This window comes from Syntrophaceae bacterium, assembly GCA_013177795.1.
Classification (GTDB): Bacteria; Desulfobacterota; Syntrophia; order Syntrophales; family UBA2192; genus UBA2192.
The window spans coordinates 226,369-341,231 of the sequence record JABLXY010000003.1 but is presented as its reverse complement, the minus strand read 5'-3'; the positions used below and the strand labels follow the sequence as shown (position 1 = coordinate 341,231).

Below are 114,863 nucleotides of genomic sequence, written 5' to 3'. Positions count from 1 at the left end.
CTTTGAGGGGTTCGAGAGCTGGGTGGACGGTGGCTACAAGGCGCTCACCGCAGAGGCAGGCGCCGCGCCCGAGTTCTGCTCCTGGCGCTTCTGGTCAAAGGGCGCCGGCAGGGATGCCCTCGTCTGCGGCGTCATCCGCGAAAGCAGCGACGGCGTGGGCCGGCCCTACCCCTTCTTCCTCATCGGCACGGGGCCGCTGCGGGACTGGGAGGAGCACTGGGACCTCCTTCCCTTCGCCTGCGAGAACACCTGGTGCCAGCTCGAGTACCTGGCCACGCACCGTTTCGATGACGTGGCGAAACTCGAGGCGGAGCTCGCCGGCGTCCGGCCGCCGTCCGGCGCGTGGCAGGAGCACGCGGAGCGGCGCAAGAGCCTCAACGAGATCGGCTCGCCCCTGGACCCCTATGCCTCCTTCCTGGATCTCAGGCAGCTCGGCCGCAAGGCCGCCGCGCTGGCGGGCCGGGCCGAGATGTTCGTGAGCCTCGACCGCGGGGCTTACGTCGACAGGATCCTGCAGGTGAGCCTCTGGCACCACCTCTTCCGGGAGGCCCTCAAGCAGGCCCCCAGCACCCTCTTCATGGGCGGCACGCTGGAGAAGGCCTGCCTGGCCGCCTTCAAGCGGTCGCTCGCGCCCCCCGACTTCGTGCAGCTCTGGTCCGTCTCGTCGGCGGGCCTCTGGAACAACACGATCGGGCCCGAGCACTCCATGGACCTCTCGTCGCTGGGCAAGGCGCCCGTGTCGGCCGAGAGGCCCTGCGGCTCCGATGTCCGGTACGACCCCGCCTTCGAGGAGCTGCAGGCCGAGGTGGACAAGCTCTCGTCGCCGAGCGCCTCGGGCAGCGTCAACTGGGAGAAGGTCGTCCGCTTCGCCTCGGACATCCTGGCCCACAAGTCCAAGGACCTCGTCGTTGCGGGGTACCTCGCCGTGGGCTTGGTCTACACCCGGCAGCACGAGGGCCTTGCCATCGGCGTGAAGCTGTTGACGGACCTCGTGGGGAAGTACTGGGAGGAGCTCTACCCGCCGAGGGAACGGATGCGCGGCAGGCTGCGCGCCATGGAGTGGTGGGCGGAAAAGACGGAGGCCGCCGTTCGTCAGCTGCCGCAGACGCCCGTCCCCGCGGCCCTGGCGGCGAAGCTGGCCGAGCACACGGGGCGGCTCGAGCAGTTCATGCGCCGGCATCTCGACGGGCCGCCCTCCCTTGCGGCGATCCGCGAGTGGCTCTGCACGCTCTGCCCGCAGGAGGAGAAAGCGGAGCCCGAGACCCCGCAGGCCCGGGCTGCCCCGCAGCCGGCCGAGCCCGTACCCGCCGCCGGTCCCGTGCCGGACGCGGCGCCCTCGCCGGCGGCGGCGGAACCCGGAATCCGGTCGCCCCAGGGCGCGCAGCGGGAACTCGAGAGCCACCTGCAGCGGCTGCGCGAGATCGCCGGCCGGCTCTGGCAGCAGGACCCGGCCAACCCGCTCGTCTACCGGCTCAACCGCAAGAGCCTCTGGCTTTCCGTGGAGAGCCTGCCGCCCGCCGCGGGCGGGCGGACGCGGATCCCGGCGCCGACGGGCGAGGTCGCCCGGATGCTCTTCGACCTGCGCAACACGGGCAACGCCGAGGCCCTGCTGAAGGCCGCCGAGGGGCGTCTGCCCCAGTTCATCTTCTGGCTCGACCTCAACCGGCTGGTTGCCGAGGCCCTGGCCCGCCTCGGCAACCGGCACCTGAAGGCGCACGGGGTCGTCTGCCAGGAAACGGCGTTTCTGCTTTACCGCCTTCCCGGCCTGGAAAATCTGTCCTTCGCCGACGGCACGCCCTTCGCCAACCCGGAGACCCGCAACTGGCTCAAGGGCATCGCCCTCCATGCCCGGCCCGCCGGGGAGGCAAGGACCGACGCCCCGCCCGGCGCCGTCCCGGGCGAGGACCGGATCGCCGGCGAGGTCGCCGAGGCCGAGGCCCTCGTCGGCCAGGGCCTCCTCCTGGAGGCCCTGGAGACGCTGCAGCGCAACCTGAAACAGGCATCGTCCGGCCGCGACCGGATCCTCTGGCGGCTGGCCGTCTCGCGGATGCTCATCGAGGCCAGGCAGGGCAAGCTCGCCCTGCCACATCTGGAGCAGATCCTGCGCGACATCGACACGTACCGCCTGGAGGAGTACGAGCCCTCCCTGACGCTTCGGGGGCTGAAACTGGTCCTCTCGGGCCTGGAGTCGCAGCCGGAGGCCTCGTTCAAGACGAAAACGGCCGATGTCCTGTACCGCATCGCCCGGCTGGACATGGCCGAGGCGTTGCGCCTGGGGAAATACGGATAACAAGGAAAATGCAATAACACCGAGGAGGAGACCATGGCCAAGGACCCGACCGTCGCGCCGAAGGAAAGAGTCAACATCGTCTACCGCCCCGCCGCGGGCGATGCAAAGGAGGAGGTGGAGCTGCCCCTGAAGATGCTCGTCATGGGCGACTTCACCGGCCGCACCGACGACCGCCCCCTGGAGCGGCGGGAGCCCATCACCATCGACAAGGACAACTTCAACGAGGTGCTGAAGGCCCAGGGGATCACCCTGAACTTCAGCGTGCCCAACCGGCTCTCGGGCAATGCCGACGAGACCATGCACCTGAGCCTCAGGATCGAGTCCATGAAGGATTTCGGCCCCGAGGCGATCGTGGAGCAGGTCCCGGAGCTCAAGCGCCTGCTCGAGCTGCGCGAGGCCCTGCGGGCGCTGAAGGGCCCCCTGTCGAACGTCCCGGAATTCCGCAGGAAGATCCAGGAGCTGCTCAAGGACGAAAACGCCAGCGCAAAGCTTCTCGCCGAGATCGGCATCGAAGAGTAGGGAGGGATAGCGATGAGTACAGCACAAGACCTGAAGAAAACGGCCGCCGCCGGGACCGCGCCGGGGACCTCGCTGCTGGAGGAGATCGTGCAGGCCACGCGGCTGCAGCCTTCCGACGAGGCCTACCCGATCACCCGCAAGGGGGTGGAGGCCCTGCTGGCGCAAATGCTCACGCCGGCCCGCAGGGCGGCGAAGGTCTCCAGGGCCGTCGTGGACGACATGATCGCCGAGATCGACCGCAAGATCGGCATGCAGCTCGACGAGGTGCTCCACCACCGGGAGTTCCAGAGGCTCGAGTCGGGCTGGCGCTCCCTGAAGTTCCTCGTGGACCGCACGGACTTCCGGGAAAACATCAAGATCGAGATGCTCAACGTCTCGAAGGCCGACCTGCTGGAGGACTTCGAGGACGCCCCCGAGATTCCCAAGTCGGGGCTCTACAAGACGATCTACACGAGCGAGTACGGCCAGTTCGGCGGCCAGCCCTACGGCGTGCTCGTCGGCAACTACGAGTTCGGCCCGGGGCCGCAGGACATGAAGCTGCTGCAGTACGTGGCGGGCGTGGCCGGGATGGCGCACGCGCCGTTTCTCGCCGCCGCGAGCCCGGCCTTCTTCGGCTACAGCGACTTCGCCGCGCTGCCGAACCTCAAGGACATCCGGTCGATCCTCGAGGGGCCGCAGTACATCAAGTGGCAGTCCTTCCGCGAGACCGAGGACGCCCGCTACGTGGGCCTCACGCTGCCCCGCTTCCTGCTGCGCCTGCCCTACGACCCGGAGAACGCGCCGGTGAAGAGCTTCGCCTACCGCGAGAACGTCTCCGGCAGCCACGGGGACTACTGCTGGGGCAACACGGCCTTCGCCCTGGCGAGCCGGATCGCGGAGAGCTTCGCCCAGTACCGCTGGTGCGCCAACATCATCGGCCCCCAGGGCGGCGGCGCCGTCACCGATTTGCCGCTGCACCAGTTCGAGGCCATGGGCGCCATCCAGACGAAGATCCCCACGGAGGTGCTCATCTCGGAGCGCCGGGAGTTCGAGCTGGCCGAGGAGGGCTTCATCGCCCTGACCATGCGCAAGGGAAGCGACAACGCCGCCTTCTTCTCCGCCAACTCGGCGCAGAAGCCGAAGTACTTCGGGAGCAGCAAGGAGGGCAAGGAGGCCGAGCGCAACTACAAGCTCGGGCTGCAGCTGCCCTACATGTTCATCATCAGCCGCCTGGCGCACTACCTGAAGGTCATCCAGCGCGAGAACATCGGCACGTGGAAGGAGCGGGCCGACCTGGAGACGGAGCTCAACAACTGGATCCGGCAGTACGTGGCCGACATGGACAGCCCCATGCCCGGGGTGCGCAGCCGCAGGCCCCTGCGCCAGGCCCAGGTGAAGGTCGAGGAGGTGGAGGGCGAGCCCGGCTGGTACAGGGTGTCGCTGAAGGTGCGGCCCCACTTCAAGTACATGGGCGCCTACTTCACCCTGTCGCTCGTGGGCAAGCTGGAAAAGGAGTAGAAGCCGGGCGGCCCGTCGCCGGAGGACGATCCCGCGCCGCGCGGTGCCGCGCACGACCGCCCTGCCCTGGAAGGCTTTCGGGGCAGCCGTACCCCGGGAGTCGGGAGCATGCTGATCCATGGGGTTGCCCGGCGTGAGGCCGGGCAACCGATGCGATACAAAATCAAAGGAGGAGGGTTGTATCTATGCCGATGCCAGCACATCTGACCATGCAGGGAGAGAAACAGGGCAAAATCGACGGTTCCTGCGACATGCAGGGCCGCGAGGGGACGATCCTGGTCTACTCCATGACCCACGACGTCCACATCCCCCGCGACCCCCAGTCGGGCCTCGGGAGCGGCAAGCGAATCCACGGGCCGCTGACGATCGTCAAGGAGTACGACAAGAGCTCGCCGAAGATCTACCAGGCGCTCTGCACGGGCGAGCACCTCAAGACCGTGACCATCAAGTGGTACCGCATCAACAAGCAGGGCAGCGAGGAGCACTACTTTACGCACACCCTGGAAGATGCTATCGTCGTCTCCGTGAAGCCCAGCACGCCGCTGGTCTTCCTCGCCGAGAACGAGCCCTACCGGCACATGGAGGAGGTGTCCTTCACGTACAAGAAGATCAAGTGGACCTGGGAGCCTGACGGGATCGAGGCCGAGGACTCCTGGGCCGTGCCCCGATAATGACCGGTGCATAGACTCTCGCAGGGCCCTCCCCGACCCGGGGAGGGCACGACCTTTTCCCGTCGGTCCTCCGTGTTCGGTTCGATTGAAAAAACCGACGGCGAGGAGGATTGCTTGCAGCAGGGACTTTGCCTTTTCCGTATGGACCTGAACGGCAAAACCGGGCAAAGGCTATTTCCTGCACGCATGCACGTTGGCGGCAGCCCAGGCAACAGAAGAATCGCGACTTCACCGAGGTGGGGCTGTTGAGGATAGCATCCCCTTCACAAGGAGTGTGCCTACCGATGAAAAAGGGTGTCGCCTGTCTCATTTTATCGTTGATTGTAATGCTGCTGCACGCATCTGGAGTCGAAGCCGATCATCCTGATTACGTTTCCGTAGGGAATGTTAACCTTGGCACTGCACTGGGAACAACGAACGAGTGGTCCGCCACTGCCTACCAGGTCAGGGAGACGGATACCGTCTCTCTGGAGATGACAGAAAAGCCCGCCAGATTGTGTTTCAATCCGCTGAATGATTCCGGTACGAGGCAGTGTTTTTATGCAAAGGACGGGAGCGAGGCATTCCCGATTTTTGTGGAATTGAAACTTGTCGCGATTCGTGAATCCCGCTCACCGAAATCGGGAGTATTGTTTGTCGCGGAGGCAGGGGGTAAGGTCGAGCCGACACGCCTCATTACGATATGGACGTATCATTCGCGCAGCGGCACGTTCCATAATCTCTTGCCGACGACACGAATCAATCTCCAGGGGGAATACGTCATTATCCCAAATTTGCATGGCATCGAGGGGGTTTTTGTCACCGCGAACAGGATTTGGAATGCGGAAAGGGAGACTCTGTATGGAAACCATAATTACACCATAAGAATATATACCCTTCAAAATGCGGAAAGTTACGGCTTGAAGAGACAGTATGTGACCCGGAAAAAGTACCCCGGATTGGACGATGCAGAAAAAATTGACGTGATTTCCAGCGAGATGAAAACCATAAAGAAGCTTATTGGAAGCAAGCCATAAAGGCACGTCATATGCCTACTGTGTCAGCGAAAAAAGGCCCCGGCAAGTCGATTATGTATACTGATCAAAACGGCAGACAAACCATCAGGAAGAACGGATCCCCCGCCTGGCGAAATAACAACCCGGGCAACATCATCAAAGGCAGTTGGGCAACAAGGCATGGGGCAATAGGGGATGACGGGAAATTTGCCATTTTCCCGGACGTAGAAACGGGCAGAAAGGCGAAAAGAGAACTGATCAGGGGAAAGTACGGAGATTCTGAATCGATCAGGAAGATGATAAGGGTTTACGCGCCCAAATCCGACAATAACGACCCTGAAACGTACGCTGATCATATTAAGAAATGGACCGGTCTGGACGTAGACAACACAAATATAAAGGATCTCAAGCCCGAGGAGATGGAAAAACTTCTCGATGCCATGCAGAGACAAGAGGGCTTTCAGGAAGGCACGATTGAGGTCATCGAGCCTTCCAATCAAAAAGCTTCACCACCGCAAGGGGTCGTCCCGCCGCAGCCTGTCCCGGGCCGTATCCGGGACCGGTGGTGGATAACGGATGGAAATCTGAATGACGGCGGTCTCACTGACCGCTGGAAGAAAATGATGCCGTAGTGCTTCGAAGGAAGTGATCATGGGAGGGGATGATCATGGCCGTGATGGAGACGATTGCCGATGCGCTGAAGGCGAGCAAGATCAAGTTCAGCGTATCGGGCGCAGACTACCGGATCGCCGTCGAGAGCTTCAACGCCGATGAGAAGATCTCCGCGCCTTTCGATGTCAGCCTCTCTCTGATCAGCGAGGACCAAATCAAGGCCGCGGATGTGATCGAGAAGCAAGGGCTGCTGACGGTAGTGGGGCAAACCGGGGATCGCTATTTCCACGGCGTTATCAGCCAGTTCATGCTGTCCGGGAAAAACGGGCGGTTTTATCTGTATCAGGCAAAAATGGTGCCCTCCATCTGGTTCTCGATGCTCAACCAGGACTGCCGCATCTTCCAGGAGAAATCCGTCATCGAGATCGTCAAGGAGATCCTCAAGGACAACAACATCCCCACGGATCGATACGAATTCAGGCTCACGGAGAGCTACGAACCGCGCAGGCATTGCGTTCAATACCGCGAGACCGACCTCATCTTCATCTCCCGTCTCCTCGAGGAGGAAGGGCTCTTCTACTTCTTCGAGCACTACCGGGACAAGCATGTGCTGGTCTTTGCCGACAGCACCATCGCCTACAAGCCGATCGAGGGCAATCCAAGGGTGACATGCAACGCCGGCGGGGGTCTCGTCGCGCAGGAAGAGTCCGTCAGCGAGTTTGCCCTCACGCGCAGTGTCCGCCCCGGCAAGATCGTGCAGACGGCCTACAACTTCAAGAAACCCTCGCTCGACCTCACCGTCCAGCGCCAGGGCAAGACCCACGACAAGTACGAGATCTACGACTACCCGTGCAACTACGGCCACACGGAGCGCGGCCGGCGGCTGGCAAGGATACGGCTCGAGGAGCAAAAGACCTTCGAAGAGATGGCCGAGGGCAGCAGCAACAGCCCGAGGCTCATACCGGGCTTCACGTTCGAGCTCGACGGCCACGATTTCTCGGAGTTGGACCGGAAATACGTCTGCGTCATGGTCAGACACAACGGCTCGCAGTTTCATGTGCTCGGCGAGAAATCGGGTATCGGGGGCGATTTCAGCTATCAGAACCATCTCACAGCGATTCCCGCGACGGTTCCCCTGCGCCCGGGAAGGGCCATCGACAAGCCGGTCATCCAGGGTCTCCAGACCGCCACGGTCGTGGGCCCGGAGGGCGAGGAGATCTACACCGACGACTGGGGCCGCGTGAAGGTGCAGTTCCACTGGGACCGCCTGGGGAAGAGAGACGAGAAGAGCTCCTGCTGGCTGCGCACGGCGCAGGCCTGGGGGGGCGGGGGCTGGGGTGCCCAGTTCATCCCCCGCGTGGGCGACGAGGTGCTGGTGGCCTTCATGGAGGGAGACCCGGACTGGCCCATCATCGTGGGCTGCCTCTACAACCAGGACAACCAGCCGCTCTACGACCTTAGGCACCACAAGACGCAGAGCGGCATCCGGACCCGCAGCTACCCCAAGGGCGAGGGCTTCAACGAACTGCGCTTCGAGGACAAGCTGGGCGAGGAGCACATCTACCTGCAGGGCGAGCGCGACTGGAACATCCTGATCAAGAACGACAAGGGCCAGAGCGTGGGCCATGACGAGACGCTCGCGGTGGGCAACAACCGCATCAAGACCGTGGGGGCCAGCCAGAGCGAGACGATCGGGGTCAACAAGGAGATCCGGGTCGGGGCCAACCACAGCGAGACGATCGGGCAGAACATGAGCCTGAACGTGGGCTCGAACCAGAGCGTGACGGTGGGGGGCGCGAAGACGGAGACCGTGACGCTGGCCTCGGCGGAGACCGTGGGCGGGGCCAAGGCGCTGACCGTGGGCGGGGCGCTGGCCGTCACGGTGGCGGGGGCCATGAACACGGCCGTGGGTCTCGGGCAGGCCGAGGAGGTGGGGCTCATCAAGAAGACGATGGTGGGCAAGAGCTACGACATCGCGGCCGGGGACAGCATCAGGATCACCTGCGGCAAATCCTCGATCCGGCTCGACAAGGACGGCACCATCGAGATCAGCGGCACCGGGGTGTCGGTCAACGGCTCGAGCCGGGTGGCCGTCGCGGGGCAAGACGTGGAGATTGCCGCGTCGCACCATGTCCAGATCAGCGGAGACACGGACATCAACTAGCAGCCCTTCCCCGTTTCCCGCTCCCGCCTGCCGGGCGCCCGATCCGCACGTGCAGCCGTTTCACGCGGTCGCCCCGCGCACGACGTCCACGATTCATGCCCGACGGAACGCTCCGGTTCCCCCGCGAACAGGCGCCCCTGGCCCTCACCGATGCGTATCGCGGCGAGCCCAACGGGAGCAGCGTCCGGCAGGAAGGCGACCTTGCGCCCCATGAGCCCCTATGCGACGTGATCGACTCGGCACGGCTCACGCCCCGCCGGCCGGGTCGGGACGCGCTGATAACTCTACATCCCCGCCGGGTTCGAAAAGCGGATGCGGAAAGCCCCGTCCTGCATTTCCAGGCGGACCTCGGAGGGCATGGCCGCATCGCCCATGCGGGCGAGAATCTCCCGCGAGAGCTGCGGGAGAATCGTCGCGCGCAGGATGTGTTCGATGTTGCGGGCGCCCGTCTCCACCTCGGTGCACCGCGCCGCGATCTGCCCGACCACCTCGGGCGACCAGGTCAGCTTCATGTTGCTGTTTCCCGCCATGCGCGCGGCCAGCCTGTCGAGCTTCAGGGAGACGATCTCCTGCATGCAGGCAGGGTCGAGGGTGTAGAAGGGCACGATCGTCATGCGGGCCAGCAGCGCCGGCTTGAAGTGCTTCGACAGGATCGGCCGGATCGCCCCGACGAGCGCCCCGGCCGGTGGGCGCCCGTTTGCGGCGCAGAGCCGGGCAATCACGTCGGAGGCCAGGTTGCTCGTCAGAAAGAGGACCGTGTTGCTGAAGTCGATGATGCGGCCCTCGCCGTCGGCGAGCGTCCCCTTGTCGAAGACCTGGTAGAAGAGGTTGACCACGTCGAGGTGGGCCTTCTCGACCTCGTCGACGAGGATGACCGAGTAGGGCCTCTGGCGCACCGCCTCGGTCAGCACGCCGCCTTCGCCGAAGCCCACGTAGCCCGGGGGCGACCCGATGAGGCGGCTCACTGTGTGCGCCTCCTGGAACTCGCTCATGTTGATCATCGTCAGGAAGCGCTCCCCGCCGAAGAGCAGGTCCGCCACGGCCAGCCCCGTCTCCGTCTTCCCCGTGCCGCTGGGGCCGACGAGGAGAAACACCCCCATCGGCTGGCGGGGGTCCGCAAGCCCCGCCTTCGACGCCCGGATGATCTCGGCGATGGAGGCCATCGCCTCGTCCTGCCCCCTGATCCGCCGGCGCAGGTCCTCCTCGAGGCTGACCACGTTGCGGACCTGGTCGCGCAGCACCCGGCCAAGGGGGATCCCCGTCCAGTCGGAGACGACCCTGGCGACGACATCCGGGTCGACCTCGACGCGCACGAGCGGCGAGCCTGCCTGGATGGCCTCGAGTTCCCGCGTCGCGCCGTCGAGCTCGTTCTTGAGTTCCTTTCGCCTCTCCTCCTCCCGGCCCTCGCCCGCAAGCATGCAGAGCTCCCGGCGCAGCGAAACCATCCGCTGCGCGATTGCATGTTCCCTTCCCCAGCGCTCCCGGAGCCGATCCGTCTCCCCGCGGAGCCGCGCGAGCTCTTCCTCGATTGCGAGGGGCCGCGCTTCGTCGATGGCGATGCCGTGCAGGCGGTCGCGCTCGAGGGCCTTCTTCTCGCGCTCCAGGGCGCGCATGGACCGCTCGCGGTCCTCGAGGGCGTCGGGCTTGGCCGTGAGCAGAATCTTCACCCTCGCCGCACTCGTGTCGAGCAGATCCACGGCCTTGTCGGGCAGCTGCCGGCCCGAGATGTAGCGGCCGGAGAGCTCGGCGGCGGCCACGATCGCGTCGTCGCGGACGACGACGCCGTGCGCCGCCTCGTAGCGGTCCTTCAGGCCCCGCAGGATGAGAACGGCCGTCTCCACGTCGGGCTCGTCGAGCTGGACGGGCTGGAAGCGCCGGGCCAGCGCGGCGTCCTTCTCGAAGTACTTCTTGTACTCGGACCAGGTCGTCGCGGCGATGGTGCGCAGCTCGCCCCGGGCAAGCGCCGGCTTGAGCAGGTTGGCCGCGTCGCTCCCCCCTGCCTGCCCGCCCGCCCCGATCAGGGTGTGGGCCTCGTCGATGAACAGGATGATCGGCGCGGGCGAGGCCTTGATCTCGCTGATGACGGACTTGAGGCGGTTCTCGAACTCCCCCTTGACCCCGGCCCCGGCCTGCAGCAGGCCCATGTCGAGCCCCAGGATGGAGACCCCTCTCAGGAGTTCCGGGACGTCGTCCTCGACGATGCGCAGTGCGAGCCCCTCCACGACAGCCGTCTTCCCCACGCCCGCCTCGCCCACGATGATGGGGTTGTTCTTGCGCCTGCGGGCCAGGATGTCGATCATCCGGGCGATTTCCCGGTCGCGGCCGAAGACGGGGTCGATTTCCCCTGCCCGCGCCTTGCCGGTGAAGTCCGTGCAGTAGCGCCGGACGGCGGCGGCACCCGACGGGTCGGGCGGCGCGCCGCGTTGCGGGGCGTCCCCGCGCGAGGCGCTCTCGACGGAGGCGCCGGCAACGGCGGCAAGCGCAGCGTAAAGCGCATCGCGCGTGACGGGCTTGAGGAGGTCGATGCAGCGCCCTTCGGCAAGCCGGTAGAGCCGGCCCACCAGCGCGCCCAGCAGGGCGGCCGAACGGATGCGCTGCTCCTGGAAATCGATGGAGGAGACGAGCCACGCCTCCTCGAGCCACTCGATGAGCAGGGGGGAGAAAACGGGCCTGCCGGTATTCCCGGTGCGCAGGGCCTCGAGGCACTCCTCGACGGCCTGCTTCAACCGGCCCGCATCCACGCCGAGTTGGCGCAGCAGCAGCGGGATGTCCGACCGGGGCTCCTCGAGAAGGCTGCCCAGGCAGTGCTCGACGGTCACCTCGTAGTGCGTGCGGGCGACACAGGCGCCCGCCGCCCCCTCGAGGGCGGAGGTGCAGAAGTCGTTGAGGCGGCCCAGCAGGGCCTTGAGGTCGACGGTGATCATCCGGCCGACCCCTGTTGCAGCGGGAAGACAGCGCTCGTCTCCCCGATGCGCTCGCCGGAAAACACCCAGGTGTCGAGCCCCAGCCTCGACATCGCCGCACCGCCCAGGCGCGTCGTCCGGGCCTCCCCCTGCGCCAGCACGAGTTCCACATCCCGCTCGAGGGGGTCCTGCAGGTACAGGCGCGTCAGCAGGGCGATCCGTTCGTGGTCCCGGCTGCCAGGCAGGAGGCGCTGGAATGCGCCGAGGTCCACCGGGCCGACACGGAGGCGGATCTTGCCCGTGCGGTCCTCGATTTCCCCGCCGAGGACGCTGTCGATGCCGAGTCGGCACCCCGACCGGCCGAGGTGCAGCCGCTGTTCGGCCGGGATGCGCACGCGGCGCCGGCAGCACGGGAGGACCCGCACCGGCACCCCCGGGAAGGCATCGCGCAGCATGGTCTCCAGCCCCAGGGCGCTGCGGGGGTGCTGGGTGAAAATGCCGATGTAGCGCAGCAGGGACTGCGCGTCGGCGAGCCCCTGCCGCAGTCCGGGCTCGCCCAGGCCCAGGAGGCAAAAGAGCCTCTCCAGGTCCTCCGCGCTTCGCTCCTCGCAGACCCGGAAGAACAGGCGGTATTTCAGTGCGCACCGGAAGAAGAGGGCAAAGAGCCGGTGATTGAAGATGTCCAGGAAGTCCCGCGTCACCGACTCGTCGGAGGTTTCATCCTGCAGGAGGTCCTCCGTGTAGAACGCGGGGAGCGGCGAGGCGGGCCCGTAGAGCCCCAGGAAGGTCGCGGTGACCCGGAAACCGGCTTCATCGCCTCCCGTCCTTTCGACGGCGGCGATGTCGGCCGCGGGGAAACCCAGCGAATTGGCCGGGCGGATCCTCAGGTGCCGCCGTCCCGGAGCAGGGCCTGCCGCATCCCCGGGGGTCTCCGCGTCGTGGCCGAGCAGCCGCATGAGGCGCAGGACCTGGACGAATGCGTACTCGTGCCCCCTGCCCAGCAGGTCCGCCGTCAGATCAGCGGGTGATTGCCCAGCCTGGCCGGCCATCGGTAGGTCTCTCCTTTCATCGTTTCCCGGATGCCGAGGCTCGTGAACGAGTTGACGGAGGCGTAGCCCCCCAGGAAGACGTCCAGGACGGAGCCGAAGAGGAACAGATCGCCCGTCGAGACGTAGTGATCGCGGCGCAGCCTGAACGTCACCTCGCGTCCCCTCACCGGCAGCCCGCCGACGAGGCGGTCCGACGGCCTGTCCTCGACCTGCTCGATGCCCGCGATGCGCTTGCGGTTGGCCAGGACGGCCGACCGGTCGCGGCACTCCGGAAAGACGTACAGGTCCAGCAGGGCCCGCAGCCGGTCCGGGTGGGCGAGCGAAAGGTAGTTGAGCGACAGGTGCGAGACGAGCCGCCACAGGAAGTTCGTGGAAAGCGGCGGAAACACCGCCGGCGTGAGGGGCTTGATGTTCCGGAAGGTCGCAAACTCCGGCGAGGCCCCCGTGGCGACGCAGATGTCCCCGACGCGCAGGCTTTCGGGCAGCGTGCCGTTGGTGCACGTCAATTCGACGGAAAGGGTCTCGGGCCGCGGCACACCCGCCTCGGGCGGGTAGGCCACGGAGAGAAACACGTCGGCCCCGGGCCCGACGGGGGAGCGCCTGCAGGTCGTGTGATAGACGGGTGTCGAGCGGACGTCGGGGTTGAAATGCTCGAAGGGCAGGTAGCGCCTCTCCGCGGCGCTCCCCTGGATGAACCCCGTCACGGCGTCGACGGCATAGACCTGGCCGCTGCCCGCGTGGTAACCGGCCGGGCGCACGGGGTACCAAGGGCGGCGGTGATCCAGCGCGATGGGGTCCGCCTCGTGCGCGAAGAGGTTGACGACGGGGGTGGCATGGAGGGCGACGTCGTCCCGGCCCAGCCGTGCCGGGCGCACGGGAAGGGCGTCGAACTCGAAGCGGACCTCGAATTTCGACCCGCCCCCCCTGTCCCGCCAACGGTCCCAGCCGGAGAGCCCGACGTAGAGAAACTTTTCCGGCGAGACGAAATACTCCTGCAGGACACGGTAACCCGGGAAGGCGTGAGACGGGTAGGGAACGAGGGCCGCCTGTTCGGAAAAGCCTGCGTCCCGCAGGCACTCCGGGGGCAGTGCGGCCGCATCGCCGCCCTCGAGCGGCTCGAGGACGACCCGCTTCAGGTGCCGCATCAGCAGGAAGTACAGGTCCGATGCCTCGGCGTAGTCACCGGCCAGGAAAAAGCGGAGCGACTCCGGGCGCCAGTCGGAGAGCCGGAGCCCGACGAGTTCCATCAGCAGCCGCACCTGCGGGGGCCGGCCCGGGGGCTGCTCGAAGGCGGCCTCCAGGAGCGTCAGGGGATGGATCTCCACGTCGCTGCAGGTCCGGAACAGGCACGGCGTCCCATCGACAGGGAGCGAGGCCAGAGGGGTGCCCGCCGGGATTGTCGCGGGCTGCCTGAGCGTGGCCTTCGGCGTGAAGACGACCGTCGACGTGGACGGAATCGGCCGCAGGTAGTGCGGCCAGATGATCCGGACCAAGTCCTGGATGATCTCGGGGAAGTCGTCGTCGAGCTTCTGGCGCAGCAGGGCCGTCTGGAAGGAGACGCCTTCCAGCAGTCGCTCCACGTCGGGATCCGCCGCCGGCCCGCTCAGCATGGGGGCCAGGGCCGGGTAGGCCTTTGCGAAGGAGGCGCCGAGCTCCCTGAGCTGGTTCATTTCCTGTTGAAAATACCGGTTGATCATGTCGGCCCCTACCCCTCCACGGTGTTTCCGGTCAGCCCTTCAGGCTGACCTTCCCGTCCGAATCCACGATCGTCTCGATCAGGACATTCCTGCCCGACTCGCCCCGGAGCTGCGCCACGACCTGAAACCGCAGGCACAGGACGTCCTCCTCCTGGTGCATGAAACGCACCCGGACGGAGGTGAGCCGCGGCTCGTACTCCTCGATGGCCTGCCGGATGCTCCTCTCGATCTCGGTGACCGATTCGGGATAGGACAGCATGAAATCCGTCAGGTCCGGCACCCCGTATGCCCCGGAGATGGGCACGTTGCCCTGCCGGGTGTTGAGGATCCGCTGCAGGTGGGCCACGATGGAATCGATCTGCCGGCGCAGCTCTCCCCGGCCCCGCCTTCTCGGCTCGTTTTTCCAGGTTCGGATGCGCTCCAGAAGCCTCTCTTCAGCCATGCGGCCTGCACCGGAAATCCGCCACGGCCCCGGTCACCTTAGGCCGCCGTAGAAAAAGGGCTGCCCTGTTTCCGGACCGGCCGCACCTGGGTCCCCCGCCCCGCGGATCTCATGTAATATTTTGAGATAATTGAATATTTTAACCGGAAGCTTATTCCAACGCAGGGGGAAGTCAAGTACCAAAGATGTATGATTTTGCCTACGACGTAAGTATTAGCCAGCGGTGCGTGGCACGAAGGATGCAAACATTCCGGGAAAACGTGTCCGTTTCTTGATTGCAAGGACGGCAACCTGTAAACACGAACCGATCCAGCCACAACCGCAACAGGTTGCACCATGCCCCAGATCCTCGTCAAGCTGGCTGATTTCACCGCGAGCAACAATCCGCAGGACCAACTCGTCGTCTACGGGCTGGGATCCACGGCGGCCGTCATGCTCTACGACCGCGAGACAGCGACCGGCGGCATCGCCCACTTCATGCTGCCCGATTCGGCGTCGGACCCCCAGCGGGCCCGGGAGTACCCGGCCATGTTCGCCGACGTGGCGATCCCGCTGCTGATCGAAACCTGCACGCAAAAGGGTGCGCGCCGGGAGTCGCTCACGGCCCGCCTGGCCGGGGGGGCGATCCTGATGGGCCAGGGGATCTCCCGCAGCATCAGCGAGGGCAATATCGCGGCGGCCCGGCAGATCCTCGGGAAGTTTGCCATCCCGCTGACGGCGGAGGACACCGGGGGCAACCACAACCGGGCCGTGCGGATGGACATCTCGACGGGGAAAACACTCGTGAAGCGGCCTGACGGCGGCTGGGAGGAGATGGCATGAATCTCGACAGCGCAATCCGGAATTCCATGACCCGGCTTCCGGCCTTTCCCGCCACGATCCACAAGGTGACCGGGCTCATCAACAACCCCGATTCCTCGCTGACGGAACTCGTGGAGGTGATCCGTCTGGACCAGTCGATCACGGCCAACATCCTGCGGATGTGCAACTCGGCCTACTTCGGGCTGCGGCACAAGGTGGACAACGTGCACGACGCCATCATGTACCTCGGCAGGCAGAACGTCGTGCGGGCCGTCATGGCCGCCGGCATGTCGCGCTTCTTCAAGAGCACGCCGGGCTACGAGACCGAGGCGAGGGAGCTCTGGGAGCATGCCGTGGGGACCGCCCTGCTGGCGCAGATCCTGGCGGAAAGGGTCTCCCGGCATGCGGACGCAAGCCTCTTCACCGCGGCGCTCCTGCACGACATCGGGAAGATCGTCCTCGGCGAGTTCGTGAAGGACAAGTACGCCGAGATCAAGAAGATCGTCGCGGAGCAGTCCCGCCCGTTCCTCGAGGCTGAGGAGAAGGTGCTCGGCATGAACCACGCCACGCTGGGAGGCATGATCGCCGCGCAGTGGAAATTCCCGGAGGACATCCGTGTCGCGATCGCCTACCACCACCGGCCGGACCGCCTGCAGGGCAAGGCGGACCGTATGTCCTGGGTCATACATCTTGCCGACCAGGGCTGCCTCATGCTGGGCATCGGCCGGGGCGCCGACGGGCTGGCCTACGACGGGGTGGACGGGGCCCTGGGCCGCCTGGGGCTCACGCAGCAGGACTACGAGGAGTCCCTCGCCCGGCTGGTGAAGGAAATGGACAACGCGCGGGAGATGGTCGGGATCGTGCAGGCCGCGCCGAATTGAGAATCCCGTGTTGCGCCCCGATCGCAAGGGGCCGGCCGGATTTCGGCCGGCCCTTTTTTCGTCTGCCCAGACAGTTGCCACGTTTGGCTTGCAGTGGGCGTCGCGGCCGGGGTATAGGATGCGGGCGGGAATTTTCCCGGGCGGGCCCTTGACCGATGGCCGTGGCAAAGCTTCTCACTTCCTTTACCGTCATTCTCGCGGGGCTTCTGCTGGGCTATGCGATCCAGGTGCTCGCGGCCCGCGGGGTCATCCGTCTGCCCCTCCCCATCGACTCGCTTCGCAAGGGGCTCCAGCGGGCGGCGCTGCTGTTCGTCAACCCCGTGGCCATCGTGGGCGCCACCTGGATCGTCAGCATCCGGGATGCGGCCCTCGCGGCACTTCCCTTCGTGGGACTCTTCGCCATCGTCACGGGCGGCGTGCTGGCCCTGGGTGCGGCGAGGATTCTTCACCTCCCGCCGAAGAAGACGGGGGCCCTCTTCTGCTGCGGCTCCTTCACCAACATCGGCTCGATCGGCGCCCTCGTCTGCTATGTCTACCTGGGCGAGCCGGGCTTCGCGCTCGTGCCCATCTACAAGATCTTCGAGGAGCTTTCCTACTACTCCATCGGCTTCCCCATCGCGAAGCACTACAGCGGCTACGCCGTGGTTGAAGGCCGCTGGGACCGCGTGAGGGGCCTCCTGCGCGACCCCCTGATCCTCGTCTCGGTTTCAGCCCTTGTTGCGGGCGGCGCACTCAACGCGAGCGGCCTCGACAGGCCCGCGGTCTACGGTCCCGTCAACGCCGTCTTGATCCCGCTCCAGGCCTTCATGCTCCTCGTCTCCGTGGGCCTCGCCCTGCGGTTCCGCCGGGTGGGGGACTACCTGCGGGAGTCGGCCGCCGTGGCCGCCATCAAGTTCGCCGCCGTGCCCGCCCTGACCTGCGCGCTGGCCGTGGGCCTGGGATTCGGCAGGATCGACGGCGGGCTGCCGCTCAAGGTCGTGCTGATCCTCTCGTCGATGCCCGTGGCCTTCAACGCCCTGATCCCGCCCTCGATCTACGATCTGAACCTCGACCTGGCCAACTCCTGCTGGTTCGTCACGACGGCCATGCTCGCCCTCGTGCTGCCGGTGCTGCTCTTCGCGATTCAGGCATTCTAGCGCCCGGCATCCCGGCCCGCGTGCCTCTTTGCAAAATGGCCCGGGACTTGCAACCGCACAATAAATAACGGGAATCGTGTCGCTCGGGGCTCGGAACCCGGCGACTGCCGCCGCAAATCCAAATCAGACGCGAAAGACCACAGGCCATGAATCACTCCGTGATCGTGATCGACGACGAGCAGGATTTCCTGGACAGCATGAAACGGTGCCTGCAGATGGCGGGCATCACGGACGTCCGGCTCGACCCGGATCCCCTGAACGCGGTCGAGGCCCTGGAGGCGGGGCAGGTCTTCGACCTCGCGCTCATCGACGTCAACATGCCCGGGATGAACGGAAAGGATCTCCTGAAGAAGATCCGGGAGACGGCACCGCACACGGTGTGCCTCATGGTCACGGGCATGGCCGACGTGAAACTCGCCGTCGAGTGCATGAAAATGGGCGCCGCGGATTACATCCAGAAGCCCTTCACGCCGGAGGAATTCCTGGCCATTCTCAACCCGATCCTGGCAGGCGCAAAGCCGCGGGTCCCGGAGAAGCTGAAGATCCTGGTCGTCGAGGACAACAAGGTCGAGAGGAAGCTTTACGAAAACCGGCTCTCGGACCGGGTTTTCGACAAGGTCTTCGCGGAGGACGGGGAGATCGCCTCCCAGAAATACCGGGAGTTCAAGCCGGACATCGTCATCACGGATCTCATGCTGCCCTTCAAGAGCGGCTACAACCTGATCAGGGAAATCCGCAAGGAGGACTCGACGACGGCCCTGATCGTCGTCAGCAGCCTCGATTCGAAGGAGGATGTCCTGGCCTGCGCGAAATTCGGCATCGAGGGGTACCTCGTGAAGCCCGTGAATTTCGCAGAGCTGAACCTGAGGATCCTCGACTATTACGGAAGGAAAAGCGGCGAGAGAAAGGAGATCGCCGACGTCTTCCGCCGGCGCCTGCAGGATTGACCTGTCGCTGTTGTCCCTCGCGGCGCGCGCTGTTTTTCACCGTTCGGCCGTAATGACCGCCGGGCGGTGACTGTCTCTTGCCGTCCATCCCGCATCGCCGTTCCCCACGTCGGATCGAACATCAACGACGCCATCTCCTCCATCAAGGTGGGGGACAACCTCCGGTGCGAGTTCTACGAGCATGCCGAATGGAAGGGCAGGATGCTCGGGCCCCTTTGCCCGGGCGACTACCCGGACCTCTCGCAGGCCGGGCGGAACGACCGGATCAGCTCCCTGCGATGCTGGACGGAGACCGAGGCGCCGGGCGGGGACTGGGTTGTGGGCGTCGGCACCCAGAAGCCGGCAGGGGGATTCCCGTCTGCCGCTGGTTGTTCCCGGCCTTTTTCGCCGCCGCTTTCCGTCATCCACTTCTCGAGGGACCCCGGGTCATGGCCGAGTGCTCAATTCACCGTGAAGTCCAGCGCCCTCGCCCCGTGATACGCAGAGGCGCTCCCGTACGTCATGCCGACCAGATGGTTCCCGACCCAGCCGGCACTGGCCCACGTCATCGGCGAGATGTTCAATGTGGCGGTGGGGCCGGAAAAGGTGACGGTCGAGGAGGTCTCCACCACGGGAGCCACGGGGTTTGCCAGCGAATAGACTCGAACGGTCGGCGTGCTCCACTCGAACAGGAACAGCTTTCCGTTTCTCGCCCGGAGGTCCGTCCCGTTGTTCACGACCGCGCTTCCGGCGGTGGTCGGGGCCGCAGGGTTGGATACGTCGATGATCCGCATCGACGTGCCGGCAATGACATACACGTAGGACCCGATCTTGACCGCGTTGCCGTAGGTCTCGTTCGCGGTCGAGACGGAGCCGAGCTCGCTCACGGCAGTCAGGTTCGCCAGATTGTAAATCCTCAACGTGCCGTTTTCTCCGCAGGTGAGGTACAGCAGGTTCCCGTCGACCATCATCCGGCCCGGGCCGCCGTTGACCATGTTGGGGACCGCCCACTGGCTGTAGACGGACGGCGCGTCCGGGTTGCTGATGTTAATGACGTAGATCAGGTTGCGGCTGTAGTCGTGCACGAGCCAGTACCCCTCGTAGATCAGCGAAGATGTGGAGAGCAGCGAAGTCGCCGCCTGCAGGGTCAGAGAACCCCGAACGGAGGGGTTCGCCGGGTTGCTGACATCGACGCCGAATACGTACGTGGCCGCTCCAGATCCGCCGGACGATGACCGCACGCACCAGACGATGTTGTCGTGGATGGCCTGGGCTTCGACGCGCAGGTCGGTGAACCCATGGGCGACGGTCCCGAGGACGGAGGGGTTGAGCGGATCGCTGACATCGACCACCTTGAAGTCCGTCCCCGCGATGAGGTAGGCCCTGCTGCCGTCGACCAGCACGCTGCCCGCCGGCAGGCTCACGTCGGTGGCCGTTGTGGGAAGCACGTAGGCGGCAGCACACTGGACGGAGGCGGTTACATCCGTGCCGGCGACCGTGCCGGTGCCTCCGGTGACCGTGCAGGTCTGCATGGGGCCCGTCGGCTGCGTCTTCACGGTGACGGCGTAGGCGGCCCCGCTGGCCACCGGGATCGTGAAGACATGGATTCCGTCGGCCGTGATGCTCAGGTCGTCCCCCGCGTTGTTCTGCAGCACGAGCCCGCTGCCCGTCAGGCCGCTGACCGCGGCGCGGACCGCGTAGGTGTTGGTCGAACAGACAACGGCCACGTTGGTCACATCGGACCCGGAGACGGTCCCGCTGCCGTTTGTGACCGTGCAGGTCTGCGAGGGGCCGGACGGCTGTGTGTTCACAGTCACGGCGTACGTACCGCCGCTGGCCACCCGGGCGGCAAAGGTGAACGTGCCGTCGGCCGCAACACTCAAATCGCCCGTCCCGTTGTTCTGCAGCACCAGTCCGCTCCCGGCCAGACCGCTGACTGTTCCTCCCACCAGGAAACTGGGCACCGGATCGCTTCCGCCGCCGCAGGATGCCAGCAGGACCGGCAGGATCACGGCCCATAGCCTCTTTGCCAATTTCCCCGACAGAAACCCCCGTTCGCGTTCTTTGCCTGTTGCCATCCTTTTTCTCCTTATAGAGCGGTCGTTGCCCGGTTACCTATTGCATATTTGATACCGAGTGGGGCTCTCTGGAGAAACAATTCGGACGATCCTATCCGGGCCAGAAGAACGGAGACAAAAAGGGGAATGCTCTGCTTGATCTTGACTGATTTGAGGAATCGGAACGGGTCTCTTCCAGAGGCGTCGAGCCGTTTTTCACCGCATTCGCAGGACCGCCCGCCGAAGGACCCGTGCAGTCGGTCAGCTGCCGTTCTTCATCATCCCCTTCTCCCTCAGCGCCTCGGCGATGATCTTCGCGACCGCGGCGTTTCCCCGCGGCGTGAAGTGGCCGATGGTGCCGTCGGGGCGGTGGACGTAGAAATCCCTGTAGATCGAGGCCGTCTTGTGCCTCGCCGGGAGGGCCTCGAGCAGGTCGACGAAGGGGATGTTCAGCTTGGCGTACAGGGCCCGGAGGCGCACCGTCTGGGGCTCGCCCTTCGCCCTCGATAGGGCCTCCGCATTTTCGAAGGCGTTCCCGCGGGGGATGTGGACGATGAGCAGCCGGGTGCCCGTCTTGTCCAACTCACCCTTCAGGCGCGCGAGGAGGTATTCCACGAGCCGGTCCGTCTCCTCGTAATAGCCGCTGCCCCCCGGCAGGGTCGACAGGAGCTTGCGCACGCGGTTCTTCACGAAAACCCAGGCATAGCTGCCGGGGCTGTCGAGGGATTTCCTCAGCGAGGCATAGACCTCCTGCGGCGGCGGCACCGGGACGTTCTCGAGCACATAGAGCCCCGTCTTCGCGTCGGGGCGGAAAACGGGCTTCGCATAGGAGTAGAAGGAAAGCCGCGTCCGGTCGTAGTCGTGGGGGAAGATCCCCAGGACAACCACGTCGGGCCGCAGCGGTCGCCCGTGCCGCTCGTACTTCAGCACCATCTGGTCGATCCCGTAGCTGCCCACGCCCATGTTGAAGACCTCCGCCGGCCGCCGGGCCCGGAGGATCGTCTCCAGGTAGTGCGGGAAGTGCTCCTCCTCGCCCGCCTCGATGCCCCAGGTGAAGCTGTCGCCCAGGGTGATGACCCGGAACGTGCCGGCCGCCTTGGGGCCCGTCTTGCGCGGCCCCCGGATGCGCGAGGCCGCAATCTGGTAGTCCCAGCCCAGGTGCGGGTCGTAGTTGGCGTTGTTCCAGGCGTCCCTCGTGGCGTGCTTCTCCAGGAAGACGTGCTTGAAGTAGGTGTCGGCGATGTCCGGGACGGTCTCGATCCCCTCGTAGAGCTTCGACGTCGGGGAGGCCGTCACCCGCAGGTAGCCCTCGAGCCCCGCGGCGACAAGGCCGATGGCGATGATCATGACAATGAACTCGGTAACGATGGACGGCGGGCGGCGGGTCATGGGGAAACCTCGGTTGGATTCGTTGGGTTCATCGTTTCCAGGCGTCGCAAACCATGGATCGGCAGAGCTTGTATGGCAACCCTCTGCTCCGGGCTTTCGGGCGCGCAAGACCCCGCTCGCGGCGGGGCTTCCGCTTCGGCCGGCCGTGCGAGGCGGACCTTTACTCCTTCGCGGTGATTCGGTACAAGGGGCCGTCGACGCGGATCTCCATGCGGCGGGCCTTTCGGATCTCCCCCATGGCTGTGCTGTCCGTCCCGAGCAGCCCCGCTATCTCCACGTCGCTGCTGATCCGGACCTGGCCCCCGCGCCTCTCCCCGCGCCGCAGGAACCAGAGGTAGTTGTAGTAGGTCCAGCCCGAGACGATCAGGAAGATGACGAACACCGTGATGCCGCCGTTCTGCAGCAGCCGGGCAAGCTCCTCGTACCCCTTCTCCCCGATGATCTGGTCGTAGATCGTCTGGATGCCGAAGACCCACAGCACCAGGGTGAACAGCGGCAGCAGCAGGTACAGATAGATCCCCCAGCAGAGGACGGTGATGAAGTCCTCGACGAATCGGCGCAGCGGGGATCTCACTTCGTCCTTGACGAAGACTTCAGGGTGTGGAGGCCCCTGTCCGGGCTTTTCCATCTGACCGTAACCTCCTTGCTTCGGAAGGTGAAGTTGTAGACGCCCTTGATGGCCGCCAGCGACGCCAGGATCCAGTACCCCACGGGGTACCAGATGACGAAGAAGTAGTACCTGACGAAGGCCCGGTTCTCGTAGCGCAGGTCGATGAAGAAGCTCGTCAGGAACGTCATCAGGCACGCCAGCCCCAGGATGGCCCCGTACCAGCGCGGGTACAGGGGGTTCCAGCCGAGGAAGAACTTCTGGTAGACCTGCATGACCGGCTCGCAGAGGGGCACCTGGGCGTAGCGGCACACGCCGTCCATGACGACGAAAAAGAGCCAGAGGAACACCATGGCCATGAAGGTGTGCGCCCACAGGATGCCGAGGACGTACTCGATGTAGACCGGGACGAGGCGGCGGTGCCGGCGGTCCTTCCAGATGTCGAGATGCTTGCGCAGCACCTCGACCCCGCCCTGCGCCCAGCGCACCCGCTGCCGCCAGAGGCCCTTGAGGGTCTCGGGGACGAGGATCCAGCACAGGGCCCGGGGCTCGTAGCGGATGTCCCAGAACTTGCGCTGCAGCTTCCAGGTGATGTCGATGTCCTCGGTGACGGTGTCGCTGTCGAAGAGGCCGCACTCGATGACGGCGCTCTTGCGGTAGGCCGCGATCACGCCGGAGACGGTGAGGACCTTCCCGAGGATGCGCTGGGTGCGTTTGATGAGCCCGATGATGTTGGAGTACTCGCCGACCTGGATCTTCGCCAGCAGCGAGGTGCGGTTGCGCACCCGCGGGTTGCCCGTCACGGCCCCCACGCGGGGGAAGTTCGCCAGGTGATGGGCCATCCACTTGAGCACGTCCTTGTCGACGAGGCAGTCCGCGTCGATCGTGAGGATGAACTCGCCTCGGCTCACGAGGATGCCCGCGTTGAGGGCCTTGGACTTGCCGCTGTTGGGCTCCAGGTGGATGATCCGCAGCCACCCCGGGTGTTCCGCCACGAGACGGTCGAGGATCTGCCGCGTGCCGTCGGTGCTGCCGTCGTTGACGACGATGACCTCGTAGTTGGGGTAGTTGAGGTCCCTGAGGTTCAGGACCGTCTCCTCGATGACCTGCTCCTCGTTGTGGCCGGGGACGATGACGGTGAAATAGGGCCAGACCTCCAGCCGAGGCTCCGCCCTGCCCTCGCGGCGGAGGCTGAAGAGGATGCCCCCGATCATCCACACGATGCTCATGTAGAGCGGGTAGAGGAAGACGAAGAGCCCGATGATCTCGTATATGGTCATGTCCCGTGTCGGCGGGGCAGGGTGTGCTGCCGGGTCCCTCCCCGCTGGCGCTGCTGTGGATACCGGTTATGGATTCGGGCTGAACAGCTTCCTGAACAGCCTCTCGAGGGCCCCCTCCGGCGCAATGGCCGGCGGAGACTCCTTCCGCTTCACCTCGTCCCGGGCCGAGAGGATCGAGGCGATCGTGTCGGCATCGGGCCTGTTGAGGTACACGTTGTCGGGGTAGTACGCCACGTGCCGCACGCCCAGGGCGAGCAGGAACGTCAGGTCGTCCTTGAGCGCCGCGTCGCCCAGCCAGGTCCCCCTCTTCCAGTCGTAGGCCTGCAGCTTGAAGACCAGCCGGTCGGCGGCATTGATGCCCCCGGCGGCCCGGAAGAGCTCGCGGTACCAGGCGCGCCTGTCCGTTTGGCCCTCCATGGCGGCGTAGGCCATGATGACCGTGTAGTCGTATCTCTCGAGGTAACGCCGCAGGTCCTGGGCGAACCACCGCGTCGCTTCGGGGTTCGTGACCACGGAGCTATAGAGGTTGCGGCCGACGGCAGCGCCCGGGCGGTAGGCCCGGACGGTCCTGACGAGTTCGTCGACGTGGAGGTCGAGGGCCTCCGTCTTGAAGGCGACCCACTTCGCTCCGAGCTCCCTGTCCGCCTTCAGGGCCTGCGGGTCGGGGGATACGCCGTAGCGCCTGCGGAAGGCCTCGATTGCAGCGGGGTGGAAGTCCTCCGTCTCGGCCAGGTAGGCATCGTCCTGGATCAGGATCCCGTCGAACTGCACGCGGGCCGCCAGGTCGGAGAAGATTTTCTTCGCCGCCTCCAGGCTCCGGGGGTCGAAGGGCGAGAGCCTGCGGTACCACGACGAGGTCACCCCGGGCCTGTCGCCCTTCCATTCCCGGACCTTGAGTTCCTCGTTGAGCGCCGTCTCGGGCAGCTCGTAGGCCAGCGCCGGCATCCACACGAAGACCTTCATCTCCCGCGAGCGGATGCGGTTCACGGCGTGGCTCAGGAAATCCAGGTCGACGGGCAGCACCGAGTTGGCAAAGTAGAGGGACTTCACGTTGCCCGTGGCGCCCACGTCACAGAAACCCTGGAGGAACACGGTGTTGACGCCCATCCGGACGAGCCGGTCGAGCAACAGCCCGAGGTTGCGGTTGCTCTCCTCCATGGAGTTCTTGCTGACGATGAGGTCGAGGTCGACCTGGACGCCCCGGATGCGGAAGTCCTCCCGCAGGCCGCGCTTCAGCGCATCCTTGAATGCCGCAAGCCAGTCGAGGTGCGTCTCGAGGTAGTAGCGGTTGACCCGGTCGAGGCGGCGGATGCTGGAATAGCCGTCGTCGAGCGTGAGGATCATCTCGAAGCCGAGCTTCTTCGCCTCCTCGACGCCGATCTCGTTGTAGCTGCCATAGGGCCAGGTGAGGATGGTGGGCCTGCGTCCCAGCTTCGCCGTCAGCGTGTCGATGCTCGCGGCCAGGTCCTCGCGGATGCGGGCGCGAAACTCGGCCTCCGTCTCGTAGCGCCCCTTTTCGGGGAAATACAGGAACGCCGCCGGCGCGGGCTCGATGTTGCCCACGGGGTTGACCTGCAGCAATCGATGCAGGCGGCTGCTGTGGGAGGCCACCGTCACGAGGCCCGAGTCCGCCACCTCGCGGATCTGCGGCCAGCTCATGAACCGCTTCGACTTGTAGGCCGAGGTCTCGGGGTTATCGATCCACGAGGTGACGACGGAAAGCACCGCAGGGATGTTGTAGAGGCGCAGGACCGGGAAGACGAACCGGTAGAAGCTCTCGTAGGCGTCGTCGAACGTGATGAGGACGGCTTTTTCGGGCAGCGGCCTCTCGCCCCGCGAGGCCGCAAGGATGTCCGCCGGGCTCACGAAGGCAAACCCGTGGCTTCTCAGGTATTCGATCTGGTTGATGAAGTCCTTCTGCGAGATGTCGTCTTTCTCGACGGGCGTCTCGGGGATGTCGTGGTAGGTCAGCGTGATGAACTGCTCCGCCGCCTGCACGGGCGAAACAAACAGCAGCAGAGCCGCCAGGACGGCCAGGATGATCCGGTCTTTGCCTTTTGCCTTGCGCCCTGTGCCCCTTGCCATTCTAAAAGTACCAGTTAAGCGTGACATAGGCCCCGACAACATGCGTGTAATCCCCATCGTAAACCCTGAGATCATAGGAAACGTTGCCCGTGACGTTGAAAGTCTTCGAGTGGACGTAGACCTGCTCGAAGGTGATGCCCGCCACGGGGTAGGTGCTGTAATTCTTCTCGCCGCTCACGCCCGCGCGCAGGTGGACGGCGGAGGTCCACTTCTTCTCGTAGCGGATGTGGTTGACCCACTGGATGGCCGAGGTCAGCAGGGCGCTCCACTCGTACTCCGGGCTGTAGTAGTCCACGTCCTGCCTGGAGTAGGTGCCGAACCCCAAAGCAAAGCCCGCACGGACCTTCAGGTCGGGGCTAAGATAGACGTTCTGGTCGTAGCGCGCCCTCCCCGAGACGTAGACGTTGTCGTCGGAGAACCACTGGGCGCCCACGGCGGCGCCGTACTCGCGCAGGTCGCTCTCGAGCCACAGCACGTCGACAGAGGCGCTGTCGGCCGTGATCCCCCGGGCCCTGGCCCGGATGGGCACGCTCAGGCTGAAGCTGTTGAATGCCGCCGTGATGCGCAGCGGGTCCGTGGGCCACCAGAAGAGGCGCGTGTCGAGGCCGAAGTCGTCGCCCCGGGTGTAATCGAAGCTCACCGACTGCCACCAGATCAGCTGCGGCAGGACGATCCACCGGAACCCGAGGCCGAAGCGGTCCCAGTCCTGGCGGTTGGTCGTCCCGTCGCTCTCGTCCGCCCATACCTCCTCCCGCAGGATCTGGGCGTAGAGGCTGAAGAGCGGCGTGACCGGCTTCTCGAGCAGCAGGGATGCCCAGTACTCCGTGGCGCCCTCGAACTCCCTGACGAAGCGGAACTCGGGCTGCAGGCGCCACATGTCCTCGACCTTCAGCGTTTCCCAAAGATCGCGGACCGTGAGGCTCGTCGGGTATTTCCGGTGCAGCTCGTCGGCCAGCGCCCGCGCCTCGACCTTGTAGTTCAGGGTGTTGAGCGTCCAGCCCAGGCCCGTGAGGCTGCGGTAGTCCTGCGGGTCGAGGTAGCGGTTGATCTCGAACTGCTCCAGGGCCCGCCGGGGCTGGTTGCGCCACAGGTAGGCGTGGGCGAGGCCCGACCGCAGGCCCGTCTCCGAGGCGGCCTCGGCCAGGTAGTGATCGAAGTAGGCCTGGCCCTCGCGAAGCTTGTCCTGGTAGAGCAGGAACCAGCCGCGCGTCGTGATCAGGCTGTTGGAATCGGCAAGGTATCGCTGTTTGGCCAAGACGGACTCGTCCCAGGCCAGGGCTTTCTTCTGCTTCTCGACGATCGCCTGGAGCCGATCGAGGGTCTGCGAGGCGCGCTGCCACTGACGCAAATCGGAGTACACGTAGAAGAGCCCCTTCGTCGCCTCGAACTGGTCGGGATCGGCCTCGAGGACCTTCCTGTAATGGATCTCCGCGTCCTCGGGTCTGCGCAGATAGAGGTACGCGTCGGCCGCGGCCTGGTTGACCCACCAGGGGACCGGCTTGCCGGAGGCGCGGTAGAGGTCGAACTGCCGCAGGGCGTCGTGCATCCGGTCCTTCTGGCGTAGGGCCACGATGTAGTCGCCCCGGGCCCGGAGATTGCCGGGGTCTTTCTCCAGGACCGTCTCGATCTCGGCAATCGCCTCGTCGACGAGCCCCCACCGGAGCTTCATCACGGCCCGGTCGAGCTCGAGGGACTGGAGCTGATCCGGCCGGCCCGCGCGGCCTTCCCTGGCAACCGCGAGGGCCTCGAGGCTCGCCCCGTACTGTTCCAGGAGCATCAGCTTGACGGCATCGAGAGCGGCTGCCGAAACCCGGCCCGCCTTCTTCGCCTCCATCCACGCGGCGTAAGCCCCGGCGCCGTCACCCATGCGCATGTGCGTGAAGACGACCCCCTTGAAGGCCTCCTCATCCCCGGGGTCGTAAGACAGGCCGAGCCGGTAGAGCTCAAGCGCCTTCGGGTATTCCCTCAGCTCGTAGTAGGCCCTAGCCACGTGACGGGGAAGGTAGCGGATCTGCCGGAGTTCCGTCTCGCGGGGGGCAAAAAACTCGACGGCCTTCTGATATGCCCCCGTCCAGACCAGGCACAGGGCATAATCGGCCTGGAGGTGACGGTCGTCAGGCAGGACCTTCAGGGCCCTCTCCAGGAGGGGGAGCGCCTCGTCATTCCGGCTGGCCTGGATCTTCCGCAGGGCTTCCCGGTAGTCCTCCCTCGCCTGGACCGTGGGGTCCTGTGGGGCGGGCGTTTCCGGGGGAGCGGCAAAGACGGCAAACGGCAGGATGGCAAGAGCGAGGGTTACGGCAAGGGCTGCTAGGACAGCTCTTTTCGGCATGGAATACCTGATTGCAAAGGCTCTGTGATTCGGTTTACGGCTCCGTGTCTCACGTGAAAACCCGGCTCGATCCCGAGCATTGATGTTTCATCGTGATTCTTTGCAAGCACAATGCCATTTTGGCACACAAACAGAAAAAAGATGCCTGTAAGGCAAAGAAACTCACTGCCTCGCAAAAAGCTCGTCAAATGATCTTTCATGAGGCGAGAGACGGAAGGAGGCGGCAGCCCTGCACCCTCCCGGCGATCACACCGTCGGGCCCCCTCCTCCGGTGATGGGGTTCAAGCTGCGGGCGTCAAAATAGCAGAAAAGGGAACCCGCATGCAACGAATAATAAACGGTTAGGCTGCATCGTGCATTGCATCCAACTTCCGCCTGTCCGCCCGCGGCGAATTGTGGTAGAAAGAAGTCCAACCTCCCAGGCCCGGTCAACCCGGCCGGGTCTCCGCACCGAATTTAACGCAGGAAAGGAGTTTCAGCGATGCAGGCTTTGTTCACGCTCACACCGGCGGAATCCAAGCGCCTCATCGGCAAGGGCATTGCGGCCCTCCCCGAGGTGCAGAACGCGAAGAAGAACGGCTATCTCCTCGTGAGCCGCGGCTCCACGACGGCCTACTGCCTCGAGGAGATTCTCGGTCAGAAAATCGAGAAGGAACGCTACCTCGCCGGCCAGACCATCCGGGGCGTGATGTGCGTGCTCGACGCCGGGGAGCGTGCCAAGCCCGTCACTCTCCACAAGGGGGAAATCCTGCCCGTCGAGCCGACCACCGTGGCGGACAAACTGGGCCCCGGCGACATCGTCATCAAGGGCGGCAACGCGCTCGACGCCTTCGGCAACGTGGGCGTCATCATGGTCAACCCGGCCGGCGGCACGATGGGGTCGTTCTACATGGGCATGAAGGCCCGCGGCCTGGAGATCATCTACGCGGTGGGCCTCGAGAAGCTCGTCCCCTCCGTGGAGGAGGCGGCGCGATACGGCGGCACGATGGTAATCGGCAGATCGATCGGCTGCAAGGCCGGCCTGGCTTGCGTTGCCGACGGGCGGCCCTTCACGGAGATCGACGCTCTGGAGGCGCTCTTCGACGTCGCGGCCGTCCACTTCGCCTCCGGCGGCTGGGGCGGCGCCGAGGGCTGCGTCACGCTCATCGTCGAGGGCCCCGACGACGAGGTGAACAAGTGCATGGACTTCATCGAGTCGACGATCAAGGGCGAGCCCGCCCTGCCCGGCGTGAAGGGCCCTTGCAAGACCTGCCCGATCGGCGCCTGCAGCTTCAAGGGCAAGGACGACAAGGACCTGCCCGGCTACCTGAAGTAACCGGCTGGCGGGGGCCGGCTCCCGCAGCCGGCCCCGCCGTTTTCCGCGGCACATTCCGATCTCGAACGGGGTGATCCCTGACCGGAGTCCATCGCGCCATGCCCGACTACACGGAGAAACCGAAGAACTGGAGAGAGCTCCCGCCCGGGGAGCTCGCCGCCTTCATGAACCGCAAGGCGGAGGGGTACCTGCCGGCCCTGCTGGGCTTCACGCTCACCTCGGTGACGAAAGATCGCGTCACGGCCCGCATGGAAATCAGGAAGCACCACCTCGCGCCCAACGAGTACCTGCACGCGGCCTCCGTCGTCGCGCTGGCCGACACGGTCTGCGGCATGGCAACCATCGTCAATCTGCCCGAAGGTTCGGGGGGATTCACCACGATCGAGCTCAAGACCAACTTCCTCGGCACCACGCGCGACGGCGCCATCCTGTGCGAGGGCAGGCCCGCCCACATCGGCCGGCGCACGATGGTCTGGGACGCCCGGGTGTGGGACGAGACAACCGGCCGGGACATTGCGCTATTCCGCTGCACCCAGATGATCCTGCCCAAAAAGGGGTAAGCCATGGCCGCATTGAAGCTCGCGGAGGCGACGATTGCCGACGTCCACAGGACCTTCCGATCCGGCGGGCTGACGGCGCAGGGACTCGTCGGGATGTATCTCGAGCGCATCGAGGCCTACGACCGCAAGGGGCCCCGGCTCAACGCCCTCATCACGGTCAACCCGAATGCCCTGAAGGAGGCCGCCGCGCTGGACAGGAAGTTCCGGAGGTCCGGCCCCGCGGGCCCGCTCCACGGCATCCCCGTCCTGCTCAAGGACAACGTGAACACGAAGGACATGCCCACGACGGGCGGCTCCAAGAGCCTCGAGGGCTACATCCCCCCGGCGGATGCCTTCATCGCGAAGAGGCTGCGCGACGCGGGAGCCATCCTTCTCGCCAAGGCGAACCTGCACGAGTTTGCCGTGTGGGGCGAGACGGTGAGCTCCATCCTGGGGCAGACCCTCAACCCCTACGACCTCACCCGCACCCCCGGCGGCTCGAGCGGCGGCACGGGTGCGGGCCTCGCGGCCGATTTCGGCATCCTCGGGATCGGCACAGACACGGTGAACTCCATCCGCTCCCCCGCATCGGCCTGCAGCGTCGTGGGTATCCGCCCCACGGTCGGGCTCGTGAGCCGTGCCGGGATCATCCCCTACTCCCTCACGCAGGACGCCGCGGGCCCCATGGCGCGGACCGTCGCGGACGCCGTGAGGATGCTCAACGTCATCGCCGGCTATGACCCCGGCGACCCGGCGACCGCCTGGGGCATCGGCCGCACCGAAAGGGATTACACGAGGCACCTCAAGAGGGACGGCCTCAGGGGCAGGCGCATCGGCGTCCTCCGGAGCTTCTTCGGCTCCCAGCCGATCCACGGGGAAGTCAACGCCTTGGCCGAGAAGGCCGTCAGGGACTGCAGGAAGATGGGCGCTGCGATAGTCGAACTCGACACGCCGGACCTGGACTCGGGCCGGATCGTTTCCGACATCAGCGTCCACCTCCACGACCTCAGGCCCGACCTGGATGCCTACCTCGGCGACCCGAAGGCGGGCACCCCCGTTCATTCGCTCGGCGAGATCATCGCCTCGGGCAAGTACCACCCCGGCATCGAGCAGAACATCAAGGAGGCCATGGCCCTGAAACGGGATGCCGGCTACTTTGAGCGGCTCGCGAAGCGGGCGAAGCTGCAGGACCGCGTCATGGCGCTCATGGCCGAGCACACGCTCGACGCGCTCATCTTTCCGCACCAGAAGCGCCCCGTCGTCCCCGTGGGCGAGAGCCAGGTCGAGCGCAACGGGAGCCTCGGCTCCGTGACGGGCTTCCCGTCCATCGTCGTGCCGGGCGGGTTCACAAGGCCCACCGAAACGGCCGCGATCGGCGTGCCCGTGGGGATCGAGTTCCTCGGACGGCCCTGGACGGAGGGGCGGCTCATCGAGATCGCCTACGCCTACGAACAGGGCACGAAGAACCGGCGCCCGCCCCCGACGACGCCCGCCCTTGCCTGCGGGGCGTGATTTCCGGAAATGCAGGAGGACAGACGAATGGATCGAAACGGCTACACCCTTCTGCCCAACCGCGAAGACCACCACTGCTTCGGCTGCGGCCCCGCGAACCCCCAGGGCCTGCGGATGCAGTTCTACACCAACGGCAAGACGGTGGCCTCCTGGATCACCGTGCCGCCGCACCTGTGCGGCTGGAGCAACCTCGTGCACGGCGGCATCCTCTTCACGGCGCTCGACGAGATCATGGGACGCGCGATGATCTACCTCCTGCGGCGCTTCATCCTCACCAAGTCGATGACCATCGAGTATCGCAAGCCCGTGCCGATCGGCCGTGAGTTCAAGGTGGAGGGCAGGGTCGTGGAGGTCCTGAGCGAGCGGGAGGCAACGGCAGAGGGTGTCATCACGAATGCCGATGGCGAGATCTGCACCCGCGCCACGGGGCTCTGGGCCACCTTCACCCCCGACGTGGCCCGCAAGCTGGGCATCGCCGACGAGGAGACCTTCCGCTGGTTCGAGCAGGTGATCGCGACGGGTCGTTGAGAGAATGCCCCGTGGGGATCCTCATTCAGGACCCCTCGGCCCGGTGAGGCTTTCCCGGGTCGAGGCGTAGAGGAGGGCGGATGCGCCCATGCAGGCGGCGCAGGCCAGGAGGGCGTCGCGGAAGCCCTCGATGCCCAGCGCGGACCGGGGGTGCAGGGTCTCGATGAGCAGGCCCAGGCCCTGCATGAAAACGCCGGCCCCGAGAATGGCTGAAAAGTTGAGCACGGTCAGGGCGGTCGCCGAGCGCTCCGGCGGCGTGAGTTCCTTCAGGTGTGCATAGGGGAGGCTCCCGGTGCCGGCGAAAAGGCCGAAGAGCGAAAAGAGACCGGCCAGGACCCAGGGCGGCGCGCCGACGGGGACGAAGGCCATGGCGGCAAGCGTAAGCGAGAACCCCGCCAGGGCGCTCACCACGATCCCTTTTCTCCTCTTGAGGATTCGATCCGACAGGAACCCGCTTGCGGGATTGCCGATGATGACCCCCAGCGTGAGAAGAAAGAGCAGATTGCCCGCCGTCACGGGGGAGCATCCCATCGCGTCCATCAGGTAGGGCCCCGCCCAGAGGCCCTGGAAGGCCGCTAAGATCCCGTAACGGATGAAGGCGGATGCGGAAATGAGCCGGACCTGGCGGTCCCGAAGGGCCAGCAGAAGCCCCCGCATCATCCCCTCCGGGATCGCGTCGCCGCCTTGCATCGCCCGATGGCCTTTTCCCTGCCCGTCACGCCAGGAGAAGAAAAACGCCAGGACCAGCACCAGGTGGAAGAGTCCCACGAGCACGAAGGTCGTTCGCCACCCCAGCCCCTGGGACCACAAGACAAGCGGCGTCGTGGCAAAGACGATGCCCACGTTGCCCACGGAGACGATGACACCGGAGAGGGTGGCAAACCGGTCGGGCTGGAACTGAAGAGAGATGATTTTCAGGGCGCCGATGAACCCGCAGGCCATGCCGGCCCCTGTCAGCAGCCGGCCCAGGACCATGACACCCGGCGAGTCGGCAATCGAAAAGAGGATCACCCCGGCCAGGGCGGCGCCGTAGAACGCCGTCATAACCCTCGCCGGGTCGAACCGGTCGAGCAGCAGCCCCCCGGGGATCTGGAACAGGCCGTAGGCATAGAAGAAGGCCGCCGACACGAGCCCCAGAGTGCCGACGTCCATGGGAACGTCGCGCAGGAGGTCCGGCGCCAGGACGGCGATCACGGACCGGTAGAACATGGAGAGCCCGAAGAGGACCGCGAGCGCCCCGAAAAGAATCCAGCGGCGGCGGCTTGAAAAGGGCCTGGGCTGTGCGGCATCGTGATGCATGGGGTCCTGCCCTTGATGACGCCCCGCGGCGCTCTGTCTGCTCCGGGAGACCTGCCATCATAAAACGATTCCCGCACGGTCTCAACTGCAAATCATGGCCCACGCGAAGGCCCTTCAAAGCGGCAGAAGGGCCGCCCCGGAAGATGCGGCCCTCCGCCCTGCTCCTGCACCGGAGCGAACGCTACTTGAAGAATTGGATGTCCTCTTCCAGGGGCACTTGAAACGACTCGGGGTACTGGTAAATCTTGTACTCCGTCGTCCTTCCCTGGAGCAGGTCGATCTTGTCCTGAAGCTCCTTTCGCCTTGGGTCGGCATAAAAGGTGTTCCAGGCCCCCAGGGTCTGCCAGGTACTGATGACCAGGATGTCCGTCGGGTCCTCGACATTCTGGAGCGTTTCGCCGGAAATATATCCGGGGTAGCGGGAAGCAAGTATGCGCAGGCTCGTGATGATGGCGATGGCCTCCTTCTCTTTTCCTTTCGGGATGACTCGTTTGATCATCGCTCTGACTGCCATGTGTGACCTCCTTCTGCTCTTTCTTGAGCGGTGTACCGCATCGAGCGGATGGTTTCCAGGTTGGTCGCCGCCTCTTCATGAGGATCAAGTCGAGCAGGAGCAACTGAGGCGTAAAGGAGCCGCCCTGACCGCCCTCGGGCGGTCAGGGGCTGCATCCCGTTATCCGAGCACCATGAGGACCTGGCTGGTGTTGACCTTGTCCCCTTCCTTGACCTTGATCTCCTGCACCGTGCCGTTGCCGGGGGCCACGATGGGGTTCTCCATCTTCATGGCCTCGAGGATGATCAGCTCCTCGTCCTCCTTCACCGCATCGCCCGCCTTCACGATGATCTCCTTGATCGTGCCGGGCATCGGGGCTACAACGTCGATTGCCATTGGGGTCTCGCCTCCTTTCCTTGTTTAAATTGCAGCCTGTATTGCATAAAGCCCTTGAATCGGTTCCTCTTTCCGCCCGCACCCCGACCCTCTCCCGTCACGGCAGAGGGGAAAAGGGTGCGGGGACTGATTTACCGGATCACGCCCATGCCGGCCAGCACGGAGAGCATGACGGCCGCGGCGATCACCGAGCCGATCTGCCCGCCGGCGTTGGCCCCCATGGCGTGCATCAACAGGTAACTCTTTTTATTATACTGCGAACCCACCTTCTGCACCACCCGGGCCGCCATCGGGAAGGCCGAGATCCCCGCCGCGCCGATCAGCGGGTTGATCTTGCCGCCCGTCACCACGTAGAGCAGCTTGCCGAACAGCACCCCGCAGACCGTGTCCAGGCAGATCGCCATGAAGCCCAGCGCCAAAATGATCAGCGTCTCGGCCCGGATGAAGGCCGGGCCCGCCATCGTCGCCCCGATCGAGAGACCCAGGAAGAGCGTCACCACGTTGGCGATCTCGTTCTCCGCCGCCCCCGTGAGCCGCGCCACCACCCCGGACTCCCTCATGAGGTTGCCCAGCATGATCGTCGCCAGCAGCGGCAGGCCCTTGGGCGCAATGCAGCCCCCCACCACCGTGATCACGATCGGGAAGAGCAGCTTCGTGGTCTTCGAAACCGGCTTGGCGGTGTACTTCATCACCGTCTTCTTCTCCTTCTCCGTGGTCAGCAGGCGCATGATCGGCGGCTGGATCACCGGCACCAGCGACATGTACGAGTAGGCCGCCACCGCCACCGCCCCCAGCAGGTGCGGGGCGTACTTCGAGGTCACGTAGATCGCCGTCGGACCGTCGCAGGCCCCGATGATCCCGATCGAGACCGCGTCGAGCTTCGGAAAGCCCAGCCACAGCGCCACCAGCAGCGTCAGGAAGATCCCGAACTGCCCCGCCGCCCCCAAGAGAAACGTGTAGGGCTGCGCCAGCACCGGACCAAAGTCCGTCATCGCCCCGATGCCGATGAAGATCAGCAGCGGAAAGAGCTCCGTGTCCACCCCCGCGTCGTAGATCGTCCGGATGAAGCCGTCCTTCAACATGACGTCCGACATCGGGATGTTGACCAAAATGCAGCCGAACCCGATCGGCACCAGCAACAGCGGCTCGCAGTCCTTCTTGATCCCCAGCCACAGCAGCACCCCGCCCACGCCCAGCATGATCAGGTTCTGCCAGTTGACAAACAAAAACTTGAAGCCGATAACCAGCCCCCCCAGTCCCGCAATGATCGCTTCCAGCATGGTCTCAGCCCTCCTTCCCGTCCTCTTCCCTGTGAGGGAAGAGCTTGCCCAGGCCGGCCATCATCAGGCTCAACAGCCCCAGGGTCACCAGCGTGCCCCCCATCCCGGCCACCAGCATCGTGATGCCGAATGTGAAATTGTCCATCTCCATAATGATCTCGACTCCTTCGTGTGATGACGCGAACAGATGAGTTAGAAAACAATCCCCCGCTGCGACGCCGAGGGCGGCGGCCGCCCATCCCGATGGTCAGGAACGGGCGGGGCCGTTCCCGACCGGGAACGGCCCCCAGGGAGGGATCAGTGGTATCGGCTGAACATCCTATCGAATTGCCCTTCCGTTTTTTCCCGCCTATCTCCAGAAAATAAAGCTGATGACGGCCGCGAAGACAGACATCGCCATACCCCAGATCAGGAGCTTGCGGAACAGTTTGTTCTTGTCTTCCCACTCGGGGGCCGCAGCGATGCAGAGGGCGCCCAGCAGGGAGAGGGGGCTCGCATCGACCAGATGTGCCGAAACGCAGCTCGTGTAGACGAGGTTCCGGGCCATGTCGATCGCGTCGGCACCGACGACCCCCAGCTTGGCCACGAGGCCGGGGATGAGCGGGATGAAGGTCGGCATGACGACGGCCGACGATCCGCTGTAGATGGACACGAAGCCGTTGATGAAGCCGAAGACGGTGGAGATCGTCATCGGGCTCGAGACGGCGGCGATGGCGGAAATCGCGTAGTCCAGGCCGCCGGTGGAGCCGGCCACTTCGACGAGGACCATGACGCCCACGAGCATGAACATGGTGAACCAGGGCTGCTTCTTCATGGCCTCCTGCTCGTCGGCGCAGTTGAGCATGGAGAGGGCGACCGCGAGCGTGAGGGCCGTGTATCCCACATCCCATTTGAAGAAGAGGACGAGGACGATCCAGATCGCGATGGCCGCCGAAGTGATGATCTGCTTGCGGTTCCAGGGCTCGATGGGCGCATCGACGATGTTCTTCACCCGGAGTTGGAGGTCGGGGTCGACCTTTTTGCCCCAAAGCTTCAGGCCGCCGAAGGCAAAGAAGGCAAACAGGGCGGCCACCCCGTTGCCCAGCAGCGAGTTCCAGAAGATCTGCCCGCCGATGTACTCGAGCTGGATTTTCTCAACAAGACCGTTGGCGATGATGCCCGTGGGGGCCAGGGGCGAAAGGGCGCCGGCGTTGGCGCCGTTGACGATCATGAGGGTCATCAGGAAGGGGCTGATGCGCGTCTCGGCGCAGAGCGCCATCCCGATGGGAGCCAGGACGACGGTGGTGGCGATGTTGCCGGGGCCGATGGCCGCGAGCACCACGGACAGGACGAAGAAGATGACGGGCAGCATGCCCACAATGCCGCGGGAGCCCTTCACGGCCCACTTGGCGAGTTTTTCCACGGTGCCGTTGATGGTGGCCATGCTGAAGAGCAGCGTGGCACCCACGAGGATCATGAACAGCCGCAGGGGAAAGAACTTGTTGAGGTCCGACACCTTCATCACGCCGCCCGTGGACATGGCGATGAGGAACCCGAAGGCGATGCACATGATTCCGACGTTACGTTCCGAAATGCAGCTGATGACGACGGCGATGAGCAGCGCCACCAGGGAGAGGATGCCCAGAAGTTCCTTCTTGGACGCCCCGCCCCCGAGCACGCTGCTCAGGGTGTCGCAGCCGACGATGAGGCCGGCGGCAACGAACAGAAGTCCGAACAACAGATTCCTTTGAAGATTCATGAAGACTCCCTCCGGCTTTTGGTAGGATGAAAACGTCCCCCGCCCGGTAACCCGGCCGGGGGACGATGCACATCATTTCGACGCAGCTTTCCTCTCCTGCTCCACCGGCGGACGCTCGAGGCCCGTGACGATCTGGGATTGGATCATCCGGGGCAGGATCATGTGGTGCTGCGGGCAGATGGACTTCGGGTTCTGCCAGACGCAGTTGGCGAAGGCCACGAGGTACTTGCGCATGTCCTCGAAGCGCACGACCTCGTCGACGAAGCCCTTCTTCGCGCAGAAGTAGGGCCGCGAGGACTCCTCGTAGTGCTTCACCATCTCGTTCATCTTCCGGATGGTGCCGTCGAGCGGCTTGCCGGAGTCTTTGTCCTTCACGAGCCGGCGGGCATAGCTGGCCGCCGCCGCCGTCTCCCCGTGCATGACGTTGATTTCCGTGGCGGGGGTGCCCAGCGTGAAGGCGTTGTTGTTGTTGGCCGTTGGGCCGCCCATGACGTAGTGGGCAGCGGCCGTTCCCTTGCGCAGCACGATGAGCATCATGGGGATGTCCGTCTGCTCGATGGAGTAGATCAGCGACTGCCCGAGTCCCAGCAGCTCCGCTTTCTCCGCGATGTCGCCCACGTCGATGCCCGAGGTGTCCTGGATCCAGATGATGGGCAGCCGGTCGCGCCCGCAGAGGGTCACGAACTCGTTCATCTTGATGAGGCCCTGCCGGTAGAGCTTGCCGCCCACGGCGTGGTACTCGTTGGTGTACTCGGGGTAGTTGGGGATGAGGCCTTGGCGGTTGCCGATGACGGCCATGGGGTAGCCGTCGATCTTCACGATGCCGCAGTAGATCTCTGGTCCGTACTTGGGCCGGAACTCCATGTGCTCCGAGTTGTCCGTGAGCCGCGCGAGCACCTCCTCGAAGGAGTAGACACGCTTGGTGTTGATCGGAACGAGGCTCGGCAGCTCCGCGGGCGAGAACTTCGGCTCGGCCGGCTCGGCCACGCGGAAGAATTTCGGGTTGTAGGCCGGCAGGTACGTCATCCACTCCCGGATGGCATCGAGGACCTCGGTTTCCTTTTCGTAGACGGCCTTGAAGAAGCCCGTCTCGTTGTAGTGGATCCGGACGCTCCCCGGGGGAACGGCCTTGAAGTGGCGTGTGGCCTCGATGAGGGCCTCGGCCCCTTCCTCGTCGAAGTAGCCCTTGGGGCTCATGCCGCTGACGATGCCGCCGCCGCCCACGGCGATGTTGGCGTTCTTGTGGGCAAGCAGGATGGTGGGGCTGATGCCCTGGTAGCCGCCGCCGGCGGGGTTGGTGCCGTAGATGCCGGCGATGATGGGCACGCCCTCTTTTTCAAGCTCGGCGTGGCGGAAGAAGCAGGTGCCCTGGCCCCGGCGGTTGGCGTAGACCTTCTCCTGCTCGGGGAGCTTCACGCCGGAGCAGTTCACGAGCCAGACGAGCGGCACGTGGAGCCGCTTGGCGAGGTCGGTGACCCGCAGGTTGTTGTCGGCCTGCCCGGCGATCCAGGCGCCGGCGATCCACTTGTTGTTGAAGCCGATCAGCACGCACCACTTGCCGTTGATCCGCGCGAGGCCGTCGACCACGTTGGTCTGGCCGCTCTCCTCGCCATCGGGGTCGTAGATGGAGTGCAGGGGGAAGAACATGCCGGGGTCGACGACGTAGTCGATCCGCTCCCAGACTGTCATCTCGCCGCGCTTGTGGATCTCCTCGGTGGAGACACCCACGTTGTTCTTGATCCGGTCGATCTCCGCGTCGATCTCCTTCATGATCGCCGCGGCCCGCTCGACGTTTTCCTTCATGCCGTCTATCTGCGACTGCCGGAGCGCCTTGCCCAGCTCTTTCATTTGTTGAAAATACTGTCTCATCGTTGATGCCTCCTCACTGCGTGATGGGAGGATGCCGCCGGCGGCGGGGGGTCCGCCGGCGGCTCCCTATGGGGACCGCGTCAGCGGTTTGCTTTCCGGATGCCCAGCTGGTCCTGGGCCATGATGAACTTGCAGATGTTGGTCGAGCCCTCGACCATCGCGTAGGTCGGGGCGTCGCGGAAGATCCGCGCCACGGGGTACTCCGGCGAGTAGCCGTAGGCCCCCAGGATCTTCATCGCGTACTGCGAGCACTTGTAGCAGAGCTCCCCGGCCAGGTACTTCGCCATGGCCACCTCGACGTTGTTGTTGAGCTGCCCCTGGTCCTTCTGCCAGGCCGCCTTGTAGACGATGAGCCGCGTCGCCTCGATGTCGGCCATCATCTGCGCGATCATGTCCTGGTTCATCTGGAAGGTGCCGATCGGCTTGCCGAACTGCTCCCGCTCCATCGCGTACTTGGTCACGATGTCCAGGCAGGCCTGCGCCACCCCCACGCCGCCCGCCGCGGCCGAGAGCCGCGTCTGGCAGAGCGACCCGAAGACGATCTTCACGCCGTCGCCGGGCTTGCCGAGGATGTTCTCCTTGGGCACCTTCGTGTTCTCCAGCACGATCTCGCCCGTCGGCGAGCAGTGCGAGCCCATCTTCTCCAGGTCCGTCACCGTGATGCCGTTGAAGTTCTTGGGCTCCACGATGAAGGCCGAGAGCTGCCGCTTGCCGCCCTCGTTGGTGTAGGCGTAGAAGATGTTCACGTCGGCCACGTTGGCGTTGGAGATCCAGGTCTTCGTGCCGTTGAGGAGCCAGTGGTCGCCCTTGTCCTCGGCCGTGGACTTGATCGCCATGATGTCCGACCCGGCCTGGGGCTCCGTGATGCCGAAGGAGCCCAGGTAGTCGGCGTTGACCAGCTTCTCGATGTACTTCTTCTTCGCGGCCTCCGTGCCGTAGCGCAGAATCGTGAAGGCGCAGCCCAGCTCGTTCATGTTCACCTGCACGCGCAGGGCGCTCGAGGCCCGGGCGATCTCCTCGCTGATGATCATCGCCGCGAGCCACCCCATTTCGTTGCCGCCGTACTGCTCGGGGATCACGGTGCCGAAGAACCCCAGCTCGCCCATGGGCTTTACCGCCTCCTTGTAGGGGAAGTAGGACTTGCGGTCCCACTCCTCGGCAAAGGGCGCAATCTTCTCGGCGGCAAAGGAGCGCACCGTCTCCTGCAGCATCTTCAACTCTTCGGTCAGTTCAAAGTTCATGTCGTTTCTCCTCGCAAATGGTTATCGTTTCGACTTGACGTCGGTGTTTCCGTCACGCCGACCCTGCCGGCGGCGCCCCGACGGCCGGGCGGCGATCGTCATCACAGGATGATCCGCTGGGGGTCGACGACCTCCCGCAGGATCTTCAGCTCGCTCGCCGTGGGCGGTGCGGCCTCCTGCGCCTTCGAGACGTCGACGGAAAACTCCATGTTGTCCAGGATCTTCTGCGGCGTGATCCCGGGGTAGTAGTAGGCCAGGTACATCTCCTTGGTCTTTTCGTCGAAGCGCATCATGGCCAGGTTGGTCACGACGGCGCTGGGCCCGCCCGTCATGAGGCCCGCCCGCTCGCGGCCGCCGTTGCCGTCGAGGTAGCCGGGGCTCGTGAGATAGTCGACCTTCACGGGGAATTTCCTCTTTTCGTGCTGCATGAAGATGATGTAGCGGGGCACGAAGGAGGCCACGTCGCAGGCCCCGCCGCTCCCGGAGAAGCGTGTCTTGGGCCGGAAGTAGTCGCCGATGCTCGTGGAGTTCATGTTGCCGTACTTGTCGATCTGGGCGGCGCCCAGGATCCCGATGACCCGGTCGCCGGTGATCCGGTTCTGCATCGTCGCGAAGGCGTCGAGCAGCCCTCCGTTGGAGGCCGCAGCGTACATGACGCGGGGGTCCGCCACGGCCATGGGGATCTCCTCGAGGGCCGAGTCGATGGCGCCCGTCTCGAAGAAGATGATGCTCTCGGGGGCGTTCATGTGCTTGGCCGCCATGGCCGCCACCATGGAAATGCCCGTTCCGCAGAAGACGATGTCGCCGTTCCGGATCTCACGGGCGGCGATGATCGCCATGAGTTCCCTGAGTGTGTAGTCCATCGCGCTTGCCCTCCTTACTTTCTGTCCAGACCGGTGGCATACCCGGTCCGGGGGTCGGCCTTGATCTTCGCGAGCCGCTCCGCACCGACGAGCTCGAGCAGCCCCTGGTGGTCCTTGACCCCATAGACGAACTTGTCGAGGTAGGCCTTGAACGTCCCGTCGTCTTTCGCGGCCTTCGCGAAATCGGCAAGCTGCGTGGGGTCGTAGTCGTAGTATCGATGGCAGGCAGAGGGGTACGCCCCGTAGGGGACGTGCACGACGGCTGTGACGTGGATGAAGGGGATCTGGTTGTACTCGGGGTCCTTCCTCAGCTCGGCCGCATCGACGAGTTCCTCGCAGGTGACGATGACGTTTCGCGCCGCCTTGGCCTGGTCCACGTCACAGAACTGCAGGCCATGGATGCGGCATGTCCCCTGCCGGTCGGCCTTCTGGACGTGGAGGATCGTCACGTCGGGGTTGATGGCCGGCACGAGCACGACCTTTTGGCAATTGGCCCAGCCGCCGAAGGGGTTGTCCATGACGATGAGCTTGTCGTCGGGCAGCCTGGGGTCCTTTGCCCGCATCTCCTTGGAGAAGCCCCACTTGTTGACGATGTCCGTCCCGAGCGACGACCGCGTCGGCAGGAAGGGAACGCCCATGGCCCCGGCGTGGAACCGCAGGCTCATCTGGTAGTTGGAGTAATCCTCGTGAACCACCGTCCCTTTCTGGATCGCCTGCTTGAACCGGATGCAGGTGGGGGCCGCCCTCCCGTTTCCGCCGTAGGCGATCTCGATTTTGCCCACGCAGCCCCCGCCGACGAGCTCGTCGACGCCGGTGCCGTTGGAGTGGGCATAGACGTGGAGGTTCCTGATCCCCTGGCGGATGATCTCGTAAACCGCCGCCATGGGGTTGCGGTTGACGGTGAACCCGCCGATGGAGATGTGCGAGCCGTCCTTCACATAGGTCCTGACGGCCTCGGACAGGGACATGACTTTATCCGCTCTTACATCCATGGTGTCTCCCCCGAAAAACGGATTTCCATCTCTGCCTGACCTGTCAGCGCCCTTTCATGCCCGGCGGGCTCCTCTTGCCCGATCCGCCGAAGCATCGCGCGCCATTCCCGACTTCTTCCCGGATGGTCTCCCTCTAGGAGGACAGGTTTGTAACGCGATCGACCTATCGCAAGAGACGGACCAGTCCCGTGAGATCATACATATCGCTATGTATTCATTAGATTTTTTCAAATTTTGAGGCGGAGTTAACCAGGAGGGGTAAAGGGAGAAATGTAGAGTAGAAACTACACAATTATATTCTGCACGGTGGAACTTGCTTCAAAACCTGCGACAGGAATGGTTTTCAGGCATGTGTTCTTGAATATGTACATGTAGTGATTACGCGACAGATCTCCGGATTCCAAGATGATGTTTTAACGGGTCGGTAAAATATTTATTTGACGCATCGAACCGAGGGCCCGTCAGAGACTGAAATCGACCTCCCCCTCGGCATCCATCCCGTGCATCTTCATTTTCTGATAGAGCGAGGTCCGGTGGATGCCCAGCATTTTTGCGGCCTTCGCCTTGTTCCCCCCTGCCTTTCGAAGCGTCTCGAGGATGACCTGCCTCTCCGTCTCGGCGAGGATGAGGCGCAGGTTCCCCGCGCGGGGGGATCCCGATTGGTCCCGTGGGGTCCGCACGGCGCCTGCCGCCCCGCCGCGGATCCTGTCGGGGAGATCCTCGGGGCGGATGACGCGCTCCTTGGCGATGATCATGGCCCTCTCGATGACGTTGCGCAGCTCCCGCACGTTGCCCGGCCAGTCATAGTTCTTGAGTTCTTCCATGGCCTCGGGCGAGATCGCGGAGGCCCCCCAGCCCATTTCCTCGTTGAGCAGCCCGATGAGGTGGGCGGCAAGCAGGGGGATGTCCCCCCGGATATCCCTGAGGCTCGGTGCGTGTATGCTGAGGATGTTGATGCGGTAGAAGAGGTCCATCCGGAAATCCCCCTTTCGCACCATCTCCTGCAGGTCCCGGTTCGTGGCGGCGATGAGGCGGAAATCGGCCGGGATCGGCCTGGTCCCCCCCAGCCGGTCGACGGTGCGCTCCTGGAGCACCCTCAGGAGCTTCGCCTGCATAGGCCGGGGCATCTCGCCGATTTCGTCGAGCAGGATCGTGCCCCCGTTGGCAAGCTCGAACTTGCCCGGCTTTCCCTGGGAGCGGGCCCCGGTGAAGGCGCCGCCCTCGTAGCCGAACAGCTCGCTTTCGAAGAGCTCGCGCGGAATCGAGGCGCAGTTGACCCGGATGAAGGGGCCGGCGCACCGGGAGCTGTTCTGGTGGATGTAGTGGGCCACCACTTCCTTGCCCGTGCCGGATTCGCCCGTGATGAGGACCGATGCGTTGCTCTTGGCGGCCAGCAGGGCACTCTCCTTCATGCGCAGGATCGCCTCCGTGCCGCCGACGATTGTCGAGCCGCCCCGCATGTCGGTGACCCGCTGCTTGTAGTACTTGACCTGGTCGTTGAGGTGCTCGATCCGCTGCGACAGCTCGGCCACCTTGGAGACCTTGCTGAAGACCCCCTTGCCGACGGCCCCGAGGATCCTGCCCTGGAGATCCTTGAGGGGGATCCGCGAGATGACCTGCTGCTTGCCGGCGATGTAGAGCAGATCGGCTATCCGGGCCTTGCCGTGCTGGAGGATCTCGTGGAGATGCGTTTCCTTGATGACATCCTTGATGTGCCGGCCCACGGCCTCGTCGGGGTCGATGCCGATGAGGCGCTTGCTGAAGCGGCTCATGAAGCGGATGATCCCGTTGTTATCGATGACGATGGGGCACTCATAGGGATTATCGATCAGGGCGTAGATGAACTCGTCGCCCAGCGACTTCAGTTTCTCGATCTGCTTCTCTTTGGTCATGCTGCCTGCTGGAAAAAAAACGGGGCCATGTCGCATAGTGGAACGATGTCCCATCATTGACAGACCCGATGGCATTGTATACAAATCACGGGAAAAAACAACCGTTATTTTTGCACTTGGCACAAGCTCCGGGCACTTTCGGTGGGCTGTTCGTACCCGGTCGCCTGCCCTTCAATCAATGCCCGTCCCGCGGAACAGCGACATGTCGGCACGGGGCCGACAGACCCCGGTGATGGAAATCGATCCGGAAGGGCTCCGGCCTCTTCCGGAAGCTGTCTTCTTCCCACAGGGGATCGTGGGTGAATCGGTCATTGCCCGCCCGGGTCGTGAGGAACCAAATCGAGGAGGCACGGGGCGTTGTATCCCGACCGTTGCATCGACGTGAACGGCGCACGCACGCGCTTCCTGCACGCCGGCGAAGCCGGACCGCCGGTCGTGCTCATCCACGGCCTGGGCGCCTCGGCGGAGATCTGGTCGGCCAACATCGGTGCCCTGGCCGAAAGGCACCGGGTCTTCGTCCCCGACCTCCCCGGGTTCGGCCGGACGGCGATGCCCCCGGGGATGGGCTTCAGTCCTGCGGCGTATTCCCGTTTCATCCGGGATTTCATGACGGCCCTGGGAATCGGGCAGGCCGCGCTCGTCGGCCATTCCCTCGGCGGCGGCGTGGCGCTGCGCGTCATCCTCGATGAGCCGGGCCGAGTGGACCGGCTCGTCCTTGCAAGCAGCGCCGGCCTCGGGCAGGACATCAGCCTGCCGCTCCGCATCGCTTCGCTCCCGCTCGTCGACCGCCTGTTCGTCAAGCCGCCCCTGCCCGTCTTCACCCGCTTTCTGCACCGCCTGGTTCATGACCCCTCGGTGATCACACCCGGCTTTGCGCGGATGTGCTACGAGATGTTCTTCCGGCCGGGCGCGGTCCGGGCCTTCACGGGGATCCTGCGCGCCGTCGCCACGATCCGGGGTGCACGGCCCGGCATCCTGGAACCCATCCGCGAGGGTCTCGGCACGATCGCCGTGCCCACGCTCATTCTCTGGGGCCGCCAGGACCGGATCCTGCCCGTGGGCCAGGCCCTCGATGCGGCGGGCCGAATCCCCGGGGCGCGCCTGCACATCTTCGAGCGCTGCGGCCACATGCCGAACGTCGAGTACCCGGAGGCGTTCAACCGGCTGGTTCTGGATTTTCTCAACGGTGGGCGGGGCTGACGGTCGCGGCTCGAGGATAGAAAAGGACCGGGAACATGCATCCCCGGTCCTTTTCTCCGCCTTATCCTTCTTATGCCTTGCGCCGGATGCCCTATGCCTGTCTTGTTGCCATCCACGCCTCGAGCATCTTGAGATGCTTCTGGTTCTTCACGTCGAGGGCGCCCTGCGCGGCGAGGTTCGCAAGCTCGCCGTGGCGGCCGTTGTGTCCCGTGCAGCCTTCCAGGAGCTCCGATTCGAGATTCCCCGCATCGAGGCAGACCCCCGCCGCGAAGGACACCGAGGCCAGCCGGCCGAGGGAGCGGATGATCATGTCCCTGAGGACCTCGTTGCCGAACCCTCCCTCTCGCACGGCGATCCCCATCGCCTTCTCCACGAGATCCACCGTGTCCGCCATGGCGTCGTCGAGGGCGGTGAAGCTGGTCTTGACGTGCCGGAGCCAGACATGGAAGAGGTAGAACACGGCGTCGGGCTCGCTGTCGAAGCACAGCCATCCGCCCGCCGACTGCCGGTTCTCATCCGTCCCCGCCGCCGCTTCGATCCGCATGACGAAGCTGTCTCTCCGGAGACCCGCCTTTTCCACGCCGAAGCGCTTCAGCGAGGCCCGGACCACTTCGAGCACATGGTAGTCGGCGTTCCCCTTGAGCTTCTGGATGACCTCCAGCTCCATCTCGTCGGCGTGTTTCTTCCACTCCCGGTCTAGCCTGTTTTTCGTCTGCGCATCCATTGTGTCTGTCTCGCGTTTGGATTCGGATCCCCCGGTCCCCGCCCGGATCGGTGTCCCGACAAGAAGACCTTCCTGCAGAGGGTGAATGAGCATGATTCATGCCAACAAACAGCGGCTTGGCCGCAGGCTTCCGGCCGCCGGCTTCAGGCTTCAGGAATGGAGTGGCTTCCGAACTCTCAGGGGCCGTGGAGGAATGGCAGCGCGGAGGAAACGACAACCGGATCATTATAAGGAAGGGATTGCCGGAACGGGCCATTCGTGCCGTTTTGGCATCGCAGAAAATGTGACGCTGCGCCGGTTTTACGGACTGCGCCGGACACTCGCCGCGGGCTTTCCGTCAGGCCGGTCAAAATGTCCGGATGCCGGCCGCCCTCGTCCAGATGGAAGTTAGGAAGCTGTGAAGGTAAGAAGTTCGGATAAGCCGAGACCATGAAATCGGCCTCTAGCCTGTCCAAGCGTCTCAACTTCCCAATTTCTCAACTTCGAGATCTCAAAGGATGCGCTCCCGCTCACCGGCCTGATTCGGCCCAGAGCGCCTCTCTCAACCCCGAGGCCCGCTCGATGCGCCTCGACAGGGCCGCTGCGAGGGCCGCCTCGCCTGCCCAGAGATCGACGCGCTTGCGGGCCCGGGTCAGGCCCGTGTAGAGAAGCTCCCGCGTGAGCACCCGCGCATCGCCTTCGGGGAGAATGAGCAGCACGTGATCGAACTCCGAGCCCTGGCTCTTGTGCACCGTCATCGCAAAGACCGTCTCGTGCTCGGGCAGGCGGTAGGGCTCGAACTTTCGCATGGAGCCGTCGGGGGACGGGAAGAAGACGCGGATGGCCCCTCCCGCCTCGGGGTCGGCAAGCGCGATGCCGACGTCGCCGTTGAAAAGCCGCAGGCCGTAGTCGTTGCGGGTCACCATCACGGGCCGACCCTCGTACCAGGGGCGCCCCGGCCGCAGGCGCCCCGCGCGGGACAGGATCGCCGCCACGGCCCCGTTGAGTGCCTCCACGGAGAAGGGTCCCTCCCGGAGGGCACAGAGGATCCGGAACCGGTTGAACCGCTCGAAGATCTCCTCCGGCCTGCCCCCGGCGAGGTAATCCCCGTATCCGGCCAGCACCGGCCCGGCGAGGGACGCCGCGAGGTCGCGGGCCCCGGGAACAGGCCGGAAGCCCAGGTCGCCGCGGCCGCCGGCCCGCAGGATCGACAGGGCCTCGTCCCGGCGGCCCTCCCGGACAGCCCGGGAGAGCTCGCCGATCCCGCTTTCGGCCCCGAAGCGCCAGTTTCGCGTGAGCTCGACGATGCCGTCGCCGACGGGGGACCGGCCCTTGCCCCGCGGCAGCAGAGGCACCGTTTCTCCGCTCGCCTCGGCGATCCTCTCCGCGGCGGCCGCGGAATACAGCCGCCTGCGCTCCGGCCCGCAGATGTCCCCCAGGACGGCGCCGGCCTCGACCGAGGCCAGCTGGTCCCGGTCGCCCAGGAGGATCAGCCGCGCGTCGCCGGACAAAGCCGACGTCAGGGTATACAAAAGGTGCAGGGGGACCATCGATGCCTCGTCCACCACAACCGCATCGAAGGGCAGCGGCTCCTCCTCGTCCCGGCTGAACGGGGAGAGCCCGGGGCGGCGCCCGAGCAGGCGGTGCAGCGTGGAGGCATCCACGCCGGCGAGGCGCTCCCGGACGCCCGGCGCGCAGCAAAGCCTGCCGGCCGACTCGCGGATGGCCTCCTGCAGCCGGGCTGCCGCCTTGCCCGTCGGCGCGGCAAGGGCAATCCGCAGCGGCCGGTCCTTCGCCTGCTCCAGCAGCAGGGCCAGCACGGCCGCAGCGGTCGTCGTCTTTCCCGTCCCCGGGCCTCCCGTGATCACGCAGAACGGCTGCAGCACGGCCACGGCCGCCGCGACCCGCTGCCAGTCGGTCTCCCCGTCCCGGCCCGGGAAAAGCCGCAGGATGCCGTCCCGGAGCAGCCCGGCGTCGACTGCCGGGACCGGGCCCTCCGAGCGTCCCTGCAGGAAGCGGACAAGGCCCTGCTCGGCGTCCCAGTGCCGGTAAAGATACAGGCGGGTCCCGTGCAGGACGAGCGGGCGCCAGTTTCCGGGGGCGCCGACCACGGCGCTTCGGCGAAGCGCGGCAACCCACGGCTCCAGAGCGGGGCAGCGCGGCGCGCCCGGGGCATCCGCGGCCGGCCGGCCGGCGAGGCCGGCCAGATCGAGGCAGATGTTCCCCTCGGCCGAGGCGCGGCTCACGAGGGCGGCGGCAAGTTCGAGCGCCCCGTCCCGCGAGCCCGCAAGGCGCGCCATCAGCCGCGCAAAGCCCCTGTCGAGGCTGGAGATTGCGCCTTCCGCATGAAGGCTGTCGACGATCCCGGGGTTCATGATCCCCTGACCTCACGGGGCCTTGCCACGAGCCTCTCCGCGAGGGTCTCGACGAGCCGGCGTGCGGGGCGGTCCCGGAAGATGCCGCAGCCGGGGGCTCGCACGGGGTCCACGCCGCGCAGGAACACGTAGAAGGCCCCGCCGAAATGCCTGTCGTAGTCGTAATCCGGCAGACGGCCCTTCAGGTACTCGTGCAGGGCCACGGCGTAGAGGTGGTACTGGAGGACGTACAGGTCGTCCCGCATCACGGCCGCCAGGGCCTCCGCATCGTAGTCCTCGGGACGCATCCCGAGGTGGTTCGACTTCCAGTCGACGAGGTAGAACCGCCCGCCCTGTTCGAACACGAGGTCGATAAACCCCTTCATGTAACCCTCGACGGGCCGGAAGCGCAGCGAGCCGATCCGCTCCGGGATGTCGCCAGCGGCGCACCCGGCGCCGGCGAAGAGCGACCGGAGCCCCGCGGGGGTGAGCGGCCTGAGCGGAAACGTGAAGCCCAGCTCGTGCAGGCACCGGTCGCGCGCAAGGCCCGCGAGCCGGACGTCGCGGCCGGCGTCGAGGGGCGCCTCGACGACCCGGCCGACCATGTCGCACAGGGTGTCACACCATCGCGCTTCGTAGCCGTACTCGGCCAGCGAGGCCCGAACGATGCCTTCGAGGCTTTCGCGCCCGGCGTCGGCGAAGTCGAGCCGCTCAAGGATGGCGTGGAGGCATTTTCCCGCTCTCGCCCCCCGGGGAAAGGAGAAGATGTCCGCAGGGCCGGGCACCTCCGCGGCGGCCCGCGGGGCAGAACCCTCGTCGTGGTCGGGGCGCTCGGCAAGGACCTCGCCCGCCGCCGAGCCGCCCTCCGCGTCCTCGACGAGGGACGAGAAGCTGGCGATCTCGAAGGCCCGCGCCACCTCCCGGCTGCATTCGCGCGCGCCGAGGAGCCCCGCCCTGCCGGCAGCGGGCAAAATCACGGGGCCCGGCTCCTCGGGCATCCGGCTGACCTCGACGGCCCCGTCCGAGGCGGCGGCGATCGTCTCCAGCTCCCGCAGCAGGCCCTCCGCATCCATCCCGGCGATGCGGGCCGCCGTCTCGTCGACGGCGCACGAGGGGTCGCCGTCGGGCCCGTGGAGGATGTAGGCCGGCGCCGAGGTCTCCGACTTGCCCACGGGCCCCCAGACGAGATAGCAGCGGTTTCTCGCCCGCGTCAGGGAGACGTAGAGCAGCCGGACATTCTCGGCGAGCTGCTCCCGCTCGGCCGCCCGGCGCGCCTCGTTGCCCGCATCCTCCAGCGCGACGTTGAGCTGCCAGCCGTCCGCCTCGTCGTGGAAGTTGTAGACCTTCCCCACGCGGGAGGGACCCCAGTTGAAGGGACAGAAGACGACGGGGTACTCGAGCCCCTTGCTCTTGTGGATCGTGACGACCTTGACGGCGTCGGCGTCGCTTTCGAGCCGCAGCTGATGCTCCTCGAGCCTCGGCGTCTCCTCGTCCCGCTGTGTTGCCAGCCACTGGATGAGACCGCCCATGCCGGCGCGCCGCCGCATCTCCTCGCCGTGGAGCACCTCGGCCAGGTGCAGGACGTTGGTGAGGCGGCGCTCGCCGCCGGGCAGTGCAAGCAGCCGCGGTCGCACCCCCTCGGCCTGCATGAGATCGCGGAACATGCGGATGAACCCCTGGCGTTCCCAGGTATCGCGCCAGTCATGAAACCGGCGGACCCTTTCCTCCCAGGCCGCCGTGTCGGCCATGAGCCTGTCGATCGCGGCCCCGTCCAGCCCCATCAGGTCGGTGGCCAGCGCCGTGCGGACGGCCGCCTCGTCGCCGGGTTCCGCAACGGCCTGCAGCACCAGCTCCACCGCCCGGGCCTCGCCCGTGTCGAAGAGGTTGCCCGTGGTGTAGAGGACGCTGTGGACGCCGAGGCCGGTGAGGGCCTCCTGCACGAGGAGGGCCTCCTGGTTCGTGCGGACGAGAACGGCCACGTCGGCTTCCCGGAGAGGCCGATCCCCCAGGAGGGCCTCGCCGCGGCGGCCCGCCTCGATGAGCCGCGCGATCTCGGCCGCCACGGCGCGGCGGATCCGCTCCCGGGCCCGCTCGGCGGTGATCCGACCGCCTTCCCCGTCCGGGACCCAGAGCCGCAGGGGCGCCTCCTGCCGCCCGCCGACGGTCAGCGGGGACGCCTTGCGTCCCTCGGCAGCCCGGGCGGGCCCGAAGGGGACGGAGTCGTAGAGAAAGGGGTTCGCGGGCCGACCGAACAGGGTGTTGACGGCGCGGATCAGGCCCGGCTCCGAGCGCCAGTTCTCGGCCAGCGTGTAGCGCCTCTGCACGGTGGAGGCGGCGCGGATGTAGGCGAACAGGTCCGCGCCCCGGAAACTGTAGATCGCCTGCTTCGGGTCCCCGATCAGGAAGAGCACCGCGTCGCCCCGCCCAAAGACCGTCTCGAAGATGGCGAACTGCACGGGGTCCGTGTCCTGGAATTCGTCGACGAGCGCAGCCCGGTATTTCCTCCGGATCGCCCCGGCGAGGATGCCGGAGCCCTCCGCGCTGAGCGCCTCCCGCAGATCCGCGAGCAGGTCGTCGTAGGACCGGAGGTTTCGCCGCCTCTTTCGGACGGCAAGCTCCCGCCGCACGTAGCGGAACAGCTCGGCGCGCAGGAACCGGACATGCATCTCCATCTCGGCGCAGACGGCCCCCGCCAGGCTCTGGAAATCGCCGAAGCGCTCGAAGAACGGGTGGGCCGGGGCCCGGCAATTCTTCTTCACGGCCCCCGCCAGGGTCTCGGGGCTGAACTTCACCAGGTCCTCCGACAGGGGCAGGGCCGCCCAGGGGCGCGCCAGGAAGGCGTCCATGGCCTCGAGGTATCGCTTCGGCTTGCCGTACTTCGTCCGGTTCAGGGCCTCGTCCCGCAGGGCCCTCTCCACGCCGGCCCGGCTTGCCGGCCAGGAACTCCGAAGGCCGGCAAAGGCCTCCCGCAGCGCCTCGAGGCCCGCCAGGGCCGCGGGGGGAGCCTCGGGGAGGATCCGCGCATCGTGGCGGAAGGGCGCCGCGCGGAGCAGGGCGAGCAGTGACGCCGGCCCGCTGAAGCGTTCCCGGGCGTAGAGGACGAATTCGGGGGGCGCCTCGTAGAAGTGCCGCCTCCAGAAATCGCGGACGATCTCCTCCCGAAGCATGCGCTCGTCGGGCAGCAGCTCCGTGTCGAAGGGGCTGCCGCTCTCGAAGGCGTTCTCGTCGAGCATCCGGCGGCAGAAGGAGTGGATCGTGCAGATGGGGGCCTCGTCGAACCCCCGCAGCGCTTCGCGCAGCCTGCCGCGCGCATCCTCCCGGTCGGCCAGACCGTCCGTGAAATCGGCGAGGAACCGCTCCTCCGTGGCCTTCCCGGCCATCACGTCGAGGGCCTCCCGGATCATGGTCCGGATGCGGCCGCGCAGCTCCTCCGTGGCGGCCACCGTGTAGGTGACGACGAGGATGTCGGAGGGCGCCATGCGCTTCTCGACGATCAGCCGCACAAACAGGCCGGCGATGGCATAGGTCTTCCCCGTGCCGGCGCTTGCCTCGATGAGGTTCCTGCCGTCGAGCGGGCTTTTCAGCAGGTCGAAGGGGGGATCGGCGGCGGGCATCTCAGCGCACCTCCACGGCCTGTCCGAGCAGGGGCCCCAGGACCGCAACGGCAAGCTCCCGGAACTCCCCGCCCAGCGGGTCCGGCCCGTCGAAGCAAAAGGAAAAATAGGGGTCCTTCCGTTCCGCGTACCCCCGTTCCGGCGCCCACACCCGGCCGGCGGCCTTGAGCGCGTCCGCTTCGCCCTTTCCCTTCTGGAGGCGCCCGACATAGGCCCGGGCCGTCTCGGGGAAGAACGGCAGGGGCGCCGTCAGGCCCCTCCAGTAAATCTCCAGCAGCTGCAGCAGCAGGCGTTCCCCTTCCGCGACAGGCCCGAGGAGCCAGCCCGTGTCCCGGCCCATGACGACGCAGCGCCCGGGGTAACGGTCGCCCGCCCCGGCGCCGAGGGCAAGGTGCTGAATCCAGGCGCGCAGCAGGTCCTTCGCCCTGACGTCCGCATAGCGGTAGTGGACAAGGCCCGCCGGCAGGCCGAGCTGCAGCCTCCCCGTGAGCCGGAACGGCCCCATCGTCCGGTCGAGGTCGATCGCGCCCAGGGGCTCGCCCTGCAGGTGCGGCCTCAGCCGGGCCGCGAAGGCCCGGACCCCCTCGCAGAGCTCGTGGAACCAGCACTCCCCCGGCGTGCCCGGCGGGAGGGTCCCCAGCGCCCTCGCGGCGGGCAGCAGCGGCCCCGCCTCGAGTCCCGCTATGCAGCGGGCCGCGAGCCGCCCGCCCAGCTCGTAGCGCTCGAGTCCCTCGATGCTCATGGGCTCCACGTCGGCGAGCCTCGCCCCCTCTTCGTCGAGACGGAGCCCCAGCCTGCGCGTCAGCAGGTATCGGGCCGGGTTGGCAAAGAACCGGGCGAGGGCATGGACGTCGACGGTCCTCCACTCGGGGGGCGGCTCGGGCAGGGGCGAGGCAATGAAGGGCCGCTTCCGGCCCGGGCCGGCGGCGGCTGCAGCCGCCGCGGCGGCGGCGTTCTCGGCGGAGTAGCTGTAGAGCGCCCCGCCCCGGAAATATTCGGGGCTGAAGGCCTGCAGGCGGTGCCGCACGGTGATCGCGTCGCGGATGTCCGCTACGCCGGGCATCTCGAAGCCCTGCGCGATGTAGTCGAGCAGCTCGCTCACGACGACCGACGGCGGCCGTGCGCTGTTGTCCTGGATGCTCTGCCCGGTGTAGCTGATGTAGAGGGTCTCCCGGGCCGACAGGAGGGCCTCGAGGAACAGGTAGCGGTCATCGAGGCGGCGGGAACGGTCACCGGGCCTCGGGTGCTCCTTCATGAGGTCGAAGCCCGGCGCCGCGGCCTGCCGCGGGTAGGCCGCGTCGTCGAGCCCGATGAGGCAGACCACCCGGAAGGGGATGCTCCGCATGGGGAGCATGGCGCAGAACGTCACACCGCCCGTGATGAAGCCCGAGGCGAACCCGGCCTGCTGGAGCGCCTCCTCGAGGTGGGCCTTCAGGACCCCGGCGCAGAGCTTCCCGTCAAAACCGGACTGCTCCTGGCGCAGGGTCAAATCGGCCAGAGCCCGGCGCAGGGTCTGCACCTCGTCTTCCTCGCCGCCCTCGGGGAGGAAGAACCCGTCGAGGGCGGCGGCCAGGTGAGCGGCCCAACCGGAGAGGTCCCGGGGCTCGCGCAGTGACTCCGCGAAGGCGAAGAGCCGCTCCAGGTACGCCAGGAACGAGCCCAGGGTTGCCGCTTCGCCCTCGGCCACCCCCTCGTGGGGGAGGATGCCCATGAAGAGCTCGTCCTCCCTGGCCGGCAGGGCATAGCCGAGAAGCAGGCGGTCGATTCCCTGCTGCCAGGTGTTCTCCGCGAATTCGGGGAGCCCCTCCCGCCGGCGGCTCGACCCGTCGATCCCCCACCGGATGCCGGTGTCGCGGATCCACCGGTGGACGAGCGCCAGGTCGTCGGCACTCAGGGCGAAGCGCCGCCGCAGGGCGTCCGTCTCGAGGAAGGAGGCGACCTCCGTGGCGCCCATCCGGCTGCCCTCGAGATCGAGGAGCCGCAGGAAGGTGTCCGCCAGCGCGCTCCGGCTTCGGATGCCGCGGTCGGCGACGCTGAAGGGGACCCTGCGCCGGTCGTCGCGGGGCAGGGAGAAGACGGCCTCGATGAAGGGGGCGTAGGTCTCGATCTCGGGCGTCATGACGAGGATGTCGGCGGGCGTCAGCGACGGGTCGCGGTCGAGCAGCTCGAGGATCCGGTCCTGGAGGACCTCGACCTCGCGCATGGGGCTGTGGCACGAATGGACCCGGATCGAGTCGTCGCCGGGGGCGACGGGGGTCCTGTCGCCGTCCGCGCCCCGGTCGCGCAGGTTCAGGATATCGGACTGGATGCAGGCAAGCAGGCTCCCGCCGCCGGGCTCCTCCGAGACATCCGTCTCCTCGCAGCCCATGTCGTAGACCATCCGGAGGAAGTCGCGGCCCAAGGCCCCCATGGAGGCAAGCAGGCTGTTGCCCCTCTCCAGGTGGAGGGCCTCGTCGCCCGGGGCCGCCCCGAGCCGGTCGGCCAGCCTTCGCATCTCGCGGTCGGAGTAGATGAGGTACCAGTACTCCCGGCACGGGTTCATAACGAAGAGGTTGACATCGATCGTGCGGGCGACGGCCTCGAGGATGCGGAGGTGGAAGGGCGGCAGGGCCGAGATGCCGAAGACGCAGACCCGCGAGGGCAGCGCCTGCCCGGGCCCGGTCCGCTCCAGGCGGGCGAGGGCCTCCTTCCAGCGAGCCGCCCGGTGCGACCCCGGGGGGCTCCCGGCCGCAAGCAGCCGCCAGAGGGCCGCCTGCCAGTGACGATCCCGGCCTGACTCCCAGCCGATGACCATCTCGGGACGGTAGACGAGGTACTGGTCGAACAGGCGGGCGACGATGCGGCTGAGCTGATAGCGCTTGAACCCGCGGCCGTCGTCGGCGAGGTAGGCCCGCAGGGGCTCGAACCCCTCGCCGTCGAGACAGCGGGGCAGAAGGCCCATGACCCGCCAGGCCAGCACCTCCGGGTCAAACGCCGGGGATGCGGGCAGATCGGGGAGAACGCCGCGGAAGACGTCCTCGACGAAGTGGTTGGGAAACGGGAACCGGATGTTGGCGCAGATCCCGAGGCGCCGCGCCAGCTCCAGCGAGAGCCACCGCTCCATGCCGCGGCTCTGGACCAGGATGATCTCCGGGGCCATGGGCGAGGCCGGCGGAACGCGGAGGGTCTCCTCAAGCTTGCCGGCAAGGGCCTCGAGGCGGTTGCTGGTGTAGAGCTTCAGACCGGGCATGACACAGGTTTTACTCGATTCACCGCGCCAAGCTCAAACGAAAAGTGGGACGGCGTCCCGCAGGCATAAAAAAACCCCCGGTGTGGGGAGCACCGGGGGCCAGGGCAACTGTGTTTACCGGATGATGTCCTTGAGAGCCTTGCCGGCGGTGAACTTGGGTACCTTCTTCGCCTTGATCTTGATTTCCTTGCCGGTCTGGGGGTTGCGGCCGGTGCGGGCGGCGCGCTTGGAGACCGAGAAGGTGCCGAAGCCGACCAGCGTGACCTTGTCGCCCTTCTTCAGGGCATCCGAGACCGCCTTCAGGGTTGCGTTGATGGCCTTCTCCGCCGCGCTCTTGGAGCCAAGTGCCTTGGCTACCACTTCAACAAGCTGTCCCTTGTTCATGTAAAACGCTCCTCCTTAATTGTATTTAGTCAGGTTGCCTTGAATCCCTCGCGCTTTTTTCCCTTGTTCGGTGCTTTGATGACCATCCCCCTTTCGAAAGGAAATCAGCCACCGGATTCAAAATCGGCGGCAGTATAGCCCAGGAATCGCTCCTCGTCTAGCTTTTTTCGCATTTCCAGAAAAAATTTTCAGCTTGCTGGGGCAACGTTTCCGACGGCTCCGCCGAAAAATTGTACGGTCGAAGTGCAAGATACATGCCCCTTTCTGGCCCATCAAAGCCGCAAACCTGCTCCAGGAGAACTTTTCCGGCTTCTTCCCCTGGACCCGGCATCCGGTGGGCGTTTCGGCGCAAAGACTCTCGGAGTGCGGGTTTCGGGGTGTCCCATGACCGCAGACCGCGATCCGGCCGGCGGCTGACGGGCGGTGCGCGGCCGTGCGGGTTCGAGGGGCCGCCGCTGCGCCTGCGACGTTGACGCCCTTCGCCGGATTTCCGACAAGACCGCCCGCCGGCGAGCGGGGAGCTTCTCACGTCGAATCCTTTGCCATGTTGCGGGGATGGTGATAATAGACAGGCTTCAGGCAACAGGCTCCAGCAAAACGGACGGGTTCCGTTACCGATACCCCTGATGCCTCGTGCTTGATGCCCAATGCCTTTCTTGAGGAGGCCTCATGTCGATCGAGATCGTGGTCGTTTTCTTGACGGGGTTTGCGGCGGGCGGCCTGCTCCTGTGGGTCCTGACGCGGCTCGTTGCCCAGAGGGAATGCATGCGGCAGACCGACGAGATCCGGCAGAGCCTCGGCGGCCGGGTTTCCGAGATGGAGGGCCGCGCCCGCTACGCCGAGGGCCAGATGGACCAGCTGCGCCGCCAGCTCGAGACGTCGAAGAGCGAAATCGAGGGGTTGCGCAAGTCACTCGACGACGAGCGCATCCAGGCCGTGGAGGCCCAGGCGCGGCTGGACGAGGCCGCCCGCAGCATCGAGCGGCAGCGGGAGATCATCGAGCGGATGAAGACGGAGATGACCGACACCTTCCGGGCCCAGGCGTCGGCCGCCCTCGAGAGCAGCAACCGCAGCTTCCTGGAGCTGGCCGAGGAGAACCTCGGCAGGATCCTCGAGCAGACGAAGGGGAAGCTGGGCGAGCACCAGGCGGGGCTCGAGGGGACGATCCGGCCTCTCCAGGAGACGCTCAGGCGATACGAGGAGCAGCTGCGGGACCTGGAAAAGGCCCGCGCCGAGCAGTCCTGGAACCTGACCCAGCAGATCAGGGCCCTTGCCGAGATGAATGAGTCGCTGCAGCGGGAGACCTCGAGCCTCTCCACAGCGCTTCGCAAGCCGCAGGTGAGCGGCGCCTGGGGCCAGATGTCGCTGCGGCGCGCGGCGGAACTGGCCGGCATGGTGCCCTGGTGCGACTTCTATGAGCAGGTCACCGTGGACACCGAGTCGGGCAGGCTCCGGCCCGACATGATCGTCCGCCTGCCCAACGGGCGTGCGATCGTCATCGACGCCAAGGCCCCCGTGGACGCGTTTCTCACCGCCCTGCAGGCCGTCACCGAGGAGGAGCGCAAGAGGGCCTTTGCGGGGTACGTCGCCGCCGTGCGCGCCCACATGAACGCCCTGGGGTCCAAGGCCTACTGGGACCAGTTCGAGGAGTCGCCGGAGCTGGTTGTCATGTACCTGCCGGGCGAGACCTTTTTCAGCGCCGCCATCGAGAACGACCCGGGCCTCATCGAGGACGGCAGCCTCCGGAAGGTCATCCTCGCCACCCCCACGACGCTCATCGCGCTGCTGAAGGCCGTGGCCTACGGCTGGCAGCAGGAACAGGTGGCAACCGGGGCCCGGGAGATCAACCGCCTGGGCCGGGAGCTCTACGAGCGCTTCGCCGTCGTGGCGGACCACATCACGAGGGCGGGGGCAAGCCTCGCGAAGGCCGTCGAGGCCCACAACGAGGCCGTCCGCTCCATCGAGACGCGCCTCATGCCCTCCTTCCGCCGCTTCCGTGAACTGGGCGTCTCGACCAGCCGGGAACTGCCCGAGGCCATGGACGAGATCCGGGTGACGGCCCGCGAGCAGATCGCGGGAGTGGAGTCGGGCGAAAAGACCTGAAGTTAGGAAGTTATGAAGTTAAGAAGCTCGGAAAAGAGGAAACTGTGAGATTGGCTTTCAGCCTTTCCAAGCTTCACAACTTCACAACTTCTCAGCTTCCTCACTCAAGGGGATGCGCCTCCAGGCTCCCGTCCCTTAGAAGATCCGCCGCTGCAGCTTGTTCTTGTGCATCACGGTCGCGGCGATCTCCTCGATCGACATGGTGGTGATGTTGAGGTAGGGGATGTTCTTGGAGACGTAGAGGAACTCCGCCAGGGAGACCTCCTTCTGGCACTGCTCGAGCGACGAGTACCGCCCGGTCGGCCGGCGGGCGGACCGGATCTTCTGGAGCCTCTCGGGGTTGATCGTGAGGCCGTAGAGCCGGTCCCTGTAGGGCTGGAGAACGCCGGGAATCTTCCGGTACTCGATGAGCAGGTCCTCTTCGGTCAGCGGGTAGTTGGCCGCAAAAATCCCGTACTGCAGCCCCAGGTAGAGGCAGGTGGGCGTCTTGCCGGTGCGCGAGACGCCGACGAGGATCACGTCGGCCTTGTCGTAATTCTTGGTCGTGATCCCGTCATCGTTCGTCAGGGCGTAGTTGACGGCGTTGATCCGGATGTCGAGCTCGTCGCCTGCCGAGGGGTGGTGGGATCCCCCGCCGAGAGTCGGCTGGACGCGCAGCTCCTCCTCGAGGGTACCGATGAAGGCGTCGAACAGATCCACCACGGCGGCCTCGCAGGAAAGGATCAGCTTGCGGATCTGGGAGTTGACGATCGTGCTGAAGACGATGGGGCGAGAGCCCGTGTGCTCCCTCGCGTCGTTGATCTGCTCGAGGGCGTCCTGCGCCTTCCACATCGTGTCGATGAAGGGGAGCGTGACCTTCTGGAATTCGACGTCGTCGAACTGGATGAGAAGGCTGTGTCCGAAGGTTTCGGCGGTGATCGCCGTCCGGTCGGAGATGAAGAAAACGGCTCGCTTGATCGACATGGACTCAATTTCGCGGTGAGTCGGCCGTGGCGGCACGTGCCGCGCAGGCTCGACCCGCGACGGTGTCTTCATGTGTTCATTGTAAGCAAAACCCCTGTCATGTAAAGCCTTTTTTTCCGTCGTGCCCGGCGGCGGCCCGCTTGACATTTCGCGGCTTCTCCGATAAGAGCACGTCAATACCGCGCCCTTTTCGCGGACCGGAAGGCCAGCCATGAACATGAACGACGTCCTGCGCCGCTACGAGACCGACCTCAAGCAGGTGGAGGAGCACCTCGGCAGGTACCTCCACTCGGAGGTCCCCTTCATCCCCCAGGTCATCAACCACCTCATCACGAGCGGCGGCAAGCGGTTCCGCCCCCTCATGCTTTTGGCCTCGGCCGATCTGTGCGGCTACCGCGGGGAGAGGCGCTACCCCCTGTCGGCGGTCATCGAGTTCATCCACACGGCAACGCTGCTGCACGACGACGTGGTCGACGGTGCGGAGACGCGCAGGGGGAAGCCTTCGGCCAACAATGTCTGGGGCAACGCGGCGGTGGTGCTCGTGGGGGATTTCCTCTACTCGCGCTCCTTCACCCTGATGACGCGCGACGGGGACCTGGCCATCATCAAGCTCATCTCCGAGACGACGAACACCATGGCCGAGGGGGAGGTCTTCCAGCTGCTGAAGTGCGGCGACGTGGGAATCACCGAGGAGGACTACTTCACCCTCATCGAGAAGAAGACGGCGGTCCTCATCGCGGCGGCATGCGCCGTGGGGGGGCTCATGGCCGGGGCGGCCCCCGAGCGGGTCGAGGCCCTGCGGGGCTTCGGGCACGCCATGGGGCTCGCTTTCCAGCTTACCGACGACACCCTCGACTACGTGGCCGCCGAGAAGGAGTTCGGGAAGGCCATCGGCATGGACATCAGGGAAGGGAAGATCACCCTGCCGCTCATCCGGACGCTGGCACGGTGCACGGCCGCGGAAAGGGAAACCATCCGGGGGATCGTGGAGCGCAAGCAGGCGACGGAAGAGGACATCCGGACGGTCTTCGGCCTCATCGGAAAATACGACGGCATCCCTTACGCCCTGGGCCGCGCCAGGAGCATCATCGCCGAGGGCAAGGCGCGGCTTGCCCCCTTCGAGGACGGCGAGGCGAAAGCGGCGCTGATGGCCATGGCCGACTTCATCGCCGAGCGCACCCTCTGAGAAGATTGGAATATTGAAGTCATGTCGTGTTGGAATGATGGGTTTTTATCGGAAAAGAATTGAAAAATCCAATATCCCATTATTCCAACATTCCATTGCCCCCGGTCAGATGATGTAAAGCCCCTTCTTCTCCGCCAAGTCTCCCAGGTCGCCAGCCCGGACCATGGCGACGGCCCTGGGCAGACCCTCCATGATGTCGCGCGCCGTGATGCCGTCCTCCCCCTTGTCGGCCGCCGCGAGGTCTCCCGCCAGCCCGTGGACGAACACGCCGGCCCGCACCGCCTCCGGGACCGCGAGGCCCAGGCCGAACATGGCCCCGATGGCCCCCGTCAGCACGTCGCCCGAGCCCGCCGTGGCCATCCCCGAGTTGCCGCTCATGTTGATGAACACGCGGCCGTCGGGCAAGCCGATGAGCGTGTGGGCGCCCTTGAGCACGATGATCGAGTCGAGGGCGGCAGCCGTCTCCTGCAGGATCCCGACGGGGTCCTTCTCGATCGCCTCGACGCCCTTGCCGGTGATGCGGGCCATCTCGCCCGCGTGGGGCGTGAGAATGGTCTCGTAGCGGCGGCGCTTGAGAAACCGGGGGTTTTTCGCCACGGCCGTAATCCCGTCGCCATCGATGAGGATGGGCTTCTCGATCCTGGCCGCCAGCTCCCGCACGAGCTTCTGCGTCTCCTCGGCCAGCGAGAGACCCGGCCCCAGAACGACCAGGTCCACGCGTTCCGCCAGTTCGAGCAGGGCCGATTTGTTTTTCAGGGCGATGCTTCCCGACGGCGTCTCCTTTTGAGGGACGAAGACGATCTCGCCCGCCTGCGCGGCCAACCCCGGGACCACAGACGCAGGCGCCGCCAGGCGCGAGTAGCCGCCGCCCGCCTTGAGGAAGGACAGCGCCGAGAACGCCGGGGCCCCGTAGTAGCCGGAAGCCCCCGCGACGAAGAGAGCGTCGCCGAAATCGCCCTTGTGCCCCCAGGGACTGCGGGCGGGCAGCGGCAGCGGGTCGTTGACCTCCATGCGGATCTCCTCCGAGTCGTAGAGCTCGGGGGGGAAGGAGATGTGGGTCACGTAGAGCTTTCCCCCGCAGGCAAACCCGGGGTAGAGCAGGTTGCCCCGCTTCGGCAGTCCGAAGGTCACCGTGGCCGCCGCCCGGATGGCCGTCCCCATCACGGAGCCCGTGTCCCCATTGACGCCCGATGGGATGTCGAGGCTCAGGACGGGCTTGCCCAGCGCGTTGACGAGTTCGATCACCTCCCGGTGAAGGCCCTCCACGTCGCGGTCGAGCCCGGTGCCGAAGATGGCGTCGATGACGGCGTCGGCCTGCAAGATGTAGCTCCGCACGTCGCCGGCAGACTCCACGGGCCGGACATCGACGGCGAGGTTGAGGAGAATGTCGAGGTTCTTGCGCGCGGCCCCGCGGAAGCGGCTTTTGTCGGCAAGCAGGAAAACCTTGACGATGCCGCCGCCCGAGTGGATCTTCCGGGCCACGACGAAGCCGTCGCCGCCGTTGTTACCGCCGCCGCAGAGAACGGCGAAGCGCCTCCCCGCAATTTCCGTCTCGCCGGCCAGCGCGTAATAGGCGGCGCCCCCGGCATTCTCCATGAGGATCTCGTCGGGGATGCCCAGCGTCTCGATGGCATGACGGTCCATCGTCCTCATCTCTTCCGTCGTGGCAACCTTCATCTCTTACCTCGTGCCTTTAGACCTGATCTTACTTTTCCGGAGAAACTCCATCGCCGGCGTGTGCACACAGAAGGTGGGAAGGTGAGAGGTTCAGAAGGTTGGAGAAGCAGGCAGCATTCCATGGCCCCCGGCATTCCAACCTTCTTACCTTCTTACCCTCTTAGCTTCTTAACCAGTGCCGCCACCCTCTTGCCCAGCTTGCGGCCGTTTTCCGCCGCCGCCGCGTCAGGGGCCCCGAGGCAGGACACGCCGTAGTGCCCCGTGGCATCGAGGGGGTCGCCGACAACGATCATCCCGTAGATCAGAAGCGCCTGGATGATGGAGATCATCGTCGTCTCCTTGCCGCCCGACGGGTCGGCACTCGTGGCGAAGGCGGCGCCCACCTTGTTTTCCATCTTCTTCCGCACCCCCACGTACTTGTCAAGGACATCCTTGAGGGGCGCCGCCATGGAGCCGAAGTAGACGGGAGAACCCGCGATGATCCCGTCGGCGGCCACGAAATCCTCCTTCGTGACGTCCGCCGTGGATCGGAGGATGGCCTGCACACCCTCGACTTCCGAAACGCCCCTGGCGATCTCCTCGGCCAGCTTCTTCGTGTTTCCCGTCCGGGAAAAGTAAAGGATCAGTACTTTCATGTGTTTTGCCTCCTTTCCGGTTGAACCTATCAACCCTGTTTCCGCGTTGTGCCCGCCGGCGCCGTCTCGAAAACGGTTTCAGGAAGAAGGGGCAAGGCTCCGAGCAGGATTATGCCTACCGCACCTTTTTCACCGGGGTGCGGGCTCTCAGGTCGAGCAGCGCCGGCGCAATGTGCTTCCCCGCGACCTGCCGTGCCGCCACCCCTGCCGCAAACCCGGCGGCAAGGTCCATGTCGAGCCCCCGGTAGAGATGGGCCGCGAGGTAGGCGGCAAAGAATACGTCCCCTGCCCCCACGGTGCTCACGGGTCGACGAACCTCTGCGGCCGCGATGTGGCACCCCTCGCCGAAGCGCGTCCACACGCTCGCCCCGCGTGAGCCATGGGTGATCACGGCCTCGTCGACCCGGAAGCGCTGCAAAAACCCCGGCAGGCTCTCGCGGAAATGGTCGAGCATGAGGCCGAGTTCCCCCTCGTCGGCCTTGATGATGTGGGCGGCGTGCAGCGCCCCCCCGAGCCATGCCGACACACCCGGGACGATGCGGCCGTTTTCGGCCTTGCGCAGGTACCCCTGCACGTCGAGGCTCACGATTTTCCTCGATTCCCCGATCAGCGCCATGGCCCGGGGCTCGATGTCGTCGGGGTGCAGGGGACCCGCATGGACGTGGCGGACCGTTGCGAGGAGCGGCTCGATCTGGGCTGCCGATATGGGGCCTGCCGCATGCGGCATGCGCTGCTCGCGCAGGTCCCCCCGGGACTCGTTGACAAAGCGCGTGGTGCGGGGGCTCTTGCCTGCGTGGACGGCAATCCCTTCGTCGGCGAAAATGCCCAGGATGGATTTGTCCGCCGCCGCGAGGTTCGTCACGGCGGCCGTCGCGACGCCCAGCCGCTGAAAGGTCAGGCCCCCGTAGGTGACGACACCGCCCAGCCGCTCCGACGTCCTTCGTCTCTCGACGATCGTGTCAATCGTGACAGACCCGACGACGAGGACCTCGGGGCTGATTTTGGCAATGCTCTTTTTCATGCTAGAGTACCATGACTTGCGCCCGGGCTTCGAAATCGCGGAAGCTGAAAAGTTATGAAGTTGGGAAGCTTGGAGAACGAAGTGCATTCAATAGCCCATCGGACTGTCCGAGCTTCTGAACTTCTCAACTTCACAGCTTCCTGTTCTTTATCGTGCCTCCGTTCACCACCCCATCACCCCGTGAATCAGATAGCCCACCACCATGGCGACTCCCGTGATGAGGTACACCTTGATGATGGCAATGTTCGCGGGGATCATCTTGAGCCGGTCACGGTAGTTCTCCCTGAGGACCCTCACCGATCGGAGCGCCTCCGGCAGCGCGGCAAGACCCAGGAGCACGGGCGGCGGCGCCACGCCGGACAGCACCGACCCGGCCAGGGTCACGAAGGCCCCGGCAAGGCCCGCCCGGTAGAGGACGACTCCGGTCTCGCGGCCGTAGCGGGCCACGAGGTTCATCTTGCCGCTCAGGCGGTCCTCCTCGTAGTCGGGGATCTCGTTGATGACGATCATGGACCACATGAGAAACCCGGGGACGAGGGAAATGATCAGCGGCTCGGCATCGAAGGTCTGCCGCTGGACGTAGTAGGACCCCATGACGAGGACGGGACCGAAGTTGACCAGCAGCCCCAGCTCGCCGAACCCCCGGTAGGCGAACTTGACGGGGGGGACGGTATAGAAGATCGACGAAAGGATCCCGACGGCCCCGATGAGCAGAACGGGCCACCCCTTCATCGATGCCAGGGTGATCCAGATCGCGATCGTGACGCCGTAGCAGGCGGCGATGCCCCGCTTGAGGTCCTCCACGCTGAGCAGGCCCTCGGTGAGCACCCCGCTGCCCCCCGTGTAGGGGTTCTTCTCGTCCCCCCAGGCCCGGTCGACGGCGTGGAGATAGTCGAGGACGTCGTCGAGCATGTTGAGGCCGAAGTGATGCACCGTCACCCCGATGAAGACGAGCAGGAAGGCGAAGGGATCGAAAACCCCGTGCCTCGCCCAGGCGACGGCGGCGGCCAGCGTCACGGGCAGGAAGCTGGGGGGCACGAAGTGAACGCGGAAGGCCTGGATCCAGGCGGACGCCCGGCGGGTCCCCCGCGCGTTTCCGGATGTCTCGATCTTGATCCGCATCGGCCTCGATCCGGCGTGCTCGTGAGGGCTGGCGTGCGTCGGGAGGGGGAAACGGGACTGGTCATCGCCCCCGGGCCGCGGCGCCCGGGGGCGTGTTCCTACTTCAGCGAATGCTCAAAGCGCCTGTTCGCCTCGTCCCAGTTCACGATGTTCCAGAAGGACTCGACGAACTTCGCCCGGAGATTCCGGTAATCCAGATAGTAGGCGTGTTCCCAGACGTCCAGAACCAGGAGAATCCTGAGCGAGGGGTAGACGTTGACGTTGTGCTTTTCGATCTGCACGATCAGCGGCCGGTTGGTCAGAGCGCAGTAACTCAGCGCCGCCCACCCGGATCCCTCGGCGCTGACGGCCGCCTGGGTGAACTCCTTCTTGAACTGCTCGTAGCCGCCGAACTCCTTGTCGATGGCCGCGGACAGGAGCCCCACGGGCCTGTCGGCCGCCTTGCCCTTCGGGGCCAGGTTCGCCCAGAACAGGGAGTGGAGAATGTGCCCGCCCACGTGGAACGACAGCTCCTTGAGCGTCGATTTCATGTCAAGGTCGGCCTTTTCCCGGCGGGCCTTTTCGAGCCGCTCCAGCACGCCGTTGGCCCCTGCGACGTAAGCCGCGTGATGCTTCTCGTGGTGCAGCCGCAGCTGCTCCTCGGAGATGAAGGGTTCGAGGTCCTTGTACCCGAAGGACAGCTTGGGCAGAGAGTAAAGTGTGTTTCCCATGATGAGCCCTTTCCATGACAGGCACCGCGCCCGATGCGGTGTGTTCGCTTCACCGTGTTTTTTAAAGGTGATCGGGGAAAAATTGCAAGCAAAATTCTTCATTCCGCCGTCTCGGCGGAAAGCCAGGCCAGGTAGGGTTCACTGCCCGCCTCGATGGGGCAGGCGACGATCTCGGGCACCTCGTAGGGGTGGCCGGCGCGGATGGCCGCCTCGACGGCCGCGTAGTTCGCCCGCCTCGTCTTGATGAGGCAGAGCCACTCCGTGGACCTCTCCAGGGTCCCCTTCCAGCGATAGTGGCTCTCGATGGGGCCCGCAACCTGGACACAGGCCGCCAGCCTCCGCTCCACGAGGCTTCGCGCGATGCGTTCCGCCTCCTCCCTTGAGGGTGCCGTGGTCGTCACCTGGATGAAATCGCCCATGGTCGCCTCCTGAACCGGGTTCAGCGTCTCGCGGTAACGGCCCGCGACTGCAAGAGGAGATAGAGCCCGGCCCCCGCGAGGATCATGGCCAGGCAGAGGATCTGGCCGATGGTGATCAGCCCGAAATACAGGCCGATGTGCGCGTCGGGCTCCCGGACGTACTCGATGAAGAAGCGGACGGCCCCGTAGCCGGCCAGGTAGTAGGCGAGAAAGGCCCCCTCGAAGGGCCGACGGCGGCGGAGACTCCAGAGGATCGCGAAGAGGAAGAGTCCCTCGAAGAAGGCCTCGTAGAGCTGCGAAGGGTGCCGCAGCGTCCGGCTCGGGTCGAGCGGGAAGTACATGCCCCAGGCAACGTCCGTCGACCGGCCCCAGAGCTCGCCGTTGATGAAGTTGCCGATCCGCCCGAAGGTGTAGCCCAGCGGGATGCAGGGGACGAAGAGGTCCGCCAGGTCCCAGAACCGCAGCCCACGGCGGTGGCAGAACAGCAGCGCCGCGGCAACGACGCCGATGAGCCCGCCGTGATAGGACATCCCGCTGATCCCGACAAACCGGATCCCGTTGGCAAAGCTGAACGGCAGGAAGATCTCCAGGGGGTGCCGGAGGAAGTACCCCAGGTTGTAGAACAGCACGTAGCCGAGCCGTGCGCCCACGATCAACCCGAGGATCGCCCAGATCATGAGATCCTGGATCGTCTCCAGCTTGTAGGGGAACTTCTCCGTGCGCAGACGGTAGGCCACCAGCAGGTACGTCAGCGCGAAGGCCACGATGTACATCAGGCTGTACCAGCGGAACTGGAAGGACCCGATCGAGAAAATGTTCGGGTCGATCTTCGAGGGCAGGTGCTGCCAGAATGCGATGAAATTGTCCAACGTGACCTCCATTTCGCCGATGCTTCGAGTACTGCTCTTTGTCGAAACAGAGGTTGAGAGGGTGTGAAGGTAAGAAGGTTGGACAATCCGGCGCCAATCTTCCGTCTTTTCTTACCCTCTTACCTTCTCACCCTCTTACCTTCTGCCGCGGGCTACCGCCCCGCGTACCCTTCTCCCTTCAGCTCCTCGACGTAGAGCTGGGCCGAGAAGGCCGCCGTGGCCCCGTCGCCGCAGGCGGTCACGACCTGGCGCAGAAGCTTTTCGATGCAGTCGCCGCAGGCGAAGATCCCCGGCTCGGACGTCCTCATGTCCCGGTCCGCCGTGATGTACCCCTCCCGGTTGAGCGACACCACGCCCTGCAGGAACTCCGTGTTCGGGACGAGGCCGATGAAGACGAAAACGCCGGCGGCGGGGATATCCCGCAGGGCCTTCGGGTCGTTCACGTTTGCGATCCGGACGTGCGTCACCGTCTCCGTCCCCCCGATCTCCTGCACGACGGAATCCCAGGCAAAGGCGATCTTCGGGTTCGAGGCGGCCCGCTCGCGCAGGATCGGCGTGGCGCGGAGCCGGTCACGCCGGTGGACGATCGTCACCTTGCTCGCGAAGTTCGTCAGGAACAAGGCCTCCTGGACGGCCGTGTCGCCGCCGCCGATCACGACGACCTCCCGGTCGCGGTAGAAGGGACCGTCGCAGGTGGCGCAGTACGAAACGCCGCGCCCCGTGAACTCCGCCTCGCCGGGGACGCCGATCTTGCGCCAGTTGGCCCCGGTGGCCACGATGACGGCGAGGGCATCGAAATTGCCCGCGTCCGTCTTCACCCGCCAGCCCGGCATCCCGGCGATCTGCGTCTTTTCCAGCCCGGAGACGGCGGCGTAGGCCGTCACGAGCCCGAACTTCTTCGCCTGCTCCTTGAACTTCTCCACGAGCTCGTAGCCGCCGATGTCGGGGACGCCCGGGTAGTTCTCCACGAGATGCGTCACGGTGATCTGGCTCATCACCATCCCCGACTCGACCAGCAGCGTCTTGAAACTGGCCCTGGCTGCGTAGAGCCCGGCCGTGAGACCCCCGGGCCCACCGCCGATGACGAGGACGTCGTACGCGCCTTCCGGAAGCTTTTTGCCGCTCATCCTGACCCCCATTTCTAGTCCTTCAACCGTTTCTCCATGGCCTTCCGTGCCTTCTTCTCGGCCTTCTGCTGCGCCTTGAGGGCCTTCTTCCGCTCCTTGTCGCGGTCCTTCCGCCCGGCTTCCGCGGCGTCCACGGCATCCGCCGCCGCGGGAATGTCCGCGGGGGCCTCAGGGGCCGCCGCGACGGGACCGGCTGCGGGCGTTGCCGGCTCCGCCGTCTGCCGCCCCTCGCGCCTCCTGCGCTCCTGCGCCTTCCGGATCAGGTGCGTGGCGAAGGCCTTGCCGAACTGGCCGATGAAGCCGGCGGCCAGGACGACGAGGACCCACTTCAGGACGAGCCAGACGACACCGGCCTCGGTCGAGAAGAGGTTGTGGACGATATAGTCCATCATCGCCGCATGACCCTGCTCACGATGAGATCGGCCAGACCCGGGATGTCGTCGAGGCTGTAGCGCGGAGCCGTCAGCCCGCCGGGATCGTCGCCGGCCACGGCCATGAGCGCCGGGTCGTCCCGGGACATGAACTCCCTGCCCAGGGCCTGGCGCCAGACCTCGATCTTCGGGTAGGGGTTCTTCTTGAATCCTTCCGCGAGGACGACGTCGACGCCGCGGATGAAGCGTTCCCCCAGCTCTCCGGGGCCCGGGTCCCCCTCGGTGTCGGCCATGACGGCCACCTTGCCCGGCGAGGCCAGGACGGTCATGACCGCCCCCGCCCTGCGGTGGCGCCAGCTGTCCTTCCCCTCGCGGTCGATGTCGAACCCGTGGCGGTTGTGCTTGATCGTGGCCACCCGAAGGCCCCGCCGCCTGAGCTCGGGGATGAGCTTCTCGACGAGGGTCGTCTTGCCGCTTCCCGAGTAGCCCACGATGGACACGATGGGGATCTTCCTCATGGCCGCTGCACCCTGACGTTCACGAACCGCAGGTATGGCCGCATCTCCGGCGTCCCGCCGCCCCGGGCGATCACCTTCAGAACGGCCGCGCCGTCGGCAATCGCCGATCCCCCGAGGTGCGTCACGGGGGTGTCCCGGAAGATCTCCCCGCACAGGGGCGTGGAAGGCCCGATGAGGGCGACGTGGCGCGGGCGCCGCAACTCGCCGAGGATCCCCTCGAGGGTCCCGTTCAAAATCGTCGTGGCCGTGACGATGGCCACGTCGCAGGCCCCGAGCGCCTCGCGCCTCTCACTCGCCGGCGTGTCCCGCTCGATGACCGTGAGCCGCACCCCGGAGGCCTCGAGCCGCGGAACGATGGGCCGGAAGAGCCCCACCATGGCGACCCGCTCGCCGGGCCGGAGCCGCATGAGGCCGATCGTGTCTTCCCCCTCGTCCGAGGCGGGGGGGTCGATGAGAGCGTTGGCCGTGGCGAGTCCCAGCGCGCGCTCAACCGCTCCCCGGCCGGAGACCAGCATCTGCAGGAGCTCTTCCGCCGGCCTCCGCGCCCATCGGCCGCCGTCGCGCGGGGGCTCGATCTCCGTGCCGACGGCCTCCTTGAGCCGGGCGGCGAGCCCGACGCGCTCCCCGGCCAGGACCACGGCGATGTAGCTCGCCCCGATCCTGACGCCCTCGACGAAAACCCGCCGGCTCTCGTCGAGAAGACGGCGGTGCAGGCGTCCGGCGATTTCGCCTGTTGCAAGCATCGGTTCTTTCTACCCGACTTCACCCCACGGGTCAAGAACGAAGGGCGGTTGACGCCGGGGCGGCGGTTCACTACAATGGAAGCCGGCAGCCGAAATCCAGCCATCGACGAGGAGGATAGCCATGCTGAACAGAAGGACCGCCCGTGCGGCGACATGCGGAACGCTTCTGATCCTTGCCCTGTTCCCCGTGCTGCTTGTCACGCCCGCCATCGGCCAGGACGGAAAGCAGATTTACAACAACCGCTGCGCCCTGTGCCACGGGGCCGAAGGCGACGGCAAGGGCATCATCATGCAGATCGCGCCCTTCGGGCCGGACTTCTGGAAGGCCAACGACGACGCGGCCATCGCGAAGGCGATCGTCGAGGGCAAGGGCCGCATGCCCGCCATCCCGCTCTCCCCCGAGGAGACAAGGGCCGTCGTGGAGTACATGAAATCGTCGTTCAAGAAGTGAAGGGGCCGGGGGTCCGATGACGGCAACGGCGAACGCCGTCCGGACCGCCCGGGTGACCGCTGCGGCGCTGCCCGCTGTCTTTGGCGTTGCGGTCCCGACTATCGGCCGGCTGGCACGGCCGGCAAGGGAGGCGCTCTGCCGGAATCACTGCGTCGTCTGCCACGGCGAGAAGGGGGACGGGAAAGGGATTGCAGCGCCGTCCTTCGGCGGGAAAATCACCGATTTCACGAACCCCGACCACTGGAAGAAAACGGATGACCGGAAGATCGTCAACGGCATTCTCAAGGGCCAGGGCCGCATGCCGGCGCAGCCCGTCAGCCCCGAGCAGGCCCGGGCCATCGCCGAGTACATGAAATCGGAGTTCAGGGGCAGGCACTGACCGCCAGCCGCCGGGGATTCCCCGCCCCCTGAAAACCAGGTGAAGGGGAAGAAACCGGTTGACAGCACGTGGCGGCTGTGCTACGAAACTCACGCTCGTGTTACCAAGACGGGCATCGCGGGCCGCTTCGCTTCGCGGTCTTTTTCTTCCCCGGTTCGTGCCACGATTCTCACATTCATGTTACTCACTTCATGCCGAGGCCGGCGCCCGGCCCGGGGGGAAGGAGGAAAGGGAATGGTTGGAAGAGGCGCCGTGCGATGGCTGATGGCCGGCATCCTCGTGTTGCAGGCCTCGGCGCTTTTTGCCGCGGAAGAGAAGAAGACCGCCGCGCGCCTCGATGAGGTGGTCGTCGTCGCATCGCCCATCACGGAGGGCAACCAGGTCAACCGCCTGGGAAGCCAGGTCACCACCGTGTCGGAGGACCAGATCAATGCGCTCAACGCCCAGGATTTCCAGTCGGCCGTCCGGATGGTCCCCGGCGTGATCATCTCGCGCCAGAATGTCGTCGGGAGCTTCGGCGGGGGCGACGGCGGCGCCATCTACATCCGCGGCAGGGGCAGTTCCAGGCCGGGTGGCGAAATCCTGACGGCCGTCGACGGCATCCCGAAGGCCGTCGGCGTGTGGTCCCACCCCCTCATGGACATCATGAGCGTCGACCGGGCCCAGCGGATCGAGATCTACAAGGGGGCGCAGCCCGTCCTGTTCGGCAACGGCGCCTTTGGCGTGGTGAACGTGGTCTCGAAGCGGCAGGCGGAAGAGGGGTTCTACACGAACGTCCGGGCGGGTTACGGCTCCTACGCCACCTTCTCCCAAGGGGTCGAACACGGCGGCAAAGTCGGAAACACCGATTATTACCTTCTCCAGGGCTTCCGCTCGTCCAGCGGCCACCGGGATTTCTCCAGCGGCGAGTTGCAGGAGTACTTCGCCCGGGTGGGTCATCAGATCCATCCGTCCTGGACCGTGAGCCTCACGGGGAACGCGACCAACAATTTCGCCGAGGACCCGGGCCCGGAGGGAAATCCCGCTGCCCGCCAGGGCACGTACCGGTCGAACGACCAGATGACGGTGCTCACCCTGGCCCACCACTACGCTGCGGCGAAGGGGACGCTGAAGCTCTACTGGAACCGGGGCACGGGCGACTGGCAGGACCAGCGGGATCCGGCGGGTTTCTTCTATGACACCACGACGGACTGGGACAACTACGGCGCCCGGCTGCAGGAGACGATCACCCCCTGGAAGAACGGCGAGATCCTCGGCGGCGTCGACCTGGATTTCATCGGGGGCAAGGTCACCATCGACAGGGATGCCCCCCGGGCCGACAGCACATTCCCCCGGGAGACCTTCCGCATCCTTTCGCCCTACGCGGCCCTGAGCCACCTCTTCGGGGAAAAGAGCGGCTGGTACGCGATCCCCTCGGCCGGGGCCCGCTATTTCTCGCACAGCGACTTCGACGCCGAATGGGGACCCCAGGCAGGGCTCGTCGTGGGTTACGGACCGACGGAATTCCACGCCTCCTATGCAAAGGGCGTCAACTACCCCGGCGTCTATGTCACGGCGCAGTCCAGGCTCTTTTGGGGCGGCAACACGCGATGGAAGAGCCTCGACGCGGAGACGGTGGATCATGTCGAGGCGGGCCTGAGCCACACCGTCGGCCGGATGTTCCGCGCCGACCTGACCTACTTCAACGACCACGGCAAGAACCGCATGGTCCTGGTGACGTCCCCCGCCCCCCCTCGATATGAAAACATCGGCGACTTCCGGGTCGAGGGCGTCGAGGCCACGGTGAGCTGGGCCCCGATCGACACCCTGTCCCTCTTTGCCGGCGTCACGCGCATTTTCGATCGCTCGCCATCCAACCTCCCCTATTCCCCCGGGTGGGCGGCCAGCGCCGGGGTCAACTGCCGGTTCCTGCGGAACGTCAAGTTCAGCGCCGATGCTCTCTACGTGGACAACCAGTTCACGGCCAACAACCGCCAGGCCGACTGGGGGGGAACCAGCATCGCCGCCGTCAGCGCATACCTTCTCCTGAATGCGAAACTGGCCTGGGAGTTCACCAGCCGGACACTCGGTGCGAAGGGCGAGGTCTACATCGCCGGCGAGAACCTGACCAACGAGAGCTACGCCCTGAAAAAGGACTACCCCATGCCGGGAACAACTGCTATGGTCGGGCTGGATTTGAAATTCTGAGCGGACAAAGGAGAACACGACGATGCAGGCCGAGACGAAAGAGCGGGGCCCTCTGGAATCCTTCATCCTCACCCTCCCGGGGCCCGAGGTGCCCTACTTCCCGATCCTCTCGCCCCCAGGCAGCGTGACCATGCGCTCGGGACTGGTGACGCTGCAGAGCGGAGGGGATGTCGGCGAGCACAGCACGAATGACCACGAGGAGATCCTGGTCATCCTGGAAGGTGCCGGCGAGGTGGAGGCGGAAGGCTACGGCAGGCGCCCGGTGAAAGGGGGGCAGGTGGTCTTCATCCCGCCCCGGACAACCCACAACGTGTTCAACACCGACTCGGCGCCGCTGCGGTACGTTTTCATCGTCGCGCGGGCCGTCTGACCGGAGCCCCATAGAGCCGGGGCCTTGTCTCTCGGCCTGACGGGCCCCGGCCCCCTTTTATTCCCGCAGCACGAACCGGACCGGCACGTCCACCCGCATCCTCACCGGGACGCCCATGCGCCTGCCCGGCTCGAATTTCCAGTCACGGACGGCGGCGAGGGCCGAGCGGTCCAGCACGGCGTGCCCGGACGATGCCTTGAGCCGCACGTCTTCAACCGTTCCATCGGCGCCCACCTCCGCGTCCACGAGCACGAGACCCTCCCAGCCTTTCAGCCGTGCCGCCCTGGGGTAGTCCGGGCGCGGGTTGTCGCGGTATCGGGGAATGGCACCCGTGATCTGCGCGCCTGCAGCGTCCACCCCCCTGCCGGCGGCCTCCGCTGCCCCGGCGACGGCGACGCCGACGCCTGCCGTGCCGGCTTGGGCAGGGAAGACGGCCCCCGTGACGGCGAGCTCCGTCCCGGCGTCCCCCCGGGGCGGGGTCTCGCGCATCGACGCCTCGGCCGCACTCACCCGCTTCTCAGGGGCCCTCTTGTCTCTTCGATCCGCCGCGGCCCTTGCCGGCCTTGCGGTGATGCCCGCGTCCTGCCGGTCGCCCCCCGTCTGCCCGTGTGAGGCCGCATCGTCCACGAGGGATACGGCGATGACCCCGCCCCCGCCGCCCACGATCAGCCTCGGGGCGGAGTCCGCCGCCCACAGGATGACGGCAAGGACAACGGCGGCATGCAGCGCAAGCGAGGCCGCGGCGGCCGATGCGAGGGGGCTGCGGGTTTCCGGGAGACGCTCCATCGTCAATCCACCCCTGTTCCGATCGGGGCGGCGGCCTTGCCGTTCGCCCTCGGAACGACCACGGCAACCCCGTCGACCCGGGCCACCGTGACATCCAGGTTGTAGAGCGTGCGGACGTTGGCGGGGGTGATCACGTCGGGCCCGCCGAAGGCGACAACCTCACCCGCCTTGATGAGAAGGAACCGGTCCGCGAAGCGCAGGGCGTTGTTGATGTCGTGCAGGACGACGAGGGACACGATGGCGAGCTCCGCCGTCACCCGCCGGAGGATCGTCATGACGTCGATCTGGTTTTTCACGTCGAGGTGGTTGATCGGCTCGTCGAGAAGCAGGACCCTCGGCTCCTGTGCGAGGGCCCTCGCGATGAAGACCTTCTGCATCTCCCCGCCGGAGAGCTCCAGGACGTTCCTCAGGGCCTCTTTCTCCAGGTTCAGGAGGGAGAGCACCCGCAGAACCACCTCCCTGTCGCGCTGCGAAACGCTCCACTGGAGGTGCGGGGCCCTGCCCAGCAAAACGGCGTCGAAGACCGTGAACGACGCCTCGGGGGACTTCTGGGGCAGGTATCCCATGAGGCGGGCGATCTGGCGCGGGCTCATGCGGTCAACGGCGCGTCCCTCGACCAAGACGCTCCCCCCCTGCGGCACCAGGAGCCGATGGATCGCCCGCAGGAGCGTCGATTTGCCCGACCCGTTTTCACCCAAAACGGCGACGACATGCCCGGGTTCGGCCCGGAGGCTCACCTGCCTGAGCACGGGGGTCTTGCCGTAGGAAAAACGGATGTTCTCGATCTCGAGCGTCACAGCACCCTCCGTCCCTTCATCAGGAGGTAGAGCAGCAGAGGGGCCCCGGCAAAGGTCGTCACGATCCCGACGGGGACGACGACCGGCGCCAGGAGGACCCGCGACAGGATGTCGGCGGCAAGCAGAAGCGACGATCCGCACAGGGCCGAGCAGGGGAGAAGGAAGCGGTGGTCGTCGCCCACGAAGAAGCGCATGACGTGGGGCGCCACGAGGCCGACAAACCCGATGACCCCCAGGCACGCGACGGTGACGGCGGCCACGAGGGCCGATGCCACGAGGCTCGCCAGGCGGAGGGTCCCGACGGAGACGCCCAGCCCGCCGGCGGTCTCGTCTCCCCACTCCAGGGCATTGTAGCCCCAGCTGTTCCACAGGAAGTAGGCCATCCCCGGCGCGAGGGCCGCGGCCATCAGGAGGACGTCCCCCCAGCCGGCGCGCCCGAGATCGCCGAAGGTCCAGAAGACCGTCGCCGCCAGCTGCGAATCCGTCGAAAAGAACTGCAGAAACATCGTCGCCGCGCCGAACAGGGCGCTCATGGCCACCCCCGCGAGGATCAGCGACGCGGGCGTGAGGCGACGCAGCGTGGACAGCAGCAGGATGGCCGCGACGGTGGCCAAGGCGCCGGCAAAGGCCGACAGCGCCACCAGCCACGACTGCACCGTCGTGGCCAGGCCCTTTGCCGCATGGCCGCCGAGCGCCACGATCGCAAGGGCGGCGCCGAATGCCGCCCCCTGGGAGACGCCCAGCGTGAACGGGGAGGCGAGCGGGTTGCGGATCACGTTCTGCATCACGGCGCCGGCAACACCGAGCGAGGCCCCCGCGGTGACGGCCGCCGCGGCCCGGGGGAGCCGGATGCTGCTGACGACGTGGGACGTCACCCCGTCGGCCCTCCCGGCGAGAGCCGCCAGGAGATCCGCCATGGAGAGGGGATAGGACCCCACGGAGAGGCCGGCCAGTGCGAGGACAACGACGAGGGCCGCCAGCACCGCCACGACGGCGGCCTTGCGCCCCAGCAGGGCGCCATATCCCGCCAGGATGTCTGCAGCGTTACCGGACATCGATCCGCCCTCCCTCGAAGGACACCCTGCCGAAGCCGGGGTAGGCCTCTTTCATCCCGTCCAGAACGGGCCGGCCGACAAAGAAACGGACGATCTCCCCTGCTTTCCTTACGGGGTCGACGTCACGGAACCGTTCGGGATACAGGATCTTGCCGATGAAGTAGGCATCGGCGAGGGCCACCTCGATGTTCGTGCCGTAGAAGTTGTAGGGATAGAGGGTGTACACACGCCCTTTCCTCACGGCCTCCAGCGCATGGTAATACGCCGGGTTGGCGGTGTAGTCCGCCGCGACAAGATCGAGGCCGTTGACGTCGATGAAGATCACCTCGGGTCTCCAGGCCAGGAGCTGCTCCCGATCGATGAAGAGGTGCCCCCCGCGGCCCGTTTCGTCGGCCACGTTCCGTCCGCCCGCCATGGCCAGGGGCAGGAAGCCGGCCTCGGTGCTCAGGAGCCCGTGTCGTCCCTTGTGGCCGATGCCCCCCACGTAGGCGCGCGGTCTTTTCGGGCCTTCGATGCGCGCGGTCCGGCGCCCGAGGTCCGCCCGGCAGGCATCGACGAAGCGGAGAATCTCCGCGGCCCGCGCCTCGCGCCCCGTGACCCGCCCCAGAAGCGCGATGGACTGCAGGGCCTCCTCCCGGAAGACCCCGATCTCGCCGTAGTCCAGGACGAGCACCGGGACCCCCGTCTTGGCCTCGAGCCCCGAGACCTGCGCCGGGTCGAGCCCCACGCCGACAATGAGGTCCGGCCTCAGGGCGAGGATCCTCTCGGGGTCCGGGGTCCGGCCCGCCCCGCCCTCCCCGACGGAAGGCAGGGCCATGATGCGGTCCCGGACGGCCAGCCCGTAGGGTCGCGCCGCAAGGGGGAAGCGGCCCTTCTCCGCCTCCTCCACGCCGACGACCCGGTCGATCGCGCCCAGGTAGACGACGAGACGCAGGGCCCCCGGACCGAGAGCGACGATGCGGCTCGCGCCCCCGGACACCCGCACCGACCGGCCCGCCATGTCCTGGACGGTCACGTCGTGCGCGGCGCAAGCAACGGCCGGGGCGAGAAGACATGCGGCCGCAAGGGCAAGGGCCTTTCCTCTCACCGCTCGAGGGCCTCCGCCAGTTTTTCGATCTCCCCGCGGAGATCCTCGAGAGGCAGAGGTCGCGACCGGAGGTTCGACTCGGCAACGGCCCGGCTGTTCCCGAACGCCGCGACGGCGCGGAGCCCCTCGTCCTCGAGGGCCTCGCGCAGGAGCGCGCCCGTGTGGCCGTCCACCCGGTTCATGACCACGAGGCAGCGCGTGCCGTCCTCGGCTGCGAGCTTCACGATCTTGCCCGCCAGGGCCGCGGCGTCCCGGGACGGATCGACGACGGCGACGGCGGCATCCATCCCCTCCAGCAGCCCCCGGCCGATGTGCTCGATGCCGGCCTCCGTGTCGACGAGGACCCACCGGCCGTCTGCGGCGGGAAGGCTCCCGAGGACGCTGCGCGCCAGCACTCCCATGGGGCAGGCGCAGCCCTCGTGGGCGTGCTCGATCTTCCCCACGGAGACCAGGCGGATGCGGCCCCGGACGCTTTCGCAGGCCCCGGGGGGGAGCCCTGCCGGGCCGCCGGGCTGCTCGAGGAATCCCGTCTTCTCTCCCGGTGCGCCCATCCGCCTGCGGAAGGCGGACTTGCCGCCGAGGTAGTCCATGAGTGTCTGCCGCGGCGGCTGAAGGCCCATCATGCGGGCCAGCCCCGTGTTGGACTCGTCCGTATCGACGACCAGGACGTCGCGGGTCTCGCCGACGTAGAGGGCAAGCAGGGCAAGCAGGGTGCTCTTCCCGCTGCCCCCTTTGCCGCAGAAGAGGATCTTGGGCATCGTCTCTCCTGTGAACCCCTGCAGCCGTTGCGGCGCGGGAACATGCTATGTTCCCGGCAATCGTGCTACCGCCCGGCCCAAAAAAATCACTTCGTCTCTTTCCCGGTCCCCGTCATGCTCAGCGTGCCGTGCCGCACCCCCTTGAGGGCCTTCAGGGCATCGGCCAGTTCAAGGACGTCGCCGGCGTTCCCCCTGACGGCCACGATCTCCAGGCAGTTGTCGTGGTCGAGATGGATGTGCTGCGTCGAGATGATGATGTTCTGATAATCGTGCTGGAGGTCCATGATCCGGTTGAGCAGGTCGCGCTTGTGGTGATCGTAGATGAAGGTGATGGCCCCGGCCACATCCCCCCCCTCTTCCCACTCCTTCTTGACCATCTCCTGCCGGATCAGGTCCCGGATCGCCTCGGAGCGGTTCGTGTACTTCTTCTCCCGGATCAGGCGGTCGAACCGCAGAAGCAGGTTTTTCTCGAGGGACACGCCGAAACGGATGATCTCGGACATACGCACTCCCATGGCACGTTTTATCCATCCGTGCCACAGACGGCGGGGCCTGTCAAGCAGTATGTCCTCAGCAGATCCGCGGTACCAGCTCGCCCACGGGGAGGTCGACCTCGCGGGAGCCCCCGATGGCCGTGCGGAGCACGAGCCGCCCCCGGCCGCGCGCGCCCACGGAGCCGATGGCGGCGGCCTCCTTGCCGTACTCGTGGGCCCGCATCGCCGCCAGCACCTTCTCCGCGTCCTCGGGGGCGCAGAAGACGGCCACCTTCCCCTCGTTGGCGAGAAAGAGGGGATCGAACCCGAGGATCTCGCAGATCCCCCGCACCTCCTCCCGGACGGGCACGTCCTTCTCCCGCAATTCGATCAGGCAGCCCGACTGCGCGGCGATCTCGGCGAGGATCGCCCCGAGGCCCCCCCGGGTGGGATCGCGCATGCAGTGGACGTTGGGGCTCGCCTCGAGGACCGCCCTGATGAGGCCGTTGAGGGGGGCCGAGTCGGAGCGGACCTCGGAGATCACCCCCAGTTCCCTGCGGCGGCTCAGCACGGCGGCGCCATGGTCGCCGACGGTGCCGCTCACGATGACCGTGTCCCCCGGGGCGATGCTCTTCACCGAGAGGGACGCCGGGTACTCGACGAGGCCGATGCCGGAGGTGTTGATGAACAGGCCGTCGGCGGCCCCCCGGGCGACCACCTTCGTATCCCCCGTGACGACGGCGACGCCGGCCTTCCTGGCGGCTTCGGCCATGGAGAGGGTGACCCGCCGCAGGTCCTCCATCGGGAAGCCCTCCTCGAGGATGAAGCCTGCGCTCATGACGAGCGGCATCCCCCCGCAGACCGACAGGTCGTTCACGGTCCCGTGGACGGCGAGCGACCCGATATCGCCGCCGGGGAAGAATATCGGGTCGATGACATAGGAGTCCGTCGTGAAGCACAGCAGCAGGTCTCCCACGCGGACGACCGCACTGTCCTCGAGCCGCTCCAGGCAGGGGTTTCCCAGAATCGGCAGAAAGACCTCCGTGATCAGCTCGTGGCTCAACAGCCCCCCGCCCCCGTGCTCGAGAAGAATCCGGTCGTGTTTCATCCTTTTTCCCCTTCGCTGCTATCCGTGATCCTCGGTCCTCGGCCCTCGCGCCAGCCGCCGTGCACCAGCGACGACGGCCTGCCCCAGCGCGATGCAGCCGTCGTTGCTCGGCAGGAACCGGTGCCGGTAGACCCTGAAGCCGCCCTTCTCGAGGGCCTGCAGCGTCCCCTCCAGGAGCACGCGGTTCTGGAAGCAGCCGCCGCTGAGGGCGGCTGTGCCCAGCCCCGTCCGCTCGCGGACGGCCGCGGCCACGGCCGCGACGGCCTCGGCGACGGTCCGGTGGAAGGCCGCGGCGATGACAGCCGGGTCCTGTCCCCGGATCCTCTCGTCGGCAACCGCCCGGATCAGGGGCCTCACATCGAGGAGGAGCTTCCCCCCGTCCGTGGCGATCTCATAGGGGTAGCGCCTCCTTGAGCGGTCCGCCGCCATGGCCTCCAGCTCCATGGCCGCCTGCCCCTCGAAGCTCACCGCCAGCCGTGTCCCCAGGATGGCCGCAACGCCGTCGAAGACGCGTCCCAGGCTCGAGGTGAGAGGGCTGTTGAAGCCCTGGGCCATCATGTTCTCCAGGACGGCGAACTGGCCCTCTTTCTCGCGGAGCGGAAGTTTCACCGCCACTTCGCGCCATTGCCCGCCGAAGCTCTCCCTCAGGAGGCTTGCCGCCGTGCGCCAGGGCTCCCGCACCGCCCTCTCGGCCCCGGGGAGCGGGTAGGGCCGGATGTGGCCCGCCCGCCGGTAGTCGGCCTCTTCGCACACGAGGAATTCCCCGCCCCAGGCGGTCCCGTCAGGCCCGTAGCCCGTGCCGTCCATGGCCAGACCGATCGTTTCGCCCGAAAGCCCGTTTTCGGCCATGACGCTCACGATGTGGGCATGGTGGTGCTGGACCCGGGTGATCTCGGCGCGGGGGAGCTCTTCGGCCAGCCTCGTCGTCCAGTAGGCCGGGTGCAGGTCGCAGGCGATCACGTCGGGACGGCACCCGGCGATGCGTTCCATGACCCGCAGGCTCTCGCGGTGGAAGTCACGGGCCTCGGGGGTCTCGAGGTCGCCGATGTGCGGGCTCAGCCAGGCAAGGCTGCCCCTGAGGATGCAGAGCGTCGCCTTGAGGTGCGGGCCGAGGGCGAGCACGCGGGGGTAGGGGCGCTTCAGCGGGACGGGCCTCGGGGCCCAGCCGCGGGAGCGCCGCAGCAGAACCGGCGCCTTCCCCATGACGGCGGCCACCGAGTCGTCGCAGCGCACGAGGATGTCGCGGTTGTGAAAAAGGAAGAAATCGGCGATGCCCTTCAGGCGCGCGAGGGCCTCGCGGTTGGACACGCAGATGGGCTCGTCGACCTGGTTTGCGCTCGTCATGACAAGGGCCGAGAAGCCCTTCTCCATGAGCAGGTGGTGAAGCGGCGTGTAGGGCAGCATGATGCCCTGGTTGGGCACACCGGGCGCCACGGAGGGCGCAACCGTTCCGTCGCCGAGTTTCCGGCACAGCACGATGGGCCGCCGGGGGGAGAGGAGAAGCTCCCGCTCGGCCCGACCGACCCTCGCGATCCGCAGGGCCGCGCCGACGTCCCTCACCATGACGGCCAGCGGCTTCTCCTCGCGGTACTTCCGGGAGCGCAGGCGCCTCACGGCCTCCTCATTCAAGGCATCGACGGCCAGGTGAAAGCCCCCGAGCCCCTTGACGGCAAGGATCTTGCCCGCCCGGAGAAGCTCCGCGGCCCTCTCCACCGGGTCCGAAGGGGGGCCCTCGAGCGCCTGCCCCTCGCCGTCGGTGATCCAGAGCCTGGGCCCGCAGACGGGGCAGGCGTTGGGCTCGGCGTGGAAGCGGCGATCGGCGGGATCCTCGTATTCGGCCCGGCACCGGGGACACAGGGCAAAGCAGGCCATCGACGTGTTGGCCCGGTCGTAGGGGACGTCGCGGATGATCGTCAGGCGCGGGCCGCAGTGCGTGCAGTTGATGAACGGGTAGCGGTGGCGCCGGTCCGCAGGGTCCGTCAACTCGCGGAGGCAGTCGGCGCAGGTGGCGATGTCGGGGGAAATGAGGACGCGCCTCTCGCCCTCCTGCTCGCTTGCGATGATGCGGAACTCCGTCTCCCCGAGTGCGTCGACCTCGAAACGCGACATGCCTTGCACGTCGGAGGCGGGGGGGAAGCCCTTCGCGAGCTCGGCATGGAATTTCGCCAGCCGGCCCGCCGGTCCCTCCACCTCGAGGGTGACGCCCTCGGGCGTGTTGCAGACGAATCCCCCGAGCCGGTGCCTGACCGCGACGCGGTAGACATAGGGGCGGAACCCCACCCCCTGGACGACACCGGTGAAGAGGGTTCGGATGCGCCTGCGAGCCCGGCTCATCGATTCCGGAAGGCCTCGATCTGGCCGGCCAGCCAGTCCACCCAGCCCTCGAGCCCCTGGCCGGTCTTGCAGGAGACCTCGAAGATCTTGAGGTCGCGGTTCAGGGCCAGGGCGTCCCGCCGCGCCTTCTCGAGATCGAAGTCCACGTAGGGCTTGAGGTCCATCTTGTTGATGACCATGACGGCCGACTCCTGGAACATCAGGGGGTACTTGGCGGGCTTGTCCGCCCCCTCGGGCGTGCTCAGGATCATCACCTTGGCGTTCTCGCCGATCTTGAACTCGGCGGGGCAGACGAGGTTGCCCACGTTCTCCGTGATCAGCAGGTCCACCCTGTCGAGATCGAGGGCCGGCAGCGCCTCGCGGATCATGTTGCCGTCGATGTGGCAGGCGCCGCCCGTGTTGATCTGGACGGCGGGGATGCCCAGGGCCGCCACCCGGTCGGCGTCACAGGTGTCCTGGATGTCCCCCTCGATGACGGCGATGCGGTAGCGGTCCTTCAGCGCCGTGATCGTCTTCTCCACGAGAGACGTCTTGCCCGCGCCGGGAGAGCTCATGAGGTTGATGACGTAGATCCCCTTCTCGTCGAACAGCCTGCGGTTCTCCGCGGCGATCCGCTCGTTGGCGTCGAGCACGTTCTTCACAACGGTGACTTTCATCGATCACAACTCCTTCAGGCTGATGGCACATGGCGGAAGGCCAAAGGAAACGCTCTTGCCCTCTTGCCCTCTCACCTTCTTTCGTCCGTCTGTTGCCCCCGGTCACAAGCCCCGCTCGTATTTATAATAGGCGGCACACGTCCCTTCCCCCGACACCATGCAGGGCCCCAGCGGACTGGCCGGCGTGCAGGCCTCCCCGAACAGGCCGCATTGGTCGGGGGACATCACGCCCCGCAGGACGTCGCCGCAGCGGCACCCCCTGAACTCGGCGGACCGGATCTCGGGCAGCGTGAACCGCCGCAGGGCGTCGAACGCCTCGAACTCGCGCCGGATGCGAAGGCCGCTTCCGGGAATCACGCCGAGCCCTCTCCACTCGGCGTCACCCGGCTCGAAGACCTCCGCCATGACCTCCCGGGCCCGCGCATTGCCCTGCGCCTTCACGCCGCGGGCATACTGGATGGCCACCTCGAAGCGGCCGTCGGCGATCTGGCGCAGGAGCAGCAGGACCCCCTCGGCGATGTCGGCGGGCTCGAAACCGGTGATGGCGGCCGCCCGGCCCGCCTGAGGGATCATCCGGTAGGCCTCGACGCCTGTGATGACGCTCACGTGGCCGGGGCACAGAAAGCCGTCGATGTTCAGCGACCGGTCCGCGATGAGCGCCCGGATGGCCTGCGGCACCGTCTTGTGCGCCGAGAAGACGGAAAGATTCCCCACGCCCCTTTCCCGGGCGCGCAGAACGGCCGCGGCCACGGTGGGCGCCGTCGTTTCGAAGCCGATCCCCAGCAGGACGACCTGCCTCGCAGGGTTCTCCTCGGCAAAACGGACCGCGTCGGCGGGCGACGCGATGACCCGGACGTCCTTCCCCGCAGCGCGCAGCCTCGCGAGGTTCTCGCCGCCCGTCCCCGGGACGCGGAGCATGTCGCCGAAGGTCGCAAACGTCACGCCCGGCAGGCCCGCAAGGTGCAGGGCCCGGTCCACGTCCCCGATGGAGGTCACGCAAACGGGGCATCCCGGCCCCGAGACGAGACGAAGGGTCCCGGGCAGGAGCCTTCGCAACCCGTACCGCCCGACGGCGTGCGTGTGGGTGCCGCAGATCTCCATGAGGGAGACGTCGCGCCCGATGCCCGCCGCGAGGATCGCCACGGCGTCGAGCAGGCCCCGGACGAGATCGGGGCTGCGGTATTCATCAATATATTTCATTGTCGATGAGCTCTTGCAGGAAGGAGAGTTTCTCCAGGGCCGCCTCCTCGTCGATGCGCTGAATGGCGTATCCGGCGTGGCAGATGACATAGTCCCCCACGGTGACGGGCTCGTCGACGATGTCGAGGGAGACCTCGCGCCGCGTCCCGCTGATCTCGATGACGGCGAAGTTGTCCGGGTCGATGCTCAGGATCTTGCCGGGGAAAGCGATGCACATGGTCTGTTGCCTTGTTCTCCCAATCTCAGGGCGGATACCTTATCACATTTCCGGGTTTGTCAAAAATGCCCAGATGCCCCCGCAAGGCAGAGGGTAAGAGGGTGAGAAGGTTGGAAACGCGTCGAGATGGAATCCGGCTGCCGGCTTATCCAACCTTCTTACCCTCTCACCTTCTTACCTTCTATTATCGCCCGCTGCGCCTGGTCAACGTTATTACTCTACGTCTAGTTCTATGAGCTTCAGCTCCTCCGTCCCCCTCACCAGGAACACGTCAACCCCATTGCACTCGGGGCACTGGGCCTCGAAGCGGTCGACCTCGACATCCTTCGCGCAGGCCAGGCAGTGGACCGCGGCGGGCAGGACCTGGAGGTCGAGCGCCGCGCCCTCGGCGCGTGTTCCCTTCGACTGGATGTCGAAGGCGAAGCGCAGCGCCTGGGGGACGACGCAGGAGAGCCTCCCGCAGGAGAGACGCAGGGCCGTCACGCGGGAGAACCCCTCCCTGGCCGCGTATTCGTCGACGATCTGCAGGATGGACTCGACAAGCGAAAGCTCATGCATGGTTTCTCTCCGGCCGGATGCCGTGGCGGGCCAGCTCCTGCATCAGGAGCTCCTCCACGATCGGGAATTTCTCGCGCATCAGCGGCGTCATCTCCATGTCCATGTCCCGGATGTTCACCGGCACGACGCAGAGGAAGACCACCTCGGGGGCCTCGTCGAGCATCTCGGCCTTGCACAGCACGTCGAGGAACTGCACCTCGTGGGCCGAGGTGGGCGGCGGCAGCTTCGGCTCGATTTCCGCCAGGGTGAACCGGTACACCGCGCCGGGCTCGTCGTCCGTCTTGAGGACGTCGACGACGATGAGATGCTCGCAGCCGCAGACGGGGCCCAGCAGGGCGTACGCCATGACCCCGCCCTCGATGAGCTCGACCGATTCGGGGAAGGCCCAGCGGCCGCCGAGCCACCTGACGAAGTGGACGCCGAAGCCCTCGTCCTTCATGAGGATGTTGCCGAGACCCAAGATGGTGATGCGTCGCTTGTCCGCCATCCTCAACAAATCACAACCTGATCCCTTCCTGCCTTCCCAACTTCTTCCTTTCACGTGTCAGGCATGTTGCCCGACGAAAGCACGCCCGCAGTCAAGAAGGGGGGAGATCGGCTCTCCCCCCTTTGTTTGCCTGTTCTTCAGCCGAATCGCCAGCGGCGAATCAGTGATCGCCCTTCGGATACATGTAGCCGCTCACCATGGAGGAGAGGGTCCCCTCCTTCAGGACGGCGTCATACCAGAAGGCCATGTAGACGTGCACCACGATGAAGAGGACGAAGCCCCAGGTGAGCACGTGGTGGATGTAGCGCACCGCGGCCAGTCCCCCCAGGAGGCCCTCGACGGGCTTCAGGATCGCGTAGACCCAGCTCGTGAGCCCCGTGCCGTAGCCCGCCCCCATGAGGATGAGCCCCGTGACCACGATGAGGAAGACCATGCCGAAGAGGCCCAGGTAGGCCATCGACTGCATGGGGCCGTAGAGGCCCCTGTGCGGGGGGCCCTTCTTGTCGATGAGCAGGTAGAACTTGATCTGCCGGACCGTGTCGGGGATGTTCGTGAAGGCCAGCAGGTCCCTCCAATCCGCCCTGAAGGTGGAGAAGAACGCGAGGTAGACCCGCCAGACGAACAGCAGGGTCAGGAACACGCCGAAGAGGATGTGGACGAACCGAATGGTTCCGACGGAGAACTTCTGCCACGTCTCGCCGACCTGCACGGTGATGGGGTAGGCGATGAGGAACCCCGTGCCGATGAGCACGAAGATGGCCACCGCCATGGCCCAGTGGTTGATCCGGATGGCCGCGGTCCAGTGCTTCTGGGGAACGATCGCTTCCATGGCACCCTCCTTTCAGGCCACCCTGAATTTGCGGATCTCGCCGTTGGGTTTGATGATGTGGACCGCGCAGGCCATGCAGGGGTCGAAGGAGTGGATCGTCCGGAGGATCTCCAGCGGCTGATCCGCCTTCGCGAGCTTCGTCCCGATTAGGGATTCCTCGTAGGGGCCCCGCTTGCCGCTCTTGTCCCTCGGCGAGCAGTTCCACGTGGAGGGAACCACGGCCTGGTAGTTGGCGATCCTGTGGTCCTTGATCCGGATCCAGTGGCTGAGCGCGCCACGCGGCGGCTCCGTCATGCCGCGGCCCTGGCCTTCCCTGGGCACTTCGCAGGGGGTCCAGGTCCGCATGTCGCCCTTCTTGAGATTTGCGACGAGTTCATTGAACCAGCCCTCGATCTGGTCGCCGACGAGTTTCGTCTCGATGGCGCGGGCCGCCGTCCGTCCCAGCGTGGAGAAGAGCGCTGTCGCCGGAAGCCCCGTGGCTTTCAGCGTGCCTTCGACGAGCGGCTTGATCTTCTTGTCGCCCGCGGCGTAGCCGACGATCATGCGGGCAAGCGGCCCCACCTCGACAGGCTCGCCGTCATAGCGGGGCGCCTTGCACCAGCTGTATTTCTCTTCGCCCTTCAGATGGCCGTTCTTGTCCAGGCCGGTGTACTTGGGGACGGTCGTTCCTTCGAAGGGGTGCTGTGGCTTGTCGTCCTGATACCAGGCGTGCACGGATTCCTCCGTGATCTTCGACTCGTCGATCGGCAGCAGCTTCGCCAGGTTGCGGTTCTTCACGATGCCCCTGGGGAAGAGGAAGGTCGTCCCGGCATCGTCAAGAGGAAAGCCGCCGACGCACATGTAGTTCTTCACGCCGCCGCCGATCCCGGCGATGCCCTCGCCCTTGTAGTACCTGGCCGCCAGGATGACATCGGGGATGTAGGCCCGCGCGACGAAGTCGTTCACCGCCTTGACGCGGAAGAGGTAGTCTCCGAGGCGGCTCGGGTTCATCGCATCCAGGACGCAGGTCACGCCGCCCACGACCAGCGACTGCGGGTGCGGGTTCTTGCCGCCGAAGATGGCCTGTGCCTGGGCCGCCACCTTGGACACTTCCAGCGCATCGAGGTAGTGGGAGAGGATCACCAGGTTCGCCTCGGGGGGGAGCTTGTAGGAGGGGTTTCCCCAGTAGGCATTGGCGAAGGGCCCCAGGCGGCCCGACTTGACGAACCTGCCCAGCCGCTCCTGGACGGCCTTGTAGTGTGTCTGGGAACTGTTGTACGGGTTCGGAGACACGCTCATCGCGATCTCCACGGCCTTTCTCGGGTCGGCCTTCAGCGCGCTCACCACGTCGACCCAGTCCAGCCCGTGCAGGTGGTAGAAATGCATGATGTGGTCCCCGAGGTACCAGGCCCCCTGCATCAGGTTCCGGATGATCCGCGCGTTGGGCGGCGGCTTGATGCCGAAGGCGTCCTCGCAGGCCATGATGCTCGCCTCGTAGTGCACGTACGTGCAGACCCCGCAGAAGCGCTGCACGATGAGCCCCGCGTCCCGCGGGTCGCGCCCCTTGAGGATCGTCTCGATGCCCCGCCACAGCGTGATGCTGCTCCAGGCGTCCCGGATGGTGTTCTTGTCGTCCAGCTCGACCTCTATTCTGAGATGTCCCTCGATTCTCGTGATGGGATCAACGATCATTCGCTTCGCCATGGCTCACCTCCTCACTCCTTCCCTTCCTTGTGCGGGGTTTCGTCCTGCTTGTCGGATCCGCCGTGACGAAGCGCACTGAAGATGCCGTGCGCCGTGACGCCGGCCGCCGTCGCAACCGTCAGCATGATGCCGATGTCGTCGACGGTTCGCTCCCCGCCGCCGATCGTGGCCTCGTGGATCGGCTTCTCCAGGGGCGCCATGGTGTCCCAGAACCCGATCTCCGTGCAGCCGATGCAGCCGTGCCCCGCCATGATGGGCCAGGAAATGCCGTCATTGAATCGCAGGTGGGAGCAGTTGGCGAAGGCGTAGGGGCCCTTGCAGCCGACCTTGTAGAGGCACCAGCCCCGCCGTGCGCCCTCGTCGCCCCACTGCTCCACGAACTCGCCCGCGTCGTAGTGCCCACGCCGCTCGCAGAAGTCGTGGACGCGCTTGCCGTAGGCCCAGACCGGACGGCCCTGCCCGTCGAGGGGCGGCATGCCGCCGAACATGAGGAAATACAAGAGCGTCCCCGTGAAGTTGACCGTGTTGGGGGGACAGCCCGCGATGTTGACCGTGGAGACGCCCAGGGCCTTTCGCACGCCCGCCGCGTCAGTGGGGTTGGGCCGGGCCGCGGGGATGCCGCCCCAGATGGCGCAGGAGCCGACGCAGATCGTCGCCGCGGCCTTGGCGGTCACCCTCTTGCCGATCTCGAGGCCCGTCTCCGCTTTGGGGCCGAGGCGCATGTACTGGCCGTTGAGGCCCATCGGGATTGCGCCCTCGATGACGCAGACGTACTTGCCGGGGAAGTGGTGCATGGCATCCTCGAGGCACTTCTCGGCCTGGTCGCCCGCGGCGGCCATGATCGTCTCGTGGTACTCGAGTGAAATGGTCTCCAGCAGGATGTCATCGACGTTCGGGTAGGACGAGCGCAGCAGGGACTCGGTGCAGCCCGTGCACTCGGCGAAGTGGAGCCACACGACGGGCAGGCGGCTGAAGTTCTCCGCGGCCCGGGCGACCATGGGCTCGAAGACGGGGGGCAGCATGAGGGCCGCCGTCATGCAGGACGTCCACTTGAGGAAGTCCCGCCTCGTGATGCCCCGCTCCTTCAGCAGGGCCTGGAAGTCCTCCCGCGGGGCGGGGTACTCCCTGTCGAAGCGGTCCATGTGGACCTTGCACTGTTCCAACAGCCGGTTGTAATGCCGGCCTACCGTTTTGGTGTAATCGTCTTTCCCCATAGAACCCCCTTTCAAAACCGAACCGAGATCAGGAAGTTTCTCTCCCCCGGCTAGGGGAGTTGATTCCATGCAGTTCTGCAAAGGCCTCGCAACGCCTTTCGGCTCTGCCGGGTCTCCTTCAGCATTCGAATTCCAAGAACCGGGTAACGGCCAGCAGGAAAATGGGCACGCAAAAACGAGTCGGCATAATAGAATTGGCTGCCGGCCGCTAAAAAGAGAGACCAAGAATAAAGAGGTAGACCGGTTACGTCGGTACGTCATTTCCGCACAAAAGTCAAGACAATTCATTTCATTCGGGCCTTGCGGAAAAACAGCGCTGGCGCTTTCCGTCGTTTCACTCCCGGGTTGTCTGCCGTCGGACTGTCTTGTGTCACAATGGACATGGAACCGGCCCCCGCCTCCCCCCCTTTTTTTCCGCAGACTCGGCACTCCCGATGCGGTGCGGAAGGGCATCGTTTTTTGACCTTCGCACCCTTTTCTGTTATGCTTTTCTTCATGCAAGGAAACGGAGGGGTTTTCAAGAGAGCCCGGCGGATTCAAAATTCGGACGATCCATCGTGCGGAGGAACGAGATGAAGAAGACGATCCTGGTTTCCGTTCTGCTGCTGGCTTGCATGGCAGCGGCCGTCCCCGTGCTCGGAGCCGGGCAGCCCAAGCCCGGCGACAGGCTGTTCGACCTTACCCTCCCGGTTCCGAACGAGCGGGCCGACCGGGACCATCTCGGCCTCTCGGGCTGGGGCAAGACTTTCAAGATCGCCGACATCAAGGCGAACCTCGTCCTCATCGAGATCCTGAGCATGTACTGCCCCTTCTGCCAGAAGGAGGCGCCCATCGTCAACCAGCTGTTCGAGGCGATCGAAAAGGACCCCGCTGCCAGGGGGAAAATCAAGATCATCGGGATCGGCGCCGGCAATTCCGCATACGAGGTGGAGGTCTTCCGGAAGCGATACAGTGTGCCCTTCCCCATCTTCCCGGACCCCGACTATGAAATCCACAAGAAGTGCGGCGAGGTCCGCACCCCCTTCTTCATCGCCGTGAGGCTCAACCCCGACGGGACCCAGGACGTGACCTACACCAGGCTGGGCAGCTTCGGGGAGGTTCCCGAGTTCCTGGCGACACTGAAGAAATCCGCCGGGCTGTGAGGAGGCTGCCATGAAAAAGATCGCCCTGTTCGTCGCCCTGATGATGACGGCGGCCCTGGGCTCCCCCGCCTGGGCACAGACCCACTCGGAGGCCTTCAAGGACAACATCTATGTCCCCAGCGATCTCAAGCCCGTCGACAGCGTCCTGAAGGTCAAGGTCGGCGATGCGGCGCCCGACTTCACCCTGCCCTCGACGGCGGGTGAAAAGGTCTCCCTGGGCCGGTACCGGGGGAAAAAGAACGTCGTCCTCTCGTTCGTCCCCGCCGCCTGGACCCCCGTCTGCTCGGACCAGTGGCCGGGCTACAACATCGTAAAGGACATCTTCGACAAACACGACGCCGTCCTGCTGGGGATCACGGTGGACAACATCCCCACCCTTTACGCCTGGACGAACCAGATGGGCCGGCTGTGGTTCCCCGTGCTCTCGGACTTCTACCCCCACGGCAAGGCGGCCGAGACCTACGGGGTGCTCCGCACCGACGGCACGAGCGAGAGGGCCCTCTTTGTGATCGACAAGAAAGGGGTCATCCGCTACATCGACGTGCACGATATCAACAAGCGCCCGCCCCTGGAGAGCCTGGTCAAGGAACTGGAAAAGCTCAGATAAATCTTGAGGAGAATCCCGCGAGCCGCCTGCCCCGTCCGGCAGGCGGCTTTTTGAGCCCGCCGCACGGGGCGGCCCGGAAAAAAGCAGCCGGGAACCCACCCCCCCGACACCGCAGTCCAGAGGCCGATTTTTGCCGACATGGCCGAATTTATGTCATTCATGACATGGGGTGACGATTGCATCGGCCGTTGCGTTCAAAAAACCCTTGACACCGACCGGTCCGGGCGATATAGCATGCGCGGTTTTTCAGGTCTTCCGCCAGCGGCCCATCCTAATCACCACACGTTCAGGTTCGCTTTTTGTTCGGGAGTCCGAAACCGGTCTTTTTTTCCCATCCCGGCATGATGTTTCGTCATGCCCGTTTTGCCCGTCGCGGGCATGAGAGGAGAGGGGGGAGTTTTCCCGCCACAGCTTCAGAAAGGAGAGAGGGTTTTTATGGATGTCAGCAGAAGAGGTTTCCTGAAGCTCTCCGGCGCAACGCTGGCCGCCGGCGGGCTCGGCATCAGCCTGAGCCCCGCCAGGGCGCATGCCAGGGCGCTGAAGACGATCCACACGAAAGAATCCCTAACCGTCTGCCCGTACTGCTCCGTGGGATGCGGCATCATCGTGTCCGTCCGCGACGGCAAGGTGATCAACACCGAGGGCGACCCCGACAACCCCATCAACCAGGGGACGCTCTGCCCCAAGGGCGGTTCCATCTACCAGATGGCCAACAACATCAACCGCCTCGACAAGCCCCGCTACCGGGCACCCTACGCGACGGAGTGGCAGGAGGTCGAGTGGGAGTGGGCCCTCGACAAGATCGCCCGCAACATCAAGACGAGCCGGGACAAGAGCTTCAAGGCCCGCAACGCCAAGGGCGAGCTCGTGAACCGCACCGACGGCATCGCCTCCGTCGGCTCGGCCGCCATGGACAACGAGGAGTGCTGGCTCTACCAGAAGTTCCTGAGGGGGTTGGGTCTGGTGTACATCGAACACCAGGCCCGGATCTGACACAGCGCCACGGTACCGGCTCTGGCAGAGTCGTTCGGACGCGGCGCAATGACGAATCACTACATTGATTTCCAATGGAGTGATGTGATCCTCATCATGGGGTCCAACCCCGCAGCCAACCACCCCGTCTCCTTCAAGTGGATCCAGAGGGCGATGGACCGGGGAGCCAAGCTCATCTGCGTGGACCCCCGATTCACGCAATCGGCCGCCAAGTCGCACCTCTACGCCCCGATCCGCTCGGGGGCGGACATCGCCTTCCTGGGCGGCATGATCAAATACATCCTGGACAACAAGCTCTACTTCGAGGAATACGTCAAGCGGTACACCAACGCGACGTTCCTCGTGAACCCCGACTTCAAGCTGCCCGGCGACAACAAGGGCGTCTTCTCGGGGCTCGTCGGCGGCAAGTACGACAAGACCACGTGGAGTTACCAGACCGATGCGGCCGGCGTCATCAAGAAGGACCCGACGATGACGGACCCCCGGTGCGTCTTTCAACTCCTGAAGAAACACTACAGCCGCTACACCCCGGACCTCGTCGTCCGGATCACGGGCACGCCGAAGGACAAGCTCCTGGAGGTCTACAAGATGTACGCCTCCTCGACGGGCCCCGCCAAGGCGGGCAACATCCTCTACGCCATGGGCTGGACGCAGCACACCGTCGGTGTCCAGAACGTCCGGACGATGGCCATCATCCAGCTCCTGCTGGGCAACATGGGCATCCCCGGCGGCGGCGTTCAGGCCCTGCGGGGCGAATCGAACGTCCAGGGGTCCACGGACCACGGCCTGCTGTTCCACATCTGGCCGGGGTACATCGGGACCCCCCGGGGCTCGAACCCCACCCTGAAGAGCTTCATGGAGGCGAGAACTCCCCAGACCAAGGAGGCCAAGGCCCTCAACTGGCCGAAGAACACGCCGAAATACATCGCGAGCTACCTTCGCTCCATGTACGGCATGAACGCGACCCTCGAGGAGGCCTACTCGCTGCTGCCGAAGCTCGATGACGGCGTGGACTACTCGTGGCTCACCCTGTTCGACAACATGTTCAAGGGCAAGTTCACGGGCTTCTTCGCCTGGGGCATGAACCCGGCGGCCTCCGGCGCCTCGTCCAACAAGGTCCGCCAGGCCCTGGCGAAGCTCGACTGGATGGTCAACGTCAACCTCTACGACAACGAGACGGGCTCCTTCTGGCGCGGCCCGGGCATGGACCCCGCGAAGGTCAAGACGGAGGTCTTCCTGCTGCCCTGCGCCTCCTCCGTCGAGAAGGAGGGCAGCGTCACCAACAGCGGCCGCTGGATGCAGTGGCGCTACGAGGCCGTCAAGCCGGTGGGCAATGCGATACCCGACGGTGACATCATGAGCGAGCTGTACTTCAAGGTGAAGGCCCTCTACGAGAAGGAGGGCGGCCCCAACAAGGAGGCCATCACGAAGCTCACCTGGAACTACGGCAAGTTCCTGCCCAACGGCCATTATCACCTCGACGTCCACGCCGTCGCCCGGGAGATCAACGGCACCTTCCTGGCGGACAAGGTCGTCGAGAACCCCGCCACGAAGGAGAAGGTCCCCTTCAAGAAGGGACAGCAGGTGCCGAGCTTCGCCTTCCTGCAGGACGACGGTTCGACTTCCTCGGGCTGCTGGGTCTACTGCGGCTCCTACACCGACGCGGGCAACATGGCCGCGCGGCGCGGCAAGGCCGACCCCACGGGCCTCGGCCTCTACCCGCAGTGGGCCTGGGCCTGGCCGGTCAACCGCCGGATCCTCTACAACGGCGCCTCGGTGCACCCCGACACGGGAAAGCCCTGGAACCCGGAGCGGGCCGTCATCAAGTGGGACGGCACGAAGTGGGTCGGTGACGTTCCCGACGGCGTGGGCGACCCGGGAAGCGGCCGCGGGCCCTTCATCATGAAGCCCGACGGCGTGGCGAGCCTCTTCGGGCCGGGACTGGCCGACGGGCCCTTCCCCGAGCACTACGAGCCCATGGAGTGCCCGGTGGAGAAGAACCTCCTGTCGCCGCAGTACAACAACCCCGTGGCCAAGCGCTGGGAAAAGGAAGGCGTGGGCACGGGCACGGATGTCGACACGATCGCATCCTGCGACCCGCGGTTCCCCTTCATCTGCAGCACCTACCGCGTCACCGAGCACTGGCAGACGGGCCTGCAGACCCGCTGGGTTCCCTGGCTCGTGGAGATGCAGCCCGGCATGTTCGTCGAGTTGAGCGAGGAGCTGGCCAAGGAACGGGGCATCTCCAACGGCGAACTCGTCACGGTCAAGACCGCCCGGGGAGAGGTCGACGCCGTGGCCATCGTGACGCCGCGCATGAAGCCCTTCGTGATCGACGGCAACACGGTGCACATGATCGGCCTGCCGTGGCACTACGGATGGTCCACCACGGCAGAGCGCAAGTACAACGCCAACGACAAGAAGCCGGAGATCTTCACCACCGGGGATTCGGCCAACCTGCTGACCCCCTACGCGGGGGACCCCAACACCATGATCCCCGAGAGCAAGGCCTTCATGGCGAACGTCGTAAAGAAGGGGGTGAAGTAAGATGGCCGAGAAGATCAAGCTCTATGACGATTCGAAGTGCACGGGATGCCGGGGCTGCCAGCTGGCCTGCAAGCAGTGGAACGGGCTGAAGGCCGGCCAGACGAAGCAGTGGGGCTCCTACCAGAACCCCCCGACGCTGCAGCCCAACAACTACATGATCATCCACTTCCAGGACGTGAAGGACGACAAGGGCGGCGTGAAGTGGCTCTTCCGCAAGGAGGCCTGCATGCACTGCACCGACGCGGCCTGCGTCACGGTCTGCCCCTCGGGCGCCCTGCACTACAACAGGGACTTCGGGACGGTGGGCCTCAACCACGAACTCTGCATCGGCTGCAAGAACTGCGTGGCGGCCTGCCCCTTCGAGGTGCCCAAGTACGACAAGGCAACCGACAGGGTATACAAGTGCGACATGTGCGAAAGCCGCCTGGCCAACAACATGGCCCCCGCCTGCGTGAAGGCCTGCCCCACGGGCGCCCTCAGCTGGGGCGACAAGGAGGCCCAGATCAAGAAAGCCGAGGCCCGGGCGAAGGCGGTGGGCGGAACCGTGTACGGCCCCCAGTACGTCGGGGGCACGCACATGGCCTACGTGCTCTCCGAGAAGCCCGCGGTCTACGCGGGGATCCACCTCGACCCGAGCGTCCCCCTGAGCGTCACGCTGTGGAGGGGCTTCCTGAAGCCCGTCTCCCTGCTGGCGGCGGGCGGCATCCTGGTGGGCTCGTTTTTGCACTACCTGATCAAAGGGCCCAAGCTGCCCTACGACGATGCCGAGGCAGGCAAGAAGGAAGGGGGTGAATGACCATGAAACCGGGAATGATTCAAGTCACGGATGCCTTTGAGCGGATCGTCCACTGGGTGATGGCGATCTCCTGCATCATCCTGTTCATCACCGGCCTGGGGATGATGTTCAGCTCGCTGAACTTCATCGGGACGATCCTGGGCGGGATGAAGAATCTCAAGTACATCCACAACCTCACGGGCCTCGTGTTCGGCTTCTCGCTGATCTTCGCCATCTCCATGTGGTGGAAGGAGGCGGGGGTGATCGAGATGCCCGAGGACCTGGAGTGGATCAAGTGCGCCGGGGGCTACCTCTGGAAGGTGGAGCACCCGCCCGAGGTGGGCAAGTACAACCCGGGGCAGAAGATGTTCTTCATCGCCCTCGCGATCTGCGGGCCCCTGATGGTGGTGACGGGGCTCCTGATGATGTTCCAGGTGCTGCCCATGGCGATCACCCGCTGGATGTACACGCTGCACGCCCTTGGGTTCGTGACGCTGTTTGCCTTCTTCTTCGTCCACGTCTACCTGGGGACGGTCGGCAATCCGGGCTCCTTCCAGGCCATGATCACCGGCTGGGTGACCCGGGGCTGGGCCAAGAAGCAGCACCCCAAGTGGCTCCGGGAGATGGAGGAGCACGGCACCCTCGTCGTCTACGGCGAGGAGAAGAAAGGCGCCGCCGAGGGGCACCATTAAAAGAAAGAAGTTGAGAGGGTAAGAAGGTAAGAGGTTGAGAACTAAAAAGGGCCCGGTTCGAGAGAGCCGGGCCCTTTCTTTTCTCCACACCGGCAGACTCCTCCATGAATGTGTCGAGGGCCCTGCCCCGCTATTTCACGATCTTGAAAATCTCCTTGAACTTCGGGTCGTCGGCCGTGCGGACGAGCTCGAAGAGCACCATCTCCGTGCTTGCAAGACGGGCGCCCTCGTCGCGCATTTTTTCGATCCCGATCTTGCGATTCAGCGCCGTCCTCGAGGAGACCGCATCGGCGACGAGATGAACGTCGTAGCCGAACCCGAGCAGGTCGATTGCCGTCTGGTAGACGCACACGTGCGTCTCGATGCCGCTCAGGAGCACCTGCTGCCGCCCGGCGGCCTTGAGGGCCTTCATGATCTTCTCCTCGCCGCAGCAGCTGAAGTCGGATTTCGGGATTCGCGGCGCAGCGGGCAGGAGCGACGTTACGGGCCCGATCGTGGGCCCGAGCTTCTCGGGGATCTGCTCCGTGACAATGACGGGGATGCCGAAGACCTGCATCCCCCGGATGAGCTTCTGGACGTTTTCCAGCAGGAATCCCTTGTCCTGCATCGATTCGTACAGGTTGCCCTGCATGTCGATGACCATCAGGACCGTATCTTCGACGGACAGCAGCGACATCGGTTCTCCTTTCTTCCCCTGGGGACCGGGGCTGATGGCGAATGGCAGGGGATTCCCGCTTTTCGCCCATCTTTTCGATAGCCCTTGCGTTTGAACGTCAAACCCGGTAAGGGTCAGGGCTATGAACACGGTCAGCGTCAAGCGGCCGGCGGCCGATCGGCTCCGGGCCTTTCACCCCTGGGTGTACCGGACGGACATCCAGCAGGCGGAAGGCGCCCCGGGGGATCTCGTCGCCGTTCACGCCCCCGGCGGGGAGTTCCTGGGGATCGGCACCTTCAACCCGGCCAGCGAGATCAGCGTGCGCATTCTATCGTTTTCCCGGGTCGAGATCAACCGGGACTTCTTCCGGGAACGGCTCCTGGTAGCCTTCCGCAAGCGCGAGCCGCTCAGGGAAAAGACCGACGCCTGCCGTCTCGTCCATGCCGAGGCCGACGAGCTGCCGGGACTCGTTGTCGACGACTACGCCGGCCATCTCGCCGTCCAGGTCAACACCCTCGGGATGGAAAGGCTGAGGGATATTCTTCTGCACGAACTGGTGGAGTTGCGGCAACCGAAAGGGATCTTCGAGAAGTCCGACGCAACGTCGCGCAGCCGCGAGGGACTCGCAACGGAACACCGGGTTCTCCACGGCGGGATTCCGGAGAGGATCGAGATCCGGGAAAACAACGCGAGGTTTCTCGTCAATCTGCGGGAGAGCCAGAAGACCGGCTTTTATCTCGATCAGCGGCGGAACCGGCAGGTCGTCGCCTCTTACGTGGCAAAGGGCTTTGAGGTCCTCGACGTCTTTGCCAACACGGGGGCCTTCGGTATCCATGCGGCTCTACGGGGTGCCGGGCGCGTGAAACTGGTCGACGTCTCCCGCGAGGCCCTTGCACTGGCCCGGGAGAACCTGGCCGCAAACGGCGTGGCGGCGCAAACGGTAAAGGCCGATGCCTTCGATTTCCTCACGGAGGCCCCGGCTTCCGCGGACCGCTATGACCTGGTGATCCTCGACCCGCCCCCCTTCGCCAAGGCGAAGCGCAGCGCCGCCGGCGCCCTCAGGGGGACGCGGCGCCTCATCGGGCAGAGCCTGCGCATCCTGCGGCCCGGCGGGCTGCTGGCCGTCTTCTCCTGCTCCCATCACGTCTCGCAGGAGGACCTGCGGGCGGCGCTCCTCGAGGCTGCCGCGGACCGCGGGTGCCGCATCGAGATCCTGGAGCATCTCTTCCAGGACAGGGATCACCCCCAGGTCCTGAATATCCCCATGTCCCTGTATCTCAAGGGGTTTCTGGTTCGTCCCCAATAGAAAAGATTCCCTTGCGTCGGCACCGGAAAGGCGATATAGAGCACCGGGTTTGGCAAGGGCCGGGTGGAATGTTTCCCGGGACTCGGGCGGTTTCTCTTTCTCCGGACTCGAGCCGTCCCGTATCGGCTGACAACGGAGGGCCCGCGGGGAAATCGGAATTTCCCCCATGCCCTGAACCCTGAGCCTCGAGCCTGTTTTCAGGAGGTAGAGCAAGAGAATGGCCAAGGGATTACAGGAAACGCTGCAAGTCATCGAGCGCCACAAGACCACGAACCCCCAGTACAGCGAACTGCTGGACATCCTCGGGGAGATCCTCATTCTCCGCGAGGAGCACCGCAAGAGGATCACGAAGAGCATCTTTCCCATCGACGAGGGTCACATCGCGGCCAAGCTCCAGGGCGGGCTCCCCCTGGTCGATTTCTCCTCCGCAAAGCTCGACCTCCAGGAGCCGAAGAAATTCTTTCTCGCGCTGCTCGAGATCGGCAAGAGGCGCAACCCCGCCGAGACCGAACAGATCCTGAAGGATCTCAGGGATGGGACGCTCGACTACGAGGCGATGGTCTACGACTCCTTCGCCTCCGAGGGCGAGGAAACCGCGGCGGGGCAGACGGACGACGACACCATCGATCTGCTGAAGTTCTTCGTCGAGGAGAGCCTGCGCCCGTCGCTGGAATTCATCACCGACCTCTACGGCAAGAGGATCGCGCAAATCGGGTGGAACGAGGGGTACTGCCCCGTCTGCGGGAGGATGCCTAAGATCGGTCATCTCGTGGACAAGGAGGGCAAGCGGCACCTGTTCTGCAGCCAGTGCGGCTTCGAGTGGCGGTTCAGGCGCGTGAAATGCCCCTTCTGCGGAAACGAGGAGCAGCAGACGCTGTCGTATTTCACCGTCGAGGGCGACGAGCGCTACCGCGTCGACGTCTGCGACGTCTGCAAGCACTACATCAAGACCCTGGATTTCCGCAACGCGGGCGAGGAGGCCATCCTGGACGTGGAGGATGTGGCGACCTTGCACCTGGACATGCTGGCCCACGAAGAAGGCTACAATTGAGGCGGGTGAAACGGGACCATCTGCGGCGTTCGCCTCGTCCCTCGTCGCTCAACGTACGTCCCCGGTGCGCCTCGCTCCTCGGGACGTCGGCTGCCTTGCATCTGGCCCCTTGTGACCATCCTTCCGGCTTCCCCCTTGCCTCGATCTGATTCCAATCGATCGGTATTCTCTCCATGAAAGATGGAGACATTCACAAGATGATGCGGCTGCTCGAGCGGGAGCTCGAGCAATTCGGCCTGCCGCCGGTGTCGGCCTTGGCCGCGGAGGCCGTCGTCGACCCGTTCAAGATCCTCGTCTCCACGATCATCAGCGCGCGGACGAAGGACGAGGTTACGGGGCCCGCCACGGAGCGGCTCTTCGCGCTGGCCGACTCGCCGGATACAATGCAGCGCCTGCCGGAAGAAAAAATCGAGAAGGCCATCTTCCCCGCCGGCTTCTACCGCACGAAGGCGAAGGCCATCCGGAAGGCGTCAAGGGAGATCGTCGAGCGGTTCGGCTCCCGCGTGCCCGACTCGATCGAGGCGCTGCTCACGCTACCCGGGGTCGGTCGGAAGACGGCGAACCTCGTCGTGACGCTCGCCCACAGCAAGGCCGGCATCTGCGTCGACACCCACGTCCACCGGATCACGAACCGCTGGGGCTACGTCAGGACGAAAACCCCCCGCGAGACGGAGCAGGCCCTGCGGGCCAAACTGCCGAGGAGGCACTGGACCGCCATCAACACGCTCCTGGTCATGCACGGCCAGAACATCTGCAGGCCCGTGTCACCCTTCTGCAGCCGCTGCCCCGTGCGCAAGTACTGCGACCGCATCGGCGTGACGAGTAGCCGTTGAAAAGAAAGGTTCTTCTCCGAGTTAGTTGATGGAAGATAGGGGAATCGGTTGTGATTTCAAATACAATGGACATCCAGGATCTCCGGGGGTATAGGTTGATCTGCGAAGAAAAACCCTATCCGCAGGAGGCCTGTGATGTCCGAAGCCACTATAGCACCGTTCTTCCCCTTTCGTCGAATCAAAATCCAGGGCCAGACGGTGGCCCCGCAATCTGGACGCGTGCATATCCGGGTGACACCCGACAAGCGTTTTGTGCCCGTGTGCCATCACTGCGGCACGAAGGGCGCCACGGTTCACAGCTGGACGGGCCGTTCGGTCCGGGACCTGGACATGGCCGGCACCCGGGTGTGGCTCGATTGCCGCTACCGCAAACTCTACTGCGCCGGCTGCCGACGGATCGTGATCGAGGGGCTGGATCTGTTTGACCCCTATCTGCGCATCACGAGGCGGCTGGCCGCATACATCCACGCGCTGTGCCGGTGGATGACGGTCCAAGATGTCGCGGGGCCCTGGGCCTGGACTGGAAGACGGTCAAGGCCGCCGACAAGCTCTTGTTGGAGGCCCGCTACGGGCAGCCCGATTATACGGGCCTCCGCATCCTGGCGGTCGACGAGATCTCCATCCGCAAGGGCCACCGCTACCTGACCGTGGTGCTCAACTACGAAACCGGCCGCGTTCTCTACGTGGGCAAAGACCGCAGGGCCAAGACCCTGATGCGTTTCTTCAACCTGTTGAGCGCGGGGCAGCGCAAGGCCATTGAGGCCGTTGCCATGGACATGTGGGACCCCTACATCAAGGCCGTTTAAAAAAACTGCCCCAGACCCGGATCGTCTTCGATCTGTTCCATGTCGTGGCGGCCTTCAACCGCGTGATCGACAGGTGCGCAACAGCGAGCATCGCAAGGCCCAAAACGAGCACAAGGCGGTCTACAAGGGCGCCAAGTTTCTGCTCTTGAAGAACCGCCGCAACCTGCGGCGCCGAAGCCACCGGCAACAGCTCAAAGAGCTGCTGGCGCTCAACGAGGTCATCAGTACCGTGATGATCCTCAAGGAAAAACTCAAGCTCCTCTGGGGCTATCGTTCACGCACTTGGGCGGCCAAGGCGCTCGATCAGTGGTGCGCGCTGGCCCGATCCCTCAAGCAGAAGTCTCTGGGCGCTTTTGCCAACATGCTGCAGAGACACCGCGAGGGGATCCTCAACCACTGTGACTACCCCATCCATACGGGACAGCTCGAAGGGGTCAACAACAAGATCAAGGTCATCAAGCGCAAGGCCTACGGCTTCCATGACCTGCGGTACTTTACACTGAAAATCTACCAGGCGTTCGCCAACTAACTTGGAGATGATCCAAAAGAAAAAACCGGGCCCGTGCCCGGCTTTTTTCCGCGCAGAGCGCTTTGTCAACCCAGTGTCACCCCTTGGGCGCAGCCGCGGGCGCCGGAGCGGGAGCGGCCGCCGCCGGGACCTCCATGCCGAGGGCCGTCATCACCGCCGCGGCCTTCTCCTTCACGGTCTTTCCCTTGGCCAGCGCGTCGGTCAGGTTGCCGCCGGCAAAGGCCGCCTTTGCGTCTTCCCACATCTTGACCGCTTCCTCGTAGCCGCCCTTGGCCCCCTCGAGCTTCGCCTTGTCGAGATTGGCGGGCAGCTTCTTGCTCTGCGACAGGATGTCGAGCCGGCTCTTGATCGCCTCGAACATCTTGGGCAGACCGCCGCTCATCTCCTCCCAGCTCTTCGCAAGCTCCGCCTTTTTCGCCGAGGCGGCGGCCGCCAGCGCCTTCACCCTGTCGGGGATGACCTTTGCCGTCTCGAGGGCCGCGTCGAAGTTGCCCTTGTCAAAGTTCTCCTTCGCGCCCTTGATCGCATCATCGACGCCCTTGGCCTGATCGGGGATGTACTTCACCACCTCGCCCTTGACTGCATTCCACGACTCCTCGGCCGCCTTGAGCGCCGCGGTCGCCGCCTCCTTGTTGCCCGAGCCGCAGGACACCGCGAACAGCCCGAACACCACGAGCAGAATGGGAAGCCAGAATCTTTTTGCCGTCATTTCCGTTCCTCCTTTTGATCAGGGAATCCGTAATTTCTGTCCGATCTTGATCAGATCGGGGTTCTTGAGAACGTCCTTGTTCGCCTCGAAGATCTTCATGTACAAATTGGGGTCGCCATAGTACTTTTGGGCTATCTTGGACAGTGTCTCCCCCTTTGCCACGACGTGCCACTGCGTGGCATCCCACGCATCGGCGCCCTGCTTTTTCTCCTCGTCCGTCATGCCTTGCTCCCTCCTTTTTGGTTTGACGTGCCGGTTGCCGCCCCGTTCCCACACAGAGGAAATTCTAGTCGAAGCAGGCGGGCGATGCAACAGGAAAGACCCCGCCGCGGCACGCTACTTCTTCTTCCACGCTGTCCCCGTGGGCGTGTCCTTGATCTCCACGCCCATCGCGAGCAGCCGGTCACGGATCTCGTCGGCCTCTTTCCACTTCCGGTTCCGCCTGTGCTCGTTGCGCAAATCGATGAGACGCTGCGCCTCCTCGTCGAGCCGCTCCTCCTCGAAGTCCATGACGGCGAGCACCGAATCGATCGACCGGAGGGCCTCGAGGATCCGGTCTCTCTCCTTCGGGCTGAAGGCATTGCGGGCCAGCGGCGCGCTCACCCGCTTGACGAAGCCGAACAGGACGGCCAGGGCCGCGGAGATGTTCAGGTCATCGTCCATCGCCTCGGCAAACCGGTGCCGCAGGTCGTAGACGTACTGGTCCGTGTCGGGGCACCCCGCGCCGGGCGTGAAGTGAATGAGCCGCTGGACGAACTCGTTGAGCTTCTCGACGGTGTTTCTCGCCGTCTCCATCGCGCCGGGCGAGAAGTTCAACGGCTTGCGGTAGTGCGACGACAGGAGGAAGTAGCGGATCTCGCTGCCCCGGTAGCCCTGGCGGACGAGGTCCGCCACGGTGAGGATGTTGCCCAGCGAGCGCGACATCTTCTTGCCCTCGACCATCACGAGATCCGTGTTGACCCAGTAGTTCGCCGGGGGCCTGCCCGTCAGGGCCTTGCCGATGGCCAGCACGTTCTCGCAGTGCGGGAACACGATGTCGGAGCCGCTGGCGTGGATGTCGAAGGTGTCGCCGAGCATCTTCATGGACAGGGCCGCGCAGGCCAGGTGCCAGCTCGGTCGCACGTTTCCCCAGCGGGTCTTCGTGTAGATCCCCCGCTTGAGCTCCGCCAGCGTCGAGCGCTTGAGCAGCGTGAAATCGACAGGGCTGTCCTTCTCGTACTCGTCGAGATCCGAGGTCTTGCCGGTCTGAACCTTGGCGAGGTCCACGTTGGAGAGCTTGCCGTAGTCCTCGAACTTCGAGATGTCGAAATAGACGGAACGCAGCTTCTCGTAGGCGTAGCCTTTCTCCACGAGCTTCTCCGCGACGGCCAGCATGGCGTCCACGTGTTCCTGCGCGGTCGGGTAGATGACGTCGGGGCCGATCCGCAGCGTGGCGGCCTCGCGCAGGAATTCGCCGAGGGCTCTCTTCGTGAACTCGCCGTGCTCCAGGCCCGCCCGCTCCGACTCGGCGATCGTCTTGTCCGTCAGGTCGACGATGTTGGTCGTGCGCCTGACCCGGTAGCCCTTGAACCCCAGGTACCGGGCGATGAGGTCCGAGACGACGAAGCGCCGGTAGCTGCCCAGGTGGGGAACGAGGTGGATCGAGGGCCCGGAGGTGGTCATCCGGACCTCGTCGGTGCGGAGGGGCTGGAAGAACTCCTTCTGCTTCGTGCGGACGTTGTAGAGCCGCAGCGTCGACTTCTCCTTGTCGGCGAAGAGCTCCGTCGAGAGATAGCGCTCGGCGCTGTCGGGCAGGATGACGACGATGAGACCCTCGTCGAGCTCCTTCGCCTTCTCGACGGCCACGTGCATGGCCGCCCCGCAGCTCATCCCGGCGAAAATCCCCTCCTCGCGCAGCAGCCTGCGGGCCATCTCGAAGGCGTCCTCGTCGAGGATGTGCACCGTCTCATCGAGGCGGCCCCGGTCGAAGATGCCCGGGCGGTAAGACTCCTTCATGTTCTTGAGACCCTGGATCTTGTGGCCCATGTAGGGCTCGACGCCGACGATCCGGATGGCGGGGTTGTATTCCTTGAGGCGCATCGCGCAGCCCATGGCCGTGCCCGACGTGCCCAGGGTGGCCACGAGCATCGTGACCTTGCCCTCGGTCTGCTCCCAGATCTCCACGGCCGTGCCGTGGTAGTGGGCCGCGAAATTGTCGGGGTTGTTGAATTGATCGACCAGGAAGTATTTCCCGGGGTTGGCGCGCATCAGCTCGTAGGCCTCCTCGATGGCGCCGTCGGTGCCCAAAGCGGCGGGGGTGAAGCGGAGCTCCGCGCCGAGAGCCTTGAGGATCTTCTTGCGTTCCTCGCTGGCCGCCTCGGAGAGGGTGAGGCACAGCCGGTAGCCCTTGGCGGCGGCCACCAGGGCGAGCCCGATCCCCGTGTTGCCGCTCGTCGCCTCGAGGATGATCTTGTCGCGCGTGAGCTCGCCCCGCTCCTCGGCACGCTCGATCATGTACAGGGCGGGCCGGTCTTTCACGGACCCCCCGGGGTTGAAGCTCTCGAGCTTGGCGAAGATTTTGACGTTGGGGTTGGGGTTAAGCTTCCGGATCTCGACGAGAGGCGTGTTGCCGATCGTCTCGAGAATCCCTTCGAATCGTCCCTTCATGGCCTCCTCTATGAAAAAAGCGAAGGTAAGAAGTTGAGAAGGTGAGAAGATTGGAAAAACCGCCAGTGTCCTTCCGCGCCTTATCTTCTTACCTTCTTACCCTCTTACCTTCTTCCCTGCAAAGCGGCGCTAGCTGTCGAACTTGGGCACGGGTATCTTCATGAATTCCACGCCCTCCTCGCGCAGCGTCTCCTCCTCCTTGTCCGTCGTGACCCCCCGGATGTTGCGCCTCTTTTCCTCACCCCGGTGGATCTTCAGGGCCACCTCGGCAAAGCGGCTGCCCACGTCGTCGAAATTCTTCATCACAAAATCGTTGATCATCTCCAGCATCTTCATCGGGGAGACGTCGGCCAGATTCGCCTTGCGCTCCTTGAGTTCGCGGCTTCTGCCCATGACGGCGATCGAGGAGGGAAGCATGGCCACGTCCGAACTCCCGCAGATGGGACAGGTGATCAGTTTCCCCGCCTTCTGCTCCTCGAAGGCGGCCAGGTCCTTGAACCAGCCCTCGAACTTGTGTTTCTTGTCACAGGTCAGATCGTAGATGATCACGGCAACGTTCCTCTTGCGCGCCCTTCCCGGGGACCGGTGTCGGTGCCCATCCGGACGGGTTCGCCGGGGCGCGGTCCGACAGGCCTTTTCATCGGCTCCTATGAGCTTTAGTAGCAAAAAATGATGGACTTTTAAAGACAAATTATATATCGTGTCGGCGTCGGGATGTGGCCCAGCCTGGTAGGGCACTGCGTTCGGGACGCAGGAGTCGCGCGTTCGAATCGCGCCATCCCGACCATTTTTCGCCCATGCAAAAGCCCCGGCTCCTGATGGAGTCCGGGGCTTTCCTCTTGCTTACTGGATTCCTCTTCCAGGCCGGTCAGAAATGCCCGGATGCAAGGCAGCCGAGATCCCGAGGACTGAGGCGTACTTTGTCCGTACGCCGCAGGGACGAGGGATGAGGCAACGCCGCAGACGGGCGTTTATCATCCGGCCTGCCTAGCCGACGATGGAGCCGATCTGGAATATCGGCAAGTACATCGCCACGATCATCCCGCCGACGACGCCGCCGAGGAAAACCATGAGCATGGGCTCGAGCATGGACGTCATGGCGTTGACGGCCGTCTCCACCTCGTCGTCGTAGAAGTCGGCGATCTTGCTCAGCATGGAGTCGAGCGACCCCGTCGCCTCGCCGACGGCGATCATCTGCACCACCATGGGCGGGAAGACGGACGTGGCCGCCAGGGGCTCGGCGATCGTCTTTCCCTCGCTGATGTTCTTCCGGGTCTCCATGAGGGCCTTCTCGACGATCTTGTTGCCGGCCGTCCGGCTCACGATCTCGAGCCCGTCGAGGATGGGCACGCCGCTGGAGATCATGGTGGAGAGGGTGCGCGTGAACTTCGCGATGGCGACCTTCCGCATCAGGGGCCCGATCACGGGGGGCTTGAGGATCATGCGGTCGAACAGGCCGCGCCCGCGGTCGGTCTGGTAGAATTTGACGAGGGCCGCGATCGCCACAACGATCGCGCCGACGATGTAGAGGGCATTGCTCGTGATGAAGTTGCTCAGGTCGATGAGAAATTGCGTCAGGAACGGCAGCTCCCGGCCCATGCCCGAGAAGATGCCCTGGAAGACGGGCACGACCTTGACGAGCAGCAGGGTGATGACGGCGACCGAAACGAACAGGACGACGGCGGGATAGGTCATGGCGCCCTTGACCTTCCGCTTGAGCTTCATGGCCTTTTCCAGGTAGGTGGCCAGGCGGTTCAGGATCGTGTCCAGGATACCGCCGGCCTCGCCCGCGGCGATCATGTTGATGAACAGATCGTCGAAGACCTTGGGGTACTTCTTCAGGGCGTCGGTGAGGGTGGAGCCGCCCTCGATATCCTCCTTGATGTTGCGGATGATCCGGGCAAAGGCCTTGTTCTGCTCCTGGCTCGCCAGGATGTCGAGGCACTGGATGAGCGGCAGTCCCGCGCTGATCATCGTGGAGAACTGGCGCGAGAAGATGACGACATCCTTGGCCTTGACGCTCCCCCGGAACGGGATCATCTCCAGGAGGTCCTTGGGCTTCTCCTTCACTTTCGTGGGCTTGAGGCCCTGCCGCCGGAGCTGCGTGCGGACGGCCGCCTCGTTGAGGGCCTCCGTCTCGCCTTTTTTCATCTCGCCTCCCCGCCCCTGGGCTACCCAGACATAGACTGCCATGTTCCTTCTCCTCGGTTGACCTGCTTTTCCGTCAGGATATTCGTGAGATCCAGTTCCGAACCGGGTCCCGGAAACGGGACCGCCGCGCGCGTGCCCGTGCTTTTCTTATCATCGGCAACCCGCCGGATTTCTTTATCACGGCGCGCCGGTCTTCGCGCAATCGCGGGCATGTGACGGAAAGTAAAGCAAAATCGGTGCCATGGATTGGAGAGGGGCAGGCCTCATGCAGAGGGTAAGAGGGTTTGAAGGTAAGAAGGTCGGAGAATCGGAGCACAAGCGTTGGTCAAGGGCTCATCCAACGTTCTTACCCTCTCACCTTCTTCCCTTCTTTAGCGCGTCATGAATACCCGGTCAACGGGGACCGGACTGGCGGCGGATCTCGTGCAGGAGGATCCCGGCGGCGACGGAGACGTTCAGGGAATCGACCTTGCCGAAGAGAGGGATGGAAAGAAGGATGTCGCAGTGCTTGCGAACCAGCGGCCTGATGCCCCTGCCCTCGCTTCCCATCACGAGGCCGATATCTCCCTCGAAGCGCGCCGAGACGAGGTCGGTGTCCGCGGCGGCATCGGCCCCGTAGATCCAAAACCCCCTTTCCTTGAGGAATTCGATGGCCTGGGTGAGGTTGACGACCCGGGCAACCGGCAGGTGGCCGGCAGCGCCGGCCGAGGCCTTGAGGACGGCGGGGGTAATGCCGGCGGCCCGGTCCCGCGGGATCACCACGCCGTTTGCGCCGAAACAGTGGGCCGACCGGATAAGGGAGCCAAGGTTCCGGGGGTCCTCGATGCCGTCGAGCAGCAGGACAAGGCTGCCATGGAAGGCCGGGTGGCGGTTGGCGACGATGTCGTCGAGGGTCGCATAGACAAACTCCCCGCACAGGCACAGCACGCCCTGGTGGGCGTCGGTGCCTGCCTGGCGCTCGATATCGTCCCGGCGCCGGAATTCGACCGCGATCCCCCGGGCCGCGGCAAGCTCGAGGATTCTCTTCACGTCCCCGCCGCGGCGGCCCTCGGCGACGACGATCTTGCGGATGTCGCCGGCCTTGCTTTGAAGGGTCTCCAGGACGGGGTGGATGCCGTAGATGACTTGCATGGCCGAAGGATTCTCGACGATGATCCCTTGCCGCAGCGGCGTGCCGATCCGGCTTGCCGCCGGCTCCGGGCAAAGGGCTGATGGCGAATCCGGAGTGTGCGGCCCCGCAGGAGCCGCGACGAAACGGACGAGGTCGGCCCGTTTTATTTCCGATCGGCAAGCCCCAGGGCGATCTCCTCGACGATCCGGTCGGCCGCCCCGGCGGGGTCCTTGGCCAGGCGGATGGGCCGTCCCACGACGATGTAGTCGGCGCCGTTGCGGATCGCCTCGCGGGGGGTGTCGACCCGCTTTTGATCGTCCCTCTCCACCTCGTCCCCGGCCAGGCGTATCCCGGGCGTCACGATCGCGAAGTCCGGCCCGCAGGCCTCGCGGATGGAAAGGATGTCCTGGGGGGAAGCCACGACTCCCCCCATGCCGGCCCGGCAGGCCGCCGCGGCCAGGTGGGCCGCCAGCGCCTGGGTGGACTGCCGGAATCCCAGCTCGGAGAGGTCGCGGTCGTTGAGGCTGGTGAGTACCGTGACCGCCAGGACCAGCGGCATCGGGGCGCCCGTCTCCCGGGCCGCCTTCTGCGCCGCCTGGACGGTCTTCTCCATCATCTCCCTGCCGCCGAGGGCGTGGAGGTTGAACATGGCCACCCCGAGCCTGACGGCTCCCTCGGCGGCCTTGGCGACCGTGTTGGGGATGTCATGGAACTTGAGATCGAGAAAGACCCGGCCCCCGAGGCCCTGGATGCGCCGCACGATCTCGGGGCCGAAGTGCGTGAAGGCCTCCTTGCCGATCTTGTAGACCCCAACGTGGCCGCGCAGGCGCTCGACCCACTGCAGGATCTCGTCAATGCCGTCCCCCATGTCGAGGGCGAAGATCAGGCGCGATCGCGCATCGCTACTCGGAGTCATCCTCGTCCCCGATGAACCCCATGTCGTCGCCGATCTGCCGTGCCTGCTCCTCGACCTTGTCGAGCAGCTCCGGATGGGCGTATCGCACCTTGCCCGCCGCGATCTCGCGAAGCGCCGTGACCACGGGCTTGTTGTCCCGGTCTTCCACCAGGGGCTTCGCCCCCTTGAGCAGCTGGCGGGTCCGCTGGCCCGCAAGGATCACGAGGGCAAAGCGGTTTCTCGCGTTTTTCAGTGCATCCTCAACGGTTACTCTGGCCATATTCACACACCTCCGGATCGATCGAAGAACGGTTTTATCTTTTCCATCATGCGTTCGCGCCTGCACGTCGCCGCGAGGTAAACGGCCCGCAGGCGGTCGATGGCCGCATCCAGCTCATCGTTCACGATAATATAATCATACCACACGATCTCTCGAATCTCACGGATCGCGTTGTCGAACCGCCGCCGGATCGTCTCCTCGGTCTCCGAGCCCCGGGCCCTGAGGCGCCGCTCGAGCTCCTCGATCGAGGGCGGAACGATGAAGACGAAAATGCCGCCCGGCCATGCCCTCTTCAGCGCCCGGGCCCCGCGGGTGTCCACGTCCAGCAGCAGGTCGTGCCCCTTCAGGGCTTCCTCCATGGCCTTGCGCGAGGTCCCGTAGAGCTGACCGTAATTCTCGGCCCACTCGATCAGGTCGCCGCGCCGGATCCGCTCGCGGAACTCGGCCTCGGAGACGAAATGGTAATCCTCGCCGTCCACCTCCGAAGGCCGGGGCGGCCGGGTCGTCAGGGACACGGAGAAACGGAGCCGGGGGAACATCGCGAGCAGCGCCTTGCAGACGGAGGTCTTGCCCGACCCCGAGGGGCCCGTCACCGCAATGAAGATCCCTTCCGTGGGCGCCTGCTCACTCGACATTCAGGGCCTGCTCCCGCATCTTGGCCAGTTCGCTCTTGAGTTCGATGACGTCCTGCGCGATCGCGATGTCGTTGCTCTTTGAGCCCAGCGTGTTCACCTCGCGGCCCATCTCCTGGAGCAGGAAGTCAAGCTTCCGCCCGATCGCCTCACCGCTCCGGAGGAGCTTCTCCATCTGGCCGACGTGGCTCTCGAAGCGCACGATCTCCTCGGTGATGTCGCTCTTCTCCGCCAGCAGGGCCACTTCCTGGCTCAAGCGCGCGGGGTCCATCTCGAGCCCCTCCGTCAGCTCCCGGATCCTCTCCTGGAGGCGCTGCTTGTACTCCAGGACGGTCCGGGGCGCCCGGGCCTTGGCCGACTCCATGTGGCGCCGCAGGGTGCCGAGCCTCGCCAGGAAATCCTTCTGGAGGGTCTCGCCCTCCGCCCGGCGCATCCGGATGAGGGCATCGAGGGCCTCATCCAGGGTTTTCTGGAGTGTCCCCCAGGCCGCCGCCGGGTCGAAGCGCGTCTCCGAGGGCACGAAGATCTCCTTGAACCGCACCAGGGTCTTCAGCTCGATCGTGTCCTGGAGTCCCAGCTCTTCCTTGATCTTGAGGAGAAGCGAGTGGTAGTTCCGGAGCAGCGGCGCGTTCAGGCTGTACTGGACGCCGCTGTCGCCGCCGGCTTCCGCGTCGGCCTGAACGCTCACCTCGATGCGGCCCCGGAAAATCCGTTCGCCGACCCGTTTCTTGATGTCCACCTCCAGGGAGGACAGCGCGTTGGGCAGGCGGGTGATGATCTCGATGTAGCGGTGGTTGAGCGACTTGATCTCGATGATCCACTTGCGCCCTTCGATGAGCGCCTCCGCCCTGCCGTAACCGGTCATGCTGAGCATGGTTGAACTCCTGGCTGAAGGCAAAGGGCAAAGGGTTGAAGAATGAATACTCCTGTCCCCTTCGCCTTTACCCTTTAGCCTTTTGCCTCCTTTAATTGAATCACATACCTTCGACGCAGCGCGTTGAGCATCGCGATCGTCCGCTCCGCACGGTAGTCCGGGTACGTCCATTCCAGCGGCCGGAAGGTCTCCTTCCGGTACTCGAGTGTCAGGTCCGCATAGATGCCCCGGCCTATGTAGGGCCGGTGGGAGTAGCCTTTCCCGGTGGCCAGGATGAGGTGCTGCCTGGCCAGGTAACCGGGGTCGATGTTGACCCTCCGGGCCCCGCCCTCCGCAAACCTCTCCTCGAGGGCATTCGTGCAGAGCTTGACGGCGGGCAGCTCTTCGGGGCGGATCAGCCGTTCGAAGGTCACAAACCGCCGGATGAGCCCCGCGCCCATCTCCGTGGTGTAATAGTCCGTGTACTCGAAGGGAAGGACCTCGCTCACGAAGTCCGGATCCCCGGACGTCGCCGCGAGCGCCCTGACCACCTCCGCCAACCGGTCCCGGTCGGCGGCGATGACGCTGACGAACAATTTCACCGGGTCGGGCTCTCTCGGCGTGCTCATCGATCAACTCATTGGGCCGGTACGTTTCCCCTGCGCGCTGACCGGCACGAAGCATGCGGACACATTCATGGAATGATGGAACACTGGAATAGTGGGTCTAAAAAATCAAAAACCCAAGATTCCAGCATTCCACTCCTCCTGCCTTAAACAACGCGCCTCAGCTCCGCCGGCGATACCGTCGCCGTCCCGATCTTGCCCACGACGATCCCGGCCGCCTTGTTGGCCAGGTAGGCCGCCTCGCGGAACGTGGCCCCGGAGGCCAGCGAAAGGGCAAAGACCCCGATGGCCGTGTCCCCCGCGCCGGTCACGTCGAAGACCTCCCTGGCCTCGGCGGGAATATGCACATCCCTCCCTCCGCGCTCGAAGAGGTCCATCCCCGCCTCGCCGCGCGTGATGAGCACCGCCCGGAAGCCGAACCGCCTCAAGATCTCCCGCCCGATCCGGGCGATCTCGGCGCGGCGGCCCTCGTTGAGCTCGTGCGTGTTCTCCACCCCCACGGCGCGACCCGCCTCGTGATGGTTCGGCGTGATGACGTCGAAATCCCTGTACACGGAGAAATCGTTGCGCTTCGGGTCCACGCAAACAGGGATCGGGCGTCCCGCAACGGCCCGGCGGATCCCGTCCAGGAGACGATCCGTCACGATCCCCTTGTTGTAGTCGGAGATCACGATAGCCTGCAGCCCGTCGAGGGCGGACGTGACATACCGGACGATACGGTCGGCGCTCTCGGGCCGGACCCCGTACCGGCTTTCCCGGTCGTATCGGACCATCTGCTGCCCGTGGGCGACGATCCGTGTCTTGACCGTCGTGGGCCGCTCGCCTTCCTGGACGAGCCCGCCCGTGTCGACGTCCATCTGCTGCAGCCTCGCCTTGAGCCAGTCCCCCATCGCGTCGGAGCCGATGACCCCCGCGACGGCGACGCTGCCCCCCATGGCGTGGATGTTGCTCACCACGTTGCCGGAGCCTCCCATCATGAGGTTTTCCTTCGTCACCTCGACGACGGGGACCGGCGCCTCGGGCGAGATCCGGGAGACCTTGCCCCAGATGAAGTGATCCACCATGAGATCGCCGACGACGAGCACCCGCGCGGCGGGGTATTTCCCGATGATCTCCAGGGCCCGCCTGCGGCTGACGGGCCTCTTCAGGGTCTTTTCCACGTCCTTTTCGACGCTCCTTAAAAGCTTCCTCACCCGTTACAGAACAGAGGGTAAGAAGGTGAGAAAGTGAGAAGGTTGGAGAAGCAGTGCGTAGTTACCCGGCTGACGGCTTATCCAACCTTCTTACCCTCTTACCCTCTCACCTTCTCCACTTTTGTCTACGCCACCTTGCTCCGGAAGTACGGCAGCACTCGCCGGAGTCCCTCGTCCAGCGTCACCCGGGGCTCCCAGCCCAGGAGCGCCCTCGCCTTCGCGATATCGGGCTGCCTGACCTTCGGGTCGTCCTCGGGCAGCTCCCGGTGCACGATCCCGCTCTTCGACCCGGTCACCGCCAGCACCCGCCGGGCCAGCTCGAGCAGGGTGATCTCGTCCGGGTTGCCCAGGTTGACCGGGTAGGCCTCCTCGGCATACAGGAGGCGGTAAATTCCGTCGACCAGGTCGTCGACGTAGCAGAAACTGCGTGTCTGCGTGCCGTCGCCGAAGACGGTCAGATCCTCCCCCCTGAGGCTCTGGCCCATGAACGCGGGCAGCGCCCTCCCGTCGTGCAGCCGCATGCGAGGGCCGTAGGTGTTGAAGATCCTCACGATACGGACCTGGACACCGTGGTAGCGGTGGTAGGCCATCGTCATGGCCTCGGCGAACCGCTTCGCCTCGTCGTAGACGCCCCGCGGTCCCACGGGGTTGACGTTCCCCCAGTAATCCTCGCTCTGGGGGTTGACCAGAGGGTCCCCGTAGCACTCCGACGTGGATGCCAGGAGGAACCGGGCCCCCTTGGCCTTTGCCAGCCCGAGGGCCTTGTGCGTGCCCAGGGAACCCACCTTCAGGGTCTGGATGGGCATTTTCAGGTAATCGACCGGGCTTGCAGGCGAGGCAAAGTGCAGGATGTTGTGGAGCGGCCCGTCGACGTGCAGGTAATTGGTCACGTCGTAGTGGATGAAACGGAACCGCTTGTGTCCCAGAAGATGGGAGATGTTCTCCATGTCCCCGGTCAGGAGGTTGTCGATGCAGATGACCTCATGACCTTTTTCAATCAGGAAATCGCACAGGTGGCTTCCAAGAAAGCCCGCCCCGCCGGTGATCAGTGTCCGTTCCATAGGGCCGTGCAGCAACCTTCCCCCTGACGTCACGCTCAAAGGAGTGGAATGCTATTACCAGATGCCCGTTTTGTCAATGTTTTTCTGCCTTGCGCCCTCTCACGGACGGCCGTCCGCGGCACCCAGAGGGCTCACGCCGGTCTCATCGCGCCCAAATCATCCTTGACAGAGAAGCAAAAAAAATATAGTGAAATTCACTTTGTCGCTGCGTGAAGACCATAAAAACCGACTGAGGCTCGGCACTTACGGGGACGGACGATGGAAGACAGTGATCTCTTGAGGGTCAGAAGGGAGAAAATCGAGGCGCTCGCCGCCTCGGGCGTGGAAGCATACCCCAACGATGTAAAGGTGACCCACCTCTCTTCGCAGCTTCACGAGGCCTTCGGTCAGATGGACAACGAGGCGCTGGAAAAGGTCGCCGAGCGCTTTTCCGTGGCCGGGCGGATCATGGCGATCCGGAGTTTCGGCAAGGGGGCCTTCGTCGCCCTGCAAGACCGCAAGGGAAGGATCCAGGGCTTCATCCGAAAGGACAGGGTCGGGGAGGAGGCCTTCGCCCTGTTCAAGACCCTGGACGTGGGCGACATCATCCACATGACCGGCCGGGTCATCAAGACCCGCACGGGGGAGCTCACGATCGAGGCCGAGGGGCTGCGTCTTCTCACCAAGTGTCTTCGGCCCCTGCCCGAGAAGTGGCACGGTCTCACCGACGTGGAGATCCGCTACCGCCGGCGCTATCTCGACCTGATCGTCAACCCGAAGGTCAGGGAGGTCTTCGAGGCGAGAAGCCGCATCATCCGGTTCATCCGCACGTTCCTGCACGACCGGGACTTTCTCGAGGTGGAGACGCCCATGATGCAGCCCATGGCGGGGGGGGCCATGGCGAAACCCTTCAAGACTCATCACAACGCCCTGGGACAGGACCTCTACCTGCGGATCGCGCCGGAGCTGTACCTCAAGCGCCTCGTCGTGGGCGGGCTGGAGAGGGTCTTCGAGCTCAACCGGAATTTCCGCAACGAGGGGGTCTCGACCCTGCACAACCCCGAGTTCACCATGATGGAATTCTACATGGCCTACGCCACCTACGAGGACCTCATGACGCTCACCGAGGAGATGCTCACCTCGCTCGTCCGTGAACTGTTCGGGACCCTCACGATCAACTACCAGGGGACGCAATTGGACTTCACGCCCCCATGGCGCCGGGTGAGCGTCCGGGAGGCACTCGTTCAATACGCCGGCCTGGACCCCACGGCCCTGGAAGACCGGCAGGCTGCCCTCCGGGAGGCCGAAAAGCGGGGCATCCTCTTCGAGGACCGGGAACCTCTCGGGAAGATCCTCATGGGGATCTTCGACGAGGCGGTGGAGGAAAAGCTCGTCCAACCAACCTTCGTCACCCACTACCCCCTGGAGGTCTCGCCGCTATCGAGAAAGAACAGCAAGGACCCCGGGATCGTTGACCGATTCGAACTCTACATCCACGGCCGGGAGATCGCCAACGCCTTCTCCGAGCTCAACGATCCGGCGGACCAGAAGAACCGCTTCCTCATGCAGCTCCGGCAGCGCGAGGCCGGTGACGAGGAGGCCCACGGCATGGACGAGGACTACATCATGGCCCTCGAGTACGGGATGCCGCCGACGGCGGGCGAGGGGATCGGCATCGACCGCCTGGTCATGCTGCTCACCGACTCGCCGTCGATACGGGACGTGATCCTCTTCCCCCACATGCGCCGCCGGGACGCGGGGGAGCAACAGGCAGAAGGTGAGAACGTGGGAGGGTAAGACGGTCGGAAGGCCCGGTCTCGTCAAATTGGCCGGCAGACTGTCCAACCTTCTAACCTTCTTACCCTCTTACCTTCTTCTTCGAAGAAGGTCATATCCCTTGCAAGCGATATAAAGGAAGGGTTACACTCCAGCCCATTATGCCCTACGAACTGTTTGTCAGCCTCCGGTACCTCCGGGCCAAACGGAAACAGGTCTTCGTTTCCATCATCACCTTCATCTCCATGGCGGGGATCCTGCTGGGTGTGGCGGCGCTCATCATCGTGCTGGCCGTCATGAACGGCTTCGAGAAGGAGCTGCGGGACAAGATCCTGGGGATCAACGCCCACATCATCCTCATGGAGTACACGGGCCCCATGAAGGATTACGCGCGCATCCAGCGCGAGATCGCCTCCGTGCCGGGCGTGGTGGCCTCCACGCCGTTCATCTACAGCCAGGCCATGCTGAAACACGACGACAGCGTGAGCGGCATCGTGATGCGGGGCCTCTCGCCCGCGGATGCCCGCGACGTGATCAATTTGGGCCGGATGCTGGAGGGGCGCCTGGAGAACCTCTCCGCCGAGGGGCGCGAGACGATGCGGCTGCCCAAGCCCCTGGCCGACGTCCCCGGCATCGTCCTGGGCAAGGAACTGGCCCGCCACGTGGGGGCCTCCCTCTACGACGCGGTCCACGTGGTGTCGCCCCAGGGGATCGCAACCCCCCTGGGGATGGTGCCCCGGATGAAGAAATTCGTCGTCGTGGGCATCTTCGAGTCGGGTTTCTACGAGTACGACTCGACGCTCGCCTACACGTCACTGGCCGACAGCCAGGAGTTCCTCGGCCTGGGCGACCGGGTCACGGGCCTTGAAATAAAAGTCGATAACATCTATAAGGCAAGGGACATCGCCGGGGCGATCGAGGCGAAGCTGGGCTACCCCGCCTGGGCGAGGGACTGGATGAAGATGAACCGCAACCTCTTTGCGGCCCTCCGGCTCGAGAAGCGGGTCATGTTCATCATCGTGGGGCTCATCGTGCTCGTGGCGGGCTTCAATATCATCTGCACGCTCATCATGGTCGTGATGGAAAAGACCAAGGACATCGCGATCCTGAAATCCATGGGCGCCACGTCGAAGAGCATCATGAAGATCTTC

At 65.4% G+C, this 114,863-nt stretch carries 104 protein-coding genes and 1 tRNA gene (2 of these 105 only partly in view); 37 read left to right on the top strand and 68 right to left on the bottom strand.

From position 1 onward, the window contains the following. The 7 genes from tssA to tssI form a co-directional block, all read left to right on the top strand. Positions 1-2,290, top strand: partial view of a type VI secretion system protein TssA gene (tssA, locus tag HPY67_11465; protein ID NPV05339.1) — the 3' portion only. 98 nt of this gene lie to the left of the window's left edge; 2,290 of the gene's 2,388 nt are visible here — the last part of the coding sequence; its start codon lies beyond the left edge, outside the window; it ends in the stop codon at positions 2,288-2,290. 33 nt (positions 2,291-2,323) lie between these two features. Beyond that, a complete protein-coding gene (gene tssB / locus HPY67_11460; protein NPV05338.1) occupies positions 2,324-2,809 on the top strand; it encodes a type VI secretion system contractile sheath small subunit in 486 nt (161 codons plus the stop codon). A 12-nt stretch (positions 2,810-2,821) separates the two neighbouring features. Next, entirely contained in the window at positions 2,822-4,306 is a 1,485-nt protein-coding gene (tssC, locus tag HPY67_11455; protein ID NPV05337.1) for a type VI secretion system contractile sheath large subunit, read from the top strand. A 185-nt stretch (positions 4,307-4,491) separates the two neighbouring features. After that, a complete protein-coding gene (locus HPY67_11450; protein ID NPV05336.1) occupies positions 4,492-4,977 on the top strand; it encodes an Hcp family type VI secretion system effector in 486 nt (161 codons plus the stop codon). A gap of 284 nt (positions 4,978-5,261) precedes the next feature. Next, a complete protein-coding gene (locus HPY67_11445; protein NPV05335.1) occupies positions 5,262-5,993 on the top strand; it encodes a hypothetical protein in 732 nt (243 codons plus the stop codon). Positions 5,994-6,046: 53 nt separating this feature from the next. Next, positions 6,047-6,604, top strand: a complete 558-nt coding sequence (locus HPY67_11440) for a hypothetical protein (protein NPV05334.1) — start codon at positions 6,047-6,049, stop codon at positions 6,602-6,604. Between the two features lie 35 nt (positions 6,605-6,639). After that, the gene (gene tssI, locus HPY67_11435; protein ID NPV05333.1) at positions 6,640-8,748 is read left to right on the top strand and encodes a type VI secretion system tip protein VgrG; all 2,109 of its coding nucleotides are present in this window, start codon (positions 6,640-6,642) and stop codon (positions 8,746-8,748) included. 284 nt (positions 8,749-9,032) lie between these two features. Here the strand turns inward: tssI and tssH are convergent, their stop codons facing one another. From tssH to tssE, 4 genes are read right to left on the bottom strand one after another with little or no spacing between them, the layout of a single operon-like run. Then, positions 9,033-11,672: a type VI secretion system ATPase TssH gene (gene tssH / locus HPY67_11430; protein NPV05332.1), complete on the bottom strand. Its 2,640-nt coding sequence runs from the start codon at positions 11,670-11,672 to the stop codon at positions 9,033-9,035. Further along, entirely contained in the window at positions 11,669-12,700 is a 1,032-nt protein-coding gene (gene tssG, locus HPY67_11425; protein NPV05331.1) for a type VI secretion system baseplate subunit TssG, read from the bottom strand. Before tssG ends, tssH begins: the two co-directional genes overlap by 4 nt. Continuing rightward, on the bottom strand, positions 12,664-14,397 hold the full coding sequence (tssF, locus tag HPY67_11420) for a type VI secretion system baseplate subunit TssF (GenBank protein ID NPV05330.1): 1,734 nt from the start codon (positions 14,395-14,397) through the stop codon (positions 12,664-12,666). The genes tssG and tssF overlap by 37 nt, the downstream gene beginning before the upstream one ends. A 31-nt stretch (positions 14,398-14,428) precedes the next feature. Beyond that, a complete protein-coding gene (gene tssE / locus HPY67_11415) occupies positions 14,429-14,839 on the bottom strand; it encodes a type VI secretion system baseplate subunit TssE (protein NPV05329.1) in 411 nt (136 codons plus the stop codon). Between the two features lie 336 nt (positions 14,840-15,175). On the opposite strand from tssE, the gene HPY67_11410 reads away from it, so the two are divergent. From HPY67_11410 to HPY67_11390, 5 genes are all read left to right on the top strand, one after another. Continuing rightward, positions 15,176-15,661 (top strand): chemotaxis protein CheD, encoded by a 486-nt coding sequence (locus HPY67_11410; protein ID NPV05328.1) that lies wholly within the window; start codon positions 15,176-15,178, stop codon positions 15,659-15,661. Beyond that, on the top strand, positions 15,658-16,521 hold the full coding sequence (locus tag HPY67_11405; GenBank protein ID NPV05327.1) for an HDOD domain-containing protein: 864 nt from the start codon (positions 15,658-15,660) through the stop codon (positions 16,519-16,521). The genes HPY67_11410 and HPY67_11405 overlap by 4 nt, the downstream gene beginning before the upstream one ends. Positions 16,522-16,676: 155 nt before the next feature. After that, positions 16,677-17,657: a hypothetical protein gene (locus tag HPY67_11400; GenBank protein NPV05326.1), complete on the top strand. Its 981-nt coding sequence runs from the start codon at positions 16,677-16,679 to the stop codon at positions 17,655-17,657. A gap of 146 nt (positions 17,658-17,803) precedes the next feature. Further along, positions 17,804-18,604 carry a response regulator gene (locus HPY67_11395; protein NPV05325.1) on the top strand — a complete coding sequence of 267 codons (801 nt, stop codon included), beginning with the start codon at positions 17,804-17,806 and terminating at the stop codon, positions 18,602-18,604. A 66-nt stretch (positions 18,605-18,670) separates the two neighbouring features. After that, positions 18,671-19,081, top strand: coding sequence for a hypothetical protein (locus HPY67_11390; protein ID NPV05324.1), 411 nt, complete (start codon positions 18,671-18,673; stop codon positions 19,079-19,081). On the opposite strand, the gene HPY67_11385 is transcribed toward HPY67_11390, so the two are convergent. The 6 genes from HPY67_11385 to HPY67_11360 form a co-directional block, all read right to left on the bottom strand. After that, positions 19,045-20,661, bottom strand: a complete 1,617-nt coding sequence (locus HPY67_11385; GenBank protein ID NPV05323.1) for a hypothetical protein — start codon at positions 20,659-20,661, stop codon at positions 19,045-19,047. The two genes, HPY67_11390 and HPY67_11385, sit on opposite strands and share 37 nt — an antisense overlap. 240 nt (positions 20,662-20,901) lie before the next feature. Then, complete coding sequence (locus HPY67_11380; protein ID NPV05322.1) at positions 20,902-22,029, bottom strand: hypothetical protein; 1,128 nt, start codon at positions 22,027-22,029, stop codon at positions 20,902-20,904. Between the two features lie 160 nt (positions 22,030-22,189). After that, the gene (gene pgaD / locus HPY67_11375) at positions 22,190-22,657 is read right to left on the bottom strand and encodes a poly-beta-1,6-N-acetyl-D-glucosamine biosynthesis protein PgaD (protein ID NPV05321.1); all 468 of its coding nucleotides are present in this window, start codon (positions 22,655-22,657) and stop codon (positions 22,190-22,192) included. Next, a complete protein-coding gene (pgaC, locus tag HPY67_11370) occupies positions 22,600-23,916 on the bottom strand; it encodes a poly-beta-1,6 N-acetyl-D-glucosamine synthase (GenBank protein ID NPV05320.1) in 1,317 nt (438 codons plus the stop codon). Before pgaC ends, pgaD begins: the two co-directional genes overlap by 58 nt. A 66-nt stretch (positions 23,917-23,982) precedes the next feature. Further along, positions 23,983-26,001 (bottom strand): poly-beta-1,6-N-acetyl-D-glucosamine N-deacetylase PgaB, encoded by a 2,019-nt coding sequence (pgaB, locus tag HPY67_11365; GenBank protein NPV05319.1) that lies wholly within the window; start codon positions 25,999-26,001, stop codon positions 23,983-23,985. Position 26,002: 1 nt separating this feature from the next. After that, complete coding sequence (locus HPY67_11360) at positions 26,003-28,330, bottom strand: tetratricopeptide repeat protein (protein ID NPV05318.1); 2,328 nt, start codon at positions 28,328-28,330, stop codon at positions 26,003-26,005. 481 nt (positions 28,331-28,811) lie between these two features. Here HPY67_11360 and HPY67_11355 point away from each other — a divergent pair, with 481 nt between their 5' ends. From HPY67_11355 to HPY67_11340, 4 genes are all read left to right on the top strand, one after another. Next, on the top strand, positions 28,812-29,645 hold the full coding sequence (locus HPY67_11355) for a hypothetical protein (protein ID NPV05317.1): 834 nt from the start codon (positions 28,812-28,814) through the stop codon (positions 29,643-29,645). 164 nt (positions 29,646-29,809) lie between these two features. After that, positions 29,810-30,205, top strand: coding sequence for a PaaI family thioesterase (locus tag HPY67_11350; GenBank protein NPV05316.1), 396 nt, complete (start codon positions 29,810-29,812; stop codon positions 30,203-30,205). A gap of 3 nt (positions 30,206-30,208) precedes the next feature. Continuing rightward, positions 30,209-31,696 (top strand): amidase, encoded by a 1,488-nt coding sequence (locus HPY67_11345; protein ID NPV05315.1) that lies wholly within the window; start codon positions 30,209-30,211, stop codon positions 31,694-31,696. Between the two features lie 27 nt (positions 31,697-31,723). Then, the gene (locus tag HPY67_11340; GenBank protein NPV05314.1) at positions 31,724-32,224 is read left to right on the top strand and encodes a PaaI family thioesterase; all 501 of its coding nucleotides are present in this window, start codon (positions 31,724-31,726) and stop codon (positions 32,222-32,224) included. Positions 32,225-32,245: 21 nt separating this feature from the next. Here the strand turns inward: HPY67_11340 and HPY67_11335 are convergent, their stop codons facing one another. The 11 genes from HPY67_11335 to HPY67_11285 form a co-directional block, all read right to left on the bottom strand. Beyond that, complete coding sequence (locus tag HPY67_11335; protein ID NPV05313.1) at positions 32,246-33,523, bottom strand: MFS transporter; 1,278 nt, start codon at positions 33,521-33,523, stop codon at positions 32,246-32,248. Positions 33,524-33,704: 181 nt separating this feature from the next. Then, positions 33,705-34,037, bottom strand: coding sequence for an antibiotic biosynthesis monooxygenase (locus tag HPY67_11330; protein NPV05312.1), 333 nt, complete (start codon positions 34,035-34,037; stop codon positions 33,705-33,707). 159 nt (positions 34,038-34,196) lie between these two features. After that, a complete protein-coding gene (locus HPY67_11325; protein ID NPV05311.1) occupies positions 34,197-34,412 on the bottom strand; it encodes an acetyl-CoA carboxylase biotin carboxyl carrier protein subunit in 216 nt (71 codons plus the stop codon). A 131-nt stretch (positions 34,413-34,543) separates the two neighbouring features. Beyond that, a complete protein-coding gene (locus tag HPY67_11320) occupies positions 34,544-35,692 on the bottom strand; it encodes a sodium ion-translocating decarboxylase subunit beta (protein NPV05310.1) in 1,149 nt (382 codons plus the stop codon). A 4-nt stretch (positions 35,693-35,696) separates the two neighbouring features. Next, positions 35,697-35,843: a hypothetical protein gene (locus tag HPY67_11315; protein ID NPV05309.1), complete on the bottom strand. Its 147-nt coding sequence runs from the start codon at positions 35,841-35,843 to the stop codon at positions 35,697-35,699. A 198-nt stretch (positions 35,844-36,041) separates the two neighbouring features. Then, the gene (locus HPY67_11310; GenBank protein NPV05308.1) at positions 36,042-37,430 is read right to left on the bottom strand and encodes a C4-dicarboxylate ABC transporter; all 1,389 of its coding nucleotides are present in this window, start codon (positions 37,428-37,430) and stop codon (positions 36,042-36,044) included. A 72-nt stretch (positions 37,431-37,502) separates the two neighbouring features. Continuing rightward, a complete protein-coding gene (locus tag HPY67_11305; GenBank protein NPV05307.1) occupies positions 37,503-39,299 on the bottom strand; it encodes a glutaconyl-CoA decarboxylase subunit alpha in 1,797 nt (598 codons plus the stop codon). Positions 39,300-39,379: 80 nt separating this feature from the next. Next, positions 39,380-40,540, bottom strand: coding sequence for an acyl-CoA dehydrogenase (locus HPY67_11300; GenBank protein NPV05306.1), 1,161 nt, complete (start codon positions 40,538-40,540; stop codon positions 39,380-39,382). A 101-nt stretch (positions 40,541-40,641) separates the two neighbouring features. Beyond that, positions 40,642-41,403 carry a ketoacid-CoA transferase gene (locus tag HPY67_11295; GenBank protein ID NPV05305.1) on the bottom strand — a complete coding sequence of 254 codons (762 nt, stop codon included), beginning with the start codon at positions 41,401-41,403 and terminating at the stop codon, positions 40,642-40,644. Between the two features lie 14 nt (positions 41,404-41,417). Continuing rightward, a complete protein-coding gene (locus HPY67_11290) occupies positions 41,418-42,395 on the bottom strand; it encodes a CoA transferase subunit A (GenBank protein ID NPV05304.1) in 978 nt (325 codons plus the stop codon). A gap of 461 nt (positions 42,396-42,856) precedes the next feature. Continuing rightward, on the bottom strand, positions 42,857-44,287 hold the full coding sequence (locus HPY67_11285; GenBank protein ID NPV05303.1) for a sigma 54-interacting transcriptional regulator: 1,431 nt from the start codon (positions 44,285-44,287) through the stop codon (positions 42,857-42,859). Between the two features lie 357 nt (positions 44,288-44,644). On the opposite strand from HPY67_11285, the gene HPY67_11280 reads away from it, so the two are divergent. Beyond that, positions 44,645-45,487, top strand: coding sequence for an alpha/beta fold hydrolase (locus tag HPY67_11280; GenBank protein NPV05302.1), 843 nt, complete (start codon positions 44,645-44,647; stop codon positions 45,485-45,487). 91 nt (positions 45,488-45,578) lie between these two features. Here the strand turns inward: HPY67_11280 and HPY67_11275 are convergent, their stop codons facing one another. The 5 genes from HPY67_11275 to HPY67_11255 all read right to left on the bottom strand — a co-directional run bounded on the left by HPY67_11275 (position 45,579) and on the right by HPY67_11255 (position 55,771). Further along, positions 45,579-46,211, bottom strand: coding sequence for a hypothetical protein (locus HPY67_11275; GenBank protein ID NPV05301.1), 633 nt, complete (start codon positions 46,209-46,211; stop codon positions 45,579-45,581). A 509-nt stretch (positions 46,212-46,720) separates the two neighbouring features. Further along, complete coding sequence (gene recD, locus HPY67_11270; protein ID NPV05300.1) at positions 46,721-48,565, bottom strand: exodeoxyribonuclease V subunit alpha; 1,845 nt, start codon at positions 48,563-48,565, stop codon at positions 46,721-46,723. Further along, positions 48,562-52,158, bottom strand: coding sequence for an exodeoxyribonuclease V subunit beta (recB, locus tag HPY67_11265; GenBank protein ID NPV05299.1), 3,597 nt, complete (start codon positions 52,156-52,158; stop codon positions 48,562-48,564). Before recB ends, recD begins: the two co-directional genes overlap by 4 nt. A gap of 1 nt (position 52,159) precedes the next feature. Beyond that, on the bottom strand, positions 52,160-55,387 hold the full coding sequence (gene recC / locus HPY67_11260; protein ID NPV05298.1) for an exodeoxyribonuclease V subunit gamma: 3,228 nt from the start codon (positions 55,385-55,387) through the stop codon (positions 52,160-52,162). 114 nt (positions 55,388-55,501) lie between these two features. Further along, positions 55,502-55,771 carry an HU family DNA-binding protein gene (locus HPY67_11255; GenBank protein ID NPV05297.1) on the bottom strand — a complete coding sequence of 90 codons (270 nt, stop codon included), beginning with the start codon at positions 55,769-55,771 and terminating at the stop codon, positions 55,502-55,504. Between the two features lie 669 nt (positions 55,772-56,440). On the opposite strand from HPY67_11255, the gene rmuC reads away from it, so the two are divergent. Beyond that, entirely contained in the window at positions 56,441-57,874 is a 1,434-nt protein-coding gene (gene rmuC / locus HPY67_11250; protein ID NPV05296.1) for a DNA recombination protein RmuC, read from the top strand. A gap of 135 nt (positions 57,875-58,009) precedes the next feature. On the opposite strand, the gene HPY67_11245 is transcribed toward rmuC, so the two are convergent. After that, on the bottom strand, positions 58,010-58,831 hold the full coding sequence (locus HPY67_11245) for a kinase/pyrophosphorylase (protein ID NPV05295.1): 822 nt from the start codon (positions 58,829-58,831) through the stop codon (positions 58,010-58,012). A gap of 223 nt (positions 58,832-59,054) precedes the next feature. Between HPY67_11245 and HPY67_11240 the strand changes: the two genes are divergently transcribed. Continuing rightward, a complete protein-coding gene (locus HPY67_11240; GenBank protein ID NPV05294.1) occupies positions 59,055-60,023 on the top strand; it encodes a polyprenyl synthetase family protein in 969 nt (322 codons plus the stop codon). Positions 60,024-60,128: 105 nt separating this feature from the next. Here HPY67_11240 and HPY67_11235 read toward each other — a convergent pair whose 3' ends face one another. The 11 genes from HPY67_11235 to HPY67_11185 all read right to left on the bottom strand — a co-directional run bounded on the left by HPY67_11235 (position 60,129) and on the right by HPY67_11185 (position 69,235). Continuing rightward, complete coding sequence (locus tag HPY67_11235) at positions 60,129-61,700, bottom strand: NAD(P)H-hydrate dehydratase (GenBank protein NPV05293.1); 1,572 nt, start codon at positions 61,698-61,700, stop codon at positions 60,129-60,131. Positions 61,701-61,852: 152 nt separating this feature from the next. Then, positions 61,853-62,335 carry a flavodoxin family protein gene (locus HPY67_11230; protein NPV05292.1) on the bottom strand — a complete coding sequence of 161 codons (483 nt, stop codon included), beginning with the start codon at positions 62,333-62,335 and terminating at the stop codon, positions 61,853-61,855. 115 nt (positions 62,336-62,450) lie between these two features. Continuing rightward, the gene (locus HPY67_11225) at positions 62,451-63,356 is read right to left on the bottom strand and encodes a hypothetical protein (GenBank protein ID NPV05291.1); all 906 of its coding nucleotides are present in this window, start codon (positions 63,354-63,356) and stop codon (positions 62,451-62,453) included. Between the two features lie 162 nt (positions 63,357-63,518). After that, positions 63,519-64,478, bottom strand: a complete 960-nt coding sequence (locus tag HPY67_11220) for a prenyltransferase (GenBank protein NPV05290.1) — start codon at positions 64,476-64,478, stop codon at positions 63,519-63,521. Positions 64,479-64,576: 98 nt separating this feature from the next. Continuing rightward, complete coding sequence (locus HPY67_11215) at positions 64,577-65,188, bottom strand: superoxide dismutase (protein NPV05289.1); 612 nt, start codon at positions 65,186-65,188, stop codon at positions 64,577-64,579. A 98-nt stretch (positions 65,189-65,286) separates the two neighbouring features. After that, positions 65,287-65,607, bottom strand: a complete 321-nt coding sequence (locus HPY67_11210) for a divalent-cation tolerance protein CutA (protein NPV05288.1) — start codon at positions 65,605-65,607, stop codon at positions 65,287-65,289. Between the two features lie 20 nt (positions 65,608-65,627). After that, positions 65,628-66,476, bottom strand: coding sequence for a prolipoprotein diacylglyceryl transferase (locus HPY67_11205; protein ID NPV05287.1), 849 nt, complete (start codon positions 66,474-66,476; stop codon positions 65,628-65,630). Between the two features lie 152 nt (positions 66,477-66,628). Beyond that, a complete protein-coding gene (trxB, locus tag HPY67_11200; protein ID NPV05286.1) occupies positions 66,629-67,603 on the bottom strand; it encodes a thioredoxin-disulfide reductase in 975 nt (324 codons plus the stop codon). 14 nt (positions 67,604-67,617) lie between these two features. After that, positions 67,618-67,995, bottom strand: coding sequence for a hypothetical protein (locus HPY67_11195; protein NPV05285.1), 378 nt, complete (start codon positions 67,993-67,995; stop codon positions 67,618-67,620). Further along, on the bottom strand, positions 67,992-68,492 hold the full coding sequence (mobB, locus tag HPY67_11190) for a molybdopterin-guanine dinucleotide biosynthesis protein B (GenBank protein NPV05284.1): 501 nt from the start codon (positions 68,490-68,492) through the stop codon (positions 67,992-67,994). The genes HPY67_11195 and mobB overlap by 4 nt, the downstream gene beginning before the upstream one ends. Beyond that, complete coding sequence (locus tag HPY67_11185; GenBank protein NPV05283.1) at positions 68,489-69,235, bottom strand: DUF364 domain-containing protein; 747 nt, start codon at positions 69,233-69,235, stop codon at positions 68,489-68,491. The genes mobB and HPY67_11185 overlap by 4 nt, the downstream gene beginning before the upstream one ends. Before the next feature lie 121 nt (positions 69,236-69,356). On the opposite strand from HPY67_11185, the gene HPY67_11180 reads away from it, so the two are divergent. The 4 genes from HPY67_11180 to HPY67_11165 all read left to right on the top strand — a co-directional run bounded on the left by HPY67_11180 (position 69,357) and on the right by HPY67_11165 (position 72,622). Further along, positions 69,357-69,686 (top strand): cytochrome c, encoded by a 330-nt coding sequence (locus HPY67_11180; GenBank protein ID NPV05282.1) that lies wholly within the window; start codon positions 69,357-69,359, stop codon positions 69,684-69,686. Between the two features lie 16 nt (positions 69,687-69,702). Beyond that, on the top strand, positions 69,703-70,065 hold the full coding sequence (locus HPY67_11175; protein ID NPV05281.1) for a cytochrome c: 363 nt from the start codon (positions 69,703-69,705) through the stop codon (positions 70,063-70,065). 234 nt (positions 70,066-70,299) lie between these two features. Then, the gene (locus tag HPY67_11170; GenBank protein ID NPV05280.1) at positions 70,300-72,252 is read left to right on the top strand and encodes a TonB-dependent receptor plug domain-containing protein; all 1,953 of its coding nucleotides are present in this window, start codon (positions 70,300-70,302) and stop codon (positions 72,250-72,252) included. 22 nt (positions 72,253-72,274) lie between these two features. Next, complete coding sequence (locus HPY67_11165) at positions 72,275-72,622, top strand: cupin domain-containing protein (GenBank protein ID NPV05279.1); 348 nt, start codon at positions 72,275-72,277, stop codon at positions 72,620-72,622. A 57-nt stretch (positions 72,623-72,679) separates the two neighbouring features. Here HPY67_11165 and HPY67_11160 read toward each other — a convergent pair whose 3' ends face one another. The 16 genes from HPY67_11160 to HPY67_11085 all read right to left on the bottom strand — a co-directional run bounded on the left by HPY67_11160 (position 72,680) and on the right by HPY67_11085 (position 87,792). Continuing rightward, a complete protein-coding gene (locus HPY67_11160) occupies positions 72,680-73,408 on the bottom strand; it encodes an energy transducer TonB (GenBank protein NPV05278.1) in 729 nt (242 codons plus the stop codon). A gap of 2 nt (positions 73,409-73,410) precedes the next feature. Continuing rightward, the gene (locus HPY67_11155; protein ID NPV05277.1) at positions 73,411-74,205 is read right to left on the bottom strand and encodes an ABC transporter ATP-binding protein; all 795 of its coding nucleotides are present in this window, start codon (positions 74,203-74,205) and stop codon (positions 73,411-73,413) included. After that, positions 74,202-75,260 carry an iron ABC transporter permease gene (locus HPY67_11150; protein NPV05276.1) on the bottom strand — a complete coding sequence of 353 codons (1,059 nt, stop codon included), beginning with the start codon at positions 75,258-75,260 and terminating at the stop codon, positions 74,202-74,204. Before HPY67_11150 ends, HPY67_11155 begins: the two co-directional genes overlap by 4 nt. Further along, the gene (locus tag HPY67_11145; protein ID NPV05275.1) at positions 75,250-76,260 is read right to left on the bottom strand and encodes an iron ABC transporter substrate-binding protein; all 1,011 of its coding nucleotides are present in this window, start codon (positions 76,258-76,260) and stop codon (positions 75,250-75,252) included. The genes HPY67_11150 and HPY67_11145 overlap by 11 nt, the downstream gene beginning before the upstream one ends. 83 nt (positions 76,261-76,343) lie before the next feature. Next, the gene (locus HPY67_11140; protein ID NPV05274.1) at positions 76,344-77,105 is read right to left on the bottom strand and encodes a nitrogenase reductase; all 762 of its coding nucleotides are present in this window, start codon (positions 77,103-77,105) and stop codon (positions 76,344-76,346) included. 86 nt (positions 77,106-77,191) lie between these two features. Continuing rightward, complete coding sequence (nikR, locus tag HPY67_11135) at positions 77,192-77,608, bottom strand: nickel-responsive transcriptional regulator NikR (protein ID NPV05273.1); 417 nt, start codon at positions 77,606-77,608, stop codon at positions 77,192-77,194. 67 nt (positions 77,609-77,675) lie between these two features. Then, positions 77,676-78,686, bottom strand: coding sequence for a hydrogenase expression/formation protein HypE (gene hypE / locus HPY67_11130; GenBank protein ID NPV05272.1), 1,011 nt, complete (start codon positions 78,684-78,686; stop codon positions 77,676-77,678). Positions 78,687-78,704: 18 nt separating this feature from the next. Continuing rightward, a complete protein-coding gene (hypF, locus tag HPY67_11125) occupies positions 78,705-81,020 on the bottom strand; it encodes a carbamoyltransferase HypF (protein ID NPV05271.1) in 2,316 nt (771 codons plus the stop codon). Further along, positions 81,017-81,676, bottom strand: a complete 660-nt coding sequence (gene hypB, locus HPY67_11120; protein NPV05270.1) for a hydrogenase nickel incorporation protein HypB — start codon at positions 81,674-81,676, stop codon at positions 81,017-81,019. Before hypB ends, hypF begins: the two co-directional genes overlap by 4 nt. A gap of 102 nt (positions 81,677-81,778) precedes the next feature. Next, positions 81,779-82,876 (bottom strand): hydrogenase formation protein HypD, encoded by a 1,098-nt coding sequence (gene hypD, locus HPY67_11115; GenBank protein NPV05269.1) that lies wholly within the window; start codon positions 82,874-82,876, stop codon positions 81,779-81,781. Continuing rightward, a complete protein-coding gene (locus HPY67_11110; GenBank protein ID NPV05268.1) occupies positions 82,863-83,093 on the bottom strand; it encodes a HypC/HybG/HupF family hydrogenase formation chaperone in 231 nt (76 codons plus the stop codon). The genes hypD and HPY67_11110 overlap by 14 nt, the downstream gene beginning before the upstream one ends. 213 nt (positions 83,094-83,306) lie before the next feature. Next, entirely contained in the window at positions 83,307-83,651 is a 345-nt protein-coding gene (gene hypA, locus HPY67_11105) for a hydrogenase maturation nickel metallochaperone HypA (protein ID NPV05267.1), read from the bottom strand. Beyond that, the gene (locus HPY67_11100) at positions 83,644-84,138 is read right to left on the bottom strand and encodes a HyaD/HybD family hydrogenase maturation endopeptidase (protein ID NPV05266.1); all 495 of its coding nucleotides are present in this window, start codon (positions 84,136-84,138) and stop codon (positions 83,644-83,646) included. The genes hypA and HPY67_11100 overlap by 8 nt, the downstream gene beginning before the upstream one ends. 160 nt (positions 84,139-84,298) lie before the next feature. Continuing rightward, a complete protein-coding gene (cybH, locus tag HPY67_11095) occupies positions 84,299-84,967 on the bottom strand; it encodes a Ni/Fe-hydrogenase, b-type cytochrome subunit (protein ID NPV05265.1) in 669 nt (222 codons plus the stop codon). Between the two features lie 12 nt (positions 84,968-84,979). After that, on the bottom strand, positions 84,980-86,650 hold the full coding sequence (locus HPY67_11090; protein ID NPV05264.1) for a nickel-dependent hydrogenase large subunit: 1,671 nt from the start codon (positions 86,648-86,650) through the stop codon (positions 84,980-84,982). 11 nt (positions 86,651-86,661) lie between these two features. Beyond that, positions 86,662-87,792 (bottom strand): hydrogenase small subunit, encoded by a 1,131-nt coding sequence (locus HPY67_11085; protein NPV05263.1) that lies wholly within the window; start codon positions 87,790-87,792, stop codon positions 86,662-86,664. Between the two features lie 686 nt (positions 87,793-88,478). Between HPY67_11085 and HPY67_11080 the strand changes: the two genes are divergently transcribed. From HPY67_11080 to HPY67_11060, 5 genes are all read left to right on the top strand, one after another. Continuing rightward, positions 88,479-89,006, top strand: a complete 528-nt coding sequence (locus tag HPY67_11080; GenBank protein ID NPV05262.1) for a TlpA family protein disulfide reductase — start codon at positions 88,479-88,481, stop codon at positions 89,004-89,006. A gap of 10 nt (positions 89,007-89,016) precedes the next feature. After that, positions 89,017-89,613 carry a peroxiredoxin gene (locus HPY67_11075; protein ID NPV05261.1) on the top strand — a complete coding sequence of 199 codons (597 nt, stop codon included), beginning with the start codon at positions 89,017-89,019 and terminating at the stop codon, positions 89,611-89,613. 435 nt (positions 89,614-90,048) lie between these two features. Beyond that, positions 90,049-93,153, top strand: coding sequence for a formate dehydrogenase-N subunit alpha (gene fdnG / locus HPY67_11070; GenBank protein NPV05260.1), 3,105 nt, complete (start codon positions 90,049-90,051; stop codon positions 93,151-93,153). 1 nt (position 93,154) lies between these two features. Continuing rightward, entirely contained in the window at positions 93,155-93,949 is a 795-nt protein-coding gene (locus tag HPY67_11065) for a 4Fe-4S dicluster domain-containing protein (protein NPV05259.1), read from the top strand. Between the two features lie 2 nt (positions 93,950-93,951). Further along, entirely contained in the window at positions 93,952-94,620 is a 669-nt protein-coding gene (locus HPY67_11060) for a formate dehydrogenase subunit gamma (protein ID NPV05258.1), read from the top strand. Between the two features lie 130 nt (positions 94,621-94,750). Here HPY67_11060 and HPY67_11055 read toward each other — a convergent pair whose 3' ends face one another. Further along, on the bottom strand, positions 94,751-95,290 hold the full coding sequence (locus tag HPY67_11055) for a hydrolase (GenBank protein NPV05257.1): 540 nt from the start codon (positions 95,288-95,290) through the stop codon (positions 94,751-94,753). Positions 95,291-95,417: 127 nt separating this feature from the next. On the opposite strand from HPY67_11055, the gene HPY67_11050 reads away from it, so the two are divergent. The 6 genes from HPY67_11050 to HPY67_11025 all read left to right on the top strand — a co-directional run bounded on the left by HPY67_11050 (position 95,418) and on the right by HPY67_11025 (position 99,800). Next, the gene (locus tag HPY67_11050) at positions 95,418-96,581 is read left to right on the top strand and encodes a class I SAM-dependent rRNA methyltransferase (GenBank protein NPV05256.1); all 1,164 of its coding nucleotides are present in this window, start codon (positions 95,418-95,420) and stop codon (positions 96,579-96,581) included. Between the two features lie 217 nt (positions 96,582-96,798). After that, positions 96,799-97,632 (top strand): formate dehydrogenase accessory protein FdhE, encoded by an 834-nt coding sequence (locus tag HPY67_11045; GenBank protein ID NPV05255.1) that lies wholly within the window; start codon positions 96,799-96,801, stop codon positions 97,630-97,632. A gap of 173 nt (positions 97,633-97,805) precedes the next feature. After that, on the top strand, positions 97,806-98,465 hold the full coding sequence (locus HPY67_11040; GenBank protein NPV05254.1) for an endonuclease III: 660 nt from the start codon (positions 97,806-97,808) through the stop codon (positions 98,463-98,465). A 231-nt stretch (positions 98,466-98,696) separates the two neighbouring features. After that, a complete protein-coding gene (locus HPY67_11035) occupies positions 98,697-99,110 on the top strand; it encodes a transposase family protein (protein NPV05253.1) in 414 nt (137 codons plus the stop codon). After that, positions 99,020-99,271, top strand: coding sequence for a hypothetical protein (locus tag HPY67_11030; GenBank protein ID NPV05252.1), 252 nt, complete (start codon positions 99,020-99,022; stop codon positions 99,269-99,271). The genes HPY67_11035 and HPY67_11030 overlap by 91 nt, the downstream gene beginning before the upstream one ends. A gap of 73 nt (positions 99,272-99,344) precedes the next feature. Then, on the top strand, positions 99,345-99,800 hold the full coding sequence (locus HPY67_11025; protein ID NPV05251.1) for a hypothetical protein: 456 nt from the start codon (positions 99,345-99,347) through the stop codon (positions 99,798-99,800). A 76-nt stretch (positions 99,801-99,876) separates the two neighbouring features. Here the strand turns inward: HPY67_11025 and HPY67_11020 are convergent, their stop codons facing one another. From HPY67_11020 to HPY67_11005, 4 genes are all read right to left on the bottom strand, one after another. After that, positions 99,877-100,509, bottom strand: a complete 633-nt coding sequence (locus HPY67_11020) for a hypothetical protein (GenBank protein NPV05250.1) — start codon at positions 100,507-100,509, stop codon at positions 99,877-99,879. A gap of 18 nt (positions 100,510-100,527) precedes the next feature. Further along, positions 100,528-100,731 carry a LysM peptidoglycan-binding domain-containing protein gene (locus HPY67_11015; GenBank protein NPV05249.1) on the bottom strand — a complete coding sequence of 68 codons (204 nt, stop codon included), beginning with the start codon at positions 100,729-100,731 and terminating at the stop codon, positions 100,528-100,530. A gap of 114 nt (positions 100,732-100,845) precedes the next feature. Continuing rightward, positions 100,846-103,155, bottom strand: a complete 2,310-nt coding sequence (locus tag HPY67_11010; GenBank protein ID NPV05248.1) for a cysteine--tRNA ligase — start codon at positions 103,153-103,155, stop codon at positions 100,846-100,848. A gap of 129 nt (positions 103,156-103,284) precedes the next feature. Further along, on the bottom strand, positions 103,285-103,704 hold the full coding sequence (locus tag HPY67_11005; protein NPV05247.1) for a DUF1178 family protein: 420 nt from the start codon (positions 103,702-103,704) through the stop codon (positions 103,285-103,287). Between the two features lie 161 nt (positions 103,705-103,865). Here HPY67_11005 and HPY67_11000 point away from each other — a divergent pair. Then, a tRNA-Pro gene (locus HPY67_11000) sits at positions 103,866-103,942 on the top strand. 200 nt (positions 103,943-104,142) lie between these two features. On the opposite strand, the gene HPY67_10995 is transcribed toward HPY67_11000, so the two are convergent. The 9 genes from HPY67_10995 to HPY67_10955 all read right to left on the bottom strand — a co-directional run bounded on the left by HPY67_10995 (position 104,143) and on the right by HPY67_10955 (position 111,957). Beyond that, complete coding sequence (locus HPY67_10995; GenBank protein NPV05246.1) at positions 104,143-105,348, bottom strand: type II secretion system F family protein; 1,206 nt, start codon at positions 105,346-105,348, stop codon at positions 104,143-104,145. Between the two features lie 351 nt (positions 105,349-105,699). Then, positions 105,700-106,437 (bottom strand): 23S rRNA (guanosine(2251)-2'-O)-methyltransferase RlmB, encoded by a 738-nt coding sequence (gene rlmB, locus HPY67_10990; GenBank protein ID NPV05245.1) that lies wholly within the window; start codon positions 106,435-106,437, stop codon positions 105,700-105,702. A gap of 143 nt (positions 106,438-106,580) precedes the next feature. Then, positions 106,581-107,333 carry an orotidine-5'-phosphate decarboxylase gene (gene pyrF / locus HPY67_10985; protein NPV05244.1) on the bottom strand — a complete coding sequence of 251 codons (753 nt, stop codon included), beginning with the start codon at positions 107,331-107,333 and terminating at the stop codon, positions 106,581-106,583. Next, positions 107,320-107,592 (bottom strand): DNA-directed RNA polymerase subunit omega, encoded by a 273-nt coding sequence (locus HPY67_10980; protein ID NPV05243.1) that lies wholly within the window; start codon positions 107,590-107,592, stop codon positions 107,320-107,322. Before HPY67_10980 ends, pyrF begins: the two co-directional genes overlap by 14 nt. 2 nt (positions 107,593-107,594) lie before the next feature. Further along, positions 107,595-108,227, bottom strand: a complete 633-nt coding sequence (gene gmk, locus HPY67_10975; protein NPV05242.1) for a guanylate kinase — start codon at positions 108,225-108,227, stop codon at positions 107,595-107,597. Beyond that, a complete protein-coding gene (locus tag HPY67_10970) occupies positions 108,217-109,098 on the bottom strand; it encodes a YicC family protein (GenBank protein NPV05241.1) in 882 nt (293 codons plus the stop codon). Before HPY67_10970 ends, gmk begins: the two co-directional genes overlap by 11 nt. A 74-nt stretch (positions 109,099-109,172) precedes the next feature. Then, positions 109,173-109,706: a DUF4416 family protein gene (locus tag HPY67_10965; GenBank protein ID NPV05240.1), complete on the bottom strand. Its 534-nt coding sequence runs from the start codon at positions 109,704-109,706 to the stop codon at positions 109,173-109,175. Positions 109,707-109,849: 143 nt separating this feature from the next. Beyond that, positions 109,850-110,863 carry a D-glycero-beta-D-manno-heptose-7-phosphate kinase gene (gene rfaE1, locus HPY67_10960; protein ID NPV05239.1) on the bottom strand — a complete coding sequence of 338 codons (1,014 nt, stop codon included), beginning with the start codon at positions 110,861-110,863 and terminating at the stop codon, positions 109,850-109,852. Positions 110,864-111,021: 158 nt separating this feature from the next. Continuing rightward, the gene (locus tag HPY67_10955) at positions 111,022-111,957 is read right to left on the bottom strand and encodes an SDR family oxidoreductase (GenBank protein NPV05238.1); all 936 of its coding nucleotides are present in this window, start codon (positions 111,955-111,957) and stop codon (positions 111,022-111,024) included. A gap of 258 nt (positions 111,958-112,215) precedes the next feature. On the opposite strand from HPY67_10955, the gene lysS reads away from it, so the two are divergent. Then, on the top strand, positions 112,216-113,733 hold the full coding sequence (gene lysS / locus HPY67_10950; GenBank protein NPV05237.1) for a lysine--tRNA ligase: 1,518 nt from the start codon (positions 112,216-112,218) through the stop codon (positions 113,731-113,733). Positions 113,734-113,873: 140 nt separating this feature from the next. After that, positions 113,874-114,863: the 5' portion of a lipoprotein-releasing ABC transporter permease subunit gene (locus HPY67_10945; protein NPV05236.1), read on the top strand. It continues 288 nt past the right edge of the window; 990 of the gene's 1,278 nt are visible here — the first part of the coding sequence; its start codon is at positions 113,874-113,876; its stop codon lies off the right edge, out of view.

Bases quoted from the DNA above. Each gene is read 5' to 3' on its own strand.
- HPY67_11350 (NPV05316.1), top strand. From the start codon at position 29,810: ATGAACCGCAAGGCGGAGGGGTACCTGCCGGCCCTGCTGGGCTTCACG.
- HPY67_11145 (NPV05275.1), bottom strand. From the start codon at position 76,260: ATGGCGGGCCGGTCGGTGCGGGTGTCCGGGGGCGCGAGCCGCATCGTC.
- pgaC (NPV05320.1), bottom strand. From the start codon at position 23,916: ATGACCATATACGAGATCATCGGGCTCTTCGTCTTCCTCTACCCGCTC.
- HPY67_11150 (NPV05276.1), bottom strand. From the start codon at position 75,260: ATGTCCGGTAACGCTGCAGACATCCTGGCGGGATATGGCGCCCTGCTG.
- HPY67_11165 (NPV05279.1), top strand. From the start codon at position 72,275: ATGCAGGCCGAGACGAAAGAGCGGGGCCCTCTGGAATCCTTCATCCTC.
- cybH (NPV05265.1), bottom strand. From the start codon at position 84,967: ATGGAAGCGATCGTTCCCCAGAAGCACTGGACCGCGGCCATCCGGATC.
- HPY67_11305 (NPV05307.1), bottom strand. From the start codon at position 39,299: ATGAGACAGTATTTTCAACAAATGAAAGAGCTGGGCAAGGCGCTCCGG.
- HPY67_11360 (NPV05318.1), bottom strand. From the start codon at position 28,330: ATGCCGAAAAGAGCTGTCCTAGCAGCCCTTGCCGTAACCCTCGCTCTT.
- HPY67_10965 (NPV05240.1), bottom strand. From the start codon at position 109,706: ATGAGCACGCCGAGAGAGCCCGACCCGGTGAAATTGTTCGTCAGCGTC.
- tssF (NPV05330.1), bottom strand. From the start codon at position 14,397: ATGATCAACCGGTATTTTCAACAGGAAATGAACCAGCTCAGGGAGCTC.
- tssB (NPV05338.1), top strand. From the start codon at position 2,324: ATGGCCAAGGACCCGACCGTCGCGCCGAAGGAAAGAGTCAACATCGTC.
- HPY67_11405 (NPV05327.1), top strand. From the start codon at position 15,658: ATGAATCTCGACAGCGCAATCCGGAATTCCATGACCCGGCTTCCGGCC.
- recD (NPV05300.1), bottom strand. From the start codon at position 48,565: ATGAACCCCGGGATCGTCGACAGCCTTCATGCGGAAGGCGCAATCTCC.
- rmuC (NPV05296.1), top strand. From the start codon at position 56,441: ATGTCGATCGAGATCGTGGTCGTTTTCTTGACGGGGTTTGCGGCGGGC.
- HPY67_11285 (NPV05303.1), bottom strand. From the start codon at position 44,287: ATGACCAAAGAGAAGCAGATCGAGAAACTGAAGTCGCTGGGCGACGAG.
- HPY67_11220 (NPV05290.1), bottom strand. From the start codon at position 64,478: ATGCGGATCAAGATCGAGACATCCGGAAACGCGCGGGGGACCCGCCGG.
- HPY67_10980 (NPV05243.1), bottom strand. From the start codon at position 107,592: ATGGCCAGAGTAACCGTTGAGGATGCACTGAAAAACGCGAGAAACCGC.
- HPY67_11240 (NPV05294.1), top strand. From the start codon at position 59,055: ATGAACGACGTCCTGCGCCGCTACGAGACCGACCTCAAGCAGGTGGAG.
- HPY67_11195 (NPV05285.1), bottom strand. From the start codon at position 67,995: ATGATGGACTATATCGTCCACAACCTCTTCTCGACCGAGGCCGGTGTC.
- HPY67_11100 (NPV05266.1), bottom strand. From the start codon at position 84,138: ATGGCGGACAAGCGACGCATCACCATCTTGGGTCTCGGCAACATCCTC.
- HPY67_11255 (NPV05297.1), bottom strand. From the start codon at position 55,771: ATGAACAAGGGACAGCTTGTTGAAGTGGTAGCCAAGGCACTTGGCTCC.
- HPY67_11225 (NPV05291.1), bottom strand. From the start codon at position 63,356: ATGAAAAAGAGCATTGCCAAAATCAGCCCCGAGGTCCTCGTCGTCGGG.
- HPY67_11300 (NPV05306.1), bottom strand. From the start codon at position 40,540: ATGAACTTTGAACTGACCGAAGAGTTGAAGATGCTGCAGGAGACGGTG.
- gmk (NPV05242.1), bottom strand. From the start codon at position 108,227: ATGTCGAGTGAGCAGGCGCCCACGGAAGGGATCTTCATTGCGGTGACG.
- HPY67_11330 (NPV05312.1), bottom strand. From the start codon at position 34,037: ATGGCAGTCAGAGCGATGATCAAACGAGTCATCCCGAAAGGAAAAGAG.
- hypD (NPV05269.1), bottom strand. From the start codon at position 82,876: ATGAAATATATTGATGAATACCGCAGCCCCGATCTCGTCCGGGGCCTG.
- HPY67_11045 (NPV05255.1), top strand. From the start codon at position 96,799: ATGGCCAAGGGATTACAGGAAACGCTGCAAGTCATCGAGCGCCACAAG.
- HPY67_11170 (NPV05280.1), top strand. From the start codon at position 70,300: ATGGTTGGAAGAGGCGCCGTGCGATGGCTGATGGCCGGCATCCTCGTG.
- HPY67_11175 (NPV05281.1), top strand. From the start codon at position 69,703: ATGACGGCAACGGCGAACGCCGTCCGGACCGCCCGGGTGACCGCTGCG.
- HPY67_11450 (NPV05336.1), top strand. From the start codon at position 4,492: ATGCCGATGCCAGCACATCTGACCATGCAGGGAGAGAAACAGGGCAAA.
- HPY67_11015 (NPV05249.1), bottom strand. From the start codon at position 100,731: ATGACGGACGAGGAGAAAAAGCAGGGCGCCGATGCGTGGGATGCCACG.
- tssI (NPV05333.1), top strand. From the start codon at position 6,640: ATGGCCGTGATGGAGACGATTGCCGATGCGCTGAAGGCGAGCAAGATC.
- HPY67_11020 (NPV05250.1), bottom strand. From the start codon at position 100,509: ATGACGGCAAAAAGATTCTGGCTTCCCATTCTGCTCGTGGTGTTCGGG.
- HPY67_11275 (NPV05301.1), bottom strand. From the start codon at position 46,211: ATGGATGCGCAGACGAAAAACAGGCTAGACCGGGAGTGGAAGAAACAC.
- HPY67_11445 (NPV05335.1), top strand. From the start codon at position 5,262: ATGAAAAAGGGTGTCGCCTGTCTCATTTTATCGTTGATTGTAATGCTG.
- HPY67_11295 (NPV05305.1), bottom strand. From the start codon at position 41,403: ATGGACTACACACTCAGGGAACTCATGGCGATCATCGCCGCCCGTGAG.
- recB (NPV05299.1), bottom strand. From the start codon at position 52,158: ATGCCCGCCGCCGATCCCCCCTTCGACCTGCTGAAAAGCCCGCTCGAC.
- hypB (NPV05270.1), bottom strand. From the start codon at position 81,676: ATGAAAGTCACCGTTGTGAAGAACGTGCTCGACGCCAACGAGCGGATC.
- HPY67_11315 (NPV05309.1), bottom strand. From the start codon at position 35,843: ATGGAGATGGACAATTTCACATTCGGCATCACGATGCTGGTGGCCGGG.
- HPY67_11085 (NPV05263.1), bottom strand. From the start codon at position 87,792: ATGGACCGCTTCGACAGGGAGTACCCCGCCCCGCGGGAGGACTTCCAG.
- HPY67_11140 (NPV05274.1), bottom strand. From the start codon at position 77,105: ATGCCCAAGATCCTCTTCTGCGGCAAAGGGGGCAGCGGGAAGAGCACC.
- HPY67_11400 (NPV05326.1), top strand. From the start codon at position 16,677: ATGGCCGTGGCAAAGCTTCTCACTTCCTTTACCGTCATTCTCGCGGGG.
- HPY67_11160 (NPV05278.1), bottom strand. From the start codon at position 73,408: ATGGAGCGTCTCCCGGAAACCCGCAGCCCCCTCGCATCGGCCGCCGCG.
- HPY67_11230 (NPV05292.1), bottom strand. From the start codon at position 62,335: ATGAAAGTACTGATCCTTTACTTTTCCCGGACGGGAAACACGAAGAAG.
- HPY67_11320 (NPV05310.1), bottom strand. From the start codon at position 35,692: ATGCTGGAAGCGATCATTGCGGGACTGGGGGGGCTGGTTATCGGCTTC.
- HPY67_11235 (NPV05293.1), bottom strand. From the start codon at position 61,700: ATGAAGGTTGCCACGACGGAAGAGATGAGGACGATGGACCGTCATGCC.
- HPY67_11380 (NPV05322.1), bottom strand. From the start codon at position 22,029: ATGACCCGCCGCCCGCCGTCCATCGTTACCGAGTTCATTGTCATGATC.
- HPY67_11075 (NPV05261.1), top strand. From the start codon at position 89,017: ATGAAAAAGATCGCCCTGTTCGTCGCCCTGATGATGACGGCGGCCCTG.
- HPY67_11215 (NPV05289.1), bottom strand. From the start codon at position 65,188: ATGGGAAACACACTTTACTCTCTGCCCAAGCTGTCCTTCGGGTACAAG.
- HPY67_11345 (NPV05315.1), top strand. From the start codon at position 30,209: ATGGCCGCATTGAAGCTCGCGGAGGCGACGATTGCCGACGTCCACAGG.
- HPY67_11335 (NPV05313.1), bottom strand. From the start codon at position 33,523: ATGCATCACGATGCCGCACAGCCCAGGCCCTTTTCAAGCCGCCGCCGC.
- HPY67_11440 (NPV05334.1), top strand. From the start codon at position 6,047: ATGTATACTGATCAAAACGGCAGACAAACCATCAGGAAGAACGGATCC.
- HPY67_11290 (NPV05304.1), bottom strand. From the start codon at position 42,395: ATGGATGTAAGAGCGGATAAAGTCATGTCCCTGTCCGAGGCCGTCAGG.
- HPY67_11385 (NPV05323.1), bottom strand. From the start codon at position 20,661: ATGGCAACAGGCAAAGAACGCGAACGGGGGTTTCTGTCGGGGAAATTG.
- HPY67_11210 (NPV05288.1), bottom strand. From the start codon at position 65,607: ATGGGCGATTTCATCCAGGTGACGACCACGGCACCCTCAAGGGAGGAG.
- HPY67_11310 (NPV05308.1), bottom strand. From the start codon at position 37,430: ATGAATCTTCAAAGGAATCTGTTGTTCGGACTTCTGTTCGTTGCCGCC.
- tssE (NPV05329.1), bottom strand. From the start codon at position 14,839: ATGGCTGAAGAGAGGCTTCTGGAGCGCATCCGAACCTGGAAAAACGAG.
- HPY67_11410 (NPV05328.1), top strand. From the start codon at position 15,176: ATGCCCCAGATCCTCGTCAAGCTGGCTGATTTCACCGCGAGCAACAAT.
- trxB (NPV05286.1), bottom strand. From the start codon at position 67,603: ATGAGCGGCAAAAAGCTTCCGGAAGGCGCGTACGACGTCCTCGTCATC.
- HPY67_10995 (NPV05246.1), bottom strand. From the start codon at position 105,348: ATGGCAGTCTATGTCTGGGTAGCCCAGGGGCGGGGAGGCGAGATGAAA.
- HPY67_10955 (NPV05238.1), bottom strand. From the start codon at position 111,957: ATGGAACGGACACTGATCACCGGCGGGGCGGGCTTTCTTGGAAGCCAC.
- HPY67_11340 (NPV05314.1), top strand. From the start codon at position 31,724: ATGGATCGAAACGGCTACACCCTTCTGCCCAACCGCGAAGACCACCAC.
- mobB (NPV05284.1), bottom strand. From the start codon at position 68,492: ATGAGGAAGATCCCCATCGTGTCCATCGTGGGCTACTCGGGAAGCGGC.
- pgaD (NPV05321.1), bottom strand. From the start codon at position 22,657: ATGGAAAAGCCCGGACAGGGGCCTCCACACCCTGAAGTCTTCGTCAAG.
- tssG (NPV05331.1), bottom strand. From the start codon at position 12,700: ATGGCCGGCCAGGCTGGGCAATCACCCGCTGATCTGACGGCGGACCTG.
- hypA (NPV05267.1), bottom strand. From the start codon at position 83,651: ATGCATGAGCTTTCGCTTGTCGAGTCCATCCTGCAGATCGTCGACGAA.
- HPY67_11110 (NPV05268.1), bottom strand. From the start codon at position 83,093: ATGTGCATCGCTTTCCCCGGCAAGATCCTGAGCATCGACCCGGACAAC.
- hypF (NPV05271.1), bottom strand. From the start codon at position 81,020: ATGAGCCGGGCTCGCAGGCGCATCCGAACCCTCTTCACCGGTGTCGTC.
- hypE (NPV05272.1), bottom strand. From the start codon at position 78,686: ATGAAACACGACCGGATTCTTCTCGAGCACGGGGGCGGGGGGCTGTTG.
- tssC (NPV05337.1), top strand. From the start codon at position 2,822: ATGAGTACAGCACAAGACCTGAAGAAAACGGCCGCCGCCGGGACCGCG.
- tssH (NPV05332.1), bottom strand. From the start codon at position 11,672: ATGATCACCGTCGACCTCAAGGCCCTGCTGGGCCGCCTCAACGACTTC.
- pyrF (NPV05244.1), bottom strand. From the start codon at position 107,333: ATGACTCCGAGTAGCGATGCGCGATCGCGCCTGATCTTCGCCCTCGAC.
- rlmB (NPV05245.1), bottom strand. From the start codon at position 106,437: ATGCAAGTCATCTACGGCATCCACCCCGTCCTGGAGACCCTTCAAAGC.
- HPY67_11040 (NPV05254.1), top strand. From the start codon at position 97,806: ATGAAAGATGGAGACATTCACAAGATGATGCGGCTGCTCGAGCGGGAG.
- HPY67_10970 (NPV05241.1), bottom strand. From the start codon at position 109,098: ATGCTCAGCATGACCGGTTACGGCAGGGCGGAGGCGCTCATCGAAGGG.
- nikR (NPV05273.1), bottom strand. From the start codon at position 77,608: ATGTCCGAGATCATCCGTTTCGGCGTGTCCCTCGAGAAAAACCTGCTT.
- lysS (NPV05237.1), top strand. From the start codon at position 112,216: ATGGAAGACAGTGATCTCTTGAGGGTCAGAAGGGAGAAAATCGAGGCG.
- HPY67_11355 (NPV05317.1), top strand. From the start codon at position 28,812: ATGCAGGCTTTGTTCACGCTCACACCGGCGGAATCCAAGCGCCTCATC.
- HPY67_11180 (NPV05282.1), top strand. From the start codon at position 69,357: ATGCTGAACAGAAGGACCGCCCGTGCGGCGACATGCGGAACGCTTCTG.
- HPY67_11395 (NPV05325.1), top strand. From the start codon at position 17,804: ATGAATCACTCCGTGATCGTGATCGACGACGAGCAGGATTTCCTGGAC.
- HPY67_11050 (NPV05256.1), top strand. From the start codon at position 95,418: ATGAACACGGTCAGCGTCAAGCGGCCGGCGGCCGATCGGCTCCGGGCC.
- recC (NPV05298.1), bottom strand. From the start codon at position 55,387: ATGCCCGGTCTGAAGCTCTACACCAGCAACCGCCTCGAGGCCCTTGCC.
- pgaB (NPV05319.1), bottom strand. From the start codon at position 26,001: ATGGCAAGGGGCACAGGGCGCAAGGCAAAAGGCAAAGACCGGATCATC.
- HPY67_11060 (NPV05258.1), top strand. From the start codon at position 93,952: ATGAAACCGGGAATGATTCAAGTCACGGATGCCTTTGAGCGGATCGTC.
- HPY67_11325 (NPV05311.1), bottom strand. From the start codon at position 34,412: ATGGCAATCGACGTTGTAGCCCCGATGCCCGGCACGATCAAGGAGATC.
- HPY67_11185 (NPV05283.1), bottom strand. From the start codon at position 69,235: ATGCTTGCAACAGGCGAAATCGCCGGACGCCTGCACCGCCGTCTTCTC.
- HPY67_11065 (NPV05259.1), top strand. From the start codon at position 93,155: ATGGCCGAGAAGATCAAGCTCTATGACGATTCGAAGTGCACGGGATGC.
- HPY67_11090 (NPV05264.1), bottom strand. From the start codon at position 86,650: ATGGCGAAGCGAATGATCGTTGATCCCATCACGAGAATCGAGGGACAT.
- HPY67_11010 (NPV05248.1), bottom strand. From the start codon at position 103,155: ATGAAGGGACGATTCGAAGGGATTCTCGAGACGATCGGCAACACGCCT.
- HPY67_11080 (NPV05262.1), top strand. From the start codon at position 88,479: ATGGCAGCGGCCGTCCCCGTGCTCGGAGCCGGGCAGCCCAAGCCCGGC.